Genomic DNA, 115,343 nt, shown 5'->3' with positions numbered 1-115,343 from the left:
TACCACTACCACGACAAGACAGCCACTCGCTTGGTCACCGAAGCCGGAGGAACATGGAGCCGATACGCCCCCGGCGACCACCAGCGATGAAGCGCGGTACTTACGCTGGGTCCGCTGAGCCGCGTTTGTCCTCAATATGGACGACGTGAAGCTCGGTGCCGTCCCGGTGGCGCTTGGAACGTCCGAACAGCCCGACAGCGATCTGCGACTGATCCTGAGGCTCATCGGGGCCGACATAGGTAAGGACGTCGTTGTGATGCCCGGTGACGACCCATCCCTCGACGTCCTTGAGGTCGATCACCCCAAAGTCTCCTGCCGAAGATCCGGCATGCGCCGGGCCGAACTTCTTCAGGAGGTCCGTTGCCTGTTCAGCAAGCTCCCCTTCCGGAGCGGTCAGCACGACACAAGTGCCATGCTCGAACAGCACCCACGACTTGCGAGGGTCGGCGAGAAGCCGCTGCCAGACGTCTATCACTATCTCGGTGTTCACGCCGGTCATCATGCCGCAGGGCACCGACACAGGGTGACGATCGGCCTACGGCTACGGCGAATACGCGACTCTTGAACATGCGGGCCTACCAGTCCCAAAGCCGGACTACTGGTGTTCGGAGTGGGCAAGTCAGCGGTGTCGTCAATCACCCTCCGCATGAAAGCGAGTCCCGGTCATGGGTAATCACGAACCGTTGGAGGACAAGGCGCAGAAGTCGGCTGATCGTGCCGAGTCCGCGGAGGACGAGGCGCCTCAGCAGGTATCGGGCCTTGACCCCGAATCCTGAACACGGGTTATGCGGCTTGTGCCAGCGTAGTTGGTGTGCGGTGGAAGGCGTTCTCGAAGTCGATTGGTGATCGTTGTCCGAGGCGGGAGTGTCGGCGTCGGGTGTTGTAGCGGTGGAGCCATCGGAAGGCGTCGAGGCGGGCCTCGCGCTCGGTCGGCCAGCTCTTTCGTCCCTGTAGGGTCTCGCGTTTGAAGGTCGCGTTGAAGGACTCGGCGAGTGCGTTGTCCGCGCTGGACCCGACCGAGCTCATGCTTCGCCGAACCCCTGCTGACCTGCATGCTTCGGCGAATGCCCTGCTCGTGTACTGGGCTCCGTGGTCGGTGTGCATGATCGATCCGGCGAGGCTGCCGCGGGTGCGGATCGCCGCGGCCAGGGCGTCGGTCACGAGGTCCGCGCGCATGTGGCCGGCGATCGCCCAGCCGGCCAGACGGCGCGAGGCGAGGTCGATGACGGTCGCCAGATAGCAGAACTTCCCGCCCTCGATAGGCAGGTAAGTGATGTCGCCGACGTACTTCGTGTTCGGCTTGTCCGCGGTGAAGTCGCGGCGGATCAGGTCCGGCGCCTTGGTCGCAGCCGGATCGGGGACGGTGGTGCGGTGCCGTCGGCGCAACCGGACCCCTTCGATTCCCGACTCCCGCATGATCCTGGCGACCCGCTTGTGGTTGACCGCCGCACCGTTCTCCTCGCGCAGCTCGGCGGTGATCCTCGGGGCTCCGTAGGTGCCGTCCGATTCCTGGTGCACCGCCCGTATCCGGGCGGCCAGGCGGGCGTCGGCCACCTGCCGGGCGGCCCGGTCCGTGGCTGTCCGGCGCCAGTAGTAGAAGCTCGAGCGGCTGACGCCAAGGATGCTGCAGAGCCGCTTCACGCCGTAACGGCGCTGGAGGTCAGCGACACACTGGAAGCGGTTCACCAGCGCGTCTCCCCGGCGAAATACTTCGCCGCTTTGCGCAGGATCTCGCGTTCCTCCTCCAGCTCGCGGACCTTCTTCCGCAGGGCGGCGTTCTCCGCCTCCAACGGGGCCGGCGGCTGAGAGGGTTCCTGCGTCCGACGTCCTCGGGGACGGCTCACCCCGGCTGCCCGAACCCAGTTCCGCAGCGTCTCCGGGTTGATCCCCAGATCGGCTGCGACCGACCTGATCGTCGCTTCCGGCCGCGACTCGTACAGCGCGACCGCGTCCACCTTGAACTGCGGCGGATAGTTCTTCATCACCACGAGATGTCCGTTCTCAGATCCTCAGGATCCAGTGTCTCGTGTGTCCAACATCAGGGGTCAAGGCCCATCCGAGGAGGCGGGGGGGGCATCCCTGACGGAGGCAAGCAGGGCTCGGCCGACAATGAGCTCGACTGACAGACGCGCACCCCACTGTGCGCTGCAGGGCGTGCACCAGCCCCTCGGGTCGGTGCACGCCCTTGTTTCCGTAATCCGCCCGACCAGCTCGGCGATTGGGGCCAATCCCCGGCTGCCATGGACGAAGCGATGTGTCCTTGCCGGTGTCGTACGCGTGGTGCGTGGTGATGCTTCTGGCCGGTCCTGGGTGAAGAGCTGCGGGGGGTCTGCTTCACGCGGCCGGGCGTTCACGGCCCGCCCACATCGAAGCGTGCGGCGGGCCTGTGGGCAAGGCGCCACAGCTGGCAGTGACTTTCGAGTGAGGGAGTCGCCCGGGCTTACCGCTCTATGCGCTCTTCGGCTTTCGGCCAGCTGCCTTCTTCCCGGTGGTCTTCTTGGCTGCGGTCTTCTCCGCGGCGGACGTCTTCTTCGTGCCCGTGGTCTTCTTCGCCGCGTGGTCGGGCAGATCGTGGACGGTCGCGTGTCCACCGTCCGAGCGGCCCGCGGCGCTGGCCTCGACGCTCGCGTTGAGAGCAGCCATGAGATCTACGACCCGGCCCTTGGTCTCCTCGCCCTCTCCACTGTCCAGGGGCTTCGGCTCGCGGTGAGCTGCCTTCGCGGCGAGGAGTTCTTCGGGACCGGCGCAGCCGGCCTGCTGACTCTCTGGGCCGAACACCACCTATGGAGCTGACACGGCGGCGAACGCAACTGAGCGGTGCGCGCGGCGGGCACCATCGTGTGGCCGCCGCGCTGAGGTCAGCTGCTCAGGCGACGCCGAGCCAGGCGGTGGGGCCGAAGGTGCCCTTGATGTCGGAGGCGACAGAGGTCGGGTCGACTTCAAATCCCAGCTCGTAGACGACAGTTTTCAGCGGGGTGCGGATCTGCAGGCGTACGGGGCTTTCGCCCTTGTGCGCGGACAGGATGCTTTTGAGTTTCCTGACGGTGGGCTCGTTGACCTTGTGAGAGGGGAACGACAGTTGGACGGGGGGCCGGCCGCCGTGTTCGGCGGAGGACACGTCCAGGACCTGGAGTTCCTGGCCGAAGATGCTGACGGCACCGTCCCGGTCGTTGAGTCGGCCCTCTACGGAGACGACGCTGTCCTCGATCAGCGCGTGCTGAACGAGCTCGTAGGACGCGGGGAAGTACAGGACTTCCATTTCGCCGTCGCGGTCGGCGAGGTTGACGATCGCCCAGGCTTTGCTCTGTTTGGTCATGCGGCGGTCGACACCGGTGATCAGGCCGGACAGGCGCACGTTTCCTTCGGTGCGCCCGGATCCCAGGAGTTCGCTGATCGTGGTGTCGCGGTGGCGGGAGAGGATGTGCTCGGTTCCGTCCAGGGGGTGTGCGGATACGTACAGCCCCAGCATCTCGCGTTCGCTGGCGAGGAGCTGTTTGCGGGGCCATTCGCCTTCGTCGATGGGGAAGTCCAGCCCGAACCCGGGCTCCTCACTGTCGCTCCCGCCGAAGTCGGCAAAGAGGTCATCCTGGCCGAAGGCGGCCGCCTTCTTCACCGGGATGACAGAGTCGATGGCAGGTTCGTGGATCGCGCACAGACCCTTGCGGGAGTGGTCGAGCGAGTCGAATGAGCCTGCCTTGATCAGGGACTCAACGGCGCGCTTGTTCAAGGCCGGCAGGTCCGCCTTGTCGAGGAAGTCCGAGAAGGAAACGTACTTGCCTTTGGCCTTGCGGCTGGCGACGAGGGACTCAATGACGTTGTCGCCGACGTTGCGGACCGAGCGCAGGCCGAAGCGGACGTCGTCGCCGATGGCGGTGAAGTTCGCGACGGACTCGTTGATGTCCGGCTGGAGTACCTGGACGCCGAGCTTGCGGGCGTCGGCCAGGTAGATCGCGGCCTTGTCCTTGTCGTCGCCGACGGAGGTCAGGAGGGCGGCCATGTACTCGGCTGGGTAGTTGGCCTTGAGATAGGCAGTCCAGTAGGAGACGAGCCCGTATCCGGCGGTGTGGGACTTGTTGAACGCGTAACCCGAGAAGGGCAGCATGACGTCCCACAGTGCCTTGATGGACTCTTCGGAGTATTGGTTTCCCTGCATGCCGGCATGGAATTTGTCCCATTCGGCGGCCAGCACCTCGGGCTTCTTCTTGCCCATCGCCCGGCGCAGCAGGTCGGCGCCGCCCAGGGTGTATCCGGCGAGTTCCCGGGCGATGGCCATGATCTGCTCTTGGTAGACGAGCAGGTGGAAGGTGTTGCCGAGGATCGGTTCGAGGGCGTCCTTGAGTTCGGGGTGGATCGGGGCGATTTCCTGGCGGCCGGTTTTGCGGTGCGCGTAGTTGGTGTGGGCGTTGGCTGCCATGGGGCCGGGGCGGTAGAGGGCGAGGGCGGCTGCGATGTCTTCGAAGCGGGAGGGTTCCATGAGCTTGAGGAGGGTGCGCATGCCGCCGCCGTCGAGCTGGAAGACGCCGAAGGTGTCGCCGCGGGCCAGGAGATCGAAGGTGGTTTTGTCGTCCAGGGGGATGGCCTGGGAGCCGTCGAGGGGAACGGTGTCGGTTGTCAGGTTGATGCCGCGGTTCTCGCGGATGTTCTGGATCGCGTGGTCGATGACGCCCAGGTTCCTCAGGCCCAGGAAGTCCATCTTGACCAGCCCCATGTCCTCACAGGAGGGGTAGTCGAAGCCGGTGATCTTCACGCCGTCCTTGGCGCGCATGTGGAGCGGGATCCGGTCGGTGAGCCGCGTCTTGGAAAGGATGACCGCGGCCGCATGGACGCCGGTGCCCCGGATCAGCCCTTCGACGCCTTTGGCGCCGTCGACGACCTTCTTGACGTCCGGCTCGTTGTCGTAGAGGGCGCGGATTTCGCCGGCCTCGCCGTGGCGCGGGTGCGAGGAGTCGAAGATCCCGGAGATCGGGATCGACTTGCCCATCACGTCCGGCGGCAGCGCCTTGGTGATCCGCTCGCCGTGCGAGAAGGGGTAGCCGAGGATCCGCGAGGTGTCCTTGATCGCGTTCTTGGCCTTCAGCTTGCCGAAGGTGTTCACCATCGCCGTGAACTCGTCCCCGTACTTCTCGACGACGTAGCGCACCATCGCGTCGCGCTGGCGGTCGTCGAAGTCGAGGTCGACGTCGGGCGGGTTGATGCGCTCGGGGTTCAGGAACCGCTCGAAAAGCAGGCCATGCTCCAGGGGGCACAGCTCGGTGATGCGGGTGGCGTAGGCGACGATCGAGCCGGTCGCCGATCCACGGCCGGGACCGACGGGGATCTTGTTGTCGCGGGCGTGCTGGACGATGTCCGCGACGACGAGGAAGTACGAGGAGAAGCCCATCGGGCCGATGACCGTCATCTCGGTCTCGAACCGTTCCATGACCTGGTCAGGGATCGGGGAGCCGTAGCGCATCTCCAAGCCCTTGAGGACGTCCTTGCGCAGCCATGACTCCTGTGTCTCGCCCTCGGGGACGTCCGGGAACTGCGGCATCTCGTCTTCGGGGGCGAAGACCTCTTCGTAGGACTCGATGCGCTCCGCGATCAGAAGGGTGTTGTCGCACGCTTCGGGCAGCTCGGAGAACAGGCTGCGCATCTCGGCCGCGGTCTTGAGGTAGTAGCCGGAGCCGTTGAACCGGAACCGGTTCGGGTCGTCCTTGTTCTTGCCGACCCCGATGCACAGGAGGTTGTCGTGCGCGTCGGCGTGCTCCTCCAGCACGTAGTGGGCGTCGTTGGTGGCCAGCAGCGGGATGTCCAGTTCCCTGGCCAGGCGCAGCAGATCCTCGCGGACGTTGCGCTCCAGGTCCAGGCCGTGGTCCATCAGCTCCAGGAAGTAGTTCTCCTTGCCGAGGATGTCCTGGTACTCGGAGGCGACTTTGCAGGCCTCGTCGTACTGGTTCAGGCGCAGCCGGGTCTGGATCGCACCCGAGGGGCAGCCGGTCGTCGCGATGATCCCCTCGGCGTGCTCGGAGATCAGCTCCATGTCCATCCGCGGCTTCCCGGACGGGAACTGGCCCGTGTAGGAGGCCTCGGTCGACATGTAGAACAGGTTCCGCAGCCCCTGGACGTTCTGCGCCCACATCGTCATGTGGGTGAAGCGGCCGCCACCCGAGACGTCCTTTGACCCTTCACCGTCGTCCGACATGGCCCGCACACCACCGGGCCCCCAAAACTCCTGCTTACGCGAGCGCCGGGAGGAGGGGGCCACGTACGCCTCAATCCCGATGATCGGCTTCACACCCGGATGCTTCTTCGCCACCTGCTGGAACTCGTAGGCCCCGAACATGTTGCCGTGATCGCTCATCGCGATCGCCGGCATGCTCTGACGCGCGACCTCCTCGAACATCGGACCCAGCCGCTGGGCCCCGTCGAGCATCGAATATTCCGTGTGATTGTGCAGGTGAACAAAGCTGTCAGCCACCGGGCAGGCACCTCCGGGCAGGTCGAGGGAAGCCCCCACCCTAGTCCCCCAACCCCATCCGAAACGCCGGTCTCCTCCCGCCCCTCCACGGACAGAAACACCCCCGAATCCGTGACCACGGACTATCACGGAAAGTCTCCGACCAGTCCCTGACAGCACCCGCCCACGCGCCCCGCCCCACCGACCACAGCCGCGTTCACGGGGAGCGAGCGGAACCATGAAATCCCGGCCCGCCGAGGTCAGTCGGCGCGCGCCGTCGCCTCTCGCCAACCCCTCTTGGCTGTCCTACTCTGCAGCTCATGACCGAAGCCGGAGCCCGCAACCGGGCCGCCGCGTTCCCTGCAGCATGCTTGGCCGCTCCCGCGGTCCCCCCGGCGCGCACACCCAGCCGGCGGCCCGTTCATCCCGGTGCGGAGCATCGAGTGCAGGACATCATCAGCCGTTACCAGGACGGCGAATCTGCCAGAGCGCTGGCCGACGCCCACGGGATGAGTGAGCGCACCGTGTTCCGGATCCTGTGCCGGCACCACATCCCCCGAAGGGGCAGCCACAAAGAACTCCCGCTCAGCAATCAGGAGATCGCCCGGCGCTACCTTGAGGAACGCCAGGAGATCCAGCAGATCGCCCAGGAACTCGGAGTCAGCCGGCACACCATCGCAGCCCGCCTGACCGAAGCCGGTGTGAACCGGACCGTCGGACAGCGCCCCCTCGACCTTCCCGATGAGCTCATCACCGAACGCCGCCGCGCCGGGGAATCCGCACAAAAGATCGCCGCAGACCTGGGTGTCTCACACACCACCGTCCTCAAACACTCAAAAGCCCTCTGAGGGAGGCGCACCGAGCCCGCCACCGCCGCTCACTCTCACCGCGACGGGACGGGGGCTGCGGTACCGAGCCCCCGTCCGCCGACGGGCGCTCAGCACCCGCGGGTGGAGAACTATTTGACGAGTGGGGACCCCATTGGACCAGCCGGTCCCTACGATGGGCTCACTGGCTGTACCGGCCTGGCTACTGCCTCGGGGAGGCTGCTGTGACGACTACACCGCTGCACACCGGTGAGAGCCCGGCCCCGCCGTCGTATCCGCCGAAGACCCCGCCGCCGCCGAAGAAGCCCGTGGAGCCGCCTCGCCCGCAGCGTGAACCGGTGCGCTCCTACGGGCCGCTCGGCGCGGGGACGGCGGTTGCGGGGCGTGGCCGTTCGGTGGTGACGATGGCGAACCGGCGAGGTGCGAACTGGGCCTTGGAAGCCCAGCCGTGGGCGCCTGCGAAAGCCTGTCGCCTGGTGGCCGGGCAGCTGGGGGAGTGGGGCTACCGGCCTGACCGGGCAGCCCTGGACCGGGTGGTGACCGCTCTGATGACCGCCGCGGTCGACGAGGGGCCCAGGATCAGTGTCCACCTCGCCGACCAGGACGAGCACGCCCTGGTCATGGTCCTCTCACACCAGCAGCATCAGGCCCCGACCGACGACACGCTGCTCCACGAGCTGGCGGTGCTGGGCGTGGTGTCGTGCGGGGTTGATACGGATCAGGAGCACGGCGGCCGCCGCCGTTGGGCACTCCTCGCCATGTGACGGGCCTTCAGTCAGCGGCGTACTGGGCGCGCCCTCGCACGGGTGACGATGTCCTCTGCGCGGGCGGAGTACCGCTATCTGTGACGCATGATCACTTCCCGTGGATGGCTGCGCACCGCTGTGGCCACCGCTACCGCCCTCGGCGGCCTGTCCGCCGCCCTCCTGCCCGCGTCGGCTTCCGCACCGGCCAGTGCGTCCCGGGCTGCGCCGGCGTCGTACCGGGCGCTGCCCGAGCCTCCGTCTGTCGACGTCGCTCGCAGCGAGCTCGGCGAGCTGAACGTCGAAGCGCCGCACGCGATGACGGGGTACAGCCGGGCCAAGTTCCCGCACTGGATCACGCAGCACGGTCAGTGCGACACTCGCGAGGTCGTCCTCCAGCGCGACGGGCAGGGCGTCATCCAGGACGACAAGTGCCGGGCCGTGGAGGGCACCTGGTACAGCGAGTACGACGGCAAGACCTTCACCTCGGCCAGTCAGCTCGACATTGACCACGTTGTCCCGTTGGCCGCCGCATGGCGGGCCGGCGCCGACAACTGGGACACCAACAGGCGCAAGGCGCTGGCCAACGACCTGGTCCACAGCCAGCTCATCGCGGTCTCCGCCGCGTCCAACCGGTCCAAGGGCGACCAGACCCCGGACATGTGGAAGCCCCCGCTGAAGTCGTACTGGTGCACCTACTCCCGGGCCTGGGTAGACGTGAAGCACGTCTACGAGCTGAACGTCACCGAGCCGGAGAAGGCGGCACTGGGGCAGATGCTCGACACCTGCGAGAGCTGATGCCGAACCCCGAATCCGCCGTGCTCCAGGGCCAAGTCACCGCAGGGCCCGGCGGTGCGATGACGGATGAGGTGGGCGTCATCACCGGCGACCTCACCGTCCACACCGCCCGGCTCGCCGGTGGCCTCGCCAGTGTCACGGTCCAGTACACCGGCGCCGAAGAGTGGTACACCCTCACCGGCAGTCCCGCTACGGTCCCCGACAAAGGCCTGGACAGCTTCCATGCAGCCGTGCTGGCTGCCGTCGCACTGGGCAGCGGGGCCACAGTCCCGCAATGATCCAGTCGGCCTCGCGGTGTCCCTCTGCAAGGAGGGGCACTGCTCCGTGCGGAGACCAAGTCCGTACGGCTGGCGGTCGAGTTGCTGCTGGCATAGTCCTGATTCACCATCGCACTGGGGCAAGCACGACGCCCCGCGTTGACGGGACGGCATCATGGCGGCATGTCTCCCACCGATCCTCCCGCCGAGTCGGCGACCGAACCGCTTCCCGTGCCACGGACCCTCCTGGCGACGGCGTGGCGTTGCGCCGGCGCCCTTCTCTTCGCCTTGGTTTCGTTGGGTGCCGCAGCCTGGCTGGACGCGCGGTTTCACATCGACGGGGCGACTGCGTCATTGCCGACGTCCGTCGTGAGCCTGGTCATCGGCGGCCTGACGGTCGGATGGCTGCGAGTGAGCCAGACATGGATCCTCTCCATGGTCCTGAGCGCCGACGTCGCGGGCCTCACGGCGGCCGCCCTGCTCAGCAGAGGCGTATTGGACGACGGTCGGCTGAACCGCGCGGAGCTGACCGCCGGCTCCGTGTCCGAGGTGCTGTTCGGTCTGACAGCGCTGGGGGTGGTGGTCCTGGTGGTGTCCGTCGTATGGGCCGCGGTGCACGGGCACCGGCACCCGGTCGTGCACACCGCCGCGAAAGACGCATCGGCCACCGCTCCCAGCGAAGCCGGGCCCGATGGGTCCAGCCCTCCGCCGGAGTCTCCGCCAGCCCGGTGACGTCATCGCAAAACCTCCGCGTCGGAGCGACCGTCGAGGCCGTCCTCTACGCCCTGCATCGGGCGTTCCGCACGCCGCCGCCCGGGAGTACGACGGCGGCCGGCGCACCTACCTCCAGCTCGACACCGGCTGCACCGGCACCGACACGGACTGATCCCGCATCATTTCCGATCCGAAATTCAGAACGTGCCCAGCAGGGGCGGTGTGGAGAGGCATCGGGGACTGGAGACCCCATGGTCGGTCCAATGGATCAGGGTCGAGTCGATATTCCGTATTCGGCGCTCCGACGTCCGCAGAGGCCATGGCTGCCCGGTGTGCCGCCCAGCGTCCAAGCGAACCTCTGGCGAGCGATATTCACAAGAGATCTGCGGCCCGAGCGGGGGGCTGTCAAACGAGCGGCTCTGGCACGTAGTCGGTGGTGACGTTGGGTAGCCGTCTTCGGAAACCGTCGACAAACGCTGTTCTTGGAGATCAACGAAGCCAGGGCGACTTCGATGTTGATGCCGAGAGCGGCTCCGTGGTCGATGTCCTTGGTGCGGTAGGAGGAGTCGGCCCATGCTTTGCTCACGCGGAGGGGCGGAGGGCTGGTGGCGGCGACGTGATGCATCGGCTGTGTGCCACCGAGGTTGTCGGAGAATCCACCCGCAGTGAAGCAGGCGTCCAGGAGCAGGGCGACGGCGGCCACGCCCATATGACGCTTGCGGTCGCCTTCGTTATCGGTACACCGCCTCACCCGTCCGGAAAACCGCCCTGACCTTCTGTATCGCCGCAATGTCGTGCACGGGGTTTCCGCTGACCGCCAGTACGTCTGCGTCGTATCCCGCTGCGAGCCGCCCCTTCCTGTGCCCCAGGCCGCAGGCGTCGGCCGCGAGGGAGGTAACGGAGGCCAGGGCAGCAGCATTCGGAGCGACCTGCGAGGCGAAGTAGGTCACGTCACTGGGGAGGATGTCATGTGGCTTGTGGGGGTTAATCCCCGCATCCGTGCAGCAGACCACGCGCACGCCGCGCGCATACATGGCTGCCTGGTTTTGCCAGTAGGGCTCGACGGTGGCCAGTACCTCAGCGGGCATGCCTGCGCGCGGCCGCACCACGGTGCAGCCGACAAAGATGCCGGCAGCGGCGATGGCGTCCACGATCTGCTCGTCGGGCCGGATCCCGTCGCGAGTGATGAAAGTGCAGTGCTCCACGCCGTCCACACCGGCGGCGACAGCCGCGGCGATTCCGCCGGCTCCGTGGGCGTGCGCCGTGATGGGCAAGCCCAGTTCGTGTGCGGTCCGTACAGCTGTCCGTAGCTCGGCCGGGGTGTACTGAGCGGCTCCGGGGTCAGAGCCAGCGGTCGACATGCCGCCCGTCGCCATGATCTTGATCAGGTCAACTCCGTGGCGAGCCCGGTCAGCCACGGCTTCGGCAAGCTCCTCTGACCCGTCCGCCTCGCCGCCGAGGTAGAAGCAGTGGCCTCCAGTGCGGGTTATGGGCGGGCCTGACACAACGATGTGCGGAAGTTCCTGGCGCTCCTGCCGGAGCTGTAGAGCCAGGTACCCACGGTCGCCGAGATCGCGCACCGTGGTGATACCTGCTCGGAGGGCCTGTTGGGCGTGTGTCCGCATGCGGGCCAGGACCGTCGCGTCGTTGTCGCCCAGCATCTGTGTCTCGGTGTGGCCCTGCGGATCGAAGGCGAGGTGCGTGTGGGCGTCAACCAGGCCGGGCAGCAGCGTGGCATCACCCAGATCGGTCAGGGAGACACCGTCAGGGGGCAGGGCGCCCGTCCGATCGACATCGGTAATCTTCCCGTCGTCGACCAGGACCATGACCGGCCCCTCCCACAGAGTGCTGCCGTCGAACATGCGGTTGGCGCGGATGGCTGATCGGAGATCATTCATGCGCAGCCACGGTAGATGGTCAAGCTGGTGACCGCGAACGCCTCTTCGTGGCATAGGACCAACGAACCGGGCTAGCACATGCATACGATGGGTAAGTTCCTTCACACGGCACCAGGGGTGGAGCAGTCAGGCCGGGAGGGCGCTGCCAGGGGAGCGGGGTACGCATTGAAGAAGCGGTGGGCAAGTGAGCGTACAGAGGTGAAGGCCTCTGCGGGTTATCGCTTGGATCCAAGGCTTCATGGGACTGAAGAACCATCAGCGCAACGCATTGCGCGGGGCGTACAGATCGGAGCCAAGATGCGACGATGTCCGAAGCGGCTAACGGAGTGGCACATGACACGCGCCTCCATGCGTAGCATTGCGAGAAGTCTTATATCGCAATTACCAGAGATACCACAGCCGTGGCGCATCGAGACTCTATGTGAGTCGCTTGAGCGGACCCGCGGTCGCCAACTGCGCCTGCACCCAATCAGTCAGCCATCCTTCCCTTCAGGCGTGTGGCATGACGACGGAACGGTTGACCACATTTTCTACCGCGCATCGGCAAAAGGCTATTATCGCGATCACATCATTCTTCACGAGATCTGCCACATGCTCGAATTTGAAAATAGAGAACTCCTCGACGTCGGTATGCATAAGATCGAAGAGCGGCTCGCTGGAGCCCCGGCGTACAGCAATGAAACAGAAGAACTAGCGGAGATTTTCTCATCCATGGTGCTGGCATGCGTCGAACATAAACGGCGCCACACCAAGAGAACCGCCGCTGAACGCCGTGTGCGTGACCTCTTTGGTGTGTCTGGAGGGGCGGCCCATGCATAACGTCCCCCATTGGGTCGAGACGCTACGAGCTGTCACCCTGATCACTGTATGGGCAGTTCTGCTCTTGCGTTTTCCTGCTATACGACACAGGAAGCAGCGCCCGTTATGGGTGGTACTTGCGGTCATGGCATTCGGAACGGTATCGATACAGGAGCCGATCGCGAACTGGATCGATACCACGACCGAAGTGGCCAAGGCGAGTGAGTTAGCGGTCTCACTGCTGGCGACCTGCGACTTCGCATGTGTGTGGTGGCTCGCTGTGTCGTTGCAAAAATCCGAGGGCCGCCCCGCCCCTCTCATACGCAGGGCACCTGTTGCCTGCGCAGCCATCATGGCCGTCCTCTCTGTGACCTTTTTCGCCCTCACCCCGGTCGCTGATCGTTTTGGAATCCAAGCCAACGGCTGGTGGATACCATACGCAGTCTCCTGGCTCACTTTCGGTACGATCACCGCAGCCGGCGCCGGTATCGTGTTTTGGCGACAGAGCACTGCCGTGAGCAGCCCTATCCTGCGAGCCAGCCTCATTGCCATTGCCCTGGGCACTAGTGCGGAAATACCTTACCAAGCGTTCCGCGGTATCGAATATTTTGATTCACCGACACCAGCGCTGCGCCTGATTTGTTTCTGGCTCTCCGACTCTCGGTTCATTCTCGTCGCCTTGGGTTGTTCGCTCGCAGCACTCGAGCCGCTGATGAGGTCTGCCATTTCCTGGTATTGCAGGCAGCTTCTCTATCGGCCTTGGGCCCTTCTGCGGCAGGCAACTCCTGAACTCATGATCACTCCGGACCGGTCACGGATCGAGGACATGCTCAACCTCCGCAACTCGTGGGAACAACTGCATCAACGAGTGGTCGATATTCGAGACAGCACAACCTATCTGTTTGCCAGTTGGGCGTCACCTGAATTGCTCGATCAGGCGTCTGGGCATGCTGTTAAGGACGGCCGCGCTGACCGGGGGCGCACGGTTGCCACTGCATGTTGGTTGGAAGTCACCCGTCGACGGGCGCTAGCCCGTTCTCCCAAGCTGCACCGTGAAATAGAGGGGCTCCCCTTGGTCGACGTGCACGTTGACGACGCCCTCACGCTCCGGGAGGTCCGTCAACTGCATCGGCTGTATAGATCCCTTAAATCTCATACTGTCCGCGAATTCGCCGACAGTATGCAGTCGACTTCGGAAATGCCAAATTGAACTGCTCGTCTCATTTCACCACCAAGACCGCTTCGTGTGTGGTGAGCGGGCGATGCCCCTCGGCCGATGCCGAGCGGCTTGCGCAGGTAGGCCTCCGGAGCAGGTCGGTAGCCCGGCGATGAGATTCCTGGTCGAGGATCGGTGCCTGGGCCTCCGCAGTCCGGACCGCGGGACGAGCTGTGACGGTACGGTCGGAGCTGGTGGGTACGACGGCGCGTACGACATCGGGCCGTGTCCATCTCGCGGGTCATCTCGCCCTCCTATCTGCGGGCCAGGGACATGTGAGACGTGTGACGAGACAGCCGCAGCGAGCGCTCGACCAGTTCGCGGCCGTACATCGACTCTGCGACGTGACATCCGAATGCGTTGACAGCGGAGGTGACTAGGGCGGTCTCGCCCTGCATGTACTCGGCTCGTGCAGTCTCGCGCATGACCTCTAGTTCCTCCCCGGTAAGGTTCTGTGGTCCTCCGAGATTAGGGAGTGCCGCCACCTTCTGTTGAGGGTCGGGTTTCGGTGCGAGGGCGTGGGCGACCATACGGCGAACGGCCATGCTCCGGGGGGCCCGCCATTCGCAGTCGTAGCGTTCGGCGCGTGCGCGTTCCTGCCGGATGCGAGTACGCCGGGCTGTCTCTTCCGCGTCACGCCAACGCGCAACGGCTGTAGAGCGCTTAGCCGGTGTGTCGAGGGTCCCCGAGGCATGGGACAGCAGGATGGCCAGGAACCCTGTGGCTCGCCGTACACGCGTAGTTCCGCCGCGAAGGTGCAGCCAAGCGCGCACTTCCTCGATGGTCCACCCGGCGTCGGCGACTTCGCGGGCCACCCAGGCGACGCGGGGGATCGAACTGCTGCGGAGCCAGTCGACCTGTTGGGTCAGCTCACGTGCCAACTGGTACCGGCGTGCCACAGTGTTGAGCTGGCGCAGACCTTTCGGCTTGCTCGGGGTGACAGACCGGCCAGTCGCACGGTCGAGCTTTGTCTCAGGGGGGGAAGGAGTAACACCCGCAGTAGAAGAACGATTTGAACTTCCCTCCATTGGGGTGCAACGAGTCTTTCGGGAGGGGTGCTCGGCCGACGAGTTGACGGAGCGACGGCGGGGAGAGCGCCGCATGATGTCGCGGGCCATCTTGGCGAGCCGTTTCATCAGCCTTCGCCCCTCATCGGCGATGCCTCGCAGGGACCGGATGTACCGGTCGCAGGGTCGCGTGACGAGATGGAGGTCGACGTCGAAGGATGCCGGGATGGTCCAGACGAACTCACTGGCGCGGCTGCCTTCCCCGGCTAATCGTGTGCCCTTGACGCGATAGGCGAGTAGCCCGGTCTCCCGTAGAATTCCCAGGTGGTACTGGACGGTCCGTTTGGACACCTTGAGTACGCGGACAAGGTAGTCAACTCCAGGACGGCAGGGCGAAAGGCGAGCAAGCTCACGCGCGACGCGCAGCGTGGTCTCCCCGATCAGTCGGGGCCCGTGCCCACGTGCAGGCTGGTACGAGCCGCGATGGTAGGCCCAGCAGACTGCTTGCATCCACGAGTAGCCATCAGGAGCGATGCGGCTGGGGGTTGTAGCAATCCATTGGTGAGCGGCAGGCACGGGCTGCGAGGGATCGACCGCAAGAGCGCGCAGGGCCTTGGTGGGTGGCAAGAGAATCCGTTTCCGGGTAGCACGAAGTGGACTCGCGGCACAGAGGACTGCTACAGGCCTGGGAGTCAGGCGGCCAAGACGGCTTGGGCGGGGGCGTTCAGATGTGGATGGACAGTGCTGGGCCGGCCGCAGTGCGGGCGAGGGAGTGGGCAACTTCCCAGGGCCGGTGCACTTGATGGGGCGCGGCTCGGCCCTCCGTTCTTGCTGGGTACGGCGGAGTCTCCCGATAGGGCTTCACATAGGGGATGCGAGCCGGCCAAGCTTGTCGACGGTCACGTGGGACAGTGCGGGGTTCGACCGATCCCCTGGCCTTCTCGGTAACCAGGTCCGCTGGTCGGTTGACGTGCGCCCAGCCGATGGGCATGCGCAGCCGGACCGTGAGCAGGGATACTTCGGCAAGAAGCGTGATCGTCACGAGAAGCTCGGCTCGGGCGTAATCGGCCACGTACACACGGCTGATCGCTGCCGGTCGCACCTGGACCGTCCCGGTGTTCTTGTCATTCGTCATGTGGCAGCGGCCCTTGTTGAGGTGATGTCAACTGCAGTGACGCTCGCATCGTCAGGAGGTGCAGCGGGGCCCTCTTATGGGCATACAGCCTTATGGGCATACAGCGGTCTGTGCGGCCGGCCCGGCTCAGGCCTGCACCGTTCCCATGGCGGGTTGCCGCCTTCGACGGGCGGGCCGGACATGGGATCCTCGACCCACAGGGGGTGCCATGGAGCAACGGTATGAGCCCATGTCACTTGTGGGTGGTCCAGGCAGTCGCTTCGCACCATGAGGGTCACTTGGGGAAAGTTATATCCTCTCGAAGACCCGATCAAGTGCTTCATATATATTGGCTGAACTCGATCGAGCGCAGGAGTAGACCATGCCCGCACGCGTCTTCGACGGTCGCCGGTTTCGTGCAGTGCGCCGGGCGGCCGACCTCACGCAGGCGGCGATCGCCCAGGAGGTGGGCGTCCTGGAACCTGCGGTTACACGTTGGGAGAGCGGCGACACCACTCCGCCCCCCGAGAGGTTGCCCCGGCTCGCTCAGATTGTGGGTCAGCCCCTTGACGGCTTGTTTCCCCGGGTGGGTCTGCCGGACCTCGTGGATTTACGCACTGACGCCGGGTACAGCCAGAAAGACACGAGCGCGATCACCAAGACCCTCAGCCCCAGTCCCGTTCGCAAGGCCGAAGGTGGCAAGCGCCGGCTGTCGAAGTCGTTGGTTCCGCTGCTGGCTGAGGCGTACGGAACGAGCACAGCAGAGCTGCTGGCCGCTCAGGAACGGAGCTTCGGAATCCTGGTTCCGCAACCCCCGCGGTTGGACGACAACGTCGGTGAGCAATCCCAGATGCAGATCGATGTGTTGAGCGGCCTCGAAAACGCGGGGATACGGAAGGTGGCACTGCGCGCCGCCGGCCTCTCAACGGTGAGCTTGGAGACCGTGCTCAGCGTCTTGGACGAGGTCCGTCAGGAACAGGGGCTCCCGCCCATCGTTGGGCAGGATGAGCTTGGGCGGGACACAGGTCGAGCCGACAGGAATCCAATGTCCTAGGCACTGTTTCTCGGATCTCCTGACGTGGGTGGGGTGTTGGGGCGAGGGTGGCTGTATGGGTCGTGGGGATCTGACGAATGCGGAGTGGGATCGGCTGGAGTCGTTCTTACCTCCTGGTGGTGCGCGTGGTGGTCGGTGGAGCGACCACCGTCGGGTGATCAACGGGGTTCTCTACCGGGTGCGGACCGGTGTGCAGTGGCGGGATCTGCCGGAGCGGTTCGGGCCGTGGGAGACGGTCTATAAACGACATCGCCGCTGGTCAGCGGATGGGACATGGGCGATGCTGCTGTCCCGCATCCAGTCGGCCGAGGACGCGGTGGGCGGGATCGACTGGGATGTGTCGGTGGACTCGACAGTTGTGCGGGCCCACCAGCACGCCGCCGGCGCGAGGAAGGCGCCGGCGGTCGCGGTCCCTCAAAGGGGGATCGCTGGGGGGACGAACCAGGTCGATCCGGTGTTGAGGAAACTGGCAGTCCGGCTGGAGGAAGTGGTCAGATCGGCGAGTGTCTGGGACGTTCCCGCGGCGGATTCACCACCAAAATCCACCTTGCCGCCGATGGGCGATGCCGGCCACTCGCCCTCGTCCTGACACCCGGACATTACGGTGACGGCCCCCAGTTCGAGCGAGTACTGGAGCAGGTCTCCGTGCCCCGAACCGGAGTCGGCCGGCCCCGGACCCGGCCCGACCATGTCCTCGCGGACAAGGCCTACACCTCTCGGAAAACCCGGCGTTACCTGCGACGACGCGGAATCCGGCACACCATCCCCGAACGCCTCGACCAGCAGAGACACCGCAAGAATCGCGGTTCCCGAGGCGGCCGTCCCACCGGTTTCGACAGCGAGCGATACAAGAAACGCAACACCGTCGAACGCACAATCAACCGCCTGAAAGGCTTCCGCGCCGTCGCCACCCGCTACGAGAAACGCGCCTACATCTACCTCGGCACCGTCACACTCGCAGCCCTCGTCATCTGGCTCCGAACATGATCCGAGAAACAGTGCCTAGGTCTATTGATCACGAGGGTTGTTGATCGTCAGGGAACAGTTGAGTGCCGTCGAAATGCCATGCGGTTCCGTCGCTGCGCTCAAGGCGGGGGCCTGTCCAGTTGACGTTGAATGGGACATGCTCCGGGCCGTGAGAGCTGAGATGCGCCACAACCTCGCTGTGTCACCCGAAAGCTGAAATCAAGGCGTGCTCCCGCAGCTGCTCTCAGCTGGTGGTTGCTATCGCTGCGGGGCCGCGCTGGGAGCGTGGGGTTTTGTCGCCGACTCGGCGGGGCTCGATTGTGGCGGGGTCGACGGCTTCTCCGGGGGCGCCTTCGTGGTAGGGGCCGTCGGGATTGGTGTCGCGGTCGTGCGGGAGGAGGAAGAAGACCCTACGGAGGTGGAGGCCGCTGTCGGGGTCGGACTCGGCGTGCGTGTCGAGTTCGGTGTAGCCGATCATGCGGCCGTCGCGTTCGTAGCGGGGCTTGCCGCGGCGGCGGGGCGTTTTGTCGAGGGCCTGGCGTACGTAGTCGAGGTCGTCGGGGTCCTCCAGCCACACCACAGCGTTCTCGTGGCGGAGGTCGCTCTCGTTCAGCAGCGAGCTCATGGCTGCAGCCCCTTTTCATTGTGGCCAGCCTCTTGGAGGCCGGGATGGGTGTGGTCAGCACGATCCCGGGTGGCGGCACCGGCTCCATGGTAAGTGTCGACAGCGGGCGCGCCCAGGGCGCGAGAGTCAGTCATGGTCGCTGTGGGGTTCGTCATCGGTGAGCAGTCCGAGGCCGGGGTAGTACTTTTTGCCGCTGGATTTCATCATGTCGGCGGGAGATGCGAGAGAGAGTTCCTGGCGGACCCGGGTGGCGAAGGCACGGGCGGTTGCGGGGCGGATCCCTTCGCCGGCGCTGCACCAGCTGCTGTAGGTCGTGTAGAGCAGGCCTTGCTCTACACGGAGGTCGCCGGTCGCGCGATCGGGGTGGTCGGTGGTGCAGCACTCGGTGAGGAATCGGCCGATATGGTCTTCGGTGGTGGCGTAGGCGGCTGTCGCGGTGCGGACGGTGGCGGGTCCGGCCAGCGGATCGCGGGTGTCCAGGTAGCGCTTGGCGCCTTCGATGAGCCACTGCAGAATGCCGGGGCCCTCGCTCTGAACGAGTTCCTTGGCAAGGTTGTCGATCTTGCGGGATGCGGGTACGACGCGTTCGAAGGGGATCAGTCGGATCCGTCGCCAGAAGGCGTGGCCGCCGGTGCCGACTTCGGGGCGGTGGTTGCCGAGCAGCCAGAGCTTGTGGGTGGGGTTGAAGCTGAAGAAGTCCTGGCGCATGCGGCGGGCCATGATGCGGTCGCCGCCGGTGAGAAGCTTGACCCTGGACTCGTCGAACTTGTCGTTCGGCTTGAGTTCGGAGCAGACGACGATGCGCCGACCGTGAAGCTCGGTGAGCTCAGTGGAGTGCTCGGAGAACTTGCCCTTCTCCATGAGGAAGCCGGGCGGGGCCGCCTGGGCGTAGTCGCCGAGGATCTGCGTCATGACGTCCAGCAGGACGGACTTGCCGTTGGCGCCGGTGCCGTAGAGGAACGGCAGGACCTGGGCTCCGACGTCCCCCGTGACGGAGTAGCCAAGGAGCAGGTGGAGGAAGTTGGGCCTTGACCCCTGATGTTGGACACACGAGACACTGGATCCTGAGGATCTGAGAACGGACATCTCGTGGTGATGAAGAACTATCCGCCGCAGTTCAAGGTGGACGCGGTCGCGCTGTACGAGTCGCGGCCGGAAGCGACGATCAGGTCGGTCGCAGCCGATCTGGGGATCAACCCGGAGACGCTGCGGAACTGGGTTCGGGCAGCCGGGGTGAGCCGTCCCCGAGGACGTCGGACGCAGGAACCCTCTCAGCCGCCGGCCCCGTTGGAGGCGGAGAACGCCGCCCTGCGGAAGAAGGTCCGCGAGCTGGAGGAGGAACGCGAGATCCTGCGCAAAGCGGCGAAGTATTTCGCCGGGGAGACGCGCTGGTGAACCGCTTCCAGTGTGTCGCTGACCTCCAGCGCCGTTACGGCGTGAAGCGGCTCTGCAGCATCCTTGGCGTCAGCCGCTCGAGCTTCTACTACTGGCGCCGGACAGCCACGGACCGGGCCGCCCGGCAGGTGGCCGACGCCCGCCTGGCCGCCCGGATACGGGCGGTGCACCAGGAATCGGACGGCACCTACGGAGCCCCGAGGATCACCGCCGAGCTGCGCGAGGAGAACGGTGCGGCGGTCAACCACAAGCGGGTCGCCAGGATCATGCGGGAGTCGGGAATCGAAGGGGTCCGGTTGCGCCGACGGCACCGCACCACCGTCCCCGATCCGGCTGCGACCAAGGCGCCGGACCTGATCCGCCGCGACTTCACCGCGGACAAGCCGAACACGAAGTACGTCGGCGACATCACTTACCTGCCTATCGAGGGCGGGAAGTTCTGCTATCTGGCGACCGTCATCGACCTCGCCTCGCGCCGTCTGGCCGGCTGGGCGATCGCCGGCCACATGCGCGCGGACCTCGTGACCGACGCCCTGGCCGCGGCGATCCGCACCCGCGGCAGCCTCGCCGGATCGATCATGCACACCGACCACGGAGCCCAGTACACGAGCAGGGCATTCGCCGAAGCATGCAGGTCAGCAGGGGTTCGGCGAAGCATGAGCTCGGTCGGGTCCAGCGCGGACAACGCACTCGCCGAGTCCTTCAACGCGACCTTCAAACGCGAGACCCTACAGGGACGAAAGAGCTGGCCGACCGAGCGCGAGGCCCGCCTCGACGCCTTCCGATGGCTCCACCGCTACAACACCCGACGCCGACACTCCCGCCTCGGACAACGATCACCAATCGACTTCGAGAACGCCTTCCACCGCACACCAACTACGCTGGCACAAGCCGCATAACCCGTGTTCAGGATTCGGGGTCAAGGCCCGTTGATGGTCTCCTCGCCTTTGGCGTCCTCGCCAAAGGTGTCGTGCAGGAAACGGTGCCAGCGGGGGGTGGGCATCATTTCAGGAGCGACGCTGGTGGCCCGGGAGTGCATGTCCGCTTCGGGATCCGGCTTGTGGAGGTTCCCGGTGTGCAGATCAACTACGCCCGCAGGAGTGCACAACGCGTAGGGGTCCCCGTCCAGGACATCAGGATCCAAAGCCAGTGCCGGGGACGCCTTGGCCTGAGTGAGCATCGCCTTGATGCCGGGGGTCGACATCGAACGCCGCCGGTGGGAAGCAAGGTCACGGTCACTGAACTGGCCGCTGGGGTCCGTGGACGGCATCTGCTCAGCCAGGTCACCTGCTGCCCAGACAGCAGCTTTTTCCCCGCCAGTCCGTTTCCACCGGTACTGATCCCAGTGGTACCAGCCAAGACCCTCGACATGACGAAACTGGTCACCGAACATCACCGCGAACAGCTTCGCGTTACCACGGTCGGTGAGCAGCCCTGGGAGCTGACCCGCCGGGAGGGACGGCCCTTGCACCGCTGAGGCGATCTGCTGTGCGGGCAGGCTGGGCGACTCCGCCTGGAATTCGAGAGCGAGCATCTGCTGCGCCGCGGCAGTGGCGTCGAAGCGTGGGATGTCGGCGCTGCTCATGGGCGTCCCTTTAGGTGAAGCGGCCGGGCTGCGCCGGCGGACAGGGCAGAGGCGATGACGGTGAGGCTGTGTCGGCTGCGGTTCGGACGTGCGGCGTCGGCCGCGGTGGTGAGCAGGTCTCGGGCTAGGTCCTCGGTCAGGTGACCGGCGGCGATGAGGCCACCGGCGGTGTATGCGGCGCGGTTCAGTTTTTCGGTGAACGCTGTTCCTTCTGGGGCTGCCGCGCATGCTTCGACCTCGGCAAGGAGCGGCTCCAGGAGCCGGTTGGCGCGGTGCCTGGTTGGTCGGGTTGCTCCGGGGCGGGGCATCGGGACGTGAGCGGGCTGCTTGTTCACTGTGTGGCCGGTGCGCTGGAGCTCTGTTGTCAGCCAGTCGGGGAGAGTTGCCGGGAGTCGTGCTGGGCCGACTGGCGTGTATGTCCCGGCGGATGTGCGTGTTCCGGGGGTGACGATGTAGCCGCCGGTGGAGCGGACGTCGACCTGCCAGGCGAGGGCGACTTTGGGGCTGGATCCGACCGAGGAGCGGTAGCGGGGTCCTTCTGACGGTGTGCGGTACCAGACGTGCAGGCCACCGGACGGAGTTCGTACGCGCAAGGTGGTGGCGTCGTCTGCCGGATTGTTCTGGCCTCGAAGCGCTGCCAGCAGAGCGAGGGTGTCGAACCCAGAAGCAAGACCTGTCAGGTTGACGCTCTCGTGGATGGGAATGCCGGGGAGGAGCCGGTCACGGTGGGGGACTTCAGCGCTATGTGCGTCGATGTCGAGGACGACGAGGTCGGCTGGGCCGCAAGAAACGCCGACGCCGAGTGTGGGGTTCTTGCCCCACCAAGTCTTGAGAAGGTCCGGTTTCGTGGTCGCAGCGTGAAAGCTGTGACACCAGAGTCCAGCGGGGATGCAGGGGCAATCCGATGGGCTGTGGGGCTCGTCTCGGCACGTCGGGCAGTTCCCCGCGGGGGTTTTACGGCCAGTGGCCAGGGGGTGGACGGGCCAGCCGTTAGCTGCACACCAGTAGGCGCTGTCGTAGGGACTGGTGGTTCCCGCCGGCTGGGGGCCACTGGTCTCGTGCTGACGCGCCACGCTGATCGTCCTTGTCGGGGGGCTAACTCCTTATTCGGTCCCTGCGACAAAAGACCAGTTCACAGGCCTGCGACTGCAAGATGAGGGACCGAAGGGACTGAGATTTCCAATCAGTTCAGAGCGTACAACAGCTGCTTCGGCGCTGGTGGAGTCGTTTGCCAAGTTGAGTCCCTTCAGTCCCTGTGACCCTCATGGGAGTTGGGCTGCGCAGAGGCCTGACAGGTTTTACTGGTGGCATCCGGGTCCGGGCGTGTCGGGGCTCGGGGAGTGTCGCAGGAGGTAGGGACCGAAAGACTCACCGCACTTTGGTCCCTCTTCAGTCCCTGCCATAAAAGCGCAGGTCAGAAGGTTCTAGCACGAAAACCAGGGACTGAAGGGACTGAAAACCCCAGTTATGAACAGCTCATGAGGATGTACCTCTGTTACGCGCGGGTGCATACGCACGCACCCGTGATGAACAGAACTGGAAGGTTTGGTCCCTTCAGTCCCTTCAGTCCCGCCACTGAACAGGAAAAAGGGCTCTGAGCTGCAGATTTACCGAGGGACTGAAGCAGAGACCCAAGTGTGGCCGGGGACTCAGTTGCGGGGCTGCCTGCTGCGAGCCGTTGTGCAGGTCGAAGATCTCGTCTGCCAGGTCGGACAGGCCGATATTCCCGGATTAGGCGGCGTAGGTGAACCGGCCCCGACGATGCGATACCAGGTCAGCCTGCGGCGGCGTCAGGCGCCATACTCATTTCATCAGGATGTCCGTAGCCACGGCCGGATCGCTAAGCGGCAGGCCGTGGCTACGCCCTGTATCGCTGCCGCCCACCTCAACGAGCAGCTGCTACATGGTCCTCGCAGACCCGTCAACGCAGGCCTGCGGATGGCCCGGTCCAGGGCCGCGCGAGAGCGCGGCGCGACAAGGGGAGGGGCCGGAGGAAGCCATGCATGTCACGGCCCCGAACTGACCATTGTCTCTACCGCGTCGAGAGCAGTCGCCCACGGGAACGGACGCTTTTCGCCGGGCTCGTTCGGCACGAAGCCGCCCTTCCCATACAGCACTGTCACCCCAGCCCCAGCGAGGGTCTCCACCGAGGTAGCGAATGCCGGGTGCTGCACGTAAGCCGCGTTTACGCACGGCATCGTCACCAGCGGAATCCTCTTCCCGATGCTTTCCGCTGCGACTCCTACGACGAATTTGCTGCTCAGTCCGAGCGCCCACTCGTTGATCGTGTTGAACGTGGCTGGCGCCACCAGGATGACGTCCGCCGTCGGCCACACGTCGGGCTCACCGGGCATCTTGTACTCGGAGCGCACTGGGTGGCCGCTCAGCGCGGCCAGGCCGTCCAGGCTGTTGTCGAGCCAGCGGGCCGCGCTCGGCGTCAACCCCAGGCACACGTCCCAGCTGCGGGCCTGAGCATCCTCGATGACATGGGCGACGTCGAAGACCGGTGGGGCTGCGGAGCCGAACAGGTACAGGGTCCGTGAGGTCATGCCGCTCAGTGGATCACAAGCAATCGCCCCCGAACCGGATGGGTTCGGGGGCGACGCAGAGTCCAGCATGCGGAGGCGCGGGTACCGTTCCAGATGACGAGTCAGGAACGGAGACCAGTATGCCCACACTGGACGATGACCACACGGGTGCCCGCATCAGGGAGCAGAGGAAACTCGCCAGGCTCACCCAGCGCGAGCTGGCCGACCGAATCCCCTACTCCTACAGCCTCCTCAACCAGGTCGAGTGCGGCGCGCGCCCCGCCAGCACAGACTTCGTCGCAGCGGTCTCGCGCGCTCTGAGGATCGACGTCACCGTCCTGACAGGACAGCCCTACGTGACCGAACTCCAGCAGGACCGACTGGCCGAACTGGTCAGGCCCATCCGGGAATCACTTGACCTCTACGACCTCGGCGCTGACCCGGACGTGGCCGTCCGCGCGAATAGCGAGCTCATCGCTGCGGCCAACGCCCTCTGCGAGATGGTCCGGGCGACTCACCTGCGCAATGCGGCACGAGGCCTGCCCGGTGTGATCAGCGAACTGACCACTGCAGCGTACCGGTCGCCGGTCACCGAACTGTGGCAAGCTCTCGCCTCGGCTTACCGGACCGCCCACGACGTGTCCGTGAAGCTCGGCTACTACGACTTGTCCGCCGTGGCCCTCGACCGCATGGACTGGGCCGCCCAGAGGGCATCAGATCCCTGCCTGGCCGCCGTGCGCCAGTACATGCGCGCGCTCGTCTACTTCCGCGAGGGCGAATACCGCATCGGCCAGCGCCTTATCGCCGCAGGACACACCGCAGTCAGCCAAGCCAAGTCGACACGCGAGTCCCTCGCGGTCACTGGCCAACTCCACCTCGGGGCGTCCGTCATCGCAGCCCGAGCGGAAGACTCGGATGCCGTCGAGCGGCACATCGGCGAAGCCACCGCGCTCGCGCAGCGCGTCGGCGACGCATCGAACATTCACTGGCTGTCCTTCGGGCCGACGAACGTCGCCATGCACAAGATGTCGGCAGCAGTCGAAATGCACGAGTACGACGACGCACTCACCCAAGCCCGGCAGATCCGCCTCCCCTCAGGGCTGGCGACCTCCCGGCGGTCTCACTTCCTCATCGACAAGGCCCGCACCGAGATGGAGACCGGTCACGCAGAGGCCGCACTGAGATCCCTGATCACAGCCCGCAAGGCGGCACCCGAACAGACCAGGTACCACCCGGGCGCCCGCGAAACCATCAGCGGCCTCGTCCACATCTCCCGCCGTACCCCTGACACGCTGTCCCACCTGGCCGCCTGGATCGGCCTGTAGACCAGCTCACCGTGCTCACAGATCTGTGAGCACTCCCGCGTCCCCTGGCGGTCACGCTGGACAGAGACCTGATCCACGGCGACTCGGGGTGTGCGCGATGACAGACGACACAGGCAGGGACGACCGGCAACCGGACTGCACCTATTGCCCCGAGCCGGGTGCGGACGTCTGTGTACGTATGGTGCCCTCCGCCAGCGGCCCGGCCCGCAGTGTGTACGCACATAGGCAGTGCGCGGCAGACCACGGCCTGCGCCCGCTCTACGTCCTCACAGGCGTTGCTGCCCCGACAGGACAGGTTTCGTGAACGCCGCACCCGGCCCCGTGGACGTGCCCGGTAGCTACGCCTGTCGGGCCCAGGCGGCCTACACCCTGTACTTGGAGCACGTGACCTGCTGCCGGGACTGCACGCCGGACGCCTTGTGTGACCGCGGCCTCCCGCTTCGAAGCTCCTGCCAGGCTGCACGAACCGCTGCGACTCGCACACGCCAGAAGGAATGACGATGACCGATTGATGGACTGGCTTCGCCGGGTACTGCTGGGCTCCCATCCCGGGCCGGCGGGGATCTGCTGCCTGAACACGGAGTTCCAGCACCGAGGCGACCACGCCCACTGTCCCACCGGCGACCAGTGGACCCGAAGGCCCAGCCAGTGGCAACGACACAAAGCCCCCGGGCACGCTCGTCACACAGCAGCCCGGGTAATGGGTGCGGGTGCTCGACGGCGAGAAAGAATCGGGCACCCGCACTCCATCCCCCGTCCGCCCGTGACCGGCGTTGGCCTATGGGCCTCCAGAGGCTTGAGAGCGGCGAAGAGGCTCACGAATTGAAGGCCATCGGGTGCGCGGCTCGCCGGTGACGGTAGAGGGACTTGCGCACTGTGCCGAAGAGAGGCACCGCGCAGCAGCCGTGTGGCGCTTGGGCCGGCCTCTCGAATGTCATCGCTTTCCGGCAGCCCGACACACCCACAGCAGCAACCGAGCAGCAGACACAGCAGAACCCCGGACCCGATCTGGTCCGGGGCTCTGCTTCGTGTTCAGGCTTCGACGTACGCCACGATCGTGATCGTCTGAAGGGCTGTCACGAAGTAGATGACCCGTACGCCGTCGACCTCGTCCGTGTAGTCGCGCAGCAAGGTGCCGGGCACTTCGGTGCCCAGCTCGAGGTTGACGCTGATCGCGACGATCGCGCGGTCCAGGCGGTGCGTCTCGCTCGCGGTGAGTTTGGAAAGCTGGGTGAGCGCGGGCTCCACCGTGATGACGCGCGAGCGGCGCGGACTGTGCTCAGGCGACACGGGGCTGCTCGTCGGCCAGCCGGGCGAGGTGCGCGTCACGGGCTGTCTCCCAAGGCACTCCGGTCTCGGGCGAGGGGTAGCCGTTGGCCGCGATGTCCTCCAGGACCGAGGCGAGGACGTCCGTCTTGGCCCGCTCGGCGGCCGCGTACGCGCGGGCCGATTCGGCGGCGTGCTCATCGAGGGGCTGGCGGGCGGGCGCTGGGGCCGGCTGCTGGCTCATCCGGGGCTCCTGGGCTGTCATCTGGCGTGTGTCACCACGGTATCGCCGGGGTGGGCCGCCGGACCCCGGTACGGACGAACCGGGGTCCGGCGACGGCTGGGGTCGGTCCCGCCCTGAGGGACGTCTCGACTTTGTTGTCGCCCCGCGCTCATTCGTCTACATCGTCATGGGCGGGTGAACGGGCGCCTGCCCGTCGTTGGGCCGACATCGCGTGAAGGAACATCCTCCCGCGGATACGCGAGCGGGCCCCGGACCGTATCGCGGATGCCGGTGCGCGGCCCGCGGGCTGCTCGGGCTACGGCCTACAGCTCGAACTCCAGGTCCAGCACGTCGTTGATCTGTACTTCATCCAGGGAGCCTGCGCGGCGGCCGCCGTCCTGGAAGTACACCTCCTTGAGTGCTTCGGCGGTGAGTTCGCGCAGTCGGTCATCGCCTTCGCCCCGCTGCTGGGCGTCGAAGAGGCGAGCCGCGTGCTGGGGCGGGAGGGCTACGGTGAGAGGCCGGACACGGTCCTGGTCCGTAGTCCCGATCGGCGCGACGTAACCGAGGCGGGCGTGGACATCGATGACGATGCCGCCGGTGCTCGCCGCCTTCTCCCTCGCCTTGGCCCGGATCTGCGGCTGCCACCGGCCCTTCACCTCGCGCTCCAGGCGTGCGGCGAGGTCCGGGCGGGGTTTTTTGATCTGGTTCTTCACGTACCGCTCCACGGTGCGCTGGGAGATCCGCAGCATCTGTGCGACTGAACCGTTCCGGGTTCGGTAGAGACTCGATTCCGTGAAAGGATTGAGTCATGGCACGTCCCTAAGAATGTGAGGCGGTCCGGGAGGACCGGGTATGGCTGATGGCGCGTTGCCCTCGAGGGCTCGGAAGGAATGGCCGCCCGGTCCTCCGGGACGCTCCGACCACTGATTGAGAACTGCGGTCATCGCTGGTTAGGGACCTGTCGGCGGGGTGTCCTTCGGACCATGTAGTGCTGGTCACGAGGGATACGGAGCGACGGGCTTGAGTACGTCTCACGAGCGGATATGGGTCGGCATCGATGCCGGCGAGGGGCATCACTGGGCTGTGGCCGTCGATGCCGACGGCGAGACGATGTTCTCGACGAAGGTGATCAACGACGAAGCGCAGATCCTCACGCTCATCGACACCGCCCGAGAACGGGCAGGTGAAGTGAGGTGGGCGGTCGATATCTCCGGCCGGGCTTCCACCCTGCTGTTGGCGCTGCTGATCGCGCACGGCCAGGAGGTGGTTTACGTACCTGGACGGACGGTCAACCGCATGTCGGGCGCCTACCGGGGCGAGGGCAAGACCGACGCGAAGGATGCCCGTGTCATCGCCGACCAGGCACGTATGCGCCGGGACTTCGTCCCGTTGGCCACGCCACCGGAGCTGGTCAGCTCTCTTCAGGTGCTGACGCACTACCGGGCCGATCTGATAGCCGACCGGGTCCGTCTGATCAACCGGCTCCGCGACCTGCTGGTGGGCATCTGCCCTGCCTTGGAGCGGGCCTTCGACTACTCCGCAGCCAAGGGTCCGGTCGTGATGCTGACCGAGTACCAGACTCCGGCCGCCCTGCGACGGATCGGCGTCAAGCGGCTGACGACCTGGCTGGAGCGCCGCAAGGTCCGCGGCGCTGAGGCCGTAGCGGCGAAGGCAGTGGAGGCCGCCCAGTCGCAGATGACCGCGCTGCCGGGCGAGAAGCGTGCCGCGAAGCTGGTCTGCGATCTCGCCCACCAGCTTCTGACTCTGGATGAGCGGATCAAGGACAACGACCGGGAGATCCGCGAGACCTTCCGCGCCGACGAACGCGCCCAGATCATCGAGTCGATGCCCGGCATGGGCCCCATCCTGGGCGCGGAGTTCGTCGCCATCGTCGGCGACCTGTCCGGCTACAAGGACGCCGGCCGCCTCGCCTCGCACGCGGGCCTGGCCCCGGTCCCGCGGGACTCCGGCCGCCGCAGCGGCAACTACCACCGCCCCAAGCGCTACAACCGGCGTCTGCGACACATCTTCTACCTGGCCGCGCAGACCGCGATGATGCGGCCTGGCCCCTCCCGGGACTACTACCTCAAGAAACGAGGCGAAGGGCTGTTGCACACCCAGGCCCTGCTCGCGCTGGCCAGGCGACGGGTCGATGTTCTGTGGGCGATGCTGCGTGACAAGAGGCTGTTCACCTCCGCCCCGTCGGTCACGCAGACGGCTTGACTCGGTCATTGAGATTCCTTCCTCCTATCCCGTTGAGCTGCGCAAACGAGCGGTACGTATGGTCGCCGAGGTCCGTGGTGACTATCCGAACGAGTCGGCCGCACTGCGGGCGGTCGCCCAGAAGCTGGGCATCGGTTCGGCCGAGACCCTGCGGAACTGGGTGAAGCGCGATGAGATCGACTCCGGGAAGCGTCCGGGGACGACCACGGAGGAGTCCGCGCAGATCAAGGCGATGAAGAAGGAGATCGCCGAGCTGAAGCGGGCGAACGACATCCTGAAGGCGGCGGCGTCTTTCTTCGCGGCCGAGCTCGACCGGCCACACACACGCTCGTAGCGTTCATCGACGAGCACCGGGCCCGCTTCGGCGGTGTCGAGCCGATCTGCCGCGTGCTTACCGAGCACGACTGCAAGATCGCCCCCTCCACCTATTACGCCCACCACAAACGACTCAAGGCCCCGTCGGTCCGCACCGTCCGCGATGCCGAGCTGAAGCCGCTCATTCAGCAGATCTTCGAGGTCAACTACCGTGTCTACGGGGCCAGGAAGGTCTGGCGTGAGCTGCACCGCCAAGGCCACGTCGTGGCCCGGTGCACCGTCGAACGCCTCATGCGCGAGCTCGGCGTCACCGGCGCCGTCCGCGGAAAGAAGATCATCACCACGACCCCGGACAGCTCCGTCGAGCGGGCACCGGACCTGCTGGACCGCAACTTCGTCGCGCCGGCCCCGAACCGCTGCTGGGTCGCGGATTTCACCCACATCAGCACCTGGTCGGCAGTGGTCTACGTCGCTTTCGTCGTGGACACTTTCTCCCGCAGGATCGTCGGCTGGTCCGCAGCCACATCGAAGGAGACCACGCTTGTCCTGGACGCCCTGGACATGGCCCTGTGGCAACGCGACCGAGACGAACACCCGCACCAGGCAGGCGAGTTGATACATCATTCCGATGCCGGGTCGCAATATACGAGTTTCCGGCTCGCAGAGCACCTGGACGCCGCAGGTATCGCCGCCTCGATCGGCTCGGTCGGCGACGCCTACGACAATGCCCTCATGGAGTCCACGATCGGCCTGTTCAAGACCGAGCTGATCAAACCCGGACGGCCCTGGCGAACCCTTGCCCAGGTCGAACTCGCCACCGCAGAGTGGGCGGACTGGTACTGCCACCGCCGGCTCCACGGTGAAATAGGGCACATCCCACCCGCCGAATACGAGACCAACTACTACCTCGCGAACACGAAACCCCAGGTCACAACCACAACATGAGATCTCTACCAAACCCGGAACGGTTCAGTTTGTGTCTTGTCTGGGGTCGGGGGTCGGGTTTTTTATGTGGGTGCGAGGTTAGTGGGCTGGGTTCGGGTGGTGGTGCAGGTTGTCGCCGTTGAGTAGTGCGACGCGGCCGGAGACGCTACTGGCCCATAGTGAGGCGCTGCCGCTGTTGTTGCCGATGTCGCCTTTGGCTTTGTGGTGTCCTGGCATCTTGACTGGGGTGATTCCGCTGAACTGGCTGGATATTCGTCCGGTGATGGATTCCAGGTGAACCCTGGCGTGAGTTGTGTCTGGTAGGAAGACGCTGATGTCACCTGACACGCTCGACAGTTTCAGTGCACGGGTCGGGCGGGGTGTGGCGTACAGGACGACAGTGCCGGAGACCGACCGGATCTCGACGTCGCCGCTCAGGTTGATGGCGTCCACGTGCCCCGAGGAGGTCTCCACCTCGACCGCGCCGGACAGCTGGTTCAGCGTGGTTCCGCCTTCCCTGTTGTGCACCTGGACTTCGCCCCGGCTGTCGTCGGCCAGTACGTCGGCGGACACGGACCATAAATCGAGATTGCAATCGTGGGGCACTGCAAGGGATATGACGGCATGTTGGGATGGTCGGTGGCGTAGTCGGCCCTTCGCGGCCGGCTGCCGGCTGGTGCGGTGGTGCGCTAGGAAGAGCAGGCCGTCCCGGTGCTGGACGCTGATCGGGTGCTGGTCGATTTCGGACACTTCCAGCGTGACGTTGTCGTCGTCCGTTCCGATCACCTGGATGCGGCCCCTGGCCATGAAGGACCGGACGGTTTCCACCCCCTTTAGTGTCATGCGCCGCGGTCGATCGATCTTTAAGTGCGTCATCGCGCTCCTTCGTTCTCATGGGCCGCACGCCTGATTCGGAGCCGATGAAGCTTCGGTGGGGATATCTCTGACGGGGGGCAGCGGTATCCCCACCGAAGCGGCCAGTGGGCGGTTTCCTTGATCGGTATCGGGTGCGGTGTCAGCTGCAGGCAGCGTGCATACCGGTGCTCTGCTGGAGCTTCGTCGCCTCGTTGTGGGTGGCCTGCGCCGCGAGGTTGACGAAGTCGAGGACCAGTGCCAGCTCGTGGTCGTCGTAGCGGGAGCACAATTCCATCATCGAGTCCGTTATCGAACCGAAGAGTCCGACGACCTTGTCGGGCCCGTTCGGGTTGACAACGATGATCACCTTTCGCCGGTCATTCGGATCCTGTTCCCGGCTCACCAGTCCGGCCTTCTCCAGGCGGTTGACCACTCCGGTGATGGCGCCGGAGGTGAGTCCTGAGACCTCGGCCAGCCGACCTGCGGTGAGCGGCCCGGGGCCGGAGGATGCGAGGTCGAGGCACTTCAAGTCAGTTGGATTGATGCCCAGTCGGTCGGCAATCGCTTGGTGGAACAGGACGGTCTCACCACTGAGGCGGCGCATTTTCCACGAGAGCGCACCGACGAGGTCCTCCCTTGGGGGCAAGCCAGTTGACATGTGTGCTGAAGCCTCCCTAGTATCTTAGCTCGTAAGGTAAGATACTTCATGACGGTCGAGTTCTCAACCGTGCTGCTAGTTCTTCTGGCTCTCCCTGATCCAGGTCCAACCCTGGTCCGGGTGGAGAACCGCTGTTCATCTTGCCGGTGTGGGCCAGCAAGCAATGTGGCTGTCTCGCCCCTGGCTGTTACGCGGTATGGCCGTCCGGACGTGAGCAAGCAACGAGGAGACAGATGTGACTGCAATCGATGTGGAAGTGCCGGCCGGTCCGGGCAGCGGCGTAGCCCAGGGCTCTCGACGGTGGTTGGCGCTCATCGTCTTGCTCCTGGCGAGCTTCATGGACCTCCTCGACGGGACCATCGTGAACGTGGCTATCCCGTCACTGCAGAGGGACCTAGGGACGAGCGACTCCGATGCCCAGTGGGTGGCCTCCGGGTACGCGCTGGCGTTCGCGCTGGTGTTGATCACTGGTAGTCGGCTGGGAGACATCTTCGGCCGTAAGAACCTGTTCATGATCGGCGTGGCTGGTTTCGTGCTCTCCTCGGTCCTCTGCGGAGCGGCCCAGGGTCCCGGGATGCTGATCGGCGCCCGCGTGCTGCAGGGCGCGTTGGCCGCGCTCATGGTGCCGCAGGTGCTCTCCACTCTGATGGCGACTTTCCCGCCCAAGGAAGGGGCCATGGTGGCCGGCATGTTCGGTGGGGTCTCCGGCCTCGCCGTGGTCAGTGGGCCCATGCTCGGTGCGCTGCTGATCAAGGCCGACTTGTTCGGTCTGGAGTGGCGGTCGATCTTCCTCGTGAACATCCCGGTCGGGATCATCGCGCTGGTCGGCGCCGCCCTATACGTGCAGAACACCAAGTCCGAGCATGTGCAACGGGTCGACATCGTGGGCAGTCTGTTGGTCGCGGCAGCCATGCTGCTGCTGGTCTACCCGCTGCTCACGGGGCGAGACCTGGGGTGGCCGGCGTGGACGTACGTGTCCATGGCGATGTCGGTTCCGGTGCTCGCGCTCTTCGCCTTCGTCCAGATCCGCAAAGGCCGCGCCAATAAGTCGCCGCTGGTCGAGATGAGTCTCTTCCGTAAGGTCCCCTTCAATGGTGGGCTGCTCATCGGGTTCCTGTTCTTCGCCGGGCTGATCGGGTTCTTCTTCGTCTTCATGCTGTACCTGCAGATCGGCCGCGGTTTCGAGGTCATGCACGCGGGCCTTACCGCCCTGCCCTGGTCGCTTGGTATGGCGATTGGTTCGGCGGTCTCCGGCGCGGTCCTCGCTCCCAAGCTCGGCCGCAAGCTGCTCAGCATCGGGGCGCTGATCATGTGTGCCGCCTTTATCGGACTCATCCTGACGCTCCACTATGAGGGCACCAACACCTCGTCTTGGCAGATGTTGCCCAGCCTGCTGGCCGCCGGCCTCGGCATGGGGGCCGTTGTCTCCTCGCTGTTCGGTATTGTGCTGGCGGCCGTGGAGCCGCGGGAGATTGGGTCCGCGTCGGGTCTGGTGAACGTCATCACCCAGGTCGGGGCCTCGGCCGGCATCGCGGTCCTCGGCGTCATCTTCTTCTCACTGCTCGGCTCCCAGTCCACCGGTGTCGCGGACCGGGTGGCCCCGCAGCTGAGGGTCGAGATGTCGGCGGTGAACGTACCCGGCACCGTCCAAGACCAAGTGATCGCGACCTTCCGGTCCTGTTACCACGACCGGATGGTGGCGAAGGACCCGTCGCAGAAGCCCGCGAGCTGCAGTGGCGCCAGGTCCGGAGACGGCTCGACTGCCCAGGTGCCGGCCTCTGTCAGTAAGCGGATGGCAACGGTGTTCGAGCACGCCAGCTCCCGGGCGAACGGTGAGAACTTCACCTTGGCCCTCCAGCGCACCTTGTGGTGCGCTACAGGAGCCATGCTGTTGGTCTTCCTGCTCTCCTTCCTTCTTCCGGCCCGGGCGCGGGAGTGGGGGTAAGCACGGGGTGTATTGATCATTGATCGTGGTGGCCAGGACCTTGACGGACCCGGGCCACCACGATCAGCGGCCGTGCCTCGTGGCCTTAACGCCCCCACAGACGTTCGAAGACGCGATAGGACACCGAGCGCGGCAGAATCTTGCTCAGCTTGATGGCCGCCCGGTAGCGCCACCCGGGGATGCAGACCGGCTCCCCGGACCGCACGGCTGCGATCGCCTCGCGGGCCACCTCGTCCCGATCGAGCCAGACGAACTCCGGCAGGCGCCTGCTGCGCATTCCGCCGTGCGCCCCGCCCTCGCCGCGTCGGACGAAACCGGGACAGAGCACTGTGGCGTGGATACCGGACTTGCGTGCCTCGCAGTACAACGACTCCGTCATCGATGTGAGGAAGGCCTTGGTCGCGGCATAGGTCGCGCCCTGGGGCTGGGGGAGGAAGCCGGCAATGGATGAAACGTTGAGGATGCCGCCGTGCCGACGGGGGGTCATTATGGACAGCGCCGCATGGGTCAGCTGCAGCGGTACCAGCACGTTTAGTCTCACCTTCCCCAGCTCGTACTCCAGCGGCTGGTGCGCGAGCGGTCGGGGCGGACGGGAGCCTGAACCGGCGTTGTTGACCAGTAGGTCGATCGGACGGTCAGGGTCGGTCAGCCGCTCGGTGACCGTGGCCAGCTCCTCCGGCACGGTGAGGTCGGCCGTCAGCACCTCGACGGACACCTGGTAGTGGCTACGGAGCTCTTTGGCCAGGCTCTCCAGGCGGTCACCGCGCCTGGCGACCACCACGACATCGATCCCCTGCTCCGCCAGGCGCCGGGTCAGGCTCTGACCGATACCACTGGATGCCCCGGTCACCAGGGCGGATGTGTAGGTCATCATCCCGTGCCACCTCGTCTCTCGCCGGGCGCTCGCCAACCGGTCGACGACGGAGCGCACGCCATTGTTTGGCGATGATGCTGGCCAATGGAGCTAGCGCGATGCTGGACAGGGGAGAGGCGCGGCGAAATCACGGCGAGGCCCCGTCGATTGCGACGAGTCGCCAGGGCGGATGTTATGGGATCCCGCTTGACCGATCACGGCGACGGTCACCAGAACCCGAGCCGTCCACCCACGGTTTTCAGCCAGGTTTGGCCCAATGGTCCTGCTCGACGGCGGGAGGGATCCCTAACCCTGGTACCAGTGATTTAAGGCGGGTCTAAGCCGCATTGGACTCTTGGATGGAGGGGGGCTACGCGCCGTGCGGGGCGACGGTCCCGGCAGGGCCTCAGCCGGATCGAGAGGGTTTCGGGTGTCGCCGAGCTTGATGCCGAAGCCGGACATCGTGCGATTAATGATGCGGCGGTTGGATCGACTTCGGCGGGGCGGGTAGCAGACAGCCGGCTATCTCGCGGATGGCTTCGGTCAGGGAGGTGGCTAAGGGCTTGCAGGTCATTAACACGGTGTCTTGATCTTGATGCTGGTGTCGCCGGTCAGCGCGAGGACCCTGGCATGGAGGACTGCGAGGGACGCGGGTGGGGTCTTCGCGGGCGGGATGGTGATGCCCTGGGCCTCGAGCAGTCTTCTGTTCTTGAGGAGGGTGCGGTGCATGGCCGTGCGGCTGCTGGTGAACAGTACGGCGAGTGGTTCCGCGGCCAGGGCGACCCGCAGGTGGAGCACGGTGGCCAGAACTTGTTCGGGGAGAGTGAGTCGGGGTGGGCGGCCGCGCTGAATGTCCCCGTCGGTAGCCAACATTGCCGTGAGGTTGTCCAGTTGCTGGCGGGGCATCCCGGTCAGTGAAGGATCGGAAAGCAGAGCCTGGTCCCACTGCGTGTCAGCGGCCTGTGGGGATTGTGCCGCCGGGATGGCAGGCCGTTTCTGGGGGTGCAGGGCATAGTTCCAGTCTCCGTGGAAGGCATGCCGGGTCAGCGGCAGAGCGGCCATCTCTGCGTCGCTGATCTTCACCCCGATGGGATAGCTGTTGGTGTCGAGCGCGGCCTTCACGCGCAGTCCGGTGCGGGTGGTGGTCGCTGCGATGCTGTTCACGATTACTTCGTGGCTGGTCAGCGGGCGGCCACGCCAGTTCATAGTGATGTGCGAGAACAACCGGTGCTCGATCTTGTTCCACTTCGACGTGCCGGGCGGCAGATGACACACGGTGATGGTCAGCCCTGTTTCGGCGGCGAGCCGTGCGAGTTCGAGCTTCCAGGCCCGGGTGCGGTAGCCGTTGGATCCGCCCGCGTCGGCGGTGACCAGCAGCCGGGTTGCCCGCGGGTAGGCGTCCTGGCCCTGGCCGTGCCACCAGCGGCGGATCGACTCCACGGCAAACGCAGCGGTGTCGTGATCGGTGCCGACGTTGACCCAGCCGGTGTTCTCCTCGATGTCGTAGACCCCATAGGGGACGGCCTTGCCCAGTTGCGGGTCGGCGAAGTCGTGGACGCCCACCAGTACCGGATCACCCGCCGGCCGCCACTCACGGCCGCCGTTCTTGAACTCTCCGACGAGCTCCTTCTTCTTGGTATCCACGCTGATCACCGGCTGGTCGGCGTCCCGGTATTCGCGGGCCTGCTCGTTGAGATAGCGGAACTGGGCATCGCGATCGCTGTGCTGGCCGCCCTCCAGGGTCTTGGCGTTGGCCTGCAAGCTGAAGCCTTCCTCCCGCAGCAGGTCGGCGACGGTGTCGGCACTGACCTTGTGACCGGCCCGGGACAGCTCCCGGGCAAGGGTGCGTATCGACTTCACCGTCCACCGCAGCGGCGACATCGGATCCCCCCGCTCATCCGGCTCGACCAGCGCCAGCAAGGCCGGACGCAGCCCCGGGTCAAGCTCCGCGACCCGTTTGCGACCTCCGCCCGGCCTTCGTGCCCGACCCAGCGGTGCCTCGCCCGCCTCCAACTCGAACACGCCCCTGCGGACCGTTGTCTCACTGACCGCCGCGGCCTGCGCGACGGCCCGGACACCGCCATGCCCCAGGACCCTGGCCTCTGCGGCCATCAGCAGCCGCCGCTGCCGTTCATCCAGGTGCGGGAACAACACCTCGAACTTCACAGCGAGTTGGTCACGAGTCTCGTCCGGGATGCGCATACCACACCAACGATCCCCGGAACGAGAAGCAACACCTTGATTGCCTGCAAGCCCTTAGTGAGGTTCCCCCGTTGGTCGGGAGTCGCTGATCAGCTGGTCAGAAGGGTTTGACGGGGTTTCAGGTTCGTTCGTTCGGCCGTTGCCTGATCGGCGTAGTGCTTCTCCTCGAACTCGATCGGACTGAGGTAGCCGAGCCGCTTCTGGATGCGCCGGGAGTTGTGAAAGCCGTCGATGTACTCGAACAGCGCCAGGTTCGCCTCGGCCCGGGTGGCGAAGACGCGGCCGCGGACGCACTCCGTCTTGATGATCATCCACAGGTTCTCCGCGAGAGCGTTGTCGTAACTGTCGCCGACGGAGCCCATGGATGCCTGAACTCCCGTGCGCAGTAAGCGAGTTGTGAGCTTGATCGACGTATATTGACAGCCGTGGTCCGCGTGATGAATGAGCTGTCCGGGCTCGACCTCGCGGGAGGCGAGGGCGTACTCAAGCGTGGTCAGGACCAGGTCGGCGTCCGCGCGGGCGGAGGTCTCCCACGCCACCACCCGGCGGGAGAAGGCGTCGCGGATCGCGGACAGCCACAGGGGACCCTCGCCGGTGGAGATCATCGTCAGGTCGGTGACCCACAGCCGGTTTGGTGCCGGTGCGGTGAAGTCCCGGTTGACCAGGTCCGGGGCCAGGGTGGCCTTCGGGTCGCGGCGCGTGAAGCCGCCCCGGCGCGGGCTGACGCCCGCCAGGCCGTCCTCGCGCATCAGCCGCTCGACCCGCTTGCGCCCGACGCGCACGCCCTCGCGTTTGAGGACGGCGTGCACACGCGGCGATCCGTAGATGCCGCCGGAGTCGCCGTGGATCTCGCGGATCTGCCCGGTCAGCTCGGCGTCCCGGCGCTGCCGTTCGCACGGTTCGCGCTCAGCGCGGCGCCAGCGGTAGTAGGTGGAGGAGGGGATGGAAAGTTCCCGGAGTACGCACTCGACCCCCAGGCGGGGATGCTCGTCAACGAGCGCCGTCACCTGGGCCGGGTCGGGTCGAGCTGCGCCGCGAAAAACGCGGAGGCCGTCCGCAGGACGTCGTTGGCCCGCTTGAGCTGGACGTTCTCCTTGCGCAGGGCCACGAGCTCGGCGCGTTCGTCGGTGGTGAGCCGGTCGTAGCGTTCGCCGGCGTCCGCCTCGGCCTGGCGGATCCACCCGCGTAGGGCCTCGGGATGCACACCGAGATCGACGGCCAGCTTCTTGATCTGGGGCTTCGGCTCGGAGGCGCGGTACATCCGAACCGCACGCTCACGCAACTCAAGCGAGTATTTCCGGGGTGCAGCCATGGTCACAGGTCCTCTCATGAGTCCCATCTGACCCTCTGTCAACATCCTCCGCATCTCGGGGGAACCTCATAGGTACTCAAGAGGGAAAGGCTGTCTGCGCGGTGATGTGGCGGCGAGCTAGGCGGATGCTGCGGGTGAAGGAGAGCTCTGCGTCGAGTTGGGCGGCGCATGCCGTGTTGTACATGAGCCTGCGGATGGCGTAGTGGATCAGTAGGTGGCCCCAGACTTCCTGCTCGACACCGTCTGGTGAGCGGGAGCGAAGGACCTGGGCGAGGCCGCGTTGATGGGTTTTCAGCTCGTCCAGAGTGGTCTCAATCCCCCGCTGTTCTTGATAAAGGGCGGCCAGGTCGGCGGCCGGGGCGGCCCTGGGATCGAGGATCGTGGTGATCAGTCGGTAAAGAGCGTCCTGTTCGGGCAGGCCCGGGCCCTGAAGGGTGTATTCGACGACGCGCACGGTCAAGGGGCTGGTGCGATCCTTCGCGGCAACGACCTCTGACAGGTACGAGCCGTCAGTCAGTTCCTCCCGGACCGGCAAAGTCTGATGCGAACGAATCCGCCACAGCAGGTCAGCCCCGCCGGCCGAGGCCGCCTGCCCAAGCTCCACTCCGGTGAACCCTCGATCGGCCAGCAGTAGATCCCCCTCGCCGAGATAGCTGAACAGGCCGCGCGCCAGCGCTGGTTCGGATGATGAAAGAGGTCCCAGGGCGGCGGCGGTGATGGCGTGGGTGCCGCACTCGGTCAGCGCCACCATCCGCACTTGCGGATATGTGCACCGCTCGGTGTGATGAGTGTTCGGCCGCCCGAAGTGCGCGGCGTTCTGTTCGCTGTCCGGCACGTCGAAGACCGTGCCGTCGATCGCGACCAGCCGCCAGCGCCGGTAGAAGGCACCCGGGGTCTGCGAGACCGCCAACGGTTGGGCGACCTCGGAAAACAGTGCTCGCATCGGCTCCGGCCCCAGCTTCACCCGCGCCCGCGAAATTGCCGCCGTGCTCGGCACTTGCCACGACCCAGGCCTGTGTTTCGCCCAGTTCAGGCCTTGTGTGAGCAGCCGGGCGACTTCCTCGTACCCCTGCCCCGGGAACAGGCACATCGCGAGCACCAGGTAGACCACCACCCGCGGAGGCAGCAGCCGATTACGCTGCCCCTCCCGTCCACATCGGGCTACCACTCGATCGACCAGCTCCGGTGGAAACGTACGCATCAGCAGCCCGACCGCGATCCGGTCCGACAACCGCTCATCGGTCTCCGGCTTGACCTGCCCAGGGCGTGGCATCCAGGCACCTCCTGAACGAGCACTCTATCGGTCAAGATTCTTAAGTCACTGCCATTGCGTTAACTCAATGGCATCGAAACAGTTCAGATTGGCTTGAACCCTTCTGTTCCTCCACCACGCGTCCATTGAGCTGCTAGCGCGTTTACCGAGCATCGGGCAGGTCGCAGGACTGCGGGACCTCTTCGAGTAGGAAGAGGAGTGAGTGAGAGAGGGAAACTCCAGTGGCCCAATTTGTCGGAGTCGTTGTACTGATCGGCAGCGGCCTAATAGCCGGAGTGTTCTTCGCGGTGGCCGTCAGCGTTCTACCGGCTCTGAACGCGATGACACCGGACCGCTATCTGCAGGCCCATTCTCTGCTGGGCAAGGGGTATCACCCCGCCATGCCGCTGTTGGTCAATGCGACCTTGGTGGCAGACATCGTGCTGGCCGTGGCAGCACCGTCCGCGGCCATCCGCTACCTGCTGGTCACGTCGATCGTCGGGATCGTGGTGGTGGAGGCGGTTTCCCACCTCTGCAACGTGCCCCTGAACAAGGTGGTTAGGGGCACAGACGCCGGTTCCGTTCCGGCCAACTGGCAGGATCCCCGACCCAGATGGCGCATGTGGCACGTGATCAGGACCGTTGCGGCGCTCGTGGTCCTGCTGCTCAACAGCCTCGCAATCACGCTCGCCAACTGACGGCGCCACGCCGTGCCGGCGCTGGCACGACCTCACACATGGGCAACACTCCGTCGAAGGGAACTTTGATGAGACCGTGGTTTTACACATGGCTGTACAAGCGAGGAGCTGCGTGGGAGCGCGTCGGCGTCAGCCCCGAGTTGCGCGAGCTCTTCGCCGAGGGGCGCATCAAGGCCCCGTCGCAGTCCGAAGGCCGTCCACGCGCCGTTGACCTGGGCTGCGGCACCGGATCCAACGCGGTGTTCCTGGCTCAGAATGGCTTCGACGTCGTGGGAGTCGACTTCACCGAGTTCGCCCTGAAGCGGGCCCGCGTGCGGGCCCGTGAGGCGGGCGTCGGACAGCACTGCCAATTCATCAACGGAGACCTCTCGGCGGCGGAGATTCCAGGTGTTGTCGGGCCGTTCGACCTGCTGGTTGACTACGGGACCCTGGACGACACCACCGGTCCCGTGAAGCACGGCATGGTGAACTCCGTGTTGCGGCTCTCGCGTCCCGGGTCGCAGTTCTTCCACTGGTGTTTCGCGGCGGACAAGAAGGACCTGCCATGGGTGGCTCGCAAGAGAATGTCCAGGCTTCTTCACACGGTTATGACGCCGGGAGAATCGCAGCGTCTTTTTGGCCATGCCTTCGACGTGGAAAAGCTCCCTGATCCGCCCAGGCCCGCGCATGCAGCCTGCTTTCTCATGGTGCGTCGCTGAAGCCGGCGGGATCAGGCTAGGCGTGATCTGGTGAGCGGTTCGATGGGTTCACGAGGCTGCGCCGCGAACGAATGCAAAACCAGGCCAGGAATAATTGGAAAAGAAAGTTGGGGCCCTCTGGGGGTAGTCGCCGACAATTGGTGCAAGTGTGTGTCAGTACTACGGGATATCTGACGTCTGGGTTTTCATGATGTGGCCGGTTCCCGTCGGCGTTATCGGCTGGGAACACGCGTATGTTGCAGTGAAATAGCATTCGAAGCTCAACCGACGGGGGTCCGCATGCGATTCGGTATTCTTGGGAGTATGGAAGTGTACGACGGAGAGCAGCTGGTCACTCCGACGTCGCCGAAATTACGTCACGTACTGGCCGCTCTGCTTCTCCACGCAAATCGGCCGGTCCGGCCCGAGTCGCTGATCGAAGAACTGTGGCTGCACGAACCGCCGGCGACGGCTGCCACCACGCTCCAGACCTACATCTACCGGCTCCGGAAGAAGCTCGGCCTGTACGAGGGGGTTGGTGAGCGGGAGATCCTGGTCACGGTCAACTCGAGCTATCTCTTGCGGGCCAAGGCGGAGCAGCTCGACATGACCCTGTTCGAGCAGCTTTCCAGGCTCGGGCAGGACGCGCTCCAGAACGGCAAGCCGGAGCAGGCGTCTTCACTGCTCGGCGAGGCCTTGTCCTTATGGCGCGGAAACATGCTGGAAGGCGTGCCGGTCGGTCCGCTGCTGGAGACGCACCTGGTGCGCTTCGAGGAGGCCCGGCTGCGCGCACACGAGATGCGGGTCGAGGCGGGGCTGCAGCTGGGACGGCACCGTGAAATGATTGCCGAGCTTCGGTCGCTGATTGTCAGTCACCCCCTCCACGAGGGGTTCCCCGCCCAATCCATGCTGGCCCTCTACCGTTCAGGCCGCCGCCTGGAGGCGCTGGAGGTCTACAGTTCGCTGCGCCGTCGGCTCGTGACCGAACTGGGGCTGGACCCGTCGGGCGAGTTGGTGGGGTTGCATCGGGCCATCCTCAGTGCCGATCCGTCCCTGAACCTCCCAGGCGGAGAGCGGAAGGTCGTCCGGCTGAACAGCGGACCGGCCCCAAAGGCCGATCTGGCCGTTCACAAGGGTCTGGCCGCGCAGCTGGAAGCGTTGTTGCGAACGGCTGCCGACCGGCCCCGGTACTGGGACGGCACACCGTCTGTGGTCTCCCTCCACGGCATGCCCGGCGTGGGGAAGAGCACCTTGGCGCTGCACACAGCGCATGAGTTGCGCCCGCTGTTCCCGGACGGTCAACTCTACGTCGACCTTCGCGACCAACACGGTCGGCCGCTGCCTCCCGCCGAGGCTGTCGACGGACTCCTGCGGGGGATCGGACTGCAGCCCGATCTGTCCGACCGGCTGGAGCCCCGCACGGAGCAGTTCCGCGCCTGGAGCGCGGACCGCAGGGTACTGGTCGTCCTGGACAACGCGGTGTCCGCCGAGCAGGCACTGCCGCTGCTGCCCAGCGGACCGGAGTGCGCGACCATCCTGATCAGCGGGGCGCACCTGGCCGGACTGGGCGAGGAGATAGCGCTCGAACTCTCGCTGCCCTCTTTCGAGGAGGGCATCCAGCTACTCGAGTCACTGCTCCCGGCCGGACAGGTGTCGCAGGACCGGCAGCATGCCGAGAAGGTTGTCCGGCTGTGCGGCCGCTTGCCGGCCGCGATCTGTGCGGCCGCGACCCAGCTCGGTTCGAGACCCCAGTGGCGGCTGTGTGACCTCGCCGACTGGCTGGCCGATTCGGCGGGCCGGCTGAGCACCCTCATGCCACCGGACGCGAGCCTGCGCAAGGCTTTCGAGCTCAGCTGCCGGACGTTCGGACACAGCGGTCAGCGGATCTTTGAGCGACTGGCAGTGCTTCCCGAGACGTTCACCCGTGAGGAGCTTCTGGGCGGTGGCGACGATGTGGATGGTGCACTGAAGCACTTGGTGGAATCCCGGCTGGTGGAGCGGGTCATCCGGATCGAGGACGGCAGTTATCGACCGGCTTTTTGCTGTCATGAACTGGTAAGGCTGTATGCGCAGGAACGTCGGCGCGCGGCCATGCTGCGGCGTTTCGCGACTGCGCAGTGCCGGGTGACGGCCTGTAGATGATGGAGCGACTGATGGACCAATACAGCGCCCTGCCCTTCCCGTTCCAGCGCCCGGGGGCGCTGGGGATAGCCGAGGAGTGGGAGCGGCTACGAGGCTCATGTCCGGTCGCCCGCGTCGGTTTCACGACCGGGGACAGCGGTTGGCTGGTCACCCGGTACGAGGACGTGCGCACTGTGCTGACCGACGCACGCTTCAGCCGTGCGGCCGCGGCACTTCCGGACGCGCCGCGGATGCGGCCGCTGCCCGCCGACGCGGCGACCATCCTGTCGATGGACCCGCCCGAGCACACCCGGCTGCACAAGCTCGTGGCACGAGCCTTCGGGAAGAAGCAGATCGAGCGGCTACGCCCGTTCGTCGAGCAGGTCACCCAGGAGCTGCTGGCCGCCATGGAGCAGGCTGGCCCGTCGGCCGATCTGGTGGCCGACCTCGGGCTGCCCCTGCCAGTCGCCGTCATCTGCCAGCTGCTCGGCGTGCCCTTCGCCGACCGTAACCGGTTCTGCCGGTGGGCCGACGTGATGCTCAGCCTCGGCACCCACACCCCCGACCAAGTCAGGGCTGCGCGCTCGGAGCTGGCCGGCTACCTGGGGGAGCTGATCGCGGTCAAGCGCCAGGCGGAGGGCGACGACGATTTGCTGAGCATGCTGATCGGCGCCAGCGAGGCCGGCGACCAGCTGAGCGAGCACGAACTCGTGGTCTTCGGTGTCACTCTGCTGATCGCCGGCTACCACACGACGTCGAGCACCTTCGCCAACGGAGCTCTGCAACTCCTGCGCCACCCGGAGCTGACCGCGAGCATCGCGGGCAACCCCGAGCGGATCCAGGCTACGGTCGAGGAGATCCTGCGGTACAGCACCGCCGGCGTCAACGGTGGAACGATCAGGGTTGCCACCGAGGACGTCGAACTGGGCGGGGTCCTGGTGCGGGCGGGCGAGGCGGTGTTGCCCGCGATCACCTCGGCGAACCGGGACGAGACGGTCTTCGCGAACGCCGCCGACTTCGATCCCGACCGCGACCACAACCCCCACCTGGCCTTCGGGCTCGGGGCGCACTATTGCCTCGGCTCCCAACTGGCCCGGCTGGAGTTGACGGTGGTCATCGACGGGCTGCTGCGCCGGTTCCCCAAGCTGCGCCTCGCCGTGCCGGAGGAGGAGCTGAGCTGTACTGCGGGCGTCATCCAGAGCCTGACCGCACTGCCGGTCACCTGGTGACCGCGATATCATGAAAATGATCAACTAGGTTACAGGCGTGGTGATATGAGCAGGAAGAGAGGTGCTGATCGTGGCTGACGATCTGCAACGCCAGTCTGTGCCAAGGCCGGTTAGGGTCTCTGAGGCAGAACGCGAGCGGGTTGCCGAGCAGTTGCAGGCCGCGGTCGGCGAGGGGCGCATCTCACTGGCCGAGCTCGACCAGCGGCTTTCCCTGGTCTACTCGGCCGACACCAGGCTGGAGGTCGACGCTGTCATGGCCGACCTGCCGTTCGCCCGTCCGCTGGAGGCGCTTGAGGTCCACCGGGTCAAGGCTTTCACGCGGATCGATGGTCGCTGGGAGGTGCCGGCGTTCCTGACCGTCGGCTGCTACGACGCGGTGACCCGGATCGACTTTCGCCAGGCGTCCATCGGGCACCCGGCAGTCCGCATCGCCTTGTCCGCCGCCAAGAGCATCGTCCGTCTTCAGCTGCCCCCCGGGGCATCGGTCTCGGTCCACGGATTGGCGGTCCACAAGGGTCTCATCCGCAACCGGATGGCCGACCGGAGCGGTCTCCCCGGCGGTACCGAGTTCACGATCACCGGCCATCTGACGAAGGCGCTGCTGTTCCTCAGATGACATCCCGCGCCGCCATAGGCCGGCAGACAGTTCGGGCCGCGCACCAGATCGGTGCGCGGCCCGAACCATTGGTCACCACTGCACGGGAATCTCCACGAAGTTCTGGATCAGCGCGCCCTCGTTCCGCGGCAGCTCGTCCGCGGGAGCGGTGAGCCGCAGCTCGGGGAAGCGGCGCATCACGCCCTCCACGGCCACCTGCAGCTCCATCCTGGCCAGTGCAGCCCCGGAACAGAAGTGGATGCCGGTGCTGAAGGTCACGTGGTGGTTGTCCTGCCGGGTGATGTCGAAGGTCTCCGGGTCGGTGAAGGCGTCGGGGTCCATGTTGGCCGACTCGATGGAGGGGATGATGCTCGAACCGGCGGGGATGAGGACACCGCCGACCACGATGTCCTCCTTGACGTAGCGCAACATGGACAGCGAGGAGCCCATCACCTGGAGGCGCAGGAGCTCTTCGACGGCCGACGGCACGAGCGAGGGATCGGCGTGCAGCCGGGCGAGTTCCTCGGGCCGGCTGAGCAGGACGACGAGGCTGGAACCTAGCTGGCCGGCAGTAGTCTCGTACCCCGCGATCAGCAGCAGCATCGCCCAGTAGACCAGTTCGTACTCGCTCAGGCCCGACTGGTCGTCGTCCTGCACTGCGATCATTGCGCTGATCAGGTCGTTCCCGGGCGTCTCGCGCTTGGTGGCCACGAGCTGCTGGACGTAGGCGATGAGCTCGCCGCGGGCCCGGCCGATCTCCTCACCGGTGAACCGGCTCACCGACAGGAAGTGGTCCGTCCAGCTGCGGAACTTGTGCTGGTCCTCAAGCGGGACCCCGAGCAGCTCGCAGGTCATCCGGATCGTCAGCGGGAACGCCAGCGCCTCGTTCAGATCAGCGGGGCGGGGTCCCTTCTCCATCGCGTCGAGGAGTTCGGCCACCACCTTCTCGGTGCGCGGCCGCAGCTCCTCGACCCGCTTTGGGGTGAAGGCCTTGGTGATCAGACGGCGCATTCGGGTGTGCTCCGGCGGGTCCGGGCTGATGTGCGGGTCCTGGAACATGACGTTGTCCTTCGTCATGCGGGCGGTACCCGGCCGGGTCAGGTCGCGGCTCACACGCTCGTCGGACAGGACCGCCCGCATGTCCGCGTAGCCGGTGATCAGCAGAGCCTGGTCGCCGCTCGGGAGCTCCACCGGGACGACCGGCTCCTCCTGGATGCTGCGCAACTCGACGGGCTGTTCAAGGGCGGACGGCCGCTTGAACGGGTACGGACACGCACCGGTTGTCCGAGGGCTCGTAGTCATACGTCTCCCTGAGAGATGAGATCCGGCTGTTCGACCGGCTCGGTAGTGGGGCAAGCTGGGAACTTCGCTCCCAGTGCGGCCGGTTATGCCGATGAAACTCTGGCAGCCGGTGATGGACGATCACTGGACGCTCAGCCGGTGCCCTTCCGACCGAATCCGCCGGACAGCGGCCGGGAGCGCGCCGCGCACGAGGTCGTCGGCGGCGCGCGCGGGCGGGAGCACGGCGACGACGTCGCTGTGGCCGGAGGAGATCGCCGGGTGCCGACGGGCCAGGCTCAGCAGGCTCTCGCCGGGACCAGCGTCGACCAGCAGGAAGTCACCGTTGGCGAGGAGCCGGTCGAGCGCGGGGCTGAAGAGCACGGGCTCGGCGATCTGACGGGCCCAGAAGCTGGGGTCGACGGCCTCCGCCGATCCCAGCGGGTGCCCGGTGCAGGCCGAGTAGAGCCGGATGGCTGGCGGGCGCAGGGCCGTCCGCGCGACGTCGGGCAGGGTCGAGGCGACGGCGGGATCCATCAGTGGGCTGTGGAAGCCCTGCCGGGCCCGGGCCCGGCGGCACAGCATGCCCTGGGCGCGCAGCCGGCTCTCGGCCTCGGCGAGCGGCTCGTCGGCACCGGCCAGCAGGGTTTGGCGGGGGCCATTCACCGCCCCAATCACCACCCCCTCGGGAAGCAGGGGGGCCAGCGTGTCGGGCGATGCGGCGACGGCCAGCATTCCGCCGGGAGGTGTCCGCGTCGCCGCCTCCGTCCGCTTGATCAGCAGCTGCACGGCATCCGGCAGGGACATCACACCGGCGACGACAGCCGCGACGGCCTCGCCAACACTGTGGCCCAGCAGGGCCGCCGGACGGACACCCCAGCTGCGGACCAGACGTGCCGTCGCGTAACCAAGCGCGAACAACAGCGGCTGCGCCTGCTCGGCCTCATCGAGGCCGTCCTCATGCCCGGCCAGGAAGTTGGCCCGCAGCCGCTCCGCCCGCAGCCCGAGCAGGCCGAAGACCTCCTCCATGGCGGCGGTGAACACCGGCTCGGCGCCGTACAGGTGACGTCCCATGCCAGGGTGCTGAGCACCCTGGCCCGCGAACAGCAGCACTACTGGACGCGGGCCGGACGTAGCGGTGGTCTCCATGGATGCCTCCAAAGGCAATGGTCAGGCGTCCGGGGGCGGGCGCCGCACCGACCATGGGGCGGCCGAATCTCGGCCCACTAGCAAGCGACTGGACCGCCACTCACAGGGGTGCCAGCAGCTCACCAGCCCGCGTCCAGCGGAGCCCCCCAGTCTGGTGCACCGAGGGCCTGCCCTGTGGTCGAGCCGGCCGTGCCACAACGGCGTGGCGCGCCCGGCCGGAACCCTGACACGTCCCAAGGCCACCTCACACCGTTCGACTCGGAGGACCCGTGTATCAGAACTTGATCGTCGCCCGGATGGATCCTTCGCAGGCGGATTCCGTCGCGGAGATCTTCGCCGAATCGGACGCCTCCGAACTGCCGCACATGATCGGGGTGTCCCGGCGCTCGCTGTGGCGCTTTCACGACCTGTACTTCCACCTCGTGGAGGGAGACCAGGACGTTACCCCCAACCTCTACAGGGCCCGTAGTCACCCGCTCTACGAGGACATCCACGTCAGGCTCGCGCGGCACATCCGGCCGTACGACCCGGCGTGGAAAGAGCCGAAGGACGCCATGGCCAGCCCCTTCTACACTTGGGAGAACAAGCGGTGAGTGCTGAAGTGAAGAAGGTCGCCGTCACCGATGTGACACCGAACCTGCGCAGGGGCGGGGACGTTCGAGTCCTGCTCAGCCCGCTGACGGTCGGCGCCACCTCGGGATTCATGGGGACAGTCACGCTGGAGCCGGGCGAGTACGTGTGCGAGCACTACCACCCGTACTCCGAGGAGTTCGTCCACCTGGTGCGTGGGATCGTGAGCCTCACCATCGATGGCACGACGCTGGAGCTGCACCCGGGCGACTCTGCCATGGTGGCGACCGGCCTGCGGCACCGGCTGGTGAACACCTCCTCCGTCCAGGCGCAGGCCGTCTTCCACCTGGGCCCCCTGGCACCCAAGCCCGAACTGGGCCATGTGGACACCGAGTTCCTACCCGGCCACGAGAACGCTCCGGCGCCTCAGGTCGGCGGCCCTGTCGGGGCGGATGCATGAGGACCATGGATGTCGCGATCACCGGAATCGGTGTCATGGCGCCCGCAGGACTGGGCCGTGACGCGTTCTGGGACCGCATCGTCTCCGGCCGGGCCGCCACCCGCCGGGTCACCTTGTTCGACCCGACTGGGTTTCGCTGCCAGGTGGCGGCCGAGATCGACTTCGACCCGGCCGCCCACGGGCTGACGCCGCAGGACTGGCGCCGCATGGACCGGGCCGCACAGTTCGCGGTCGTGGCGATGGACGAAGCCGTCGCCGACAGCGGACTCGGCGTTGCCGGCATGGATCCCGGGCGGGTCGCCGTGACCGTGGGAAACGCGGTCGGCTGCACCACCGGGCTGGAGGAGGAGTACCGAGTCCTCAGCGACGACGGTCGGCTGTGGGCTGTGGATCACACCTTCGCCGTCCCTCAGCTCTACAACTACCTGGTGCCCAGCTCGATCGCCACCGAGGTGGCGTGGCGGTCCGGAGCCGAGGGCCCGACCTCGGTGGTCTCCTCCGGCTGTACCTCGGGCATCGACGCCCTGGGCTACGCCGCCGGCCTGCTGGCCGAGGGCAGCGCGGACGTCGTGCTGGCCGGGTCCGCCGATGCGCCGATCTCGCCGATTACCATGGCGTGCTTCGACGCGATCAAGGCCACCTCCACCTACAACGACGACCCGGAGGCCGCCTGTCGGCCCTTCGACCGGGACCGCCGGGGCCTCGTCCTGGGGGAGGGCGCCGCGATGTTCGTGTTGGAGAACGCCGCCGACGCCCGGCGCCGCGGCGCCCATATCTACGCACGCATCCTGGGCTACGCCACCCGCGCCAACGGCTTCCACATGACGGGCCTGCGCGCGGACGGCCGCGAGATGGCGGAGGCGATCACCGTCGCCCTGAACCAGGCCGAGCTGGACCCGGGAGAGATCGACTACGTCAACGCCCACGGCTCCGGTACCAAGCAGAACGACCGGCACGAGACCGCAGCGGTCAAGTTGAGCCTGGGAAGCCGGGCCTTCGAGGTCCCGATGAGCTCCATCAAATCGATGATCGGCCACTCCCTGGGCGCCATCGGGTCCATCGAGGTGGCGGCCTGCGCCCTGGCCATCGAGCACGACGTGGTCCCCCCGACGGCCAATCTCCACGAGCGCGACTCCGAGTGCGACCTGGACTACGTTCCCCTGACCGCGCGTGAGCAGAAGATCTCCACAGCACTCTCGGTGGGCAGCGGGTTCGGCGGGTTCCAGAGCGCGATCGTGATGGCCGCATCCGACAAGGCGGCGGCATGAGCGAATCGCAGGTAAGGCAGAGCACCGACGCCCGCGCGAGCGCGGTCTTCACCGGGATCGGTGTCATGGCTCCCAACGGGAACGGCACCGAGGACTGGTGGGCTGCCACCCTGGCCGGCAAGAGCGGGATCGACACGGTCTGCAGCTTCGACGCCCGCTCCTACCCTTCCCAACTCGCCGGAGAGATAAAGGACTTCGACCCGGGCGAGCGCTTGTCGGCCCGGATCGTCGTCGAGACGTCCCGGATGAGCCACTTCGCCCTGGCCGCCACCAGGATGGCCCTGGACGACGCGACCGTGGACCTGTCGCAGATCCCGGAGTACGAGCTCGGGGTGATCACCGCCAACGCCAGCGGTGGCGCTGAGTTTGGCCAGCGCGAGCTCCAGAAGCTGTGGCGCGGCGGCCCCAAGAACGTCAGCCCGTACATGTCCATCGCCTGGTTCTACGCCGCGACCACCGGCCAGATCTCCATCGGCCACGGGATGCGCGGGCCGTGCGGTGTGATGGTCAGCGAGCAGGCGGGCGGCTTGGACGCACTAGGACAGGCCCGCCGAGTGGTCCGCGACGGCACCCGCCTGGTCGTGACAGGCGGGAGCGACTCCTCCCTGTCGCCGGCCGGGTTCGTCTCGCAGCTGCCCACCGGAAACCTCACCACGGTCAACGATCCGGCCCGCGCCTACCTGCCGTTCGACACTGACGCTTCCGGCTTCGTGCCCGGCGAGGGCGGCGCGATCCTGGTGCTGGAGAACGCGGACACCGCAAAGGAACGCGGTGTGGACCACACCTACGGTCAACTCGCAGGCTACGCCGCCACGTTCGACCCGCGACCCGGATCGGGACGTCCGCCCGCGCTCGCCCGCTGCGTGCGTGCTGCCCTCGCCGACGCACGGATGCGGCCCGAGGACATCGACGTTGTCTTCGCAGACGGGCACGGCACCCCAGAGATGGACCGCCAGGAGTCGCGGACGCTGGCCGAGGTCTTCGGCCCGCGGACGGTTCCGGTGACGGTGCCCAAGACCATGACCGGTCGGCTCTGCGCGGGGGCCGGCGCGCTCGACACCGCCGGTGCCCTGCTGGCGCTGCGCGACCAGGTCGTGCCGCCCACCGTCCACGTCAAGAACCCGGCCGACGCGCACGAGCTGGACCTGGTCATCGACCAGCCTCGCGAGACCGCATTGCGGACCGCCATGGTCATCGCGCGTGGGCACGCCGGATTCAACGCCGTCGTCATCGTGCGACTGACCGACTGACCGACCGGCACAGCAGAACCACCCTTGCGAAAACGGAGGCATGACCATGAGCGCTTGCACCCTCGACGAACTCAAGACCATGCTGCAGGAGGCGGCGGGCGTTGACGAGTCGGTCGACCTCGACGGCGCCGTGCTGGACACGCCATTCAGCAGCCTCGGCTACGACTCGCTCGCGATGCTGGAGCTCGCGACCCGTATCCAGAACCAGTTGAGCGTGCCGATCCCGGACGACCACATCGAGTTCATGACCACCCCGAGGGCCGTCCTGGAGTACATCGACGGCCACCTGCCGACGGGAGCGTGACCATGCCCGCACGGACCGAGAACACTGTGGTCATCGACGCCCCCATGGACCTGGTGTGGGAAATGACCAACGACATCGAGTCCTGGCCGCAGCTGTTCGACGAGTACGCCGCGGCCGAGATCCTGGAGCGCTCACCGGACGGGACCATCCGCTTCCGGCTGACCCTGCTCCCCGACGAGGACGGCAAGGTCTGGAGCTGGGTCTCGCTGCGCAAGCCCGATCCCGGGACCCGCAGTGTTCGGGCCCACCGGGTGGAGACCGGACCGTTCGAGTTCATGAACATCGCCTGGGACTATCAGGAGTCCGAAGGCGGCGTCCAGATGCGCTGGGTGCAGGAGTTCCACGTACGGCCGGAGATGCCGTTCGACGACACGGCGATGGCCGAGCACCTGAACACCAACACCAAGGTCCAGATGGACAGGATCAAGAAGCTCGTCGAAGAGGCGGCGGTCGGCCGCTCCGGTGAGCCGGGCCGATGAGCCAGATCCTTCTGCCATTGGCCCTGATCGGCAGCGGGATGGGAGCCGGCGGACTGATGATCGCCTCGCTGGGAGGCGCGCCGCTGCTGCTCAGCCTCCCGGTCGACCGCTACATCCCCGTCCACCAGTTCCTGGTCACCAGGTTCGACCCGTTCATGCCGATCTGCATGATCACGGCGATGCTCGCGGACATCGGCGCGGCAGCGCTGTCCGACGGCGCAGCTCGCGGGCCCGAAGGCGTCGCGGCCGTACTGCTCCTAGGCTCGATCGTGGTGTCGCTCGTCAAGAACGTCCCGATCAACAAGTGGGTCGGAACGCTGGAACTGGGCGTCGTACCGCCCGACTGGGAGCGGATCGATCCCCGGATCCGATGGCGCAACTGGAACGTCGTCCGGACCGCCTTCGTGGTCACCGCGCTGTTGGCCAACGCGCTCGCCGCGGCACTCACCCTGTAACCCCACAACTTACGGAGACCCTATGGACCTGTCTCTCGACGGGCAGAACGTGCTCGTCACCGGCGGCACCCGCGGTATCGGCCGGGCCATCGTGCTGGCCATGGCCACTGCCGGCGCCAACGTCATTACCTGCCACCGCAACGACACCGAGGACGCCCAGAGCCTCGCCCGTGAGCTGAAGTCGCTGCCCGGAGACCACCACCTGGTCAAGGCCGACGTCGGCCGGCCCGAGGACATCGAACGGCTGCTGGACGGGTGCCGGACCCGGTACGGCACGCTCAACACCATCGTCAACAACGCGGGTGTCATCTCCCACATACCGTTCGCCGAGCTGGCGCTGGAGGAGTGGCAGCGCGTCATCGACGCCAACCTCACCGCCCCATTCCTGATCACCCAGAAGGCGCTCCCGCTGCTCGCGGAGAAGCCCTCGATCATCAACGTCGGCTCCCGGGTGGCCACCGTCGGACTTGCCCTGCGCGCCCATTACACCGCCAGCAAGGCAGGCCTGATCGGGCTCAGCCGGTCGATGGCGAAGGAGCTCGGCCCCAAGGGCATCCGGGTCAACGTCGTCGCGCCCGGCGTCATCGACACCGAGGAGGCGGTGAAGCTCACGCCGGAGGAGCGCGAGGCGCTCCAGCAGCGATACCGCCACATGACCGCCCTCGGCCGGCTCGGCCTTCCCGCCGAGGTCGCCTCGGTGGTCCTCTTCCTCGCCAGCTCCGGGTCGAGCTACCTGACCGGCGAGATCATCCACGTCGACGGAGGAATCTGACATGCCACACCCCGAGAAGGCCTTCCGGGTCCTGCTGCGGATGGAGACCCACCCCGGCATGGCAGCGGACTTCGAGCGGACCTGGCTCGAGATTGGCACCGCGGTGACCTCCGACCCGGCCAACCTCGGCCAGTGGCTGATGTGCTCCACCGAGGAGGAGCACATCTACTACATCATCAGCGACTGGACCGACGAGCCCGGCTTCCGCACCTTTGAGCACAGCGAGCAGCACGTCAAGCACCGTGAGCGGCTGCACCCCTTCCGCTCCGGCGGCTCGATGGCCACCATGCAGGTCGTCTACCACCTGCCCAAGGCCGAGGCGGCGAAGGCATGAGCGGCGAGATCCGGGTGATCGTCTACTGCCGGGCGCCCGAGGAGGGAGAAGCCCCGCTGGAGGCGGCCTTCCACCACATCAACGAGGATCTGGGGAAGGTGCCCGGTCTGCTGCGCAGCGAACTGCTGCAGTCCACCCTCGACGGCGAGAGCGGCTCCTTCGCCGTCCTGAGCTACTGGAAGGACGTCGAGTCGTTCCAGGTCTGGGAGCAGGGGGCAGCGCACCGCAAGCAGACCTCGCCGCTGCGCCAGTACCAGGACCGGGGCAGCAGCCGGCACTACGGGATCTACCAGGTGCGCGCCACCTTCGCGATCGCCGAACAGGCCTGACGTCGCCTCCCCACGAGAAAGGAGCCCGGCGATGCGCAACCTGCTGCGTGCGATGGGATTGAACCTGTACGAGGCACTCAAGGGGCTGGGAGCGGTGTACGTGCCCCTGCCTTCACCGGACCCCGAAGAGGGCGTCCTGACGGAGCCCCCGTCAGGTTCACCGGAGCGACTGGTTCCCAGCAGTTCGGCGACCGCGGCCGAGCGGTGGCTGTTCGACGAGCTGCGCCGAGAGATGCGGTTGCCGACCTTATGACCCGAGTAGAGAGAAGCTCTGCGATGCACCGTGCCGTCCCGGCCCGGACTGTGCTCGTCACTGGCGCGGCGGGCTTCATCGGAGCCAACTTTGTCCACTACTGGCGCAAGACGCATGCCGATGACGCCATCGTCGCTCTTGACGCGCTGACCTACGCCGGCAATCTGGAGAACCTTGCGGCGGTGCGCGACGACGTGGTGTTCGTGCAGGCGGGCATCGCCGACGGCGCCCGGATGGCCGAAATCCTACGCGAGTACCGGGTGCAGGTGGTGGTGAACTTCGCCGCCGAGTCGCACAACAGTCTCGCCGTCCTCGACCCCGGTAGGTTCTTCCGAACCAATGTGCTAGGCACCCAGGAGCTGCTCCACGCGTGCCTGGACGCGCGGGTCGAGCGGTTCCACCACGTCTCGACCTGCGAGGTGTACGGGGACCTGGCCCTCGACAGCACGGAGGTCTTTCACGAGGAGTACCCGTACCGGCCCCGCACCCCGTACAACGCCAGCAAGGCTGGAGCCGATCACGCGGTGCGCGCCTACCACGAGACCTTCGGCCTGCCGGTCACAATCACCAACTGTGCCAACAACTATGGGCGTTACCAGTTCCCGGAGAAGGTCATCCCGCTGTTCGTGACCAATGCGCTGCGCGGCCTGAGCCTGCCGGTCTACGCGTCCCGGCACAACCGGCGTGAGTGGATCCACGTCGACGACCACTGCCGTGCGATCGACGCAGTGCTCACAGACGGCGAGCCCGGACTGACCTACCACGTCGGAACCGGGGTGGAGGCGAGCGTTCAGCAGATCGCCAACCTGGTCCTCGACGAGCTCGGGCTGCCTGCCTCGCTGCAGACCACCGTGGCGGACCGGCCGGGCCACGACCGCCGGTACCTGCTGGACTCCAGCCGGATCAGGGAGACCCTGGGATGGCAGCCGACCGTCGTGTTCGAGGAAGGACTGCGGGAGACCATCCGCTGGTACCGCGACAACCCCGGCTGGTGGGAGCCGCTGTTGGAGCGGCGCCCGGTGGTGGAGGAGCGCGCCTGGTCGCAGTCCGAGGCAGGCGCCCGATGAAGGCCCTGGTTCTGGCTGGTGGTACCGGCTCGCGGCTGCGGCCTATCACCCACACCTCCGCCAAGCAGCTCGTACCGATCGGCAACAAGCCGGTGCTGTTCTACGGCCTGGAGGCGATTCGGGACAGCGGCATCCGCGAGGTCGGGATAATCACCGGCGAGACGGGCGCGGAGGTACGGAGCGCGGTGGGTGACGGATCACGGTTCGGTCTGTCGGTCACCTACATCCCGCAGGAAGCCCCGTTGGGCCTGGCGCACTGCGTGCTGATCGCCCGCGAGTTCCTCGGAGACGACGACTTCCTTATGTACCTCGGCGACAACTTCGTCATCGACGGCATCCGCGACTTCGTCACCGAGTTTCTCGCCCGGCGCCCGGACGCGCAGCTGCTGCTGACCAAGGTCGCCAACCCCTCGGAGTTCGGGGTCGCCGAACTGGACGAGGGCGGCCGAGTGGTCAGGGTGGAGGAGAAGCCGAAGGAGCCCAGGAGTGACCTCGCCCTGGTCGGAATCTACATGTTCACCCCGCTCGTCCACCGGATCGTGGAGCAGCTGCGGCCCAGCGTGCGCGGCGAGTTGGAGATCACGGAAGCGATCCAAGAACTGATCCTCCGTCAGGCCGATGTCAGCTCGCACACCATCTCCGGCTACTGGAAGGACACCGGGCGGGTCGAGGACATGCTGGAGTGCAACCGCATGGTCCTGGAGAACATCGCCCCCCGGATGGGCGGGAGCGTGGACGACGAGAGCGAGGTCATCGGCCGGCTGGACATCGCCGAGGGCGCGGTCGTCATTCGGTCCCGGCTGGTGGGCCCGATGTCCATAGGGCCGGGAACGGTCGTCGCGGACAGCTACGTTGGACCGTTCACCTCGGTCGGGTCCGGCTGCCGGCTGGACCACACCGAGATCGAGTACTCGATCGTGATGGACCACTCCTCCATCAAGGGGGTGAGCCGGATCCAGAACTCACTCATCGGCAAGAACGCGGAGGTCTTCCCGGCCGGCCCCGCACCGCGCGGCCATCAGTTGATCATCGGCGACCACAGCCGGGTCCGCCTGAACTATTGAAGGAGAGAATATGTCGCACCGCGCCGACGCTCTCGCCGGCCGGACCGGGCGGCCCGACGACACCGTGTTCCTGGCCGACCGCCTGAGCCTTTCCGCCACAACCTTCGACAACCCCCGCTTCGCGACCGAGGACGTCGTGCCCTGGCTGGAGCGAGCCCGGAAGGAGGGCGGCTTTGCCGTCGACCGGATCCCGTTCGCCGCGCTGGACCAGTGGAGCTTCGACCAGGAGACCGGCAACCTCGGCCATAGCACCGGGCGGTTCTTCACCGTCGAGGGGCTGCGGATGACCGGCGGCGGCTGGGCCGCCGAGGGCATCACCCAACCGATCATCAACCAGCCGGAGAGCGGCATCCTGGGGGTCCTGGTCCGTGAGATCGACGGTGTCCTTCACCTCCTCATGCAGGCCAAGATGGAGCCCGGCAACACCGGACTGGTCCAGCTGGGCCCGACCGTCCAGGCCACCCGGAGCAACTACACCCGTGCCCACCGCGGAGGCCACACGCGCTATCTGGAGTACTTCGTCGGACCGGACCGCGGCAAGGTCCTGGTGGACGCGCTCCAGTCCGAACAGGGCGACAGCTTCCTGTACAAGCGCAACCGCAACATGGTGGTGGAGGTGTTCGAGGACGTCCCGGCGCACGACGGTCACCGTTGGATGACCCTGGGGCAGGTTCACTCCCTGATGGGGATCGACCATCTTGTCAATATGGACGTACGGACCGTGCTGAGTTGCATGCCGCTGGGCCGGCAGCGCGGGGCGCACGAGGAAGCCGCCGTCGGGGCGCCGGCCGACTCCTTCCAGGGCGCGTTGACCCGGTCCCTGGATCGGGGCGAGCAGGCGGTCCACCGCGATCTGGAGCTGCTGACCTGGCTCCAGGACCTGAGGACGGAGAGCTCCCATTTGGCACGGCTGGTACCGCTGCGGGAGCTGGCCGGGTGGAGCACGGACGAGGAAGCCGTCACCGAACCGTCGAACAGCTGCGTCAAGGTGATCGCCGTCTCGGTTAAGGCCGGCACCCGAGAGGTGACCCGGTGGACCCAACCGATGCTGCAGTTCCCAGGCCAGGGCGTGGCGGCCTTCCTGGCCAAGCGGATCGACGGAGTCCTGCACGTCCTCGTCCAGGGCAAGGCGCAGCCTGGGGTTCGGGACACCATCGAGTTCGGACCGACCGTGCAGTGCGTGTCGCGGGACTGGCGCGCACTGCCGCCGAGCGAGCGGCCCCCGTTGCTTGACCTGGTCCTTGGCGCCGATGCCGGGCAGGTCCGGTTCAGCGCGGTGCTCCCGGAGGAGGGCGGACGGTTCTACCAGCGGGGCAACCTGTACACCGTCATCGAGGTCGGCGACGAGTTCCCGGACACCGAACCCGACACCATGCGGTGGGCGACCCTCGCCCAGCTCAAGGACCTGCTGCGGTGCGGCAACCACATCAACGTCGAGGCCCGGACCCTGATGACCTGTCTTCAGTCCCTCTGGCAGGGATCGCAGTGACGGCGGACCGGCTAGCCGACGGCCCGCTCGGGACCGCCGAGCTCAGGATCGGGGTGCTCGGCTGCGCGGACATCGCGCGCCGCAGGATGCTGCCCGCGCTGGTGGCCGGGCAGGGCATCCGCGTTGCGGCGGTCGCGAGCCGCGACCAGGAGAAGGCCAAGTCCTTCTCGGCCCAGTTCGGTTGCGACGCCGTCGACGACTACCAGCGGCTGCTCGACCGGCCGGACATCAACGCGGTATACATCCCGCTGCCCACTGGCCTGCACGCGCTCTGGACGGCCCGCGCCCTCGAGGCGGGCAAGCACGTGCTGGTGGAGAAGTCGGCGGCCGGTACGCTCACCGAGGCGCAGGAGGTGGTCGCCCTGGCGCGCGAGCGTGGCCTAGCCCTGATGGAGAACTTCGCGTTCGTCCACCACAGCCAGCATACGACCGCGCAGCAACGGCTGTTGTGCGGCGAGATCGGTGAACTCCGAGTTCTGCAAGCGTCGTTCGGCGTCCCGCCGCGGCCCTCGGCGGACATCCGTTACCGGCGGGAGCTGGGCGGTGGCGCGCTGCTGGACGTCGGTACTTATCCGCTGCACGCGGCCCTGATGTACCTGGGTGATGACGTCCAGGTCATCGGCGCGGTGCTGCGGGTCGGCCGGAACCAGGAGGTGGACACGGCCGGAAGCGTGCTGCTGGCCTCGCCGGACGGCGTCACTGCCGAGCTCAGCTTCGGGTTCGAACACGCCTACCGCAGCCACTGCGCGCTGTGGGGGACGGAGGGGCGGCTCGTACTCGACCAGCCCTTCACCCCACCGATGACCGCCCGGCCCGTCCTGCGGCTGTCCCGTCAGAACCACGTCCAGCAGTTTGTGCTCGCCGCCGACGACCAGTTCGGCAACACTGCGGCGAGCTTCGCGAGCCTCGCCCAGGGGCCGGCCACCGTTCGTGAGGAGCAGTACGCGCGGATCCTGCGTCAGGCCGCCCTGCTGAGCTCCGTCCGGGACACGGCCCGGGTACTGCGGCCGAGCTGACCAGCCGCGCCGACAGACATGCCACCAAGCCGATCAACTGACCAGCCTCTGAGGAGAGACGATGGAAGATTTGAGCGTTCCCGTGCTCATCGTGGGAGGAGGGCTTGTTGGTCTTTCGGCGGCAGTGTTCCTCACGTGGCAAGGGGAGCGGCCGCTCCTCGTCGAGCGTCACTCCGGTACCTCGCTCCACCCCCGGGCCCGCGGTGTGAACGTCCGGGCGATGGAGCTGTTCCGCCAGGTCGGCCTGGAGGACGAGATCCGGGCCACCGAGTCGGCCGTCGCACTCGCCGACAACAGTGGCATCGTCCGGATGGAGTCCCTGGCCGGATTCCAGGCCCCGGGCTTCAACCGGGAGTACCTGGACGAGGACGCCCGGGACGTCAGCCCCACCGGCTGGACCCTGTGCGAGCAGGACGAACTGGAGCCGGTGCTCCGGGCACACGCGGAGGAGAGCGGAGCCGACCTGCGCTTCGGGCACGAGCTGGTCGGGCACACCCATGACGCCGAGGGCGTGACCGCCACCGTGCGCCACCGCGCCACCGGCAAGGAGTACGCGGTGCGGGCGCGCTACGTCGTGGTGGCCGACGGCGCCGCAAGCCCGATCCGCGAGCAGCTTGGCATCGCACGGCAGGGGCGTGGCGTCCTCGCGAGGTACCTGAACATCCACTTCCGCGCCGACCTCACCGAGGCGCTCGGGGAGCGGCGCTTCGTCATGGCGTACGTCCGCAACGCTGAGGTGACCGCGGGGTTGCTGCCGATCAACAACACCGACCGGTGGCTGCTGCACGTCCCCCTGGACCCGCAGGCTGACTCCGACCAGGACGGCTGGGACGAGGAGCGCTGCGAAGCGGCTGTGCGGGCCGCGGCGGGTGTCCCGGACCTGCCGGTGAAGATTCTGGGGGCCCAGCCCTGGCAGGCGGCGGGGCTGGTGGCCGAGACCTTTCGGGTCGGGCGGCTCTTCCTCGTCGGGGACAGCGCCCATGTCATGCCGCCGACGGGGGCGTTTGGCTCGGCCACGGGTATTCAGGACGCCCACAACCTCGCGTGGAAGCTGGCCATGGTGCTGCGCGGCAAGGCCTCCGAGGCGCTGCTCGATAGCTACGAGGCCGAGCGCGAGCCGGTGGCCCGGGCCACGGTACGGCAGACGGTGCTGCGCTCGCTGGACCGGCCCGGCCACGGCGAGCCGATCCCGGAAGGGGCGATCCTGCCCGACCATGTGGTCGCGCTCGGATACCACTACCCGGTGCGTGATGTCGCCCCCGAGGACGTGCTGGCGCGGGACGACGGTTCCGCCGCTCCGGGGACGCGGGCCCCGCACCTGTGGCTGGAGCGGGACGGTGTGCGGATCTCCTCACTGGACCTCTATGACGGCCGCGGGATGGTCCTCGTGGCCGGGCCCGAGGCGGGGGACTGGCCCGAGGTCGTGTCCGGTGCCTCGCTGCCGATAACCGTCCACCGGATCGGGGCACACCAGCTCACCGACCCGTCACAGCGGTGGGCCAGGACACACGGTGTTCCGGGCAACGGCGCCGTGCTCGTCCGGCCGGACGGATTCGTCCTGGACCGCTTCACTGCCGAGGACGACCCCCAGACCGCCCTCACTCAGGCGTTGAGCACGCTGTTGGGGCGCCGGCCCGGTACCGACGCAGCGGCCGCCGCGTCGAACGATGTCAGGAGTCATGGATGAAGCTGCACCTGTTCAAGCTCGGCACCACTCCGATCGGCACGCCCGTACCGGGGTACCTCGTCCAGACCGACGACGGCACCAACGTGCTGGTGGACACCGGGTTCCCGCGCGCCGCAGCGGGCCCCAAAGCTTTCATCAGCGTAGGACCCGACGAGGGCGTCGAGGCCAGGCTCGCCGCCCTCGGGCTGAAACTGCAGGACATCCACCTGGTGGTGTGCACCCACCTTGACCCGGATCACGCCGGCAACCACGACCTTTTCACCGACACCGAGTTCGTCGTCCAGCGTAGCCACTACGAACTCGCGACATCGAGCGAGCTGGGCCGGCTGGAGATGGCCAGGGCGAGCTGGGACCTGCCCCACCTGAAATACCGGCTGGTCGAGGGCGACACCGAGCTGCTCCCGGGCGTGCTGCTGGTGGAGAGCTCCGGACACGTCCAGGGGCACCAGTCGGTGCTCGTCCGGCTGCCCTGGACCGGCGCCGTGCTGCTGGCGGCCGACGCCATCCCCTCGACGGAGTTCCTCGACCCCGAGCAGCGGGCGATGACGCCGTTCGACACGGACGAGGCCGCGGTCCGTGCGAGCACCCGCAGGCTGGTCGAGCTGGCGGAGGCCGAGAACGCGCTGCTGGTCCACGGTCATGACGCGCAGCAGTGGCAGACACTGCGGACCTCGCCGACCGCGTACTACGACTGAGCCGGCCGGCCGGGAACGGCGCGGGGCGGCGGGCTTCCCGCCCCGCGCCGCGCCGTTTGTGTTGGGCGTCCGACGGTTACCACCGGACGGGCAGCGCTCGCGGACCGCGTTGCATGGTGCGCAGGTCCCAATCCAGGTCCTCCACCGCCACGTCCAGGCGCAGTCCGGGGAAGCGAGCGACCAGAGAGCCCACCGCGATGGCAAGTTCAGCACGGGCGAGCTGGGCGCCCAGGCAGCGGTGCGGGCCGTGCCCGAAGCCAATGTGCGGATTGGGGCTGCGGGTTACGTCCAGTCGGTCGGGCTCGATGAACACGGTGGCGTCCCGGTCCGCGGAGATCACGGCTGGCAGTACGGCCTCGCCCGCACGGATCAGGGTGCCGCCCAGCGACACATCCTCCAGCGCGACCCGCACCGTGCCGCCGCTGACCGCAGCTGGGGTGTACCGAACCAGCTCGTCCACCGCGCCCTCGATCAGCTCGGGCTGCTCGCGGAGCAGCTCCCACTGCTCCGGGTGCCGGAGCAGCGCCAGTACGCCTCCGCTGATCGAGTGGGCCACCGTCTCCACCCCGGCGACCAGCAGGGTGACCCCTAAGGTCACCAGCTCGTCCTCGTCCAGGCGTTCCTCTTGGGGGGCGTTGGCGAGGTCACTGAGCAGGTCGTCGCCGGGCCGCCGGCGCTTGTCCTGAATCAGCTGCATGAGGTAGCCCTTGAGTGAGGCCGTTGCGCCCTCGATCTCCTCGGCGGAGTTCGCGGTGACGCTGAGGTAGACCCGGGACCACGCCCCGAACTGCTCCTGGTCGGCGATCGGCACTCCGAGCAGCTCGCAGATCACCGTGACCGGCAGCGGCCTGGCGACCGTAGGGACCAGATCGGCGCCCCGCCCGGCCGCTGCAAGGGCGTCCAGCAACCGATCGGTGGTCTGCTGGATGCGCGGCCGCAGCCCGTTGATCCGTGCGGTGGAGAACGCCCGCATAGCGATCCGGCGCAGCCGGGTGTGGTCGGGCGGGTCCATGGTGGTCAGGGACCGGGCTTCCAGCGGCGCGCGCCGGGCCCGTGGAGCGCCGGCGCGGGCGGCCGCGGCCCGGCTGAAGCGGGCATCCGAGAGCAGCTGGCGGTTGTCCTCGTACCGGGCCGCGATCCAGGCCGTGGCCCCGGTCGGTAGCGCCACTCGGCGCAGGCCGTCCATGGCGCGCAGGTCGTCGAACTCCGTGGCGGGACACCAGGGTTCGATCGTCGGGAAGGGAAAGGGCATTGCAGGATTTTCAGCGGTCATCTCTGTCTCCTAGTGAGATGTGGAGTCCTGACGGGATGCGAGAACCCCTTTCTGACCTGTGTCCGTGGATTCGATGTGAGACGGGGAGTGCCCCTATGGGTTTGGTCAAGCTGATGGAGCGGCTTGGGGTTGTAGAAGGTGCCGTCGCGGAGCATCGCGAAGAGGACGTCGGCTTGTCGTCTCGCGAGGCAGAGGAGGGCTTGGGTGTGGTGTTTTCCCTGGGCGATCTTCTTGTCGTAGGTAGCTCCGGGAGGACGAATCGGCCAGGGCGGCGAATGCGGAGAATAGGAGGCCCGTTCGAGTTGCTTGTTTCCGCGTCGGTAGGGTTGTCCGCCGTGGATGGAGGAGCCCGAGCTGCGGGTTGTGAGTGGAGAAAGGCTGGCGTAGGCGGCAGAGGTCTCGTCCTCGAGGTCGCCCGAGCGGAGTACGTGGGCATCACGCGGGCGGCTGCTGCGACGACCCCGAGGTTCAGCGGCGAGTCGCGAGGACCGGCCGCCGGGTCGTGATGAGCTCTTCGAGGAGCACCGCCAACTCCTGTGGTGCCCGGTGCCTGGCGAAGGCGGTGCGTATCGCGCATGCTTTCCGCCGGTAGCTGCGATCGGTCAGGACGGTGCGCACGGCCTCGGCGAGGACCGGGACGGGCGGACGCTTCAGCCGCAGGTCGATGCCCAGGCCGCTCCAGGCGAGCCGGGCGCAGACCTCGGGCTTATCCTCCGTTACCCCAGCGGCCACGATCGGGACGCCGTGGGCGAGGGCGAGCTGGACCGTGCCGTAGCCGCCATTGGTGACCATGGCGCTGAGGTAGGGCATCAACTCCGCGTAGGACAGGAACGGTTCGACGTGGATGTTCGCCGGCAGCGAGGCGGCATCCAGATCAGGGTGGGACGCGCCCGCGGTGGTCACGACGACGGTGATGTCCTGACCGGCCAATGCTTGGACCGTCGGAACCACCAGCTCGCCCAGGTCACGGGCGCCGGTGCCCTGGGTGACGAGGACGACGGGCTGGTCCTTCTCCAGCTCGGGCCACCAGTCGGGCAGCGGGCCGGGCGGAGGAGCGGCTGGGAACAGCGGTCCGACGAAGTGCACCTGCTCGGGCAGGCGCCGTCGCGGGTACTCGAACTCGACTACGGTGGCCTGCGCGTATAGATACGGGGTGAGGTTGGCGTCGAACGGGCTGGAGCGAACCGGTGACAGGCCGAGCTCCCGCCGGATGACGTTCATCTGGTCGAGCGGCTCCGGGAACCGGCGCCGCTCAGACGTCTCGGTGTACCAGTTGCGGATCCGTAGCCAGGGCTGTCCCCCGGGAGGCCAGCCCTTCCCGAACGGTGGTACCCACGGGTCCGGAATGGCCAGGGGCGCCACACTGAGCGTCGCCCACAGCTCTCCGTGCAGCTCGTGCATGAGCGAGGCGGCGGCCATGGTGGAGTCGGCGAGTAGGACGTCCGCCCCGTGCCGGGCCATCAGCGCTTTGAGGTCGCGGTACTGCCCCGGCACAGGACGGACGAAGACGTGTTCCAGAAACCACGGCCCGCGGGCCTCAGGCGGCAGGGACAGGAACTCGGGGTAGTCATCGGCCAGTCGGTCGAGGTCTATGAATCCGCCGTCCTCTGGCGGTGCGAATTCAGCACCGGAGCGCGCAACCCGGTCGGCATAGGCGGTGCCCGTGTACCAGATCACCCGGTGCCCGCGTTTGATCAGTTCGGTCGCGACCGGGTCGAACGGATTGACGTGACCGCTTGCGGCCAAGGTGGCCAAGAGGATGGTGGACATCATCCGCTCCGTTCGAGGAGTCGTGTCCCCCGCAGCGGTCGGCGAAGGGACTGAGGTCAGCTGGCTGCCAAGGATTGTTTATCCCGCTGGACCCCGGCTGGACGCATGTGTGCGGCAGACCGTGGGCTCCCGCTCACGCGAGGCGGGGTCCGCTCAGGGCTTCCGGGTGACCTTGTCCCCGCACTTCCAGATCCCCCGGATGGCCCGGGTGGCGCGGATGTTCAGGGTGGGGTCGCCCGCCACCATGAGGAGATCCGCGCGCAGACCGGGAGCGATCCGGCCGCGGTCGGACAGCGAGAAGATCCGGGCAGGGTTCGCGGTGGCCGCGGTCAGCGCCTCTGGCGGGGTCAGCCCGGCGCGGACCAGCAGCTCCAGCTCCCGGTGCAGGCTGATGCCGTGCAGCCACATCACCGCGTCGGTCCCGGCCAGCAGCGGCACCCCGGCGGCGTGCGCCGAACGGACGGCGGCCTCGGCGGCCGCCACATCCACCGGCAGCCGTCGGGCTTTGCCCGCGCGGTGGCGCTCCAGCAGCGCGAGGTCCTCGGGGGCGAGATGGCCAGCCACAGCCGGGTCGTCGGCGAGGGTGCCGAGCTCGGTGCTGCCGGAGAACAACTCGACCATGCTGAGCGTGGGTATCGCGAAGGACCCGTACCGTGCGAGGGTCTCGCCGAACTCGGGCCCGGGCGTGCGATCGACGAGCAGGTGCGCCAGACCGTGCGCGCCGGCCTCCACGGCATCGAGACCGGCCTGCACGGTACCGGTGTGGACAATGGTGAGCATGCCGCGCTCACGCGCCGCGGCGATGACCGCCGCCATGGTCTCCTTCCGGATCACCGGAAGCGTGCTGTTGTCCATGTGGCCTGAGACCTGGCCGTCGTCGTAGTGGACCTTGATGTAGTCCGATCCTTCGGCGATCCGGGCGTCGACGAAGTCGGCGGCCTCCTCGGGCTCGGTGAGGGTCGGGATCTCCGGGAAGCGCGCCGAGCCGTGCCCGCCGGGGACGGTGGCGGCGCAGCAGGCCGAGCGGAGGTCAGCGAGGGACGAACCGAGCGGGCCGTCCTGCTCCTTCTTCGCGGCGGCCATCTTGTCCGGGAAGTTCGCCATGTCCAGCTCGGTGGTGACCCCCCACACCAGGGCCTGGCGCAGCGCGGCGCCGACGATGTGGGTGTGCGCGTCGATGAGCCCGGGAAGCAGGGTGCACCCCTTGCCATCCACCACCTCGGCGCCGGCCGGCACTGCGAGTCCGCGGCCGATCGCCTCGATACGACCGTCCTCGACGACCACGGTGTCGTCGACGTGGACGCGGTGTCCGTCGAAGATCCTTACCTCGCGAAAGACCGTCCGGGTCATGAGGCTCCTCCTGGGTATCCGGTGCTGCCATCGGGCGTCCACCGTGCGTCCAGCGCGCATGGTGAAGCTGGGGGCGGCTCAGGGGCTCTGTGCCCATGGAGGGGCTGTATTCGGGAGGGACTCGACGGGGCTGTGGGAAGCCGGTCGGATCCACCGTAGGCGAAGAAAAGGGCGACTGTCCACGGGATGCGGAGCCACCCCGCGGCGTTACGCCCCTGTTCGGTCTCGCCGATACGACGGTCATTCGAACAAACGGAAAGCGGAGGCCATGGCATCGGAAACCGAGGTTGTAGTGGTGGGCGCGGGGCCCGTGGGCTTGACCTTGGCGATCGAGCTCGCCCGGCGGCAGGTGGACTTCCGTCTCGTGGATCGCCGAGTGCAGCCGCGCCCGGGCACGCGCGGCTGCACCGTCTGGCAGCGCACACTGGAGACCTTCGACCTGATGGGTCTGCCGACGGCGGACTTCCGGGCGCGCGCGGTGGGTTACCAGCGCCGGGTCTACCACCCCTTCGGGGCAGCGGAGTTGGCCGTCAACCTGCGCGTGGCCGAGGGCCTGCACCCGCTCCCGCTGATCATCGGCCAGCAGGAGACCGAGCGTGCGCTGACCGAGCGCCTGCGGGAACTGGGCAGCGAGATCGAGCGGGGGGCGCGCGCCGTCGACGTGGACCAGGACGCCGACGGTGTCTCGCTCGCCCTTGAGCACGGTGACGTGGCCCGGGAGACGGTCCGGGCGGGCTGGGTGATCTCGGCGGAAGGCTCGCACAGCGTGCTGCGGGACGCGCTCGGCATCCCGTGGCGCACGACCCGCTTCGGTGGGACGCAGCTCGTCCAGGTGGACGCCTTCGCGCACGAGCTGCCGTCCGACGGCCCGGGCGAGGCGCACCTGTATATGACCGGGGACGGTTTCCTGGGGGACCTGCCGCTGCCCGACGGGCGACGCCGGCTGTTCGCCGCGGTCGCCGACCCGGATCCGGAAAACCGGCTCGACCCCTCCGTGGAGGAGATGGAGGCGTACGTCCGGAAACTCTCCGGCGCGCCGGACATCCGGCTGGAGTCGCCCCTGCACAACTGGCGGGTCCGGCTGCACAACAGCGTCGCTGCCCAGTTCCGCAAGGGCCGCTGCTTCCTGGTCGGCGACGCCGCGCGCACCGTCATGCCAGTCACCGCCCAAGGCATGAACACCGGCATCCAGGACGCCTTCAACCTCGGCTGGAAGCTGGCCGCGGTCATCGCCGGAGCCCCCGACCAGCTGTTGGACACCTACAACACGGAGCGCCTGCCGGTCGCCCACGACCTGCTGATGCGCACCGAACGATCGTTCTGGGGCGGTGTCGGCACGCCCCCCACTGCCGAGGCTGTCGCCACCGGGGTCGGGAAGCAGCAGCAGGCCCGCGGCGAGAGGGCTGTGGACTACCGGAGCAGCCCGCTCAGCCAGCAGTCTGCGGAGCACCCGGGGCTGGCGGCCGGTGACCGTGCCCCGCAGGTCGCGCTGCTCGGGGCGGACGGGACCGCGACCACCCTCTACGACGAGCTGCGCTATGGAGGGTGGGTGCTCATCGCCACGGCTGTCACGCCCGGTGCCCTACCCGGCGTCCGCGCTACGCGTTTTGCCGCGACCACCCAGGAGATGGCCGGCTACTACGCGCTGGCCCCGGGCGAGACGCTCCTGATCCGGCCGGACGGCTACGTCGGGTACCGCAGCGCATCCGGTCGGGACGAGGACGTGGTCAGATACCTGACCCAGGTCCTCGGCGGCTGAACGATGTCCTTGGAACGCACCGTTATTGCAGCGCATCACGTCCTTGGGACGCACCGAGAGAAACAGGAGGCAGGGCATGACTGGACCAGCGGCAGCGCCAGCTTACGAGACCTACGAGATCACGCTTCCCGGAGGCCGGAAGGTCCTGAGCCCGGAAGCCAACCAGGGGGTCGCGCTGTGGCAGGACGTCATGGACAACGACATTTACGCCCAGGCGGTGGCCGGCCTGTCGGCCGGTGACGTCGTCTTCGACGTGGGGGCAAACATCGGGTTCGCCGCCTACTTCTTCACCGACCTCGTGCCCGGCTTGCGGGTGTACTCCTTCGAACCCGCCGAGGCCTGCTATGCCTGCCTCAAGGTGAACGCGGCCCGTCAGCAGGCCGACATCACCGCGATCCAAGCTGCCGTCGGTTCGAAACCAGGGACGGCGGAACTGACCTACTACCCTAAGTCGCCCGCGCAGAGCAGCCTTTATCCGGACAGCGATGAGGACCGCCGCAACAGTACGGCCTACCTGGTCAACAGCGGTATCCGTGCGGACGTCGCGGACGCATTCCTGGCGACCATGCACCAGGGCCACAGCTACCCGGTCGAGGTCACCACGGTGGCGGCGGCCGTCGACGAGTACGGCGTTGACGAGATCGCCCTGCTGAAGATCGACGTGGAGCGGGCCGAACAGGACGTCCTGGACGGCATCGGCGAAGCCGGCTGGTCCAGGGTCCGCCGGGTGGCGGCCGAGATCCACGACACGGACGGTCGGCTAGATTCCATCACCCGGCAACTGTCCGAGGGCGGATTCAAGGTCGAGGTCGGTCAGGAACGGCTGCTCGCGGGAACCAACGTACGCATGCTGCTCGCTGCCAGGGACCGCTGAACACGTTGGCCAGGTCGGCAGATTCGTCGACCGAAGAATTTGGAGGGTCCCTTGAAAGTCCTGATGACGTCGATATCGGCCCCCGGGCACGTCACCCCCATGGTGCCGCTCGCCTGGGCGCTCCGTGGTGCCGGGCACGAAGTCGTGGTCTGTGGCCAGCCCAATCTGATGCCGGCAGTGCGCGGAGCGGGGCTGTGCGGGCAGCCGATCGGGGAAGCCTTTGAACAACTGCTCCATCTGCGGAACATACTGCCGGACGGCGCGACCCCAATCGAGGCATGGGGACGTGTGGTCGACCCGTTGTACGCGAGTGCCGCGAGGACCTGGGCCCACCAAGCTCACCGCACGGTGGACGCGTACCTGGACTTCTGCAGGTCCTGGGTTCCCGACCTGATCATTTCCGAGCCGTTCGAGTTCTGCGCGCGCCTGCTGGGCGGAGTCCTGGAAATCCCGTGGGTCCGCCACGGGATCGGCCTGACTGGGCGGGCCGCGCGCTTCGAGCAGAGTGCGGCCGAGGCTCTGATTCCGGTCGTTGAGCGTCTGGGGCTGAAGGACGCCCCACTGGAACCCGTGCTGACCCTCGACAATTGCCCGCCCTCGTTCGGGCAGACGGACGCCGCGGCGCATCGGCCCATGCGGTACGTCGCGTACAACGGCACGGGGATGGTGCCAGATTGGGCGCTGCAACGCACCAGCGCGCGGCGCGTCTGCATCTCGCTGGGCACCCAGACGCTCGTACTCAACGGCGTTCCGCTGCTGCGCCGGATTATCGAGGCGGTCTCCGGGATCGACGGCGTGGATGTGGTCGTGGCGCTGGCCGCCACCGACCGCGAATCCCTGGGCACAGTTCCGGAGGGAGTGCGGGTCGTCGAGTCCCTGCCGCTGAACGTGTTCCTCGACCAGTGCGACGTGGTGATCCACCACGGTGGGGCCGGCAGCTCCCTGACTGCGACCGCGTTCGGCCTGCCCCAGCTGGTCGTTCCACAGTTCCTCGACCAGTTCGAGTACGGCGACCAACTGGCCGCCGTCGGCGCGGGGATCACCCTGGACAGCGCAGGGAAGCAGAACAGCGCCCATGAGATCCGGAAGGCAGTGCTCGAACTCCTCGACAACCCCATCCGCGGGCGAAGTGCGCGGGGGCTGCGCGACGAGGTGCAGGCAATGCCGTCGCCCGGCGACACCGTCGCCGTGCTGGAGCGACTGGCCGCCACCGTCTGACAGTCGGGCGTCACCGAGCCGCGGACGGGACGAGAGGCCGTGCGGGCACTCGTCCCGACGCGGAATCAGGTGAGCTTGAACCAGTCCTTGAAACCGATCGCCGCGCCCAGGTTCCCCTCGGTTATGAGGCGCCTCTCGGCGCTGAGGTGGAAGCCGGTGGCCTCGCCGACGGACAGCAGCAGCAGATCCCCGAGCCCGACGGTGGTCACGGCCGTGGCGGACGCCGCCGCCCCCCGGCGGGCCTGGCACCTACCGTCACCCACGGCGACGGTGTACACCTGTTTTCCCGCGGTCGTCGAGACATTGAACTGGAACTCGCCCTGGATGCCTGACGCGTTCTCCGGGACGAAGGCCCCCTCGTACAGGGCGAAAAGCATCTCCAGGGCCTTCGCGGGGTCTCCGCAGCGCGCCACCGCCTTCGCCTCCGCCTCCTCGGCCGTGCCGCCTCCGACCAGCCCACGGAGTTCGGCAATGTTCTTCACGCGTGTTTCCATCATTGCTCCGATCTCAAAACACCTGCGACGTGCCCCCGTTCGAGCCGCACCCTCGCACCTCCCGCTGGACGCCCTATGGACGCTGTGATCGCGCACGGGGCGGCCGGGGTGCCAGCGGGGGTGACAGCTGGGGTCCAGCGATCCGCCAGAGCGCTGCACCAGGCTCAAGGGCGCAGGACTGGCAGTCTCGAGAAGGGATCGGAACGGCATGGAGATTGTCGGAGACGGCTTCATCGCCCGCCACTTGCGCCCATTGGCCCACCGGCATCCCGGCACAGTGGTCTTCGCTGCTGGAGTGTCGAGTGCTGGGGCGGTGGCCGAGGAGCAGTTCGCACGTGAGGCGGACCTGCTCTACACGGTGATCCGGCGCTGCACGGCCGACGGGCGGCGACTGGTGTATCTCTCGACCTGTTCGGCGGGGATGTACGGTGCCCAGGACAGCAGGGGGCGGGAGGACGAACCGGTCTTCCCCAGCTCTGCGTACGCGCGTCACAAACTGGCCCTGGAAGCGGTTCTGGCGGCCTCTCGGACCGATCACCTCGTCTTCCGGGTGACCCACCTGGCCGGTCCGGGGCAACGGGCACATCAGTTACTCCCGGGGCTGACCGAACAGATCCGCAGCGGCTCCCTCCAGGTGTACCGCGGCGCCTACCGCGACCTGCTCGACATCGACGACGCTGTGTCGATCTTCGACGCGCTGATGGCGGCCGCCGAGCCGCCGCAGGTGGTCAACGTGGCCTCCGGTACCTCGGTCTCGGTTGAGGACATCGCTGGGCACATCGAACAGGCGCTGGGCACCGTGGCGCGAAGGACCTACCGCCAGGTCGTCGGCGCATACACCGTCTCGGTCGATCGGCTCGCACAAGTGGTGCCGGAGGTGGTCATGCGGGTCCGTCGGGCGGATTACTACCGCACGGTTATCGACCGCTATCTGAGCGCGGCGCTTCCGTCGGCTCCGGCTGCCACCCAAGGGAACCAATGACGACGGCACGCCTGCTCACGACCGAGCGCCGCCACAGCCGCATCCTCGGCCTGGGCACCTACCGGCCCCGCCGGGTGGTGACCAACGCGGAGATCTGCGAGCGCATCGACTCAACCGAGGAGTGGATCGAGACGCGTTCCGGCATTGTCACCCGGCACTTCGCGTCGCCCGACGAGACCCTGCCCGTGATGGCCGTGGCGGCCGGCGCCAAGGCCCTGACACACGCGGGCCTGGAACCGGGGCAGATCGACTGCGTGATCGTGGCGAGCATGTCGAACCTGGTCCAGACCCCGGCACTCGCGGTGATCGTGGCCGATGCGCTGGGCGCACGACATGCGGCCGCCTTCGACCTGGCTTCGGCGTGCGCTGGCTTCTGCCAGGCGCTGGCGGTCGCCGGAGACCTGGTGTCGTCGGGGGGAGCCGGACACGTCGTGGTGATCGGAGCGGAACGGATGACTGACATCGTCGAGCCGACCGACCGTGGCATCGCGTTCCTCTTCGCGGACGGAGCTGGCGCGGTGGTGGTCGGCCCGTCTGCCGAGCCCGGGATCGGACCGGCGGTGCGCCGGGCCGACGGCTCCTACGCGAAGGCCCTGCGGATGGACAGCGACTGGGGCTCGGTCAGGGACGACCCGAGCCTGCCGCGGCCGTACATGAGGATGGACGGCCGCAGCGTCTTCCGCTGGGCGGTCGGCCAGATAGTGCCCGCCGGGCGGCGCGCTATGGCGGCCGCGGGGGTGTGCCCCGAGGAGCTGGCTGCCTTCGTCCCGCACCAGGCGAACCTGCGGATGACCGAGGTCATGGTCGACCGCCTCGGCTTGCCGGACTCGGTGCGGGTGGCGACGGACGTGACCGTCAGCGGCAACACGTCGGCGGCCTCGATCCCGCTCGCGATGGAACGGCTGCTGAGCGAGGGCACGGTACCCAGCGGAGAGCTGGCGCTGCTCATGGGGTTCGGTGCCGGCCTGAACTACGCGGGACAGGTTGTCCTGATGCCGTGACATCGGCAACTTTCGTACGTCGCACCGGGATGTGGGCGGCGAACACCGGCACGAGAATGAGGAGAGGCAATGCGGTTATTCACTGCGGCGGACTTCCAGAAGAACGTCGACGCCTGCGTGGGTGTCGATGACGCGGTCGTCATCGACGAGTCCAACCTGGAGGTCGAGTTCAGCGACCTCGGGCTGGACTCGCTGGCCGTCTACGAGGTGTTCACGCGTCTGGAGGAGGACCTGGGATTCCCCATCCCGGACGAGGACATCGACAACCTCAAGACATTCAGTGCGGTCCTGAAGTACGTGGAGGGCCGGCTCGCCGAGGCCCAGTAGGCGGGCTGAACGACCGACTCGCCGGGCCCAGGGTTCCGCTCCTGGGCCCGGCGAGTTTGTGGTGGGCGGCGGCGGGACTGGAATAGTGCCGCCGCCCACCGGTCTCGTTCGACCGGGCACGAGCCCCGGTCGCTGGGTTAGGCTGACGCCTCGCCGATGACCGCGGCGTCGAAGTCGCCCTTCCCGACATCAATAGCCCGCGCGAAGTAGGCCGACGCGGTCTCAGTCACTGTCAGCTCCAGGCCCAGGTCCCGGGCCTCCTCGACCACCAGGCGCAGATCCTTGTACATCAGGCTGGTCCGGAAGGCCGCTGGCTGGAACTCGCCACTGCGCATCAGGTCGGCGCGGAACGACATGACCTTGGAACTGAACCCGCTCGCCCCGATCGCGGCCAGCAGCAGATCGCGATCCAGGCCGGCCCGCTCGCCATACCGCACGGCATCGGCCAGCGAGGCGACCTGAGCCCCCAGCAGGAGATTGAAGGCCAGCTTCATGGCGGGCGCCTGGCCGACTGGCCCCAGCGGGATCACGCTGCTGCCCAGAGCCGTGAGCACAGGCTTGGCCGCCTCGACGTCCTCCGGGGTGCCGGAGGCGAGCACGCGCATCGAGCCCTGGCGTGCCTGCGCCGGGTTGCCGATGACGCAGGCATCGATCCAGCGTGCGCCCGTCTTCTCCACTCGCACACTCGCGTCGCGGGCGTACTTGGGCGAAACAGTGGAGGTATTGACCACCAGAACATCCGCTCGCAACTCGATGTGGTTGAAGAGGATCTCCTCAACTGCGCCCTCGTCGGCAATGCTGAGCACGAGGACATCGGCGGCGGCCGCGGCCTGGGCCGCCGAGTCGGCCAACTCGGCGCCGGCCTCCGCGACGGGCAGCGCCCGCTCCTTGGTCCGGTTGTACACGGTGACCCGGAACCCGGAGTCGAGCAGGCGGAGCGCCATTCCGCTGCCCATGCTGCCGAGTCCGATGAAGGCGATGTGTCGGCCGGTCATCTACGACCCTTCCGGTGATGTGTCCGCGGCCTCCGGCCGCGGACAGGACGGTTCGAACGTGCCAGGGGGACGAACTCAGAGCTTGGCGAGGATCTCCGGCGGCAGGCTGTCCACCGAGAGCTGGGACAGAACCCGCATCGAGCTGTTCCGGAAGTAGGTGAGGAACCCCTCCACGGTGGTGGTGTCGCGCGGCTCTGCCAGATACGGGGCGAGCTTGTGCTCGGCCTCCTGGACGCCGTCCTGGCCGGCCATGTGGCGGCCCACGTCCTCCAACGTTCCCTCGAACGTGATGAATCGCACCATCCGGTCGTCCTTGATGAACAGCGAAGTGGCCGTGATGCGCCCGACCTCGTTGCCGTCCTCGTCACGGATGATCGGGGAGCCCGCCCGCTTGAAGCTGGAGGCGGAGAAGATCTCGGCGATCTCCTCCTCGAATCCAGGCTTGATCTTGTAGGTGATGGCAGCGGTGGCCATAGGGGGTCCTTCCGGGTCGGTGGAATTGAGCGGGTTGACGGCGGACGGGGGTTACAGCCCGCCGTCGACGTTCAGCGTGATGCCGGTGACATAACGGGCGGCGTCACTGGCGAGGAAGAGCACGGCGTGAGCGACCTCATCGGCCGTCACTAGGCGCCCAAGCGCGGACATCCGTGACATTCGGTTCCGCACCTCGACCGGGAGACCGGAATCCAGGCCCAGGTCGACGATGCCCGGGGCAACGGAGTTGACCCGTACGCCCTTCGGGCCGAGTTCTTTGCTCAGGGCCCGGGTGAGCCCGGTGATCCCGGACTTGGCGGCGCCGTAGTGGGCACGCCCCGGCACGCCTCGCGCCGCAGCGGAGGAACCGATCGATATCACCGACGCGTCCTGGGCGAGCAGGTTGAGAGCGGCCCGGGTCACCCGGTACGCGGACGTCAGGTTGGTCTCCAGGACACGCTGCCACTCCTCCTCGGTCAGTTCGGCCAAGGGGGACGCGGCGTCGATGCCCACGTTGTTGACGAGCACGCCGATCTCGCGATCGGCATCACGGCAGGCCTCCACAAGACGGCCCACATCCGCCGGATCGATCAGGTTGGCCCGGACCATCCGGTGCTTGCCACCAGTCTTGTCAAGTGCCTTCAGAACAAGCTCGGCTGACGCCTCGTCACTGTGATAGCAACCGATGACGTCGGCACCGGCGTTGGCGAGGGCCTGCGCCGTCGCGAAGCCGATCCCGCGCGTCGCGCCCGTGACAAGTGCCAGCTTGCCGTCCAACCGCAGATCCACTGTGCCTCCAAAATCGGTGAACAGTTCGCTTCTACGGAGACTTTCGCGGGAAGGGCTAGAAGCTTGCTGGACAGCCCGTGTCACTCCGTCGAAGCGTCGGCGGAGTGCCGCCGGAGATCCCGTGCTCCCGTCCAAGCCGACCCGCCGCGCCGCCCTTCGCCGGGGGCGCTGGCGAAGGGCGGCGGTACCTGGCTGAGCGGCTCAGGGCGCTCAGGGCCCCAGCGGAGGTGGGCGAGGCCTTCGCGTTCCGGCAGGCGCGGCCGCGGGAGACCGGTAGCGGGTCCCGATCCGGGCAGCCGGGCGGAGGCGGCGAGCATACCCAACGGCGTCCTCGGGCAGCCAAGGGGCGGCCTCTTGGCCACCCGAGCTCCTGGCCAGCGCAGCTCCAGCAGCGCCTTGTGGGTGGCCGGATCTTCTCGGCGACTCGTTCGAGCCAGTCCAGCAGCACGGTCAGCTCCGCGATGGCCTTGACCCAAGGCCCGCCTGGGTCGGATCCCGACCCAGGCTTTGGTGATTTCGGCCGGCCGCCCAGGGACGCAAGGGCGTCCAGCTGCTTGCCAGTCGTCCTCGGGCGAACGAACACTCAGCCTCCAGAGACCGTCCAGGTTCGCCTGGAACAGTCTCCGTGGACGGGGTGCTATGGCATGTTCGGAGGCGTTGTGAGTTTGCGATCAGAAGGCATGTGCCTGTGTACGCGGCAGGGGGGACGGTGCTCCGGCGTGGTCCACACCGTGGGTGCGGACCAGACCGCGGAGGCCGCAATCCGGTCTGAGGAGTTGGAGAATGACCGGCATCAGTCCCTCGGGCCCCCCCTCGCTTCGATCGCGTCCATGGTGGCGTCGATTCTGTCGCTCGCGGCGAGCAGCCAGAGGCGGAAGGCGGGCCTTGACTCAAGGCCGGGTAGTTAACGTTTTCCCAGGTCACGCCAGGGGTGTTGAAGGTCTCTCGACGTAGCGCAACGAAGCTCGTTGGTACAGGTAGTCGTCCAAGACAGCCCGTTGCCGAAGGAGCTCCGTTGCCTGGTCGTTGTGTCCTGCCGCCGTCGATTGCGACCATCACCCGAACGGCCACGGTGGCCGCGGGCCGGTTCGCACCCGGTCATCTGGGTGAGGTTCCCCCGTTGGTCGGGAGTCGCTGATCAGCTGGTCAGAAGGGTTTGACGGGGTTTCAGGTTCGTTCGTTCGGCCGTTGCCTGATCGGCGTAGTGCTTCTCCTCGAACTCGATCGGACTGAGGTAGCCGAGCCGCTTCTGGATGCGCCGGGAGTTGTGAAAGCCGTCGATGTACTCGAACAGCGCCAGGTTCGCCTCGGCCCGGGTGGCGAAGACGCGGCCGCGGACGCACTCCGTCTTGATGATCATCCACAGGTTCTCCGCGAGAGCGTTGTCGTAACTGTCGCCGACGGAGCCCATGGATGCCTGAACTCCCGTGCGCAGTAAGCGAGTTGTGAGCTTGATCGACGTATATTGACAGCCGTGGTCCGCGTGATGAATGAGCTGTCCGGGCTCGACCTCGCGGGAGGCGAGGGCGTACTCAAGCGTGGTCAGGACCAGGTCGGCGTCCGCGCGGGCGGAGGTCTCCCACGCCACCACCCGGCGGGAGAAGGCGTCGCGGATCGCGGACAGCCACAGGGGACCCTCGCCGGTGGAGATCATCGTCAGGTCGGTGACCCACAGCCGGTTTGGTGCCGGTGCGGTGAAGTCCCGGTTGACCAGGTCCGGGGCCAGGGTGGCCTTCGGGTCGCGGCGCGTGAAGCCGCCCCGGCGCGGGCTGACGCCCGCCAGGCCGTCCTCGCGCATCAGCCGCTCGACCCGCTTGCGCCCGACGCGCACGCCCTCGCGTTTGAGGACGGCGTGCACACGCGGCGATCCGTAGATGCCGCCGGAGTCGCCGTGGATCTCGCGGATCTGCCCGGTCAGCTCGGCGTCCCGGCGCTGCCGTTCGCACGGTTCGCGCTCAGCGCGGCGCCAGCGGTAGTAGGTGGAGGAGGGGATGGAAAGTTCCCGGAGTACGCACTCGACCCCCAGGCGGGGATGCTCGTCAACGAGCGCCGTCACCTGGGCCGGGTCGGGTCGAGCTGCGCCGCGAAAAACGCGGAGGCCGTCCGCAGGACGTCGTTGGCCCGCTTGAGCTGGACGTTCTCCTTGCGCAGGGCCACGAGCTCGGCGCGTTCGTCGGTGGTGAGCCGGTCGTAGCGTTCGCCGGCGTCCGCCTCGGCCTGGCGGATCCACCCGCGTAGGGCCTCGGGATGCACACCGAGATCGACGGCCAGCTTCTTGATCTGGGGCTTCGGCTCGGAGGCGCGGTACATCCGAACCGCACGCTCACGCAACTCAAGCGAGTATTTCCGGGGTGCAGCCATGGTCACAGGTCCTCTCATGAGTCCCATCTGACCCTCTGTCAACATCCTCCGCATCTCGGGGGAACCTCACTCTTTAAGTACGGGTCCAGGGAGGGGTTCACGAAGTGGTGAGCGTGCCAAGTGCGTCCTTGGCGCAGGCGATGGCGGCGGCCTCGGCCGTGTCGCTGGGAACGTCCTTGAGGGTCAAACCGGAGTGGGTGAGCGCAGAGTAACTGATGGTGACGAGCGCGTTGCGCTGGACCACCGTGAGGTCGACGTGGCCGAAACCGCTGTAGGAGATGTAGAGCAGGGTTCCCTCATCACCGAGGCCAGGAACGGTCCGGTCGTCGGTGATCTTCGCGCCAGTGTGGGCCGCCGTGGTCCGGTTGGTGGTCAGCATCTGCTGGTAGATGGACTCCGCGTGCGGAGACAGCGTGACAATGACCTGTGCGTCGGCGTAGCCGGAATCCTTGCCCATCCAAGCCCCGTTTGACGAGGTCACAGAACCGACGGGCTTCGACACGGTGCAGGTGGCCCCCCTGATATAGCGCTCGACCGTCTCCGGGCGCAGCAGCGCACAACCGTCGACCAGCGTGGTGTAGGGCGCGGCGCTGGGGGTTGCCAGAACGGAGGAGGATGGCTTGCCGGGACCTGTCGCCGGAGTGGTCGGCGCGGCGGTTGGCGCCGGGTTGACGAGGTTGGCCACCAGGCTCAGTGCGAGGGCGACGGCGCCGGCTCCGGCCGTGAGGCCGCCTAGCAGCCATGTCCACCGACGGGTGGGGCCCGCAGGGCGCAGGTCCGCCGGATCGGGAAGGGTGGCCGGGGTGGGCTGCCCCGGCAGGACGCGGGTGGGCGCGACGTTCGGCAGTGACTCCGTCGCGGGCGGGGTTTCCTCGGTGTCGGCCATCTCGCGGTGAACCTTTCGGAGGCGTGTCAGCTGCTGGGCAGGTGGTAGGCGGTCAGCGTGGTCCCGTAGCCGATCAGCAGGGTCGAGTCCTGGAGCAGGACCTTCGGGTCGCCCGGTTGCCGGGCGAAGGTCTGCTGCCACTGCGGGGTGCCGCCAGTGGCGGTGAGCGCCTGCAGGATGATTCCGCCGGCAGCGGTGGGTGCGGTGAGGAGGACTAACTTCCCGGCGGAGCCCCGGATGGTGGCAGCGCCTTGGAGCGACTGCCAGGTCCAGGCGGTACGCCCGGTGTGCAGGTTGGTGCCGGACGCGCCCTTTGGCCCGCCCAGGACGAGTATCCCTGCCGCGTCCGCGCTCCCGGTGACGATGCCGCTGTGCTGTCCGCTCCAGAGCCGGGTGCCATGGGCGGAGTCGAAGCCCGCCATAGTGACCCGGCCGTTCAAAGCCGTCCCGGTTCCGGGCGGTAGGCAGGTGACCACGTCCTGGCGGAGAGACAGCGAGCCCCAGTAGGACCCGAGGTCCATCGTTGCAGGGGTCGGCGGCAGGCCGGTGGGCCGACTCCAGACGGTGGTGCCGTCCTGGCCGTCCACCGCGGCGAGGGCCTGGTCCGAGGTCAGGGCGTATAGCCGGCTGCCGGTCGGCGGCGCGTACAGGTCCTGGGCGTTGAGCGACCATCGTTGCCGCCCGGTTGTGCGGTCGAGCGCCGTGAAGTGGGATTCGCCGCTCATGGCCGTGGCCTGATCAGGGGCACGCATCACGACCAGCAGGCCCGTCGAGGGCATGCCCTGGAGGAGGAAGGTGCTGCCGAGCGTGGCGTTGGCCCAGAGCTGGCCCCCGCCGGTCGCATCGTAGGCGTGCAGCGCGCTGTCCTTGCCGGTGACCAGCAGCAGGCCGGGCATCGGCAGGGCCACGTTCTGCGCACCGGGAACGGTTTCGGCCCAACGCCAGAGCGTCGTGCCGTTGCGGGCGTCGCGCGCCTGCACCACGCCGGCCGAGTCCACGGTCCAGACCCTGCTGCCGTCGCCGACCGAGAGAATGCCGGTCTCCGCGTCGCTGCTCCACAGCGTCCGCCCATCGGCGCGTGCGTAGCCGACCACTCCGGTGCGGTCCGCGCACACCATCGCTGTCGGCCCGCAGCCGACAGGAGCCATTCCGGTCCGCGGGAGCGTGACCGACCAGGCCGTCGGGGGTGCGCCGTCGGCCGGGGCGGGCCACAAAGCCCGGGTGGCGCCTCCCGCGGCGGCCGTGGCGAGCAGGGCTCCGCCCAGGACGAGCAGGCGGCGCCGGGTGCCGTCCGGGTCTCTCAGTGTTTGGGCCAAGTGTCGCTCGCGTTGGCGCACTGTCCGCTCGGCCTCGCCCATCCAGTCGGTGCCGACCGCCGGACCGTGTCGGAAGACTGCGGCGAGTTCGGTCGGTGCGGGCCGCCGGGCCGGGTCCCGGTCCAGGCAGCGCACCAGCAGCCCCACCAGTTCCGGTGGTACTCCGTCGAGGTCCGGGGGCTCCTCGGCGGACCGGTAGATCAGCGCCGCCGCAGGCCCCTCGCCGAAGGCTGGGCGGCCGGTGGCGGCGAAGGCCAGGACGGCGCCGAGTGAGAACAGGTCGCTGGAGGGGGCGAGGTCCTCACCCGCCGCGTGTTCGGGAGACATGAATCCGGGGGTGCCGATGGTCTCGCCGCTCACGGTGGGCGGCGCGTCGGCCGTCGGTTTGCTGATGCCGAAGTCGATGACCCTCGGGCCGTCCCGGGTGACCAGGATGTTCGAGGGCTTCAGGTCGCGGTGGATGATCCGGGCGCGGTGGATTGCGGTCAGCGCCTCCACCAGTCCCGCCCCCAGTACCTGTAGCGCGGGCCCGGTAAGGGGGCCATGCCGTGCCACTGCCTCGTGCAGGGACGGGCCGACGACGAACTCGGTCGCCAGCCAGGGGAGTTCCGCCTCGGTGTCTGCATCCACCAACGCCACGGTGTAGGCCCCGTTGACTGCCCTGGCCGCCGCCACCTCCTGGGTGAACCTACGCCGGAAATCGGCGTCGGCCGCGTACTGCTGCTGCACGGTCTTCACCGCGACGGGGCGTCCGCTGTCGGTGGTGGCCAGATAGACATTGCCCATACCGCCCGCGCCAAGTCGCCGCAGCACGCGGTACGGGCCGATGCTCCACGTGCTCATGCACCGTCTGCCCGAAAGGCTCGCAGGGTGGTGGCGGAGCCGCAGAAGAGCATTCCGCCCCTGGCCGCGGTGGTCCACCGGCCTTCGTCTGAGGCGGCCTTCGCCACCCAGCGGGTCGCGCCGTCGGCGGCGTCCAGGACGGCTGCTCCGGACGATCCGTCAAGCAGGGGCACGCCGAAGAAGCCGTCACCGGCTGACGGCGCTCGAAAGCCCGGGTCCGCGTTTACCCCGGTCGTCGCCTTCACAGTGGTGTGCCACAACCCCTTGCCGGTCGTGACGTCCAGGCAGTAGGCGGTGCCCTGAGCCCCGGAGAGGAGCAGCCGACCTGTCCCGAGCGCGCAGCCGAATACCGCCTGTGGGACCGTGGGAGCCGCCCAGCGCTGCTGCCCGGTGGCCGGGTCCAGGGCGACTACCACGACGCCCTGGACGACTAGTAGCAGTTCGCCGGTACGCAGCAGCCGCGATGGTCTCCCAGTATTCCCCGGTACAAGGCCGGTGACCTGCCAGTGGGACGCACCAGTGCGCAGGTCCACCGCGTGGATGACGCCGTTGTCCTCGTAGTAGCAGCGGCCGTCGGCGACCAGGCCCATCGAACTGCCGGAACCGCTCATCATCTCCTCCATGTGTCGGGCCGAACTCACTGCCATGATCTGGGCGATCTCTTGCTGCCACAGGACCGCCCCGCTGCTCAGCTCGGCCCCGGTCACGACCCCGCCACCGCTGAGGGAGGTCTGGCGCGCGAGCACCACCGTCCGACTGTCCGCGCCGAAGACCCGCAGGCTCATCGCGGCGTAGTCGCGCTGCGCGGCGGGCACGGTGAGCGGGCTCTGTTGGACCTCGCCCCCGGCGTTCAGCCACACCAGGTTCGCGAAGCCCATCGACGTCCCGTAGATCAGGTCGCTCTGCACCTGGAAGAACTGCACGTCCTGCCGGGACCAGACCCGATGCCCCGACGCCCCGTCGAAGCCGGCTGCGGCCAGCCCCTCGTTCCACCACACCGGGGTGGCGCCGACCATGGACAGCTGGTGAAGGACCGTCAGACCGCTGATCGGAGTGCTCCACAGTGGAGCCGGAGCGGAGGGCGGCGTGCCGGAGCCTGCCGGCGTCGCTCCCCACGCGTCTACGGCATTGCCCACCGGCCGGGCACCACGGCTGAGCAGCAGCGGCACGCCGACGGCGGCGGCCACGCCCGTGCCGAGCCCGGCGCCGAGCCCGAACAGGCCGCGGCGGCTGAGGGACTGCCAGGTCCGCACCGGCAGAGCGGGCGGATCGGCCTGTGGGGTGGCCAGATCGGCCCCGGCCTGCCATTCCCGGACCTCGAGGTCGGCGAGCAGTCCCGGGCTCAGTAACGACGCCGGATCGGCCGGGGCCAGTGCGCCCAGCACGGCCGTCGCGGTGGGCCGTCGGACGGGGTCCTTGGCCAGACAGGAGGCCACCATGGGGAGCAGTGTGGGCGGCACGCCGGAGAGGTCCGGGTCTTCGTAGACGACCCTCCGGTTGACCTGCGCGGGCTCACCGTCACCGAACGGCGTGCGGCCGGTGAGTGCGTACACCAGCAGGCAGCCGAGCGAGAACACGTCGGCCGCGCCGGTGGTGGTTGAGTCGGCGACGATGCGCTCGGGGGCGACATAGCCGGGTGTGCCGCACACCATGCCGGTCCGGGTCAGGTGCGCGGCGTCGAAAGCGCGGCTGATTCCGAAGTCGATGACGCGTGGACCGTCCCGCGCAATGAGCACATTGCCCGGCTTGAGATCGCGGTGCACCACCCCCGCCGCGTGGATCGCAGCCAGCGCCTCGGCGAGGGCGGCGCCCAGGGCCCGTGCTCCCGCCTCGCCGAGGGTGCCGAACCGCAGCACCACCTCGCCGAGGTCCGGTGCGGGTAAGTAGGACGTGGCCATCCAGGGCCGACGACCGCGCGGTTCCGCATCGACTACCGGCGGCGTGTGAAAGCCGGTCACCCGCCGCGCGGCCTCAACCTCCTGCTGGAAGCGGCGGTGGAACTGCGGGTCCTCGGTGTACTCGGCCCTGATCACCTTCACCGCGAGCAATCTCAACCCGGGCGAACGGGCCAGGTACACCTCCCCCATCCCGCCTGCGCCCAGTAATCGCAGCAACTGATGCGGGCCCACGAACACAGCCTGCTGTGCCCGCGTGCCCTTGGCGTTTCCGTCAGCCGCCACCATGCCTCCCCAGCGTGTTGCCGTCATCACAGGCAGACACAGTGACACGTGCAACTCATCCCGCGGTTCCCTTTCGCGCAATGGCCTGCTGTCCCACCGGCGGCCGGGCACGCTGCCAGCGGTCACCCGGGCCCCGAACCGGTCTGGCACGAGCCCGATGGCACCGTCGGCGGCGATCTGCCCCGGAGTGCCCGCACACCATGCGTCCCGTACCACGTTGCCGAAGAACCGCAGTTTTGCATCGCGGTCCTCACTGACGTCCACGCGACCGCAGCCACGACCCCATCGATGTGGTCAGCCTGGTGAGGGTGGCCGGCGACAGGTCGCCCGAACTGCCGAAAATGCTGCTCCATCGCGGGCACGAAGTCGCCGACGGCTTCAGCAGCAGACGAGCGGGAGGCGAGGAGCTTCGGCCCCCGAGCCCCGCCTGCCCGGCTCGGCCTGCCGCTCCCAACTCTGCTGCACCTGCTTCGGAAAGTCCCTGACACATAGCTGCCCACCCATGAAAGATGTCCGTATGGCAGACAGCGCAGCGCTCTTCGGTCTGATCGGCGTGGTCGGGGGAGCCGTACTGGGAGCGGGGGCCACCATCTTCTCGTCGGCCCTTCAAACCAGAACAGCGGAGCGTATCCGAAGACGCTCGCGTGCCGAGGAGGAGATGCGTCGGCTCATCGCCTTGCGTAAGAGCACCCGGGAGGCGTTGAAGTACCTGTCGGACACGGTGGAAAGCCTGGAGTCCGGCCAGTCGGCCTCCAGGGACGCGTTCATGGCCAACTGGCAAGTGAAACAAAGCGCCGTCACGGATGCGGCGGAGATGACGACGATCGATGGATTCGGCCTCGCGCTCTCCCCCGGCACCGAGGAGGCGATCCGCGGGCGGCAGCGCTCACGTCAACAGAGGTGGCCTCACCGACGCCAGCGGGGCCTATTGCAAGGTCGCCCAGGCATCGTCATCTCACTGGACATGACCGGATCCGCTGTCGGCGAGGCGCTTCGCGCCCAGGACCTTGGCACTGCCTTGGGCCCGGAGGATATGCGGCGGCTACGAGAACTGGTGACTCGCGCGGAAGAGAGCCGTTCGGCACTGCTGACCACCCTCCTGGACCGGATGGAAAACCTGCAGGCCGGGTCGTAGCCGGCGAGGTGCCAGTGAGCGGAGACGTCGTGGCCGAGGATCGTGGGCCAGCGATCGCGCAGGCCCAGGCGCGGGACTGTAAAACGTTCGGCTCTGTCTCACATTCGGTGGTGACTCAGTGTGGCGTGATCCGAGGAGGATGCGGTGGCGAAGGAGGGTGAAGCCTGCTCGAAGGCATTCTGGCGGGCAATCCGCTTGGTCTTGGTGTTGACGCCCTCGGTCGGGCCGTTGCTGTACGGGCGTGTGAACGCGGCGATCACAGCGTCGCGGTCTCGCTCGAGACCGCGGGTGAAGGCGTGCAGATACGGCAGATCGGCCGCGCGGACCTGGGCGACCCATTGGTCGAGTGTGTCGGCGTTTTCTGGCTGAGGCTTCAGAAGTGGGGCGAAGGTCTCGATGTGGGCTGCCAGTTGGGTCAACTCGGGGCAGGCGGCGGTGAGCCGGGCCAGGAGATCGTGGTGCTCGGCCTTGAGGTTGTCGGGCCTGGTGAGGAGCATCCGGGCGAGTCTGCGTGCGGAGATATGGCTGCGGTCGGCGTCCGCGCGGCCTTGGTTGATGTACTTGTGCAAGAGGTTGAGGCAGCCCGTGAAGCCAAGGGCCTTGATCTCTTCGAAGAGGTGCTGGACAGGGACGGCGGGGTCGTCGGCCCGGCGTTTGCGCAGGTGCTCGCGGTAGGGATCGACGAGGCTGGCGCGGTATTTCGGGACGCGGAGCATCCGCTCGGGCCGGTCGGCTCGGGCATAGCGTTTGACGGTATTCAGGGCCAGCTGCAGACGACGGCCGCATTCGAGGAGGCCCACGCCCTGGTCGAGGAGGTCGTGGATCTGGTGCCAGCGTTCCAGGGTGGTCCGTGCACGGGGCCCCTCATACAGGGGCGCCTCCAGCACGGTGGCCCAGCAGGTGCTGTGCGCCTTGATCTCGCTCGAGGCGGCTTCGCACAGGTTGTGCCACAAATGCCAGCGGTCGCCGACCTGCACTGCATCGGGCAGAGCGCGGCGGATGGCCTCGGCGTAGGTCGCCGAGCCGTCACGGCACACGACCTCGACGCCCGGATGCTCGCGCAGCCAGGCTTCCAGGGTGTCAGCCGTGCGGTCGGGCAGCACGTCGATCCGCTCATGGGTCTCGGCGTCGATCACCACGGTGGCATAGCGGTGCCGCCGGCGCAGAGCGAAATCGTCGACGCCGATCACGCGGGGCACCCCTCCCGTGGGCAACGGGATCCGCAACAGGGCACGCAGGTCGGCGTCGCGGGCGTGATGTCGTAGGGCGACGGCGATGGGGTCCTTGCATGACCACGATGGGTGGGGCCCCGAATGGACTCAGGGTGGCTGCCACTGCGTACTCACGTGCAGAAAAGAGTCCTGCGACCACGTGCGCGATATCGGGGAGATGACGGTCGGCTGGGCAGGCCGGCACGACTCGCAGTACGAGCAGTACTTGACGCCGACTATGTTCTTCCCGGCGCTGTCCCTGCTCGAAAGACGCGACCTCACCGCGCGTGGGGGAGCACCGAGGTTCAGAGCAATCAGGAAGCTTCAGGCCGGCTGTTCGAGGTGTGGAGAGGCCAGATCTGGAGGAGCCATTCCTCGACACCCTCGTAGTAGAGTTCTTGACCGACTAGAGCAGCTGCTTCAGCGCGCCCCTTGCAATGGGCTCGCAGTCGTACAGGACCTACAGCTCCAACTCGCATGGCCGCATCAGTGGGGCCGTCCCATTCGCGCAGCTCTACAGTCCCCGTTTCGCTGAGGAAGTCGACCTCCTGGACCACTTCCCAGGCTGTCTCCTCTCGTATTCCCGGCTCCGTCGGCCACACCTCAACCCGCACCTTCGGATAGAAGTCGTTGCCTCCGGTCGTGAAGAGCACTCCGCGGCCGGCGGCAACCACGATCTCACCGGCCTGCGGCCAGCTCTCCGGAACTTCGAGTAGGGCTCCGTCATCGACGAGCTTGAACTGGCGATATTCGATGCGGGGCATGGCCTCTTTAGTTGCCGACGGTAGTGCGGCGCTGGTCATGGGTGCTCTCCTTCACCAGAGCCGCTGCGGCCTCATTGACAGCCGCTCACTGTAGTACTGACTACGGGTTCACGATGACGCAGAGCCGTGTTCATGCCCTGAGCTGGTCAAGATGGCGACGCCGTCAGCAAGCCGTCGCCCGTCATTGCCACTACCCCGCGATGGTGTTCGTGATGAACGACGGCGGCCGCTTCCACCGCAGGCACCTGCTCGCCGAAGCCCGCCGCCACCTCGCCCTCGTCCTGCGCGGCCGACGCCGCGAGCCGGGCCTGGACGACCGGATCGTGGCCGCCGCCATCTCCACTCACTGCGTGGACATCAGCGAGCCGAAGAGCACCTATTTCGATGGGGGAGGAATCTCCGTCCCGGCACGCTGGCGCCGACGCGGGCCTCCTGACGGCCCGGCAGGCGGAGTACCTCGACTACGGTCGGCAGATCCGCAACGGCATGGTGCACGGCCGGACCACGCACGTAGTGATGCCGCCGGCCATGGCGGTGCCGATGGTGACGACGTCGTTCGCGATCGTCTCCGAGCTCTGCGCGGCGCCCACCGGGTGATCACGGCTCGGTAACGGTGCTCAGGTGAGTTGGTGGGGCGCGTCATTCGAACCGTGCGGTATTCCTGCCGGGTGCTGCCGACCCAGTGAGGAGTGCCTTGATGGCGCCCCGGTCTGCGGGAAGGCCAATGTCGTCGAACCATGAGGTGATGAGGTGGGTGTGCCGCCAACACACGTCGCGGTCGGCGAGAGCGTTCAGGTAGCGGTGCTGAGCGAGAGTGAGGTTGGTGCCCTGGTTGTAGCCGGAAGGGAAAGCTGTTGCGAGGAGCGGTCCCCAGTCCTTGGCGATGGTGAGGTTGCTGCAGAACGGCACGGAGGCCATGGCGGCAGGCAGGAGCTCCTCGAAGTCGGCAGCGCGTTCGGTGGCCGCGGACAGAAGGGCATATCGCAGCCGGCCTTCGATATGTGGAAGCGGTTCTCCGGCCCAGGGGTCGGCGGCGGTGGGTTCGAGGAACCAGGAGTCGATGACTACGGGTTCGAGTAGAGCGCGGAGGATCGTTCGCGTCGCGTTGGTGTTGTCGGCGCATGCCGGTGACAGGGCCGCGCAGGCGCGGATGGCGGGGTCGGGGTCCTCGAGCCAGGTCGTGGTGTCCTGGCCCCAGGCACCGATGGTCAAGACGGTACTGGCGCGTTCACGCCGGTCGGGACTCTCGGTGAGTAGCCGCCGGAGAACCTGGGTGGTTCCGGAGATACGACTCGCCAGCTCGGGAGATTGAAGGAGCGCTGCGGTGGCGCTGAGGGCGGCCGCACGGACGGTGGGGTCAGGGGCCAAGAGGTGAGCGGAAACGGCGTCGTGGATCGTGCCGCGGACGGCGCGGACCGCATCGGTAACGCCCGGATCGTTGCCGTCCTCCTCCTCGTCGCTCGTCTCGCCGTAGGCCGCCGAATCCGCGATCTGACCCAGCCATTCCAGCAAGGCGGCACGTAGAGGTCGAGGCTGGTCATCCCAGGTGAAGTAGTTCTCGTGGCGGGCCAGAGTGCGGGGGTCGTTCAACACTGCGGATACGTACAGTGCGGCTGGCGCCGTCGCGCTGTACAAGGACTCTTGGTGGAGGACGGACATGTCCAGCTGCTCAAGTGCCCCCGCTTGAACCTCCGGGTCCTCGTCCAGGAGTTGAAGCAGGCGAAGTGGGGTGTCCTGCGCTACTCCGTAGGCATGCTCCAGTCCGGTCCAGTCCGTTCCCTCGATCACGGAACGTGGATCAGGCAATGGCACATGGAGTTTCTGATCGGCACTTTGGTAGTCATCCTGGCTCGTCACAGGGCAAGGATCGCCTCTGCCACTGACATGCCTTGCGGCCGGGCAGGGGAGGGACTTCAGCAAGCCCGCCCCTGAGGTGCTACTCCGTCTGCACAGTGAGGGAAGCGTCACTCGGAGGGTGCCCGGCTTTGCGGCGAGCTGCGAGGTAGGCGCTCCAGTCCGGTGCGGCTCGGCGGTGCCACTGTTCGGCGGTGACCACGTGCATGCCGGTAAGCGAGGCGAGGACTGCTGCGGGCAGGTCCTGCGCGAGGTTCATCAGCGCGGTGGTGCGTCCGGCATTCACGTGGATTCCGGCTTGGTTGAGGCTTCTCACGATGGAGGCGGGGGCAGGCGGATTCCAGGGATCGTCGCAACACTTTGTGTGTTGCGACGATCCTAGTGAGTCGGCAGGCACCACTTGCCCTGAGGGACGTAGGTCAAAGGTCGGGGTGTCCGGTCGCAGACCGGAGAACGACCATGGAGACGTGACTTCTTCGCCCTTTGACATTGATGTTTTCCTCAGTCAGCCACTCACCGCCCGCGTGGCGACTGACGGGCCGACCGTGCGGCCCGTGTGGTTCGTGTGGGAGGAGGGTGCCTTCTGGATACTGACTGGGCCATGGACCAAGCTCTTCCACCGGGTGAGCGCAGAACCACGGATCGCCCTTGTCGTGGACGTGTGTGACGTCGCTACTGGCCTTGTCCGTCAGGTCATTGCTCGGGGGCGTGCTGAACTTGGGGCCTTGACCCCTGATGTTGGACACACGAGACACTGGATCCTGAGGATCTGAGAACGGACATCTCGTGGTGATGAAGAACTATCCGCCGCAGTTCAAGGTGGACGCGGTCGCGCTGTACGAGTCGCGGCCGGAAGCGACGATCAGGTCGGTCGCAGCCGATCTGGGGATCAACCCGGAGACGCTGCGGAACTGGGTTCGGGCAGCCGGGGTGAGCCGTCCCCGAGGACGTCGGACGCAGGAACCCTCTCAGCCGCCGGCCCCGTTGGAGGCGGAGAACGCCGCCCTGCGGAAGAAGGTCCGCGAGCTGGAGGAGGAACGCGAGATCCTGCGCAAAGCGGCGAAGTATTTCGCCGGGGAGACGCGCTGGTGAACCGCTTCCAGTGTGTCGCTGACCTCCAGCGCCGTTACGGCGTGAAGCGGCTCTGCAGCATCCTTGGCGTCAGCCGCTCGAGCTTCTACTACTGGCGCCGGACAGCCACGGACCGGGCCGCCCGGCAGGTGGCCGACGCCCGCCTGGCCGCCCGGATACGGGCGGTGCACCAGGAATCGGACGGCACCTACGGAGCCCCGAGGATCACCGCCGAGCTGCGCGAGGAGAACGGTGCGGCGGTCAACCACAAGCGGGTCGCCAGGATCATGCGGGAGTCGGGAATCGAAGGGGTCCGGTTGCGCCGACGGCACCGCACCACCGTCCCCGATCCGGCTGCGACCAAGGCGCCGGACCTGATCCGCCGCGACTTCACCGCGGACAAGCCGAACACGAAGTACGTCGGCGACATCACTTACCTGCCTATCGAGGGCGGGAAGTTCTGCTATCTGGCGACCGTCATCGACCTCGCCTCGCGCCGTCTGGCCGGCTGGGCGATCGCCGGCCACATGCGCGCGGACCTCGTGACCGACGCCCTGGCCGCGGCGATCCGCACCCGCGGCAGCCTCGCCGGATCGATCATGCACACCGACCACGGAGCCCAGTACACGAGCAGGGCATTCGCCGAAGCATGCAGGTCAGCAGGGGTTCGGCGAAGCATGAGCTCGGTCGGGTCCAGCGCGGACAACGCACTCGCCGAGTCCTTCAACGCGACCTTCAAACGCGAGACCCTACAGGGACGAAAGAGCTGGCCGACCGAGCGCGAGGCCCGCCTCGACGCCTTCCGATGGCTCCACCGCTACAACACCCGACGCCGACACTCCCGCCTCGGACAACGATCACCAATCGACTTCGAGAACGCCTTCCACCGCACACCAACTACGCTGGCACAAGCCGCATAACCCGTGTTCAGGATTCGGGGTCAAGGCCCGAGCCTGGGATCCGTAAAGGTCTTGGTCCAGCCTCCAAAGGATTCGTTGGAGGCGATCGCCACAGAATTCTTTTCCTCACGCTCGGTCAATACCTGGAACAGCAGCTCCGCCCCGCGGCGGTCAAGTTCCATATAGCCGAGTTCATCAATACACAAAAGATCGACGCGGCCGTAGCGGGCGATGGTCTTGGCCAGCAGCTTCTCGTCGGCGGCCTCCACGAGTTCGTTGACGAGCTTGGTGGCCAGCACGTACTTCACCCGGTACTCGTGCATCGCGGCCTCGGTGCCCAGCGCGATGAGCAGATGGGACTTCCCGGTTCCGCTGTCGCCGATCAGACACAGCGGCAGGCCCTTCTTGACCCAGTCGCATTTGGCGAGGGTGTGGATGGCGGCCGGGTCGATGACGGGGTTGGCGTCGAAGTCGAACTGCCGGATCGACTTCTCGCGCGGAAAACCGGCCGCTTTGATCCGCCGCTCAGAACGCCGGCGGGCTCGGTCATCGCATTCGGACAGCAGCAGTTCGGCCAGGAACCCGCGATACGTCATCTGGTCCCGCGCCGCGGCTTCGGCCAGCTCCGGGTACTGGGAGCGGATGGTGGGCAGCCGGAGCATCCGGCACGCCTGGTCCACCGCGGTGTCGGCGGCCTGTTCGGTCAGTCCGCGGTTGCGCTTGGCGGTCACGGTGCCTCTTCCTGGTATGCCTGGCCGTCGGCGGGACGCCGGCGGAATCGCAGCAGCTGGTCGTAGGCGGCCACCGACGGCAGCGGCCTGGGGTCGGGCGGTAGCGCGGCCAGGCGGCGCTCGGTCAGCGAGGTCACCGTCGCCCCGCCGTCCACCCGGCGCGCGGGGATGCCCTGCTCGGCCGGCTGGTCGGCGCCCTGGTCGGCCTCGCCCCACTTGCGGGCCTCCAGGGCGACCGCGTCGGCGGTCAGCGCGCCGGCCCGCAGCGCGGTCGCGATCCCGGCCACCACGTGTTCGTGGACCATGTGCCGGTGCAGCAGCAACACCGAGATCAGTGCCCGGGTGCCCTCCGCGTCGCCGTGGGCGGTGCAGGCCGCCTGCCACCAGGCGTCGTGGACCGGGGTGAACTTGCCGGCCGACCTGGCCTGGTCCAGCGCGGTCGCCCCGGGCAGCGCGCCGGGCTTGCGGACCAGGGCCTCCAGGTAGTGGTCCAGCTCCAGGCGGGAGCCGCCCTTGGCGATCAGCCGCTCGTGGCGGGCGACTTCCCTGTGCGCGTCGTAGACCACGAGTTCGGAGGCGTGCAGCACGACCCGCACCATCCGGCCGATCAGCCGCACGGGCACCGAGTAGTGGTTGGTGCGCACGCTGATCTGGCTGTAGCGGTTCACCCGCAGCGAGGACACCAGTCCGGTCTCGAACTCCTCCTGCGGCAGCGGGACCAGCAGCGGGCGCTCGACGGCGAACATCTCACCGATGGTCAGCGCCCGCTGCATGATCCGGCGGGCGTCGTCCTCCTCATCCCAGCGCTCCACCATCGCGTTCAGCTCCGCCAGCGAGGCGACCTTCGGGACGGGGACCAGGTGGTTTCTGCGGAACCAGCCGATCTGGCCCTCGACTCCGCCCTTCTCGTGGGCGCCCTCGATGCCGGGATTGCAGTAGAAACTGTTGATCGAGAAATGGGACCGGAACGCCGTCCAGCGGTCGCTTTCCACCCTGCCCCGGGTGCGGCCCAGGACCTGGCTGACCGCGGCGCGCAGATTGTCGTAGCGGACCTTGCCGCGCGGCACGCCGCCCAGCACCTGAAGTGCGCGGACGTGGCCTTCCAGGAAGGCTTCCTGCCCGCACGAAGCGAAGATCTTGTGCACGGCCTTCCCACTGAACGAAAGGCGCAGCGAGAACAGGAACACCTTGGTCGAAACGCCGTTCAGGTGGATCCAGACGTCCCCGAAGTCGACCTCCGCCTCATCACCGGGGCGGTGGGTCTGCGGCACGAACGCCTGCGGCGGGCCCCGGCCCTCCTCGACACGGATCTCCGGGCGCCGCTGGAAGATGTAGGCGCGGACCATCGAATACGTCACGCCCTGCGCGTCGTGCTCGTCGATCAGCCGGTCGAAGACCCGCTTGACGGTATGCCGCTGCTTGCGCGGCGCGTCCAGATCCTCCCGCAGGATCCCGTCGATCGTCGCCTTGAACGGATCCAGGCGCGAGATCCGGGGCGGAAGCTGCTTGCGCGGTGCCGGCCACACCGACTCCAGCGCCATCGCGACCGTCCGGCGGCCCACCCCGTACTTGACCGACAACGCCCTGCTGGACAGCCCTTCGACCCGAGCGTCATGGCGGATCGCCGCGTACAACTCGACCTTCGAAACGGGCACTTGAGCCACCCAGCGCTAGCCGATGCACCCCGATACTCCCACCACAAGCCCCCCGGTGGAGTCAAAACTCACCGACACCAACTCTCTGCCGACGGCACTGGAGTCAGAACCCACCAACAACTGGCCTCAACTCTCACCTACAAAGCCAGGACGCGCAGGTCGCCGTGCTCGCGGGCGTAGATCACGGCCGCCTCCACACCGCGCCGCCAGTGCTCGTGCTCCGGGTTCACGACGCGCAGGTTGATGAACGCCGCGAGGGCGGCCGGGTCGCGGGGCGTGGAGAACTTCAGCAGGGCCTTGGCGGGGGCACTGACGCCCCCGGAGTCCTCGCCGCTCCCGCCCGTGCTCTTCCCGCTCTCGTCCTTCCTGACGGGCTTGTAGCGGCTCGGGGCCTGCTGCTCCGCGAGGCTCTCCACTATCCTCGCGTCATGCGCCCGCAGCGCCTCCAGCAGCTTGGCCAGCCCGCCGAACGCCCGGGAGGTGAGCATGTTGTCGGCCGTCTCGCCTGGCCCGAGCAGCACTGGCACGACCAGGCTGGCCAGCTTGCCCTCGCCCGGCTGCATCCGCAGGGCCCGGCCCACGGCCTGGACCAGGTCGGGCATGGAGCCGCGTACGTCTGCCCAGTACACGGAGTCACATTTTTTGGTGTCTACGCCCTCGCCCAGGACCTTCACCGAGCACAGGAAGCACTTCTCCACCACGGTGCCGTCGACGGCGATCCCGGCCGCGAACTCCCCGAGCAGCCGGCGCCGGTGGAGCGGCTTGTGGTCGCCGCACAGCCATCCGACCAGATCGTCTTGGGGTACAGCTCCGGGTCGGACGCGTGCAGCTGCGCGGCTACGCCGGGGAGACCGGCCGCGAACGCTTCGGCCTCCTTAACGACGTGATGGAAGACGAGCGTGCGCCGGAAGTTCTCCTCCGCTGATGCCTTCACCAGGGCGGTCTGGAGGGCAGCAAGCCGTGCCCCGCGGACTTGTTCGGATCGGCCTTCAGCGCCCAGGAGCTGCGCGGCCTGGAGTGCGGTGTCGGTGATGTCGACGCATACGACCTGGTAGGGGGCACAAATTCCCCGGTCGATGGCCTCCGAGAGCGTCAAAGTGAACGCCCTGCTGCCGAAGGGGCCCTCGGGGTCGTCTTCCATGCTCGCGACCAGCTCGCCGGGTGCGCCGGCCTCGTCCTCGTCTCCGAGCTGCCACAGCCGGGGCGTGGCCGTCATGTAGAGGCGACGCAGGGAGGGGATCTTCTGATTGTCGTGGACGACCGCCCACGGCTTCCCGATCCGGCCCGAAACGCGGTGGGCCTCGTCCACGACGATCAGGTCCCAAGCCGCGAGGCCCCCGGCGTGCGCCCGCTCCAGCGTGCTGGAGACCTTCGGCACCGCCGTGGTGGTCAAGGTTCTCACCCACTGGACCGACCTGGTTGAGGCGATGGTCGATGTCGTCGCGGGGCGCGCGAGCAGCTGGTCGTCACCGGCTTCCGGTCGCGGGAGAAGGCGTATCTGGCGGCGATCGAGACGGCGGTGGCCCAGCAGCCGGACCTGGTCCACTACCGCGTGCTGTGCGGCGCTCGCCGATCACCTGCTGCGGCTGCTGGAGTTGCGCGATCCGTCCGCGCGCCGCAACGGCGTCAAGACGCTCCACATCGGGATGGTGGAGCCCACCGAGGCGCTGGAGAGGTTCTTCGTCGCCTCCGAGACCGCGGCGGTGGTGTCGCTGCCGTCCTTCCACGGGTCGGAGGGCTTCGATTGCGGCACTTAGCTTGGCCCGGCGGGTACACGTCGGCATCCCGCCCTCTGGGACGACGGCACCAGCTCCTCGAGCGAATGCTGGGCTCTCCCGGCGTGCGGCAGGTCCTTGCTGCGGAGGGTGAGAATCGTCTTGGACTTTGTGCGGACGGGCACGATGATGACCGGCACGCCCAACGCGGACAGACACGGGGAAGTACACATGGATGCGCCGATCGGATCCGAAGAATGGCCCGCGCGCAGCCTGCTCGGGCTGCTGTCGCTCCCGGCCCGGCGGGAACTTCTCGGACTGGGCACCCGGGTACGGTTCGAGGCGGGATCCGTGCTCCTCAGTGAGGGAATGAACGACCAGCACGTACTGCTGCTGCTGTCCGGTTTCGCCAAGGTCACCGCGACCGTGGAGAACGGTGAGAGTTCGCTCCTTGCGGTCAGGGCAGCCGGGGACACCGTGGGCGAGATGGCTTCGATGACAGGCGCTCCGCGCTCCGCAACGGTCACCGCCTGCGGTCCGCTGACCGCTAGAGTGCTGCCCAGCGGCGTATTGCGGGAATTGCTTCTGCGCCGCCCGGAGGTCTCCATGACCCTGACCGCCATCGTGGCCGAACGGCTGCGCTGGGCGAACCAGCGGCGGTTGGACTTCCGCGGGTACCCGGCAAAAGTACGTCTGGCCCGGCTGCTGGTGGAACTGGCCGCCTCCTACGGATCGCCGGTGGCCGGAGGCGTGGTCGTCAGCTGTCGGCTGACGCAGCCGGAGGTGGCCACCTTGGTCGGCGCTGCCGAGACCACCATCCACAAGGTCCTGCGTGAACTGCGCGACGAGGGCCTGTTGAAGACCGGTTACCGCGCCACCGTGATCCGTGACCTGCCCCGGCTCAGACGTTTGGCGGACCTGGCGGACGAACCGCGTTGAACGGCACGTGAGCTTCCCTGGCGGCCGCTGTCAGACGACCACCCGCAGGAGTACGACCCCCAGCCCACCGCTCACCCCCATGACGGCCGTGCACATCACCGCCGCGGCCAGCCAGCGGTACTTGCGTACTGCCACGCGCGCGAGGAACCGTACGGTGCGCGAAAACTCCTGCCGGTCCGTCGCCTCGTCAACACCCCTTCCGTCGGCGGGCAGGATGTCCGGCCCGTTCGCCAGCTGGACGAAGCTGTAGCGGTTGGGGTCCGGATGCCGCAGCATCCGCGGGCACAATGTGGCCGCTAGGCTCACCACACCGCCGACCAGCCCGCAGACGAACAGGGCCAACAGCACACCGGCGAACACCCCGGCCGCACCGCCCCGTTCCCAGGCGAGCACAGCCCGCTGGGTCCACGCCCCCGCCGTGCCGGTCAGCGCCGCCTGTGCCGCCGCCAGGATGCCCGCCTTCGCGTCCGCGTGCTGGTGGGTCGTGTGCAGCGCGGTGAACATGTACTGCGCGGGACGATTGCTGCCTTCCTGCCGAGCGGACGCCATGAAGATCTCCTTCGTACGACGACGGTGTGTTCCGTCCGATACAGCCAGTAGGGACCGGACGCCCCGCCCGAACCAGACACTTCTGCGGGTTCTCGGCACCTGGTACGCGTCAGGAGTCCCGGCATTCCGTACTTCCACAGGATTTACTCCGGGGCGGGGGTGTACGACTGCTGTACCGGCGCCCGTACAGGGGGAGCGCGGGCGCCGGACCGACGTGAAGCAACTCTGTTGATTCACAGGAGATTTGACTGATCGGGCGGTCTCCGTCCCGGAATGCGCGTAGCGAGAGGTGCCATGACAGCGAACCGTGGGGAAGGGCCGGGCGGCTCGGGGACGTTCGAGCGCAGGCTGTTGCTGGCGGTCGACGCGAAAGGGTACGGATGTGCCGACACCGTGACGCAGCGCCAGTACCAGGAGGGCATCGCGCGGTTGCTGGACGGGGCCGCTGCCACCGCCCGGCTGGACCGTGACGGCTGGCTGACGCAGGAGGGCGGCGACTCCGTGTTCGCCGTCCTGCCCGGGACGGCCTACGAGCCTGCCCTGATCGACCCCTTCATGCGCGCCCTGGACGCCGGACTGCGGGAGTTCAACCAGAATCGGATCCCGCAGGCCCGGCTCAGGCTCAGAGCAGCCGTCCATTTCGGTCCCGCCGCGCCGGGCGCGGGAGGCTTCGTCGGCTCGGCCCCCGTCGAGATCGGCCGCATCCTCGACAGCGCACCCCTTCGCGCGGCCCTCGACGAGGCACCGGACGCCTGTCTTGCCGTCGCGGTGTCTGCGGCCGTCTTCCGTGATGTCGTGAAAGAGGCACACACCACCCTTCGGCCGGAGGAGTTCCGGCAGGTGGCCGTCACGGAGAAGGAGTACCGGGGTCAGGCGTGGATCTGGATACCGGGAACCACCGCCTGGGGTCCGGAAGCGCCCCCGGACCCTGGCCCGGCGGCACCCTCGGACCTCGGCCCTGACGGGACCCCGCCCGGCGATGCGCCGGCGCAGCAGCCGCGCGCCAGCTTCGTCCAGAACGTGTCGGGCGGTACCGGCATCCAGGCGGAGAACGCGACGTTGACCATCACACAGACGCCCGGAATCGCAGGTGACCGGCGGTGACCGAGAACCCCGAACGCCCCCGTGTCCCGGACGAGCGGACCTACGTGCAGAACGTGGGCCCCGACGGCTGGGGAGTCCAGAGCACCAACGCGACCATCAACGTCTACGGCTTCCGCCTCCCCGCGATCGAGGAGCTCCCGGCCCCGGCCGAACTCGACCCCGCCTGGCTGATGGAACAGCCCAGCCGGCTGCTGGACGCGCGCAGCCGGATCGTCCCGTTCGTCGGCCGGGAAGCCGAGCTGGAGCGGCTGCGGCAGTGGCGGGACGCCAACGGCCCCCGGCTGTCGGTCCTGCTGCTGCATGCCCCCGGCGGACAGGGCAAGACCCGCCTCGCCCTCGAGTTCGCCGAACGGTCACGTGGCCGCACCGGGCCGGGCCCGTCCGCCGCGCGGCCCTGGCACGTCCTGCACGCGGGATTCCAGGGCGCGTCCCCCGGACCGTTCCCCTCGGGCAACGGCGTTGCACCACCCGGCGACGCCGCCGGAGTGCTCCTCGTCGTCGACTACGCCGACCGATGGGCCCACAGCGAGCTCGAACGCCTCCTGACCTCCCCTGTGCTCAATCAGCAGCGGCCTACGCGCGTCCTGCTGATCGGCCGCACGGTCCGCTGGTTCGCCGCCGTTCGCGCGGAACTCGGCGACCGTCGCGCCGCCGCCGACGACCTCCGGCTGCCGTCGCTGACCGAGGACAGGCTGCGGATGTTTACCGCGGCCCGCGACCGCTACGCCGACAGCGACCTGTACGGCGTGGCGGACACCGTGAGCATCCAGCCGCCCGCCTCGCTCGACCAGCGGGACTTCGGCCTGCCCCTCAATCTGCAGATGGCCGCCCTGGTAGCGGTCGACGCCCGCAAGAACGGCACGGCACCGTCCCTCGCCGAGCCGCACCATCTGTCGGCGTACCTGCTGGACCGCGAGCGGCTGGCCTGGCAGAAACTCGTCGACGCCGGACGGCACGGGCAGGACTACCGGACCGGGCAGTCCGTCATGGCCAAAACCGTATTCACCGCCGTACTCACCGGAGCGGTCGGCCACGGAACCGGGAAACGCGCCCTGCGGAAGCTGGCCCTGCCCGAACCGCACGACCACCTCCTGGACGACCACCGGTTCTGTTATCCGCCCGCAGACCGGGCGACGGTCCTGGAACCGCTGTATCCCGACCGCCTTGCGGAGGACTTCCTCGGACTGCTCACCCCCGGGCACGACATCAGCTCCTACGAACCCGACCCCTGGGCGAACGACGCCCCCGCGACGCTGACCGCCACGTCCGCCGAACCGACCCCCGGCGTGACCGCCGAAGAGGACCTCCGGGCGGTCATCGCTCCCCGCGCCGTGACCTTCCTGGCGTCCGCCGCCGCCCGCTGGGCGCACCTCGGCAAGGACGTCCTGTACCCGCTGCTGCGCCGCGATCCCGGACTCGCGATCGCCGCCGGCAGCTCCGCCCTGACCACACTGGCCGCCCTCGGCGATCCGGGCGGCCCGGACGAAACCGGCGATGGCGCCCTCGACCCGGACCTGCTGGCCGTACTGGAGGCGGTCGAGACCCTGCTGCCCCAGGGCAGTGACGTCGACCTGGACATCGGCATCCTCGCGGTCATGGAGGTCCTGATCGCCCACCGGCTGACCCTGACCGGCGACCGCCTCGAACGCGCCGAGCTCTACAGCACGCTGGCAGCGCGCCGCAGCAACGCGGGCCGCAGGCAGGAGGCGATCGCCCCGGCCGAGGAGGCCGTCCGCCTGTGCCGGCAGCTCGTCGGGACCGACCGCGAGGGCACGAACGATCCTGCCCCACTCCAACGGCTGGCGGTCGCACTGAACGGCCTCGCCGAGAAGCTGTCCCACGTGGGCCGCTCGGAAGAGGCCCTGTTCCTCGCCGAGGAGTCCCTGACGATCAGCCGAGGGCTGGCCCAGTCCGACCCGGCCGCACACCTGCCCACCTTGCTGAGCTCGCTGACCGGCCTCAGCCTCCGCCTCGCCGGGCACGGACGCGCGAAGGAGGCAGCGGCCGCCACCCAGGAGGCCCTCTCCCTCCACCGCAGACTGGCCGCCGGCCTTCCCGACGCCCGGAGGAAAGGCCTCGCCGGCCAACTGGGCAACCTCAGCGCGAGGCTGCTCATGCTGGGTCGCGGCGAGGAGGCGCTGGCCGCCAGCCGGGAAGTCGCCCACCTCTACCGCGCGCTGGCCGCGGAGCACCCCGCCGCCGAGAACCCTCACCTGGCCGCCGCGCTCGTCAATCTCGCGGGTGCGCTGCACACGACGGACCGGGGCGAGGAGGCGCTGACCGTCGTCAAGGAGGCCGTCGACCTCTGCCGCCAACTCGCCGCCGCGAACCCCGCCGCGCACCAGCGCGTCCTCACGCTCGCACTGCTCAACCTCGGCCTGATCCTCGGGCGTGCGGGCCGCGGCGAAGAAGCGTTGACTCCGGTCGAGGAAGCCGTGTCCCTCCAACGGGAGCTGGCCGAGACCGACTTCGCCGCCCACCACCTCGGTCTCGCCGAGGCGGTGCAGGAACTGGGCGACCGCCTGTGGCACCTGGGCCGCCGGGAGCAGGCCAGGACCCAGTACGAGGAAGCCGCCGAACTGTACCGGCGGTTGATGCTGGCCCACCCCGTTCTCGACCTGCCCGAGAGCGCCCTGGAGCTCACCCGGGTGTCCTTCGCCCCGCAAGGGCACGAGAAGCGGGAGGCAGTCCTGGCGGCGAAGGAGCAGGCCGCCGACCTGTACCGCAGACTTGCCGAGGCGGGGCCCGGCACCGATCTCCCCGGCCTTGCCACGTCGCTGGCGGACCTGGCGAAGACACTGGCCGGGCTGCAGCAGGACGAGGAGACCGTCACCGCCTTCGAACGAGCGGCCACCGTTCGACTCGACATTGGCGACAGGTCCGGCGCGGCGAACCTCCACAACGATTTCGCCATCGCCCTGGAGAGGATGGGACGGCTCGCCCAGGCGGCCAGGGCGGGCGAGCGCGCCGCCGCCCTCTTCGGCGAGGCCGGCGAACGCGGCAGCCAAGCCATGGCCCTGGCGAATCTCAGCAGGATCCTGTCCGGCCTCGACAGGATCGACGAAGCCGCTGACGCCTCGGGACGGGCAGCGGCCATCTACCGCGAAAGAGGCGAGCGACACCTCGAAAGCGCTGCGCTGGTCAACCAGAGCCAAGCGCTGATGGCGGCGGACCGGTACGAGGAGGTGGTCACCGCCAACCGCCGGGCCCTCGAACTCTTCGAGGAGAACAGTTCCACGCGCAACGCGTCCAAGGGCCCGCCGCTGTACAACCTCGGCACGGCGCTTTTGCGGCTCGGACGGTTCGAGGAGGCCCTCCCGCCCCTGCGGCAGGCAGCCGCCGTCTACGCGGAGAGAGGCAATCGCGGTAGTGAGGCCGACGCCCTGAGGGGAGTGGGCAACGCCTTGTTCAGCCTGAGCCGGTTCGAGGACTCGGCCACCGCCTACGAGCAGGCGGCCACCCTGCTGCGCGCGACGGGCAGCGGCAAGGAAGAGGGACAGACACTCCGCAATCTCGGCGGCGTTCTGCTGCGGATGGGGCGCTTCGACCAGTCCGTCACCGTCTGCGGGCAGGCCGTCGCCCTGCTGCGCGAAGCCGGTGACAGCGTCGGCGAGGCCGGGGCACTCCTCAATCTGGGCGGTGCCTGCACGCACGCGGGCCGATACGCGGAAGCCGCCGCCGCGACAGGGAAGGCCGCCGTTCTCTTCCGTGAGGCAGGCGACCCCGACAACGAGGCGGGTGCGCTGTCCAACCGGAGCGAGGCACTGCGCAACGCACAACGATACGAGGAGGCCATATCCGTCTGCGAGCAGGCCATCGCCCTTTACCAAATGGTGGGCAACCACCAGCGTGAGGGCGTCATGCTGGGCAAACTCGGCAAGAGTCTCTCCTCGCTGGGCCGGTACGAGGAGGCTCTCACCGCCTACGAACGGGAGAGCGCGGCCTGCCGGGAGGCCGGCGACCGCTCGGCCGAGGGCAAGGCGCTCCTCGACGTCGGCCTCACCCTCCGGAGCCTGCAACGGTTCGAGGAGGCCGCCTCCGTATGGGAGCGGGCCGTGGGCATCTTCCGAGTGACCGGCGACCGCGGCAGTGAGGGAGTGGCGTGGGCGGGCCTGGGCGCCGCTCTGGCGGAGTCGGACCGTACCGGCGATGCCATCGCAGCCCGCCAGCAGGCCGTCGTGGCGTTCCGCGACGCCGGCAAGCTGAGCGAAGAAGCGGTGTTCTCGGGCGAGCTCGGCACCAGTCTCGCCACAGCGGGCCGGCACGCCGAGTCCGCCACCGCCCACATGCGTGCGGCCGAGCTCCACCAACGCCTGGGCCACCGCGCCAAGGAGGGCCCGGCCCTGCGCAACGTCGGCCTCGCCCTGGAGAACGCGGGGCAGCACGAGGAGGCGATCGCCTGGTACTCGCGGGCCGCGGCGGTCTTCCGCGAGACCGGTGACCACCAGGACGAGGCCGAAGTCCTGCGCCGGGTGGCCGGAGCCCTGAAGTCGGTGGGGCGGGCCGAGGAATCCATCGTCATGTGGCAGCGGTCGGTGGCCTGTTCCCAGCAGTCGGGCGACGACCCGTACGAAGCGGTGGGCCACTACGGTCTCGGACAGGCCCTCATGGAGGGGGCACGCCACGACGAGGCCCTCAGCGCCTTCCGGCGAGCCGTGGACCTCATGCGGCAAAGAGGCATGCGAGGCCCTGAGGCCACCATGCTCCGCGAGCTATCGCGCGCCCAACTGGCCCTGGGCCGGACGGAGCAGGCCATCGCGGCCCTCGCCCGGGCCGTCACCTGCCTCGGTGAAGAAGGTGATCACGAGGGCCAGGGTGAGGCCCTGTTCGACCTCGGCAAGGCGTTGGTGAAGGCAGGCCGGTGCGAGCAGGCCGTCGTCGTCGCCCTGCGCTGCGCCGACGTGAGCCGCAGGGCACACCGTCCCGATCTCGAACAACGGGCCCTGATGGAAATCGGCGTCGACATCGCGAACGCGGGCCGGACCGAGGAAACCCTCCCCGTGTTCCGGCGCCTCCACGAGGCCTATGCGGCAGCCGGTGACACGGAGAAGGAGGGCTGGGGACTGGTCCTCGTGGCCGGGGCCCTGGTGGATGCCGGCCGCTTCTCGGAGGCCATCCCCGCGAACCACCAGGCCGCCGACTTCTGCCGCGCCACGGGCAACACCCTCGGCACGGACACGGCCCTGAGCCAACTGAGAAAGGCCGAACTAGGTCTGAGGCTGCGGGCTCAGCGGGGCGGTACTCCCTGAGAGTGACAGGGAGTAGCACGAGACCACACTTTTTCCGGCGCGGCCCCTCGACGACGACGCGTCGACCGCCTCAGCCGGGCGTCTCGCACCCCAGGTCCGCGAGACGCTGCGGGACGGGGCCCAGCACCTGATCCAGTTCGGCCTGCGTGCAGCGGCGTTTGCCCGGGTGCGGGCTTCCTGGCAGGCAGCCCATTCCGCCGGCGTGAGGTGGCTGGCACACGCCACCACGGGGGCGGGAAGATCGTCGTAGCGGGGCCACTCGGCGGCCTCCCGACGGCATAAGCGCCGGGTCGACTTGGCCCGGCGGGTACACGTCGGCATCCCGCACCTCCCATGTGATCGCATGACCGCGCATCAGCGCGGTGCCCAGCGGTTCCCTTGCCTGCGGCAGCATAGAAACTGGGACAGACAACTCCTTCCGAAATCAGGAAAGTTCGCTGCCCTGATTGTCGCGACGGGGGTGCACCGCCCAAGTGCGATCTCTCGGTTTGGTGTCGGTGGTGGTGAGAGTCGGTCGCGCTGGTACAGGGGTGGGTTGTTACGGGGCTGGTCAGCGGCTATTTATGGGTGGGCAGGCCGCTGCCATGAGGTGAGAGATTGATGGGTGGGATCGCTGTCGTGGGGCTTTATCGCATGGCAGCTGATGTTGTCTCAGGTTCGAGAGTTCTTATGCGCTGAGGTTGGCCCGGTCGGTGTGATTGTGGGGTGGATCAAGAGGTAAGGGCCGGTCGTGGGTCTGTGCTGCCCCGGGGGTTGGTGGTGCGTCGTCTGCTGGAGCGGCAGCAGGTGGGGAAGCTGGCCACGCGGCATGTGCGTGCGGTCGCTGAGACAGTGGGTGTTTCCGAGCGTACGGTGTGGCGCTGGCTGGAGCAGGCCAAGACGACCGGGCAGGTGGAGGCGCCGGTCCGGCAGGGGTATGCGGTGTCGGACGAGGTGTGGGCGTTGCTGGGTGAGGCGGGGGGCAATGTCTCGGAGCTGAGGCGTCGGCTGGTGGCTGCCGGAGGTGGGGTGCCAGTTCCGTCGATGTCGACGTTGTGCCGGGTGATCCGCAGGGACCGTCGGGCGGGGCGGGCTTTGCTGACCGGGCGGGAGCCTGAGGTGGCCGGGTCGCGCCGGCCGGATCCCCTCAGTGAGCTGGGCCTGAACGTGGTGGCTGAGAAAGGCGTGGGTGGGCAGGTGTTTCTGCGGGAGCAGAAGCACCTGGCGCAGGTCCCGGTCCTGGTCCCGGATGCCCAGGTGGTGCACACACCTGCCGTTCGGTCGGTGCTGCGGACGGTTGCGCATGCGGCCGCGGTGGGGGCGGTGGTGTGTTTGTACGGCGACGCTGGCCAGGGCAAGACCGTCGCGCTGCAGTACGCCTTGTCCCAGCTGCCGCACCCGGCCCGGGTCCGTCGGGTCCATGTCGGTGTGCACTCGACGGTTCCCGAGCTGCGGCGGGTGCTCGCGGATGCCCTCGAGCTGGGTAGGCGTCTGCCGCGCGGGGCGGGGGAGGCCGACCTGATGCTGGTGAACGCGTTGAGGCAGCCCCGCGTGCTGGTACTGGACGAGGCACAGCGCTTGCCCGTGCCGTGGTGTGGATGACCGGGTTATTCGTGAGGTGGGGGTTGCTTTTCTGCAGCTGTCTCGTTGATGGATTCGGTGGCACAGGGGTTGTTCAGGTGCCGCCTTAACCAAGAGTCATTGCTGGTTGGTGGTGGAGTGTGGCGGGGAAGCCGTTTCTTCGGCTGGTCGAGGGCGGGCTCTGCGGCGCTGCTCCCGAGGCCGGGCAGGTACCCGATGTGTGGGCGTTCCAGGCCCGCTGCGTGCAGGCATTCGCCTCGACATGGACAGCGAGAGGCTTCGCTCCCACCACGATCGGCTGCTACACGTCGCTGCTGGAACGGGTGCTGGACCACTATGACCGGCCGGTGTGGCAGATCGAGCCGGCCGACGTGGACGCGATGCTCCACTCCCTGGTGGTGGCGGGGCGGGCGGCGGGGACCAGACGCCAGTACCTGCAGATGCTCCGCACGTTCCTCACCTTCGTCCAGGCCCGCTACGCCACCGAGATCCGCACCCTGTACGGCACCCCGGTGGCCAACCCGCTGGACCGGTTCAACCGGCTGCGCCATGTCTTCGACGACACCCCGCGCACCCTGCCGCCCACCGCCGAGCGCCTCACCGCGTTCTTCGCCTTCGCCCGCCAGCGCCTGACCACTACGTCCGACTACCCGGCCGCGGCAAGGGACTACGCACTGCTGCGCACCCTCTACCACTCCGCTCCCAGAGTGAGCGAAGCCATTCGCTTCGACCAATGCGACGTCCATCCCGCACTCGGCCCGACAGGCAAGCTCCACGTCCGATTCGGCAAGGCGGCCAACACCTCGGGACCCCGCCCGAGATGGGCACCCATGCTCGACGGACTGGACCAGATCCTCGCCTGGTACCTGGGAGACGTACGCCCCTTCTTCCCCGACACCACCCCGCTGTTCTGCGACGCCCACGGCCAGCCGCTGAAGCCGGACACCGTACGCGACCGCCTCTCCCACCTCCTGGACCTGGAAGGCCGCCCCGCAGACGACCGGTTCACCCCGCACGATCTGCGCCGGGCATGCGCGACCCACCACTACGAGAGGGGCATGGACCTGCTCACCGTCCAGCAGCTCCTCGGTCACTGGCACATCGCCTCGACGATGGCCTACGTGCGGCCCTCGCTCACCTTCGTCGAAGACGCCTGGCGCCGCGCCACGTCGACCGCCGTCACTAGCCTGGCCGGCTGACCCCAGGGCAGGACACCCATGACCACACCACCCCCTCTGCACGCCGTCGAGCCCGTGACCCCGCCACCGCAGGTGGAGTGGAGACTTCGGATGACCGCGGCACAGCGCGGTATCTGGACCGGCACCGAACTGCGCCGCCTGCTTGCCGAGCGGGCCGGCCTCGAGCTGTCTGCGGCATCGGTGTCCGCCCTGTTCACCAAACAGCCCTCCCAGGTGAAGCTCTCCACCCTGGCCGCCCTGTGCGCCGCCCTGGACTGCACCCCAGGCGACCTGCTTACCGTCGGCGAGCCCGCCATACCCCCACCACCTACACCACGCACCACCCCACCACCTCGACAGCAGCCCGTGCCCAGCCACCGATCCCTGCCACCGCTGTGACCGCACCCCGCCCCGCACACCCCGCGACGGACCCGCCCACGACCACCCGTGCCACACCCTCTCGTGTCAAAGACAACTGCCCGGCCTGCCACCGACTGCGCTGGCTGCACCCCGACACCGGCCGCTGCCCCTGGTGCTCACGCACCTGCACCCTCTGCGGCGCACCACGGCGCTCCGCCCAGGACCTGTGCGCGGCATGCCGACGCCGATCCGCAGGACAACGAGCTCGGGGCCCCTGCCAGCACTGCGGACGCCGACGTGCCCTCGACGCGGCGACCCAGCACTGCCGAGCCTGTACCGACCCCGCTGCCGCCCCGCCCCCGGCCCACTGCGAGCAATGCGGAACCAGCGGCCAGTGGGCCAAAGGCCTCTGCAAGCGCTGCTACGAGCATTCACCCCACACCGTCCTGACCCGCGCGGCCGGCTGGGCCAAGCGCATGCCCGCCCCGCCCTCCTGGTGGAGCGGCCTCGCCGCACACCTCGCAGCGCACCGACACCCGATCTACGCGGCCGACCTCATCGCCACCACCGCGCGCCTGCTCCTCCACGCCGAGTCCTGCGACCCCCGCAGCCTCCTCGCCCGCGCCAAAAGCGATGCCCCCGAACTCGTCGGAGCGCTCACCGACTTCTTCCGCACCCACGGCCACCTCGACCCACCCCCACCCCCACGCCTCGCCGACAGACGAGCAACAGAACGCCGATCCCGCCGCATCGAGTCCACACCCGCCCCTCTGCGCTCCCAGACCGAGAAGTTCGCCGCCTTCCTCCTGCTCCAGCGCGAGCAAGCCGAACACCTGGGGCTACGGCCCAACCAGCTGATAACCATCGAGATCCGACTCGCAGCCGTCCGCGACCTGGCCCTCCACCTCCACACCGAGGGCCACACGAACTGGGCCAGTGTCACCACCGCCCACATGGAATCCTTCCTGGCCCTCAACCCGGCCCTCCGCGCATCCCGACTCGCGGGACTGCGTCAGTTCTTCGCGTACGCCCACCACGCCAAAGTCATCCTCCACAACCCGACCGACCCCATAACCGCCGTACAGCACAGGGGGTTTCACGGCCCCACCCTCACTCTGACCCAACAGCGCACCCTGTACCAGCGGTGGACCACCCACCACGACATCCACCCGCACGAGGCATTCATCGGCCTCGCCGCCCTGCTCCACGCAGCAACCATCACCGAGCTGCGCCAGCTCACTGACACCGGGATCAACCCCCATCACCACAGCGTCCACTTCCCCGGCAGATCCCTGGCCATCCCGCTCGACGACGCGACCTGGACCGCACTCCAACGCTGCCAAGAACACCGACACCAACTCGGCTCGGACAACCCCCACCTGCTCGTCACCCGGCTCACCCGCACCCACCACGGCCCCGCCGGCGCCGCTCACATCCGCGACACCCTCGCCCCTACCGGCCTCCGGCCCCGCATCCTGCGCTCTACTCGCCTGCTCACCCTCGCCGATGAACTCGACGCTAAGATCCTCACCACCTCACTGGGGATGTCCTACGCAGGAGTCGCCCACTACCGGCCCAGCCCGAACCTCACCAAGCCAATATGACGGTCCGAGCCCGGCGAACCGCTTGAGCTGCTCCTCGCAATGTCTATGTCCACCCAGGCATGGTGCCTTAGCGGTCTCTGGATCCCCACGCCGTAGAGGGTTGCCTCCCGGCACACGGCAGGCAACCCTCCGCCGGAACTCATGCCCAGTCCATGCCCAGCTTCCGCAGTGCGTCCAGCTGCTCCTGGGTGAGCTTCTCCCGCCTCGATTTGGTGTTCGAGACCCATACGCCCAGCTTCACGATCACCGGCTCCGCCTCGCCGTCGACCGCGATCGGCTCACCGTGCCCACGCGGTACCGGCCGGTCCGCGCCTTCCCGCTCCACCCACTGCGCGAGGGCCGCAAGGCCGCGCTGGAACGCCTGCTGTGCCTTGTTCGGGCCCTTCGTCGCGCGCGTTGCTGTCGGAGTCGGAGATGGCGCCTCAGCGGGCTTGATACCCAGCCTGGTCAGCCGCTCGCGCTGCTCGGTCGACAGCTGCGCCCAGTTGCCCGGATTCTTCTGCCGCTGAAGCCACTTGCCGAGGTCGTCGCCCTCGAACAGCACCCCGGGTGCGATGGCCGGCAGCACGCCGCCGGCTTCGGTGTCGGCGAGGTCGGCGAGGACGCGGTAGTGGCGTTGCCAGTCCAACGGCCACGGGCAGTCCCAGTCCGGGTCGATCGCGGTCAGTTGCTTGGCCCGCGCCTCGGCCCGTTCCGGGTTCTTGCCAAGGCCGCCCTTGCGTCGGAGGTTGGCGAGGTGCTGCCCGATGGGCACCATCGCCTCGCCCTCGCCCCATACCGCGTCCTGACGCGGCGCGAGATGCCCGGTCGCCCGCCGGTAGGACCGCAGCGCGGCGAGCTTCGTCTCCCACGCTTCTTCGCCCGGCTCCCAGACCATTCCGGCTTCCGATGCGTCCAGGAGCTCCTTGCGGTGATCGTCGAGATCGCCGGCGCGGAGGGCTTTTCGCTGTTGATGGACCCACCGGCCGAGCGGGAACGCCTTCGTGACGCCGACCTCGGTCTCTGTGTCGTAGGGCACCGCGTGGAGGCCGGTGATGCCGTTGACATTCCGCCAGCGGAGGAGGGCTTGGTAGCCCTCGAGCCATACCAGTGATTCGGGTCGGTAGACGCGGGTGCGGAGGAAAGCGGCGATGGTGGCGGCGTCGCGGGGGGAGGAGAAGTGCAGCAGTGCGGATTCCACCGGGGCCTGGTGGCCGTGTTCAGAGGCCTCCACCGCGAGCCGGTGCAGCGCCGAGCTGGGCATGCCGTCGTCATCGAGCAGGCACAGCTTGCCGAGCACTGATCCCTTGGGTCGTCCCGGCAGAAGGTCGGCCACCCGGCTTCCGCGGAGCCGACGGGCGAACACCTCGTACGACGGTGCCTGCTCAAGGACCCCGAACGAGCGCACGTAGCGCCCCTGGCACTCCATCAGCAGCCGCATCCGCCCCTGTGCCTCGCCCTCACTGCTACTCAAGGCGAGCGCCGCGACCACGCAGGCGTCGAGTGCCGCGCGCTGGTCCTCGTCGAGTTCTTGAACGGCCGCTGCCGTCCCGGCCACCGCCGACACCCCGGTCCTCCCCGCACCGCATCGAGCCCATGCCACAACCTCAACCCTTCTGCCCTGTGGGAGGGCACGGGAGTTCGGGGACCTTCCCCCGATCCGGTGATCCCGATCCGACGTTCGCGATGCGGGGTCTTCCGGACGGACTCGTGTCCGGCAGTCGCCGAATCGGGACGAGCAGCGTCGCGCCCCCAACGGCGCTCCGCAGACGACGCGGGCATACGGTCGCGGCGCGCGGGATGTGCTGTGTGCACGGGGACACGGGCCTGGCGGAGGTGGTCGCCGCCGTCAACCTGTACATCGACCGCGACGTCCTCGCCCGGCAGGTCGCCCGTGAGGATGCCTAGTGTTGCTCCCTGGCCGCGTGCCTGTACGGCTGGGACGCGACGGCGGAGGCCGCCACGCCGTGGTCTCACTCATGGCGTGTCCTTGGCCTCCAACGCACGGCAGCTGTACGGCTTCTCGCTCGATCATCGCGGATCAGGCGGGCGAGGCCTCGGCTTCGTCCTCTCCATGCCCCGCACGGAAAGGGCGGCAAACTGGCCGGAGTGCTGAGAGGGGGAGCGGGGCAGACAGCGGAGGTGCGCTAGTTTCGTGCGGTATGGAAAGCCCCTCCCAGCTACGTCAAGCCGCCCTCGCCTGGCTTGATCAGGCACGTCATCTCCCCTCCATTCCCCAGGCCGTCTCTGACGCAGCGCTTGCAGCGCGGCCGGAGTGGGATGACCTGAGCAACGCAGTGGCCTTGGCGGCGCCGGTGTCGGGGCACCGTGACCTGTACGGAAAGCTCACTGGTGACTGGCTGCCCCGATGGTCCGTGATTCTGGGTGCATCCGGGCTGGGCGACGCGACCCGTTTGATCGCCCGAGGAGCCACTGTGTCGGTGGAGGAGGTCGCGGACAGTTTCGTTGCCTTCTGTACGGCCCCGGCACTGGGTGCCGAGGACTGGCTGCTGCTGACCGGCGATCTTCCTGAAGGTGCACGAGTTCCGCTGGGTCACTACACCCTGCAGACCTTCACCACCGACGAACTGAAGCAGCTGGGCCCCATGCCCGCGCTCTATGGCTTGCAGCCGGGCGGGCTCGACCTCGATCTTCTAATCGGTGCGCCCTTCGTCCATGCCCCGAACCCTGACCGTACGCCGGACCGCAGAGGGACCCACTGGTTCGAGACCGCCGGTCCTCGGCCGGAAGCCCGCCACTGGAGAGCGCTGCTCCCCCTTATCCTGTGGAGCGAAGACCTGTTGCACGTCGATGCCGTGTTCAGAGTCGAGCGCGGCCGGTACTTCGAACTGAACCGAAACGACGTACCGACCACCATTGAGACCATTGCGAGTCGCCACGGGACCCCGGTCGAAATCGAAGCCCGTAAGACGGGGAGCTTCCATCTCGCGCCGGCAGATCTGCCGCGGATGCAGGCCTTCTGCTCCGCGGTAACCGCCAGGATCGATGCCGTCATGGCTGGCGCAACCAGCGGCCGCACATTGCCCAGGAAACGTGCCCGACGGCTTGAACGGGCCGCCCGACACCTGCTGCAGGCCTACCAGCGCACCCCCAGCGACAACGAAGTATGGGAGCAAGAGGTAGACGAGCTGCACTTGGACTACGTCATCGCTCTGGAAGCCCTGATAGCCAGTCCCAACGACAAGCACGACGGCATCAGCAAGAAGATGCAGACTCGCACGGCCGCCCTGTTCCCCCCAGCGCTGCGCGAACTCGTCACGAAGGCAGTGCGGGACGCATACAACGCACGGTCCTTGTATGTACACGGAGACCTGCTCAAAGAGCAGGAGGAGAGCAAAAGGCAGACTCAGCTGCGTGAGCTGCGGCTGATCTTGCGGCAGGTGGTTCTGCGCTGGCTCATCCTCACCCCCCACGACACCGAGGACCTCGCACCACGTCTCGACGTCGCAGCCGACTGCGGCAGCTGTGAGCAGGCCATTGACGAGCCTCTGCGCGCCTTCTTCCAGGAAACGACGACACGGGACGATATCCGCTCCTGAGGCGGCCGAGAGACTCCCGGCGGCTATCACGGTCGGTGCGGGGTGCTCGTTATGCCTTTGCCTTGCCTGTGGCTTTGAAGCGGAAGCCGAAGAGGCCGCCCTCGTCGTCGTCGGTGAGGCGGGGGCTTCGGATGTGGGGTCCGGGGTTGAATCCGCGCTGGGCAGCGGTGCTGAGGGTGTCTGTGTTGAGGGTGACGATGTACTGCATGTGCTCTTCCTCCGTCACTTCGGCTGCGAGCGCCAGGGCTCGCGCGACCTGCCGTTCGTCGACGCCGTCGTAGAGGTGGCTGTCGTGGATGAGGAAGTCAGGGCCGCGCTCGTGGCGGTGAGCGAGGACAGCCAGGGTGAGGTCGAAGCAGAAGATGACCATGTTGTTGATGCCGCGGCTGTCGTCGGCGTCGATCCGGGGCGTGATGTTGAGGCTGGTGCGGCCGGCCTCGATCGCGAGATAGGCTTCGCGGCCCTCGCCGTAAAGGCGCTGGGCGTACCGGGAGAACAGCAGGATCGCTTCGTCTGTCTGCTGCCGGCGCTCTCGGAGGTCGAGGTCGACGGCCTGTTGCAGTTCGACGCTCTTGGCGGTGATTTGGCGGGCGCTAGCCTCTAGGGCCTGCGCTGCGTCGAAGCGGTGGCGAAGAGCACCGAGAGCGGCCTCCTCCCGCCCTAGTGCTGTCTGCAGGGCAGTCAGCGCTTCCAGCGCTCCACCTTCCGCCAGCTCGCGCAGGAGGCGAGCCTGATCCTCGCCTAGGTCGGCACGTTCCTGACGCCGGGCGGCCAGGCGGTCGGTGAGTTCCTGGATCTCCTCCTCCAGGAACCTGCGCCGGTTGCGTACGACGGAGTGGTGGAACGCCTTGACATCGTCGAAGCGACGCCGGACCTGGTCGTTGAGGATGACCCCTAGCTCGCGGTAGGCGGGCTCGAGGTAGGACACCTCGACGTCGGTGGTCTCGGTGACCGCGCCTTGGAGTTCTTCGAGGTTGTGCTGGTCGATCACGTCGTCCTGGGCGAGCTGCTTGATTCTGCGGCTTACCTGGTCTGCGCGTTCTTTGAGGCGCTCGTACTCAGGGACAACCTGGAAGGCGGCAACCTGCGCTCGCAGCCGTTCGACCTGTGCCTCGGCGAGAGTGATCTGGCCCCTCAGGTCGGCCGTGGACCCGACGATCCGTCCCCATACGGGATCGTTGACGGCCTTCCTCAGCTGATCTCTGGTCGCCTTGCGGGCATTGAGCTCGCGGTAACCGTTGACCAGCTGCCAGTCCAGCCCCAAGAGGTAGGCCAGGTTCGACGATGCCTCCGCGGCGGCCTGCCGGGAGAACGTCCGAGTGGGCTCGTTGAAGCCGTGAGCGGAGACACGGCGGATAAGGAACGACAGGAGCGTGCGACCGCTCACTCCGGGATGGTCGCCATCCAGCCTGAACAGGTCCCGCTCGATGACGCGATTCCACTCCTCTACGGGCAGCTCGACGTCCTGGCCGTCCGTGAAGAGCGTGTCGGCTGGCACGCCGGATACGTCCCGGCTCAGCGACACGACCTTGGGACTGTCTCCACGCCGTCGTACCTCGAGCGGATCGTCCTGCCACGGCCAGTCCATAGTCAGGCTGAAGGTGATGTGGCGCAGAGCCCTGTTCGTGGCCAGCGACCCGGAGGATTTTGCCCCCAGAAGGAAGTGAACGAGCTCGATCACGCTGGACTTGCCAGCACTGTTACGGCTGTCGGTCTCAGCTGACGACGACGTGGTGTCCGCGACCAGCAGGTTCAGTCCCGGTGAGAAATCCACCGTCTTGAACCGGGCGTCGTCAGCGCTCAGACGGCGCAGCATCCGTACTCCTTGCAACGAGAACGTCCTGGTCCAGCTCCACCACACCCATGGCGAAGAGGATGTCCAGGGCCAGAACGAACCACTCGAACGATACCGGCGAGGTATGGGCCTGATCGGCGCGCCAGCTCTTCAGCCTCGACCACGCCTGGCTGACGGTCCGCGGTTCATCGAGCTGGAGGAGAACCTGCGCGCCGACAGCGAGCAGGCAGCGGTCAGGAGCGAGCCCTTTCGTCGGAGTGATCATGCGGTCAACCCGATGCCGGGCTGCCAGCCGGCAGGCGGCGTCTCGAAGATGTCGCATCGCTCGAAGAAGTGCGCCAGCACCACAAGGGCGGCGCGCAGCACCTTCGGTCGCGGCTGGGCGTTCCCCAGGAAGTACATCTTGAGCTGCCAAAGGACGTCGTCAGCGTCGCTGTAGTCGCGACGCACCTGCTGGTAGTACAGGCGGAAGCCCTCCGCCACCTCGTCATGCTCCAGCTCGCTCCGGGTGCCGGCGTAGAACGCGTCCACCAGGTAGCTCTGACGCATGCCTCGGAGGAGGTCTTCACGATCCGCTCCTTCGATCCGGTTGAAGTCCAGCTTCTCCACCGGCACGTCGGGCAGGGACATCAGCGGGTTGGACTCGGCACGGATGTCCTGTAACTGCTTCAGAAGCGGGGCCAGATCCTCCATCCCGACGCCGAAAGTCGTGTCCTTGATGGGTATCTCGCACCGAAGCACATCCTCCGCAGCCATCAGCGGAAGCTGCATGCACTCCTGCCACAGGCGCCGACTGCCCATCTGCTCGAACTGAAGCGAGGGCATGCTGTCACGCGCTTCGGCCAACAAGGACGCCACGACAGGGTGCACACCTCGCCGGTCGTTGTGCACGAAGACGAAGGTGTCGAACTCACCGCTGCGCTTCTCGACCGCCCCCGAGAGATCCTTGGTCAGCTTTTTCTTGATTTCGTAAGGATCGACCGTTTGGGGGCCGTAGCAGGCGTACAGCTTGCGGGAATGCAGGCTGAGGCCGTCCGCTGACATGTCGCCGAGGCGTCCTGCGGTGCGTACGTCGACGAAGTCGGGATACCGCGAGCACATCAGGCGGTGAAAGAAGTCTTCGAACTCGTTCTCGTAGAGCTCAGCCATCAGCCCCAAGAACTTGATGTGTGCATACATCCGCTGCTCAAAACGCATGAACCCCCCTTGCGCACAGAACTGTCAGAGTAGCTGTGTGTAACTGGGCCCGACACCCCTTAGATCAGGTCTTGCTTGTTCACGCCCAGTCGACGCCCAGTTCGGCGAGGGCGGCCCGTTGGGGTCCGGTGAGTTTGTCTCGGCGGCTCTTGGTGTTCGAGACCCAGATGCCGAGCTTCACGTTGTGCTCCTGGTCGGCGATGACGATCCGTTCGGTGTGCGACCGCCTGACGGTGTGTGTGCCTTCGCGCTGGACGTATTGAGCGAGGGCCACCACACCGCGTTGGAAGGCCGCCGACACCGTGCCCGGACCGCTCGCCGCGCCCTTCCGGGCCGGAGCCGCAGAGGGCCGCTTCGCGGGCCGGATGCCCAGCGAGGACAGCCTCTCCTGCTGCTCGGTCGACAGCTGCGGCCAGTTGTTCGTCTGCCGCTCGATCCAGCGCCCGAGGTCGTCGCCCTCGAAGAGGACGCCGGGCTGGATGCCGGGGAGGGTGCCGTCGGCGTCGACCAGGTCGCGCAGCACGGCGTAGTGGCGCTGCCAGTCCAGCGGCCAGGGGCAGTTCCAGTCCGGGTCGATGGCGGTCAGCTGCGCGGCCCGTACCGCGGCGCGATCGGGGTCTTTCCCGAGGCCGCCCTTGCGTCGGAGGTTGGCGAGGTGCTGTCCGATGGGCACCAGGCCCTCGGTTTCGCTCTGGCCCCAGAGGGCGTCCTGGCGGGGTGCGAGGTGCCCGGTGGCCCGCCGGTAGGACCGGAGTGCGGCGAGTTTGGTCTCCCAGGATTCTTCGCCGGGTTCCCACACCATCCCGGCCTCCGGGGCGTCCAGGAGCTCCTTGCGCCGCGGCTCCAGCTCCCCGGCCCGCAGCGCTTTCCGCTGCTGGTGGACCCAGCGGCCAAGCGGAAACGCCTTCGTCGCCCCGACCTCGACCTCAACGTCGTAGGGGACGGCGTAGAGGCCGGTGATCTCGTGTTCGGCCCGCCACCGGCGCAGGGCCTGGAAACCTTCGAGCCACACCAGGGACTCCGGCCGGTACACCCGCGTGCGCAGGAACGCCGCGATCGTGGCGGAGTCGCGTGGGCTGGAGAAATGCAGCAGCGCCGATTCAACGGCAGCCTCACTCTCCTGTTCCTGGTCCCCGCCGTCGCCCTCGGGCTCCCCGGCCCCGATGATGCGCCCGTCAGCATCCCGCTTCACGTGGACGCGCCGCTGCTCACGCCCACGCGACAGGGCCCGGGAAGCGAGCTGCTCCACCAGACGTTCCGAGTGACTGCGGAGCCCCTGAAGGACGGCCACGAGGGGGCGGAAGCTGGCGGAGGCGACCATGTCGTCCGGGTCTTCGCCGGGCTCCAGGAAGACCGGCACGATGATCCTGGCGACCTTTGTGGTGCCGTCTGGATTCGGGCGCAGCGCCCGGCCGATGTTCTGGACGATCTCGACCTGGGAGCCGCGGGTGTCGGCGAAGCAGATCGCCTCCACGCCCCGCTCGCCCACGATGTCGACGCCCTCCCCGAGGACGCGAACGCTCGCCAGGAACGCCCGGTGTACGCGCTTCCCGGCCGCGTTGATGCCGTTGGCGAACTGCCGCAGGACCTCGCGCCGCTCGGCCACTAGGTGGTCCCCGCACAGCCAGTTCGCCCAGACCCGGTCAGCGGGCACGTGCCGGTAGGGCTCCAGCTCGTAGAACTCCGCGTCGATCGAGGACGGCGGCAGTGCGGCCGCGTCTTCGAGGAACTTGTCGGACGCCTCGGTCGCGTACAGCTCGGCCGCCGTTTCGGGCAGCTTCTCCGCGAACGCGGCGGCCTCCTGCACCCGCTGATGGAAGGTCATGACGGTGCGGAGGTTGTTCGCGGCCGCGTGCTCCAGGAGCGCGGTCTGCAAGAGCGCCAGGCGCCGGCCCCGCAGCGCCTCTTCCGACAGCCCCAGCACTGGCTCCGGGTCGCGGATTTCGATCACGTCGATCTCGAAACCGGCGAGGATGCTCCGCTCGATGCTCTCCGACAGCCCGAGCTCGTAAATCCACTCGCCGTACGTCCCGCCCGGGTCGCTCGCCATCGAGGCGATCTCCAGCTCTTGGCCGTCCTTGTCCTTCTGCGGCCGGACCGCCGCCAGGATCCGCGGTGTGGCCGTGAGGTAGAGCCGGAAGTCCGCCCGGATACGCTGGTTGTCGTGGATCGCGGCCCAGGGCCGGCCGACGTCCCCAGCAGTCCCATGTGCCTCATCCACAACCGCCAAGTCGAACCCGTCCATCTGCTGTCCGAACAGCCGCTCTCCGCCCGCTAGAGCGGCCTCCAGTGGCCCGCGAACCTTCCGCTGGCCCATCGCTTCGACGTCCTCACGGTCCACGAGGGAGGCGTACGTGGCGAACACGACAGCGGGCCCGTGTCCGGCCCACAGGGCGAGCTGGATCGGGTTCGTGGTCGTGCGGACACCGAGCTGCTCCAGGACCGCGTCCTTCTCCAGGGAGCAGACCGCGACCATGGGCGCGTTGTGGCCGACCCGGCGCCACGCCTGTGCGGTCTGCACCAGAAGATCCAAAGTGGGGACCATGACGAGGATCCGCCCGTTCCGGAAGTTGTCCAGCGCGGCCGAGGCGGCAGTGATCGTCTTCCCGGAGCCGGTCGCTGACACGACGGTGGCACGTGCTCCCTGGGTCGGGACGGATGATCTTGCAGGGAATCCCACCCATTTACGGATGCCTGAATTTGCTTCTACTTGATGTTCTCGAAGCTGGATCACAACAATTCTCCGGGTTCGGGAAGGACCTGTTCGACCGAGGTAATCCGGTATTCGCCCTGCTGGTACCTGGGCGTCCGTAGACGGTCCAGGCCCGGTGGGCGGCTTCGCTGAGGGAAGAGGCCATCATGTGGACGGTGAGGCGCGGTTCGTCCGGAGAGCCGGCCTGCTGGGCAGCGATCCGGTAGACCCGATGACACAGCATCCCGGCCGGCGCCCCACCGTGTTGCTCTGCAGCAGCTATGTCAACGGCCACACGCTGCATCCGCTGCTCCTCACAGCGGCCTACACGCGGATCCTGTCCCGGTGCATAGACAGGCATCTGCTGCGCCGTCATCACGTGGGCGATACGCTCCCATTCAGCGCACTCCCACACGGCGATCGCCAGCTCACTCAGGCTGAGGACCTCCGCTGGTCCTCCGCGTGCACGTTCCTCGCGCTCCCGGGAGAGCCGCACATGCGTCTGCACCCGGCCGAGGGCGAGCCCTGTGGCCTTTCTCGTCACACCGAGCCGCGCTATTTCAGACGGAAGATATTTGTAGACTGACATGAGTCCCGTCCTCTCACAGCCAGAGCGTATCCCTTATTTCTACCAACTCTACATGCTGCATCAAACCGATGATGCGTTGCACCAAAACCAGGACACGAACGAGCGACCCCCTCTCCCCGTAGCCAGCCAAGCCCGCGTAGCGGGCTTCAGGCCCTGGAGGCGCAGCCGGAAGGGCCCCAGGGTGGGGGAGTGCAGCGGACACACTCTCAGACGGGTGCGAAGCACCCGTCAACTCTCTTACAAGAAGCCGAATCACCTGCACTTGATATCCCGCCAGACCTGGCCCCCGCACAGCGGGGCCCACCGGCCCGCAACGCGGGCCGGCCCCCCTCAACTCCTGGAGCGAAGCGGAAGGAGTTGGCCCGGCTTCACCGGGGCGGTGAGCGAAGCGAACCGCCCGTCAACCCCAGGGCGCAGCCCTGGGGTTCGCAACCCGCGGAGCGGGTTGCGCAACTGCCCCGCGCAGCGGGGCAGTTCGCTTGCACATCGCGCAGCGATGTGGTAC

Annotated in this window: 97 protein-coding genes and 8 pseudogenes (1 of these 105 running past the window's edge); 56 read left to right on the top strand and 49 right to left on the bottom strand. The window is 67.6% G+C overall.

Annotation, left to right across the window (positions count from 1 at the left end):
• Positions 1–90 carry the final stretch of a hypothetical protein gene (locus OG210_RS33125; RefSeq protein WP_328335914.1) on the top strand. 1,263 nt of this gene lie to the left of the window's left edge, so the window shows 90 of its 1,353 coding nt (coding positions 1,264–1,353); its start codon lies beyond the left edge, outside the window; it ends in the stop codon at positions 88–90.
• A 10-nt stretch (positions 91–100) separates the two neighbouring features.
• Here OG210_RS33125 and OG210_RS33120 read toward each other — a convergent pair whose 3' ends face one another.
• The 4 genes from OG210_RS33120 to dnaE all read right to left on the bottom strand — a co-directional run bounded on the left by OG210_RS33120 (position 101) and on the right by dnaE (position 6,457).
• A complete protein-coding gene (locus tag OG210_RS33120; protein ID WP_328336015.1) occupies positions 101–502 on the bottom strand; it encodes a hypothetical protein in 402 nt (133 codons plus the stop codon).
• Positions 503–783: 281 nt separating this feature from the next.
• Positions 784–1,988 (bottom strand): IS3 family transposase gene (locus OG210_RS33115; protein WP_328330467.1). Its coding sequence is split into 2 segments (ribosomal slippage): positions 784–1,697 and positions 1,697–1,988, totalling 1,206 coding nucleotides; the frame shifts between segments, so codons are not numbered across the junction.
• Positions 1,989–2,448: 460 nt separating this feature from the next.
• Positions 2,449–2,781, bottom strand: a complete 333-nt coding sequence (locus tag OG210_RS33110) for a hypothetical protein (RefSeq protein WP_328335915.1) — start codon at positions 2,779–2,781, stop codon at positions 2,449–2,451.
• An 85-nt stretch (positions 2,782–2,866) separates the two neighbouring features.
• The gene (gene dnaE / locus OG210_RS33105) at positions 2,867–6,457 is read right to left on the bottom strand and encodes a DNA polymerase III subunit alpha (RefSeq protein ID WP_331719905.1); all 3,591 of its coding nucleotides are present in this window, start codon (positions 6,455–6,457) and stop codon (positions 2,867–2,869) included.
• A gap of 422 nt (positions 6,458–6,879) precedes the next feature.
• Between dnaE and OG210_RS33100 the strand changes: the two genes are divergently transcribed.
• From OG210_RS33100 to OG210_RS33080, 5 genes are all read left to right on the top strand, one after another.
• Complete coding sequence (locus OG210_RS33100; RefSeq protein ID WP_331719782.1) at positions 6,880–7,284, top strand: hypothetical protein; 405 nt, start codon at positions 6,880–6,882, stop codon at positions 7,282–7,284.
• A gap of 203 nt (positions 7,285–7,487) precedes the next feature.
• Positions 7,488–8,027 (top strand): hypothetical protein, encoded by a 540-nt coding sequence (locus OG210_RS33095; RefSeq protein WP_328335839.1) that lies wholly within the window; start codon positions 7,488–7,490, stop codon positions 8,025–8,027.
• A gap of 87 nt (positions 8,028–8,114) precedes the next feature.
• Positions 8,115–8,804: an HNH endonuclease family protein gene (locus tag OG210_RS33090; RefSeq protein WP_328335918.1), complete on the top strand. Its 690-nt coding sequence runs from the start codon at positions 8,115–8,117 to the stop codon at positions 8,802–8,804.
• The gene (locus OG210_RS33085) at positions 8,804–9,082 is read left to right on the top strand and encodes a hypothetical protein (RefSeq protein ID WP_328335919.1); all 279 of its coding nucleotides are present in this window, start codon (positions 8,804–8,806) and stop codon (positions 9,080–9,082) included. The genes OG210_RS33090 and OG210_RS33085 overlap by 1 nt, the downstream gene beginning before the upstream one ends.
• Before the next feature lie 333 nt (positions 9,083–9,415).
• Entirely contained in the window at positions 9,416–9,793 is a 378-nt protein-coding gene (locus OG210_RS33080; RefSeq protein ID WP_328335920.1) for a hypothetical protein, read from the top strand.
• Between the two features lie 713 nt (positions 9,794–10,506).
• Here the strand turns inward: OG210_RS33080 and OG210_RS33075 are convergent.
• Positions 10,507–11,673 carry an amidohydrolase family protein gene (locus OG210_RS33075; RefSeq protein ID WP_328335921.1) on the bottom strand — a complete coding sequence of 389 codons (1,167 nt, stop codon included), beginning with the start codon at positions 11,671–11,673 and terminating at the stop codon, positions 10,507–10,509.
• Positions 11,674–12,168: 495 nt separating this feature from the next.
• Between OG210_RS33075 and OG210_RS33070 the strand changes: the two genes are divergently transcribed.
• The 4 genes from OG210_RS33070 (at position 12,169) to OG210_RS33055 (ending at position 17,849) form a co-directional block, all read left to right on the top strand.
• Positions 12,169–12,492 (top strand): hypothetical protein, encoded by a 324-nt coding sequence (locus tag OG210_RS33070; protein WP_328335922.1) that lies wholly within the window; start codon positions 12,169–12,171, stop codon positions 12,490–12,492.
• 124 nt (positions 12,493–12,616) lie between these two features.
• On the top strand, positions 12,617–13,681 hold the full coding sequence (locus OG210_RS33065) for a DUF6545 domain-containing protein (protein WP_328335923.1): 1,065 nt from the start codon (positions 12,617–12,619) through the stop codon (positions 13,679–13,681).
• 2,509 nt (positions 13,682–16,190) lie between these two features.
• Positions 16,191–16,862, top strand: coding sequence for a helix-turn-helix transcriptional regulator (locus OG210_RS33060; RefSeq protein ID WP_328335924.1), 672 nt, complete (start codon positions 16,191–16,193; stop codon positions 16,860–16,862).
• 55 nt (positions 16,863–16,917) lie between these two features.
• A protein-coding gene (locus tag OG210_RS33055) for an IS5 family transposase (RefSeq protein WP_331741065.1) occupies positions 16,918–17,849 on the top strand; the annotation gives its coding sequence in 2 pieces (ribosomal slippage) (positions 16,918–17,265 and positions 17,268–17,849; 930 coding nt in all).
• Positions 17,850–18,072: 223 nt separating this feature from the next.
• On the opposite strand, the gene OG210_RS33050 is transcribed toward OG210_RS33055, so the two are convergent.
• Together OG210_RS33050 and OG210_RS33045 are read right to left on the bottom strand one after the other, a co-directional pair.
• Positions 18,073–18,453: a DUF6009 family protein gene (locus OG210_RS33050; protein WP_328335925.1), complete on the bottom strand. Its 381-nt coding sequence runs from the start codon at positions 18,451–18,453 to the stop codon at positions 18,073–18,075.
• Positions 18,454–18,579: 126 nt separating this feature from the next.
• Positions 18,580–19,476, bottom strand: a pseudogene (locus OG210_RS33045) (phage/plasmid primase, P4 family); the annotation flags it as partial.
• Between the two features lie 66 nt (positions 19,477–19,542).
• Between OG210_RS33045 and OG210_RS33040 the strand changes: the two are divergent.
• Positions 19,543–20,747 (top strand): IS3 family transposase gene (locus OG210_RS33040; RefSeq protein WP_328330467.1). Its coding sequence is split into 2 segments (ribosomal slippage): positions 19,543–19,834 and positions 19,834–20,747, totalling 1,206 coding nucleotides; the frame shifts between segments, so codons are not numbered across the junction.
• A gap of 29 nt (positions 20,748–20,776) precedes the next feature.
• Here OG210_RS33040 and OG210_RS33035 read toward each other — a convergent pair.
• From OG210_RS33035 to OG210_RS33025, 3 genes and pseudogenes are all read right to left on the bottom strand, one after another.
• Positions 20,777–21,433: pseudogene (locus OG210_RS33035) on the bottom strand (DNA primase); the annotation flags it as partial.
• A complete protein-coding gene (locus OG210_RS33030; protein ID WP_328335927.1) occupies positions 21,430–22,506 on the bottom strand; it encodes a bifunctional DNA primase/polymerase in 1,077 nt (358 codons plus the stop codon). The gene OG210_RS33030 and the pseudogene OG210_RS33035, both read right to left, overlap by 4 nt.
• 933 nt (positions 22,507–23,439) lie before the next feature.
• Positions 23,440–23,982 carry a flavoprotein gene (locus OG210_RS33025; RefSeq protein WP_328335928.1) on the bottom strand — a complete coding sequence of 181 codons (543 nt, stop codon included), beginning with the start codon at positions 23,980–23,982 and terminating at the stop codon, positions 23,440–23,442.
• A gap of 119 nt (positions 23,983–24,101) precedes the next feature.
• Between OG210_RS33025 and OG210_RS33020 the strand changes: the two genes are divergently transcribed.
• Positions 24,102–25,286, top strand: a complete 1,185-nt coding sequence (locus OG210_RS33020; RefSeq protein ID WP_328335929.1) for a helix-turn-helix transcriptional regulator — start codon at positions 24,102–24,104, stop codon at positions 25,284–25,286.
• Positions 25,287–26,318: 1,032 nt separating this feature from the next.
• On the opposite strand, the gene OG210_RS33015 is transcribed toward OG210_RS33020, so the two are convergent.
• The 3 genes and pseudogenes from OG210_RS33015 to OG210_RS33005 all read right to left on the bottom strand — a co-directional run.
• A complete protein-coding gene (locus OG210_RS33015) occupies positions 26,319–26,576 on the bottom strand; it encodes a hypothetical protein (protein WP_328335930.1) in 258 nt (85 codons plus the stop codon).
• Complete coding sequence (locus OG210_RS33010) at positions 26,566–26,796, bottom strand: hypothetical protein (RefSeq protein WP_328335931.1); 231 nt, start codon at positions 26,794–26,796, stop codon at positions 26,566–26,568. Before OG210_RS33010 ends, OG210_RS33015 begins: the two co-directional genes overlap by 11 nt.
• 302 nt (positions 26,797–27,098) lie before the next feature.
• A pseudogene (locus OG210_RS33005) lies at positions 27,099–27,539 on the bottom strand (XRE family transcriptional regulator); the annotation flags it as partial.
• A gap of 259 nt (positions 27,540–27,798) precedes the next feature.
• Between OG210_RS33005 and OG210_RS33000 the strand changes: the two are divergent.
• Entirely contained in the window at positions 27,799–29,001 is a 1,203-nt protein-coding gene (locus OG210_RS33000; RefSeq protein WP_331719778.1) for an IS110 family transposase, read from the top strand.
• A 58-nt stretch (positions 29,002–29,059) separates the two neighbouring features.
• Positions 29,060–30,261 (top strand): IS3 family transposase gene (locus OG210_RS32995; protein WP_328335932.1). Its coding sequence is split into 2 segments (ribosomal slippage): positions 29,060–29,291 and positions 29,291–30,261, totalling 1,203 coding nucleotides; the frame shifts between segments, so codons are not numbered across the junction.
• A 78-nt stretch (positions 30,262–30,339) separates the two neighbouring features.
• Here the strand turns inward: OG210_RS32995 and OG210_RS32990 are convergent.
• On the bottom strand, positions 30,340–31,116 hold the full coding sequence (locus tag OG210_RS32990) for a DUF4097 family beta strand repeat-containing protein (protein WP_328335933.1): 777 nt from the start codon (positions 31,114–31,116) through the stop codon (positions 30,340–30,342).
• Positions 31,117–31,255: 139 nt separating this feature from the next.
• The gene (locus tag OG210_RS32985) at positions 31,256–31,753 is read right to left on the bottom strand and encodes a MarR family transcriptional regulator (RefSeq protein ID WP_328335934.1); all 498 of its coding nucleotides are present in this window, start codon (positions 31,751–31,753) and stop codon (positions 31,256–31,258) included.
• Positions 31,754–31,988: 235 nt separating this feature from the next.
• On the opposite strand from OG210_RS32985, the gene OG210_RS32980 reads away from it, so the two are divergent.
• A complete protein-coding gene (locus tag OG210_RS32980; protein ID WP_328335935.1) occupies positions 31,989–33,698 on the top strand; it encodes an MFS transporter in 1,710 nt (569 codons plus the stop codon).
• Positions 33,699–33,783: 85 nt separating this feature from the next.
• Here the strand turns inward: OG210_RS32980 and OG210_RS32975 are convergent, their stop codons facing one another.
• The 5 genes from OG210_RS32975 to OG210_RS32955 all read right to left on the bottom strand — a co-directional run bounded on the left by OG210_RS32975 (position 33,784) and on the right by OG210_RS32955 (position 39,338).
• Complete coding sequence (locus OG210_RS32975) at positions 33,784–34,572, bottom strand: SDR family oxidoreductase (RefSeq protein WP_328335936.1); 789 nt, start codon at positions 34,570–34,572, stop codon at positions 33,784–33,786.
• 552 nt (positions 34,573–35,124) lie between these two features.
• Positions 35,125–36,753, bottom strand: coding sequence for an ISAzo13 family transposase (locus tag OG210_RS32970; protein WP_328335937.1), 1,629 nt, complete (start codon positions 36,751–36,753; stop codon positions 35,125–35,127).
• A gap of 89 nt (positions 36,754–36,842) precedes the next feature.
• The gene (locus OG210_RS32965) at positions 36,843–37,760 is read right to left on the bottom strand and encodes an IS3 family transposase (RefSeq protein ID WP_328335938.1); all 918 of its coding nucleotides are present in this window, start codon (positions 37,758–37,760) and stop codon (positions 36,843–36,845) included.
• Positions 37,757–38,065 (bottom strand): transposase, encoded by a 309-nt coding sequence (locus OG210_RS32960; protein ID WP_328335939.1) that lies wholly within the window; start codon positions 38,063–38,065, stop codon positions 37,757–37,759. Before OG210_RS32960 ends, OG210_RS32965 begins: the two co-directional genes overlap by 4 nt.
• Before the next feature lie 76 nt (positions 38,066–38,141).
• Entirely contained in the window at positions 38,142–39,338 is a 1,197-nt protein-coding gene (locus tag OG210_RS32955; RefSeq protein ID WP_328335940.1) for an IS4 family transposase, read from the bottom strand.
• A 221-nt stretch (positions 39,339–39,559) separates the two neighbouring features.
• On the opposite strand from OG210_RS32955, the gene OG210_RS32950 reads away from it, so the two are divergent.
• The 5 genes from OG210_RS32950 to OG210_RS32930 all read left to right on the top strand — a co-directional run bounded on the left by OG210_RS32950 (position 39,560) and on the right by OG210_RS32930 (position 44,658).
• The gene (locus tag OG210_RS32950) at positions 39,560–40,015 is read left to right on the top strand and encodes an anthrone oxygenase family protein (RefSeq protein WP_328335941.1); all 456 of its coding nucleotides are present in this window, start codon (positions 39,560–39,562) and stop codon (positions 40,013–40,015) included.
• A 38-nt stretch (positions 40,016–40,053) separates the two neighbouring features.
• Positions 40,054–40,713: a class I SAM-dependent methyltransferase gene (locus tag OG210_RS32945; RefSeq protein ID WP_328335942.1), complete on the top strand. Its 660-nt coding sequence runs from the start codon at positions 40,054–40,056 to the stop codon at positions 40,711–40,713.
• 303 nt (positions 40,714–41,016) lie between these two features.
• On the top strand, positions 41,017–42,834 hold the full coding sequence (locus OG210_RS32940) for a BTAD domain-containing putative transcriptional regulator (protein WP_328335943.1): 1,818 nt from the start codon (positions 41,017–41,019) through the stop codon (positions 42,832–42,834).
• Positions 42,835–42,845: 11 nt separating this feature from the next.
• Positions 42,846–44,042 carry a cytochrome P450 gene (locus tag OG210_RS32935; RefSeq protein WP_328335944.1) on the top strand — a complete coding sequence of 399 codons (1,197 nt, stop codon included), beginning with the start codon at positions 42,846–42,848 and terminating at the stop codon, positions 44,040–44,042.
• Between the two features lie 70 nt (positions 44,043–44,112).
• Positions 44,113–44,658, top strand: coding sequence for a DUF1707 domain-containing protein (locus OG210_RS32930; RefSeq protein ID WP_328335945.1), 546 nt, complete (start codon positions 44,113–44,115; stop codon positions 44,656–44,658).
• A 72-nt stretch (positions 44,659–44,730) separates the two neighbouring features.
• On the opposite strand, the gene OG210_RS32925 is transcribed toward OG210_RS32930, so the two are convergent.
• Positions 44,731–45,939 (bottom strand): cytochrome P450, encoded by a 1,209-nt coding sequence (locus tag OG210_RS32925; RefSeq protein WP_328335946.1) that lies wholly within the window; start codon positions 45,937–45,939, stop codon positions 44,731–44,733.
• A 120-nt stretch (positions 45,940–46,059) separates the two neighbouring features.
• The gene (locus tag OG210_RS32920; RefSeq protein ID WP_328335947.1) at positions 46,060–47,064 is read right to left on the bottom strand and encodes an acyltransferase domain-containing protein; all 1,005 of its coding nucleotides are present in this window, start codon (positions 47,062–47,064) and stop codon (positions 46,060–46,062) included.
• A gap of 269 nt (positions 47,065–47,333) precedes the next feature.
• On the opposite strand from OG210_RS32920, the gene OG210_RS32915 reads away from it, so the two are divergent.
• The 17 genes from OG210_RS32915 (at position 47,334) to OG210_RS32835 (ending at position 60,556) form a co-directional block, all read left to right on the top strand.
• Positions 47,334–47,657 carry a TcmI family type II polyketide cyclase gene (locus OG210_RS32915; RefSeq protein ID WP_328335948.1) on the top strand — a complete coding sequence of 108 codons (324 nt, stop codon included), beginning with the start codon at positions 47,334–47,336 and terminating at the stop codon, positions 47,655–47,657.
• Positions 47,654–48,094 (top strand): cupin domain-containing protein, encoded by a 441-nt coding sequence (locus OG210_RS32910; RefSeq protein ID WP_328335949.1) that lies wholly within the window; start codon positions 47,654–47,656, stop codon positions 48,092–48,094. Before OG210_RS32915 ends, OG210_RS32910 begins: the two co-directional genes overlap by 4 nt.
• Positions 48,091–49,362: a beta-ketoacyl-[acyl-carrier-protein] synthase family protein gene (locus tag OG210_RS32905; protein ID WP_328335950.1), complete on the top strand. Its 1,272-nt coding sequence runs from the start codon at positions 48,091–48,093 to the stop codon at positions 49,360–49,362. The genes OG210_RS32910 and OG210_RS32905 overlap by 4 nt, the downstream gene beginning before the upstream one ends.
• On the top strand, positions 49,359–50,612 hold the full coding sequence (locus OG210_RS32900) for a ketosynthase chain-length factor (RefSeq protein ID WP_328335951.1): 1,254 nt from the start codon (positions 49,359–49,361) through the stop codon (positions 50,610–50,612). The genes OG210_RS32905 and OG210_RS32900 overlap by 4 nt, the downstream gene beginning before the upstream one ends.
• Positions 50,613–50,658: 46 nt before the next feature.
• Complete coding sequence (locus OG210_RS32895) at positions 50,659–50,916, top strand: acyl carrier protein (protein WP_328335952.1); 258 nt, start codon at positions 50,659–50,661, stop codon at positions 50,914–50,916.
• A gap of 2 nt (positions 50,917–50,918) precedes the next feature.
• Positions 50,919–51,395, top strand: coding sequence for an SRPBCC family protein (locus OG210_RS32890; protein WP_328335953.1), 477 nt, complete (start codon positions 50,919–50,921; stop codon positions 51,393–51,395).
• Positions 51,392–51,850: a DUF1772 domain-containing protein gene (locus OG210_RS32885; RefSeq protein ID WP_328335954.1), complete on the top strand. Its 459-nt coding sequence runs from the start codon at positions 51,392–51,394 to the stop codon at positions 51,848–51,850. Before OG210_RS32890 ends, OG210_RS32885 begins: the two co-directional genes overlap by 4 nt.
• A gap of 22 nt (positions 51,851–51,872) precedes the next feature.
• On the top strand, positions 51,873–52,622 hold the full coding sequence (locus tag OG210_RS32880) for a 3-oxoacyl-ACP reductase family protein (RefSeq protein ID WP_328335955.1): 750 nt from the start codon (positions 51,873–51,875) through the stop codon (positions 52,620–52,622).
• Between the two features lies 1 nt (position 52,623).
• Complete coding sequence (locus OG210_RS32875; RefSeq protein ID WP_328335956.1) at positions 52,624–52,956, top strand: antibiotic biosynthesis monooxygenase family protein; 333 nt, start codon at positions 52,624–52,626, stop codon at positions 52,954–52,956.
• Positions 52,953–53,285: an antibiotic biosynthesis monooxygenase gene (locus tag OG210_RS32870; protein ID WP_328335957.1), complete on the top strand. Its 333-nt coding sequence runs from the start codon at positions 52,953–52,955 to the stop codon at positions 53,283–53,285. The genes OG210_RS32875 and OG210_RS32870 overlap by 4 nt, the downstream gene beginning before the upstream one ends.
• A 31-nt stretch (positions 53,286–53,316) precedes the next feature.
• The gene (locus tag OG210_RS32865) at positions 53,317–53,538 is read left to right on the top strand and encodes a DUF6059 family protein (RefSeq protein ID WP_328335958.1); all 222 of its coding nucleotides are present in this window, start codon (positions 53,317–53,319) and stop codon (positions 53,536–53,538) included.
• Between the two features lie 23 nt (positions 53,539–53,561).
• Positions 53,562–54,605, top strand: a complete 1,044-nt coding sequence (gene rfbB, locus OG210_RS32860; RefSeq protein WP_328335959.1) for a dTDP-glucose 4,6-dehydratase — start codon at positions 53,562–53,564, stop codon at positions 54,603–54,605.
• Positions 54,602–55,669, top strand: a complete 1,068-nt coding sequence (locus OG210_RS32855) for a glucose-1-phosphate thymidylyltransferase (protein ID WP_328335960.1) — start codon at positions 54,602–54,604, stop codon at positions 55,667–55,669. Before rfbB ends, OG210_RS32855 begins: the two co-directional genes overlap by 4 nt.
• 10 nt (positions 55,670–55,679) lie before the next feature.
• Positions 55,680–57,158 (top strand): NDP-hexose 2,3-dehydratase family protein, encoded by a 1,479-nt coding sequence (locus OG210_RS32850; RefSeq protein ID WP_328335961.1) that lies wholly within the window; start codon positions 55,680–55,682, stop codon positions 57,156–57,158.
• Positions 57,155–58,174, top strand: coding sequence for a Gfo/Idh/MocA family oxidoreductase (locus tag OG210_RS32845; RefSeq protein ID WP_328335962.1), 1,020 nt, complete (start codon positions 57,155–57,157; stop codon positions 58,172–58,174). Before OG210_RS32850 ends, OG210_RS32845 begins: the two co-directional genes overlap by 4 nt.
• Before the next feature lie 61 nt (positions 58,175–58,235).
• On the top strand, positions 58,236–59,861 hold the full coding sequence (locus OG210_RS32840; RefSeq protein ID WP_328335963.1) for an FAD-dependent monooxygenase: 1,626 nt from the start codon (positions 58,236–58,238) through the stop codon (positions 59,859–59,861).
• Complete coding sequence (locus OG210_RS32835; RefSeq protein ID WP_331719770.1) at positions 59,858–60,556, top strand: N-acyl homoserine lactonase family protein; 699 nt, start codon at positions 59,858–59,860, stop codon at positions 60,554–60,556. Before OG210_RS32840 ends, OG210_RS32835 begins: the two co-directional genes overlap by 4 nt.
• Before the next feature lie 76 nt (positions 60,557–60,632).
• On the opposite strand, the gene OG210_RS32830 is transcribed toward OG210_RS32835, so the two are convergent.
• The 4 genes and pseudogenes from OG210_RS32830 to OG210_RS32815 form a co-directional block, all read right to left on the bottom strand.
• Entirely contained in the window at positions 60,633–61,808 is a 1,176-nt protein-coding gene (locus tag OG210_RS32830) for a cytochrome P450 (protein WP_328335965.1), read from the bottom strand.
• A gap of 17 nt (positions 61,809–61,825) precedes the next feature.
• Positions 61,826–62,221 (bottom strand): annotated as a pseudogene (locus OG210_RS32825) (hypothetical protein); the annotation flags it as partial.
• A gap of 76 nt (positions 62,222–62,297) precedes the next feature.
• The gene (locus OG210_RS32820; protein WP_328335966.1) at positions 62,298–63,599 is read right to left on the bottom strand and encodes a nucleotide disphospho-sugar-binding domain-containing protein; all 1,302 of its coding nucleotides are present in this window, start codon (positions 63,597–63,599) and stop codon (positions 62,298–62,300) included.
• A 153-nt stretch (positions 63,600–63,752) separates the two neighbouring features.
• Entirely contained in the window at positions 63,753–64,949 is a 1,197-nt protein-coding gene (locus tag OG210_RS32815) for an amidohydrolase family protein (protein ID WP_328335967.1), read from the bottom strand.
• A 268-nt stretch (positions 64,950–65,217) separates the two neighbouring features.
• Here OG210_RS32815 and OG210_RS32810 point away from each other — a divergent pair, with 268 nt between their 5' ends.
• From OG210_RS32810 to OG210_RS32800, 3 genes are all read left to right on the top strand, one after another.
• The gene (locus OG210_RS32810) at positions 65,218–66,708 is read left to right on the top strand and encodes an FAD-dependent monooxygenase (protein ID WP_328335968.1); all 1,491 of its coding nucleotides are present in this window, start codon (positions 65,218–65,220) and stop codon (positions 66,706–66,708) included.
• A gap of 76 nt (positions 66,709–66,784) precedes the next feature.
• Positions 66,785–67,582: an FkbM family methyltransferase gene (locus OG210_RS32805; RefSeq protein ID WP_328335969.1), complete on the top strand. Its 798-nt coding sequence runs from the start codon at positions 66,785–66,787 to the stop codon at positions 67,580–67,582.
• Positions 67,583–67,645: 63 nt separating this feature from the next.
• Entirely contained in the window at positions 67,646–68,800 is a 1,155-nt protein-coding gene (locus tag OG210_RS32800; protein WP_328335970.1) for a nucleotide disphospho-sugar-binding domain-containing protein, read from the top strand.
• Positions 68,801–68,865: 65 nt separating this feature from the next.
• Here the strand turns inward: OG210_RS32800 and OG210_RS32795 are convergent, their stop codons facing one another.
• Positions 68,866–69,282 (bottom strand): SCP2 sterol-binding domain-containing protein, encoded by a 417-nt coding sequence (locus OG210_RS32795; protein WP_328335971.1) that lies wholly within the window; start codon positions 69,280–69,282, stop codon positions 68,866–68,868.
• 220 nt (positions 69,283–69,502) lie between these two features.
• Here OG210_RS32795 and OG210_RS32790 point away from each other — a divergent pair, with 220 nt between their 5' ends.
• The 3 genes from OG210_RS32790 to OG210_RS32780 all read left to right on the top strand — a co-directional run bounded on the left by OG210_RS32790 (position 69,503) and on the right by OG210_RS32780 (position 71,604).
• On the top strand, positions 69,503–70,276 hold the full coding sequence (locus OG210_RS32790) for an NAD-dependent epimerase/dehydratase family protein (RefSeq protein ID WP_328335972.1): 774 nt from the start codon (positions 69,503–69,505) through the stop codon (positions 70,274–70,276).
• The gene (locus OG210_RS32785; RefSeq protein WP_328335973.1) at positions 70,273–71,277 is read left to right on the top strand and encodes a beta-ketoacyl-ACP synthase III; all 1,005 of its coding nucleotides are present in this window, start codon (positions 70,273–70,275) and stop codon (positions 71,275–71,277) included. Before OG210_RS32790 ends, OG210_RS32785 begins: the two co-directional genes overlap by 4 nt.
• Positions 71,278–71,346: 69 nt before the next feature.
• Positions 71,347–71,604 carry an acyl carrier protein gene (locus OG210_RS32780; RefSeq protein ID WP_328335974.1) on the top strand — a complete coding sequence of 86 codons (258 nt, stop codon included), beginning with the start codon at positions 71,347–71,349 and terminating at the stop codon, positions 71,602–71,604.
• A 137-nt stretch (positions 71,605–71,741) separates the two neighbouring features.
• On the opposite strand, the gene OG210_RS32775 is transcribed toward OG210_RS32780, so the two are convergent.
• From OG210_RS32775 to OG210_RS32740, 8 genes are all read right to left on the bottom strand, one after another.
• Positions 71,742–72,599: an NAD(P)-dependent oxidoreductase gene (locus tag OG210_RS32775; protein WP_328335975.1), complete on the bottom strand. Its 858-nt coding sequence runs from the start codon at positions 72,597–72,599 to the stop codon at positions 71,742–71,744.
• A 75-nt stretch (positions 72,600–72,674) separates the two neighbouring features.
• Positions 72,675–73,073, bottom strand: a complete 399-nt coding sequence (locus OG210_RS32770) for a SchA/CurD-like domain-containing protein (protein WP_328335976.1) — start codon at positions 73,071–73,073, stop codon at positions 72,675–72,677.
• Between the two features lie 51 nt (positions 73,074–73,124).
• Positions 73,125–73,862: an SDR family NAD(P)-dependent oxidoreductase gene (locus OG210_RS32765; protein ID WP_328335977.1), complete on the bottom strand. Its 738-nt coding sequence runs from the start codon at positions 73,860–73,862 to the stop codon at positions 73,125–73,127.
• A gap of 1,138 nt (positions 73,863–75,000) precedes the next feature.
• Positions 75,001–75,918, bottom strand: coding sequence for an IS3 family transposase (locus OG210_RS32760; RefSeq protein ID WP_328335938.1), 918 nt, complete (start codon positions 75,916–75,918; stop codon positions 75,001–75,003).
• Positions 75,915–76,223: a transposase gene (locus OG210_RS32755; RefSeq protein WP_328335939.1), complete on the bottom strand. Its 309-nt coding sequence runs from the start codon at positions 76,221–76,223 to the stop codon at positions 75,915–75,917. The genes OG210_RS32760 and OG210_RS32755 overlap by 4 nt, the downstream gene beginning before the upstream one ends.
• Positions 76,224–76,320: 97 nt before the next feature.
• Positions 76,321–77,109 carry a hypothetical protein gene (locus OG210_RS32750; protein ID WP_328335978.1) on the bottom strand — a complete coding sequence of 263 codons (789 nt, stop codon included), beginning with the start codon at positions 77,107–77,109 and terminating at the stop codon, positions 76,321–76,323.
• A gap of 26 nt (positions 77,110–77,135) precedes the next feature.
• Positions 77,136–79,268 (bottom strand): protein kinase, encoded by a 2,133-nt coding sequence (locus OG210_RS32745; RefSeq protein WP_328335979.1) that lies wholly within the window; start codon positions 79,266–79,268, stop codon positions 77,136–77,138.
• Positions 79,265–81,451 (bottom strand): protein kinase, encoded by a 2,187-nt coding sequence (locus OG210_RS32740; RefSeq protein WP_328335980.1) that lies wholly within the window; start codon positions 81,449–81,451, stop codon positions 79,265–79,267. Before OG210_RS32740 ends, OG210_RS32745 begins: the two co-directional genes overlap by 4 nt.
• Before the next feature lie 514 nt (positions 81,452–81,965).
• Between OG210_RS32740 and OG210_RS32735 the strand changes: the two genes are divergently transcribed.
• A complete protein-coding gene (locus OG210_RS32735; protein WP_328335981.1) occupies positions 81,966–82,583 on the top strand; it encodes a hypothetical protein in 618 nt (205 codons plus the stop codon).
• Positions 82,584–82,712: 129 nt separating this feature from the next.
• Here OG210_RS32735 and OG210_RS32730 read toward each other — a convergent pair.
• The 3 genes and pseudogenes from OG210_RS32730 to OG210_RS32720 form a co-directional block, all read right to left on the bottom strand.
• Positions 82,713–83,821 (bottom strand): annotated as a pseudogene (locus tag OG210_RS32730) (ISL3 family transposase); the annotation flags it as partial.
• 287 nt (positions 83,822–84,108) lie between these two features.
• Positions 84,109–84,597, bottom strand: a complete 489-nt coding sequence (locus OG210_RS32725; protein ID WP_328335982.1) for a hypothetical protein — start codon at positions 84,595–84,597, stop codon at positions 84,109–84,111.
• A gap of 107 nt (positions 84,598–84,704) precedes the next feature.
• A complete protein-coding gene (locus tag OG210_RS32720; RefSeq protein WP_328335983.1) occupies positions 84,705–84,905 on the bottom strand; it encodes a hypothetical protein in 201 nt (66 codons plus the stop codon).
• Between the two features lie 37 nt (positions 84,906–84,942).
• Between OG210_RS32720 and OG210_RS32715 the strand changes: the two genes are divergently transcribed.
• Positions 84,943–85,155, top strand: coding sequence for a hypothetical protein (locus OG210_RS32715; protein WP_328335984.1), 213 nt, complete (start codon positions 84,943–84,945; stop codon positions 85,153–85,155).
• Between the two features lie 42 nt (positions 85,156–85,197).
• On the opposite strand, the gene OG210_RS32710 is transcribed toward OG210_RS32715, so the two are convergent.
• The gene (locus tag OG210_RS32710) at positions 85,198–86,415 is read right to left on the bottom strand and encodes a HEAT repeat domain-containing protein (RefSeq protein ID WP_328335985.1); all 1,218 of its coding nucleotides are present in this window, start codon (positions 86,413–86,415) and stop codon (positions 85,198–85,200) included.
• A gap of 79 nt (positions 86,416–86,494) precedes the next feature.
• Positions 86,495–86,698 carry a hypothetical protein gene (locus OG210_RS32705; protein WP_328335986.1) on the bottom strand — a complete coding sequence of 68 codons (204 nt, stop codon included), beginning with the start codon at positions 86,696–86,698 and terminating at the stop codon, positions 86,495–86,497.
• Positions 86,699–86,879: 181 nt separating this feature from the next.
• On the opposite strand from OG210_RS32705, the pseudogene OG210_RS32700 reads away from it, so the two are divergent.
• Positions 86,880–87,131: pseudogene (locus OG210_RS32700) on the top strand (pyridoxamine 5'-phosphate oxidase family protein); the annotation flags it as partial.
• Between the two features lie 67 nt (positions 87,132–87,198).
• A protein-coding gene (locus OG210_RS32695) for an IS3 family transposase (RefSeq protein WP_328330467.1) occupies positions 87,199–88,403 on the top strand; the annotation gives its coding sequence in 2 pieces (ribosomal slippage) (positions 87,199–87,490 and positions 87,490–88,403; 1,206 coding nt in all).
• A 20-nt stretch (positions 88,404–88,423) separates the two neighbouring features.
• Here OG210_RS32695 and istB read toward each other — a convergent pair.
• The 3 genes and pseudogenes from istB to OG210_RS32680 form a co-directional block, all read right to left on the bottom strand.
• On the bottom strand, positions 88,424–89,113 hold the full coding sequence (gene istB, locus OG210_RS32690) for an IS21-like element helper ATPase IstB (protein ID WP_331719765.1): 690 nt from the start codon (positions 89,111–89,113) through the stop codon (positions 88,424–88,426).
• Complete coding sequence (gene istA, locus OG210_RS32685) at positions 89,110–90,768, bottom strand: IS21 family transposase (RefSeq protein WP_328335996.1); 1,659 nt, start codon at positions 90,766–90,768, stop codon at positions 89,110–89,112. The genes istB and istA overlap by 4 nt, the downstream gene beginning before the upstream one ends.
• Positions 90,769–90,917: 149 nt before the next feature.
• A pseudogene (locus tag OG210_RS32680) lies at positions 90,918–92,131 on the bottom strand (helicase-related protein); the annotation flags it as partial.
• On the opposite strand from OG210_RS32680, the gene OG210_RS32675 reads away from it, so the two are divergent.
• The gene (locus tag OG210_RS32675; protein ID WP_328335997.1) at positions 92,127–92,525 is read left to right on the top strand and encodes a hypothetical protein; all 399 of its coding nucleotides are present in this window, start codon (positions 92,127–92,129) and stop codon (positions 92,523–92,525) included. The pseudogene OG210_RS32680 and the gene OG210_RS32675 overlap by 5 nt on opposite strands.
• A gap of 189 nt (positions 92,526–92,714) precedes the next feature.
• On the top strand, positions 92,715–93,422 hold the full coding sequence (locus OG210_RS32670) for a Crp/Fnr family transcriptional regulator (protein WP_134656225.1): 708 nt from the start codon (positions 92,715–92,717) through the stop codon (positions 93,420–93,422).
• Between the two features lie 30 nt (positions 93,423–93,452).
• On the opposite strand, the gene OG210_RS32665 is transcribed toward OG210_RS32670, so the two are convergent.
• A complete protein-coding gene (locus OG210_RS32665) occupies positions 93,453–93,971 on the bottom strand; it encodes a Pycsar system effector family protein (protein WP_328335998.1) in 519 nt (172 codons plus the stop codon).
• A gap of 294 nt (positions 93,972–94,265) precedes the next feature.
• Between OG210_RS32665 and OG210_RS32660 the strand changes: the two genes are divergently transcribed.
• The 6 genes from OG210_RS32660 to OG210_RS32635 all read left to right on the top strand — a co-directional run bounded on the left by OG210_RS32660 (position 94,266) and on the right by OG210_RS32635 (position 105,026).
• Positions 94,266–95,075 (top strand): hypothetical protein, encoded by an 810-nt coding sequence (locus OG210_RS32660; RefSeq protein WP_328335999.1) that lies wholly within the window; start codon positions 94,266–94,268, stop codon positions 95,073–95,075.
• A complete protein-coding gene (locus OG210_RS32655) occupies positions 95,072–100,324 on the top strand; it encodes a tetratricopeptide repeat protein (protein ID WP_328336000.1) in 5,253 nt (1,750 codons plus the stop codon). Before OG210_RS32660 ends, OG210_RS32655 begins: the two co-directional genes overlap by 4 nt.
• A gap of 759 nt (positions 100,325–101,083) precedes the next feature.
• The gene (locus tag OG210_RS32650) at positions 101,084–101,905 is read left to right on the top strand and encodes an ATP-binding protein (protein ID WP_371540669.1); all 822 of its coding nucleotides are present in this window, start codon (positions 101,084–101,086) and stop codon (positions 101,903–101,905) included.
• Positions 101,906–102,024: 119 nt separating this feature from the next.
• Positions 102,025–103,083 carry a tyrosine-type recombinase/integrase gene (locus OG210_RS32645; protein ID WP_331719763.1) on the top strand — a complete coding sequence of 353 codons (1,059 nt, stop codon included), beginning with the start codon at positions 102,025–102,027 and terminating at the stop codon, positions 103,081–103,083.
• Positions 103,084–103,173: 90 nt separating this feature from the next.
• Positions 103,174–103,461 carry a helix-turn-helix transcriptional regulator gene (locus tag OG210_RS32640; RefSeq protein WP_328336003.1) on the top strand — a complete coding sequence of 96 codons (288 nt, stop codon included), beginning with the start codon at positions 103,174–103,176 and terminating at the stop codon, positions 103,459–103,461.
• Between the two features lie 437 nt (positions 103,462–103,898).
• Positions 103,899–105,026: a hypothetical protein gene (locus tag OG210_RS32635; RefSeq protein ID WP_331719762.1), complete on the top strand. Its 1,128-nt coding sequence runs from the start codon at positions 103,899–103,901 to the stop codon at positions 105,024–105,026.
• Between the two features lie 139 nt (positions 105,027–105,165).
• Here the strand turns inward: OG210_RS32635 and OG210_RS32630 are convergent.
• Positions 105,166–106,212, bottom strand: a pseudogene (locus OG210_RS32630) (helicase associated domain-containing protein); the annotation flags it as partial.
• 955 nt (positions 106,213–107,167) lie between these two features.
• On the opposite strand from OG210_RS32630, the gene OG210_RS32625 reads away from it, so the two are divergent.
• Entirely contained in the window at positions 107,168–108,565 is a 1,398-nt protein-coding gene (locus OG210_RS32625) for a hypothetical protein (protein WP_331719761.1), read from the top strand.
• Between the two features lie 49 nt (positions 108,566–108,614).
• Here OG210_RS32625 and OG210_RS32620 read toward each other — a convergent pair whose 3' ends face one another.
• From OG210_RS32620 to OG210_RS32605, 4 genes are all read right to left on the bottom strand, one after another.
• Positions 108,615–110,381, bottom strand: a complete 1,767-nt coding sequence (locus OG210_RS32620; RefSeq protein ID WP_331719760.1) for an ABC-three component system protein — start codon at positions 110,379–110,381, stop codon at positions 108,615–108,617.
• The gene (locus OG210_RS32615) at positions 110,359–110,625 is read right to left on the bottom strand and encodes an ABC-three component system middle component 6 (RefSeq protein WP_331719759.1); all 267 of its coding nucleotides are present in this window, start codon (positions 110,623–110,625) and stop codon (positions 110,359–110,361) included. The genes OG210_RS32620 and OG210_RS32615 overlap by 23 nt, the downstream gene beginning before the upstream one ends.
• Entirely contained in the window at positions 110,622–111,557 is a 936-nt protein-coding gene (locus OG210_RS32610) for an ABC-three component system protein (protein ID WP_331719758.1), read from the bottom strand. The genes OG210_RS32615 and OG210_RS32610 overlap by 4 nt, the downstream gene beginning before the upstream one ends.
• Before the next feature lie 79 nt (positions 111,558–111,636).
• On the bottom strand, positions 111,637–114,291 hold the full coding sequence (locus tag OG210_RS32605) for a Helicase associated domain protein (RefSeq protein WP_331719757.1): 2,655 nt from the start codon (positions 114,289–114,291) through the stop codon (positions 111,637–111,639).
• Positions 114,292–115,343 lie beyond the last annotated feature (1,052 nt).

It is taken from the genome of Streptomyces sp. NBC_00466 (genome assembly GCF_041433995.1).
Lineage (GTDB): Bacteria > Actinomycetota > Actinomycetes > Streptomycetales > Streptomycetaceae > Streptomyces.
The sequence above is the reverse complement of the archived record's forward strand: the minus strand, read 5'-3'. Positions and strand labels throughout refer to the sequence as shown.

Bases quoted from the DNA above. Each gene is read 5' to 3' on its own strand.
- OG210_RS32610 (WP_331719758.1), bottom strand. From the start codon at position 111,557: ATGCGTTTTGAGCAGCGGATGTATGCACACATCAAGTTCTTGGGGCTG.
- OG210_RS32625 (WP_331719761.1), top strand. From the start codon at position 107,168: ATGGAAAGCCCCTCCCAGCTACGTCAAGCCGCCCTCGCCTGGCTTGAT.
- OG210_RS32835 (WP_331719770.1), top strand. From the start codon at position 59,858: ATGAAGCTGCACCTGTTCAAGCTCGGCACCACTCCGATCGGCACGCCC.
- OG210_RS32925 (WP_328335946.1), bottom strand. From the start codon at position 45,939: ATGACTACGAGCCCTCGGACAACCGGTGCGTGTCCGTACCCGTTCAAG.
- OG210_RS32750 (WP_328335978.1), bottom strand. From the start codon at position 77,109: ATGGCCGACACCGAGGAAACCCCGCCCGCGACGGAGTCACTGCCGAAC.
- OG210_RS32805 (WP_328335969.1), top strand. From the start codon at position 66,785: ATGACTGGACCAGCGGCAGCGCCAGCTTACGAGACCTACGAGATCACG.
- OG210_RS32790 (WP_328335972.1), top strand. From the start codon at position 69,503: ATGGAGATTGTCGGAGACGGCTTCATCGCCCGCCACTTGCGCCCATTG.
- rfbB (WP_328335959.1), top strand. From the start codon at position 53,562: ATGCACCGTGCCGTCCCGGCCCGGACTGTGCTCGTCACTGGCGCGGCG.
- OG210_RS32945 (WP_328335942.1), top strand. From the start codon at position 40,054: ATGGGCAACACTCCGTCGAAGGGAACTTTGATGAGACCGTGGTTTTAC.
- OG210_RS32865 (WP_328335958.1), top strand. From the start codon at position 53,317: ATGCGCAACCTGCTGCGTGCGATGGGATTGAACCTGTACGAGGCACTC.
- OG210_RS33025 (WP_328335928.1), bottom strand. From the start codon at position 23,982: ATGACCTCACGGACCCTGTACCTGTTCGGCTCCGCAGCCCCACCGGTC.
- OG210_RS32935 (WP_328335944.1), top strand. From the start codon at position 42,846: ATGGACCAATACAGCGCCCTGCCCTTCCCGTTCCAGCGCCCGGGGGCG.
- OG210_RS32810 (WP_328335968.1), top strand. From the start codon at position 65,218: ATGGCATCGGAAACCGAGGTTGTAGTGGTGGGCGCGGGGCCCGTGGGC.
- OG210_RS32820 (WP_328335966.1), bottom strand. From the start codon at position 63,599: ATGTCCACCATCCTCTTGGCCACCTTGGCCGCAAGCGGTCACGTCAAT.
- OG210_RS33085 (WP_328335919.1), top strand. From the start codon at position 8,804: ATGCCGAACCCCGAATCCGCCGTGCTCCAGGGCCAAGTCACCGCAGGG.
- OG210_RS32670 (WP_134656225.1), top strand. From the start codon at position 92,715: ATGGATGCGCCGATCGGATCCGAAGAATGGCCCGCGCGCAGCCTGCTC.
- OG210_RS32740 (WP_328335980.1), bottom strand. From the start codon at position 81,451: ATGGTGGCGGCTGACGGAAACGCCAAGGGCACGCGGGCACAGCAGGCT.
- OG210_RS32890 (WP_328335953.1), top strand. From the start codon at position 50,919: ATGCCCGCACGGACCGAGAACACTGTGGTCATCGACGCCCCCATGGAC.
- OG210_RS32905 (WP_328335950.1), top strand. From the start codon at position 48,091: ATGAGGACCATGGATGTCGCGATCACCGGAATCGGTGTCATGGCGCCC.
- OG210_RS32960 (WP_328335939.1), bottom strand. From the start codon at position 38,065: ATGGCTGCACCCCGGAAATACTCGCTTGAGTTGCGTGAGCGTGCGGTT.
- OG210_RS32620 (WP_331719760.1), bottom strand. From the start codon at position 110,381: ATGCTGCGCCGTCTGAGCGCTGACGACGCCCGGTTCAAGACGGTGGAT.
- OG210_RS33050 (WP_328335925.1), bottom strand. From the start codon at position 18,453: ATGAGCTCGCTGCTGAACGAGAGCGACCTCCGCCACGAGAACGCTGTG.
- OG210_RS32665 (WP_328335998.1), bottom strand. From the start codon at position 93,971: ATGGCGTCCGCTCGGCAGGAAGGCAGCAATCGTCCCGCGCAGTACATG.
- OG210_RS32815 (WP_328335967.1), bottom strand. From the start codon at position 64,949: ATGACCCGGACGGTCTTTCGCGAGGTAAGGATCTTCGACGGACACCGC.
- OG210_RS32800 (WP_328335970.1), top strand. From the start codon at position 67,646: ATGACGTCGATATCGGCCCCCGGGCACGTCACCCCCATGGTGCCGCTC.
- OG210_RS32855 (WP_328335960.1), top strand. From the start codon at position 54,602: ATGAAGGCCCTGGTTCTGGCTGGTGGTACCGGCTCGCGGCTGCGGCCT.
- OG210_RS33120 (WP_328336015.1), bottom strand. From the start codon at position 502: ATGATGACCGGCGTGAACACCGAGATAGTGATAGACGTCTGGCAGCGG.
- OG210_RS32725 (WP_328335982.1), bottom strand. From the start codon at position 84,597: ATGACCAGCGCCGCACTACCGTCGGCAACTAAAGAGGCCATGCCCCGC.
- OG210_RS32745 (WP_328335979.1), bottom strand. From the start codon at position 79,268: ATGAGCACGTGGAGCATCGGCCCGTACCGCGTGCTGCGGCGACTTGGC.
- OG210_RS32755 (WP_328335939.1), bottom strand. From the start codon at position 76,223: ATGGCTGCACCCCGGAAATACTCGCTTGAGTTGCGTGAGCGTGCGGTT.
- OG210_RS33020 (WP_328335929.1), top strand. From the start codon at position 24,102: ATGCCCACACTGGACGATGACCACACGGGTGCCCGCATCAGGGAGCAG.
- OG210_RS32735 (WP_328335981.1), top strand. From the start codon at position 81,966: ATGGCAGACAGCGCAGCGCTCTTCGGTCTGATCGGCGTGGTCGGGGGA.
- OG210_RS32830 (WP_328335965.1), bottom strand. From the start codon at position 61,808: ATGCCCTTTCCCTTCCCGACGATCGAACCCTGGTGTCCCGCCACGGAG.
- OG210_RS32875 (WP_328335956.1), top strand. From the start codon at position 52,624: ATGCCACACCCCGAGAAGGCCTTCCGGGTCCTGCTGCGGATGGAGACC.
- OG210_RS32635 (WP_331719762.1), top strand. From the start codon at position 103,899: ATGCCCGCCCCGCCCTCCTGGTGGAGCGGCCTCGCCGCACACCTCGCA.
- OG210_RS32660 (WP_328335999.1), top strand. From the start codon at position 94,266: ATGACAGCGAACCGTGGGGAAGGGCCGGGCGGCTCGGGGACGTTCGAG.
- OG210_RS33010 (WP_328335931.1), bottom strand. From the start codon at position 26,796: ATGAGCCAGCAGCCGGCCCCAGCGCCCGCCCGCCAGCCCCTCGATGAG.
- OG210_RS33075 (WP_328335921.1), bottom strand. From the start codon at position 11,673: ATGAATGATCTCCGATCAGCCATCCGCGCCAACCGCATGTTCGACGGC.
- OG210_RS32985 (WP_328335934.1), bottom strand. From the start codon at position 31,753: ATGTCAACTGGCTTGCCCCCAAGGGAGGACCTCGTCGGTGCGCTCTCG.
- OG210_RS32615 (WP_331719759.1), bottom strand. From the start codon at position 110,625: ATGATCACTCCGACGAAAGGGCTCGCTCCTGACCGCTGCCTGCTCGCT.
- OG210_RS32975 (WP_328335936.1), bottom strand. From the start codon at position 34,572: ATGATGACCTACACATCCGCCCTGGTGACCGGGGCATCCAGTGGTATC.
- OG210_RS33090 (WP_328335918.1), top strand. From the start codon at position 8,115: ATGATCACTTCCCGTGGATGGCTGCGCACCGCTGTGGCCACCGCTACC.
- OG210_RS32775 (WP_328335975.1), bottom strand. From the start codon at position 72,599: ATGACCGGCCGACACATCGCCTTCATCGGACTCGGCAGCATGGGCAGC.
- OG210_RS32940 (WP_328335943.1), top strand. From the start codon at position 41,017: ATGGAAGTGTACGACGGAGAGCAGCTGGTCACTCCGACGTCGCCGAAA.
- OG210_RS32870 (WP_328335957.1), top strand. From the start codon at position 52,953: ATGAGCGGCGAGATCCGGGTGATCGTCTACTGCCGGGCGCCCGAGGAG.
- OG210_RS32770 (WP_328335976.1), bottom strand. From the start codon at position 73,073: ATGGCCACCGCTGCCATCACCTACAAGATCAAGCCTGGATTCGAGGAG.
- OG210_RS32715 (WP_328335984.1), top strand. From the start codon at position 84,943: ATGGGGGAGGAATCTCCGTCCCGGCACGCTGGCGCCGACGCGGGCCTC.
- OG210_RS32920 (WP_328335947.1), bottom strand. From the start codon at position 47,064: ATGGAGACCACCGCTACGTCCGGCCCGCGTCCAGTAGTGCTGCTGTTC.
- OG210_RS33060 (WP_328335924.1), top strand. From the start codon at position 16,191: ATGCCCGCACGCGTCTTCGACGGTCGCCGGTTTCGTGCAGTGCGCCGG.
- OG210_RS32970 (WP_328335937.1), bottom strand. From the start codon at position 36,753: ATGCGCATCCCGGACGAGACTCGTGACCAACTCGCTGTGAAGTTCGAG.
- OG210_RS32640 (WP_328336003.1), top strand. From the start codon at position 103,174: ATGACCGCGGCACAGCGCGGTATCTGGACCGGCACCGAACTGCGCCGC.
- OG210_RS32990 (WP_328335933.1), bottom strand. From the start codon at position 31,116: ATGACGCACTTAAAGATCGATCGACCGCGGCGCATGACACTAAAGGGG.
- OG210_RS32895 (WP_328335952.1), top strand. From the start codon at position 50,659: ATGAGCGCTTGCACCCTCGACGAACTCAAGACCATGCTGCAGGAGGCG.
- OG210_RS32900 (WP_328335951.1), top strand. From the start codon at position 49,359: ATGAGCGAATCGCAGGTAAGGCAGAGCACCGACGCCCGCGCGAGCGCG.
- OG210_RS32785 (WP_328335973.1), top strand. From the start codon at position 70,273: ATGACGACGGCACGCCTGCTCACGACCGAGCGCCGCCACAGCCGCATC.
- OG210_RS32885 (WP_328335954.1), top strand. From the start codon at position 51,392: ATGAGCCAGATCCTTCTGCCATTGGCCCTGATCGGCAGCGGGATGGGA.
- OG210_RS32880 (WP_328335955.1), top strand. From the start codon at position 51,873: ATGGACCTGTCTCTCGACGGGCAGAACGTGCTCGTCACCGGCGGCACC.
- OG210_RS32955 (WP_328335940.1), bottom strand. From the start codon at position 39,338: ATGCCACGCCCTGGGCAGGTCAAGCCGGAGACCGATGAGCGGTTGTCG.
- OG210_RS33065 (WP_328335923.1), top strand. From the start codon at position 12,617: ATGGCATTCGGAACGGTATCGATACAGGAGCCGATCGCGAACTGGATC.
- OG210_RS32840 (WP_328335963.1), top strand. From the start codon at position 58,236: ATGGAAGATTTGAGCGTTCCCGTGCTCATCGTGGGAGGAGGGCTTGTT.
- OG210_RS32850 (WP_328335961.1), top strand. From the start codon at position 55,680: ATGTCGCACCGCGCCGACGCTCTCGCCGGCCGGACCGGGCGGCCCGAC.
- OG210_RS32780 (WP_328335974.1), top strand. From the start codon at position 71,347: ATGCGGTTATTCACTGCGGCGGACTTCCAGAAGAACGTCGACGCCTGC.